This is a genomic window from Prevotellamassilia timonensis, from assembly GCF_900106785.1.
Lineage (GTDB): Bacteria > Bacteroidota > Bacteroidia > Bacteroidales > Bacteroidaceae > Alloprevotella > Alloprevotella timonensis.
This window is the reverse complement of record NZ_LT629845.1, coordinates 956,237-1,071,579: the sequence shown is the minus strand read 5'-3', so window position 1 is coordinate 1,071,579 and position 115,343 is coordinate 956,237. Positions and strand designations below refer to the sequence as shown.

At 45.1% G+C, this 115,343-nt stretch carries 91 protein-coding genes, 7 tRNA genes and 2 pseudogenes (1 of these 100 cut by a window edge); 48 read left to right on the top strand and 52 right to left on the bottom strand.

Annotated elements, in window-relative coordinates:
- Positions 1-68: 68 nt before the first annotated feature.
- The 8 genes from BQ5453_RS12960 to dnaN all read right to left on the bottom strand — a co-directional run bounded on the left by BQ5453_RS12960 (position 69) and on the right by dnaN (position 11,778).
- Complete coding sequence (locus tag BQ5453_RS12960) at positions 69-1,064, bottom strand: AAA family ATPase (RefSeq protein WP_071123503.1); 996 nt, start codon at positions 1,062-1,064, stop codon at positions 69-71.
- 129 nt (positions 1,065-1,193) lie between these two features.
- A complete protein-coding gene (locus BQ5453_RS12955; RefSeq protein WP_071123502.1) occupies positions 1,194-3,404 on the bottom strand; it encodes a putative porin in 2,211 nt (736 codons plus the stop codon).
- A gap of 537 nt (positions 3,405-3,941) precedes the next feature.
- Positions 3,942-5,657 carry a tetratricopeptide repeat protein gene (locus BQ5453_RS12950; protein ID WP_143033416.1) on the bottom strand — a complete coding sequence of 572 codons (1,716 nt, stop codon included), beginning with the start codon at positions 5,655-5,657 and terminating at the stop codon, positions 3,942-3,944.
- A 24-nt stretch (positions 5,658-5,681) separates the two neighbouring features.
- Positions 5,682-7,343, bottom strand: coding sequence for a DNA repair protein RecN (recN, locus tag BQ5453_RS12945; protein ID WP_071123500.1), 1,662 nt, complete (start codon positions 7,341-7,343; stop codon positions 5,682-5,684).
- Between the two features lie 167 nt (positions 7,344-7,510).
- Positions 7,511-8,416: a type IX secretion system protein PorD gene (gene porD / locus BQ5453_RS12940; RefSeq protein WP_071123499.1), complete on the bottom strand. Its 906-nt coding sequence runs from the start codon at positions 8,414-8,416 to the stop codon at positions 7,511-7,513.
- 5 nt (positions 8,417-8,421) lie between these two features.
- The gene (gene coaBC, locus BQ5453_RS12935; protein ID WP_071123498.1) at positions 8,422-9,624 is read right to left on the bottom strand and encodes a bifunctional phosphopantothenoylcysteine decarboxylase/phosphopantothenate--cysteine ligase CoaBC; all 1,203 of its coding nucleotides are present in this window, start codon (positions 9,622-9,624) and stop codon (positions 8,422-8,424) included.
- 132 nt (positions 9,625-9,756) lie between these two features.
- Complete coding sequence (locus BQ5453_RS12930) at positions 9,757-10,521, bottom strand: 3'-5' exonuclease (protein ID WP_071123497.1); 765 nt, start codon at positions 10,519-10,521, stop codon at positions 9,757-9,759.
- Between the two features lie 132 nt (positions 10,522-10,653).
- Positions 10,654-11,778 (bottom strand): DNA polymerase III subunit beta, encoded by a 1,125-nt coding sequence (dnaN, locus tag BQ5453_RS12925; protein WP_022102084.1) that lies wholly within the window; start codon positions 11,776-11,778, stop codon positions 10,654-10,656.
- Between the two features lie 153 nt (positions 11,779-11,931).
- Between dnaN and BQ5453_RS12920 the strand changes: the two genes are divergently transcribed.
- Positions 11,932-12,345 (top strand): DUF3127 domain-containing protein, encoded by a 414-nt coding sequence (locus BQ5453_RS12920; RefSeq protein WP_071123496.1) that lies wholly within the window; start codon positions 11,932-11,934, stop codon positions 12,343-12,345.
- 156 nt (positions 12,346-12,501) lie between these two features.
- A complete protein-coding gene (mtgA, locus tag BQ5453_RS12915; RefSeq protein WP_071123495.1) occupies positions 12,502-13,188 on the top strand; it encodes a monofunctional biosynthetic peptidoglycan transglycosylase in 687 nt (228 codons plus the stop codon).
- A gap of 147 nt (positions 13,189-13,335) precedes the next feature.
- Here mtgA and BQ5453_RS12910 read toward each other — a convergent pair whose 3' ends face one another.
- Positions 13,336-14,358, bottom strand: coding sequence for a phenylalanine--tRNA ligase subunit alpha (locus BQ5453_RS12910; RefSeq protein WP_071123494.1), 1,023 nt, complete (start codon positions 14,356-14,358; stop codon positions 13,336-13,338).
- Positions 14,359-14,463: 105 nt separating this feature from the next.
- Here BQ5453_RS12910 and BQ5453_RS12905 point away from each other — a divergent pair, with 105 nt between their 5' ends.
- The 7 genes from BQ5453_RS12905 (at position 14,464) to BQ5453_RS12875 (ending at position 23,986) form a co-directional block, all read left to right on the top strand.
- A complete protein-coding gene (locus BQ5453_RS12905) occupies positions 14,464-15,279 on the top strand; it encodes a DUF4348 domain-containing protein (RefSeq protein WP_071123493.1) in 816 nt (271 codons plus the stop codon).
- Positions 15,280-15,362: 83 nt separating this feature from the next.
- On the top strand, positions 15,363-16,364 hold the full coding sequence (gene murB, locus BQ5453_RS12900) for a UDP-N-acetylmuramate dehydrogenase (protein ID WP_071123492.1): 1,002 nt from the start codon (positions 15,363-15,365) through the stop codon (positions 16,362-16,364).
- 7 nt (positions 16,365-16,371) lie between these two features.
- Positions 16,372-17,136, top strand: coding sequence for an MBL fold metallo-hydrolase (locus BQ5453_RS12895; RefSeq protein ID WP_071123491.1), 765 nt, complete (start codon positions 16,372-16,374; stop codon positions 17,134-17,136).
- Between the two features lie 107 nt (positions 17,137-17,243).
- Positions 17,244-19,637 (top strand): transglycosylase domain-containing protein, encoded by a 2,394-nt coding sequence (locus tag BQ5453_RS12890; protein ID WP_071123490.1) that lies wholly within the window; start codon positions 17,244-17,246, stop codon positions 19,635-19,637.
- Between the two features lie 162 nt (positions 19,638-19,799).
- A complete protein-coding gene (kdsB, locus tag BQ5453_RS12885; protein WP_071123489.1) occupies positions 19,800-20,552 on the top strand; it encodes a 3-deoxy-manno-octulosonate cytidylyltransferase in 753 nt (250 codons plus the stop codon).
- A 9-nt stretch (positions 20,553-20,561) separates the two neighbouring features.
- Positions 20,562-21,677 (top strand): MORN repeat-containing protein, encoded by a 1,116-nt coding sequence (locus tag BQ5453_RS12880; protein WP_022102094.1) that lies wholly within the window; start codon positions 20,562-20,564, stop codon positions 21,675-21,677.
- Positions 21,678-21,883: 206 nt separating this feature from the next.
- Complete coding sequence (locus tag BQ5453_RS12875) at positions 21,884-23,986, top strand: alpha amylase C-terminal domain-containing protein (RefSeq protein WP_071123488.1); 2,103 nt, start codon at positions 21,884-21,886, stop codon at positions 23,984-23,986.
- Positions 23,987-24,317: 331 nt separating this feature from the next.
- On the opposite strand, the gene BQ5453_RS12870 is transcribed toward BQ5453_RS12875, so the two are convergent.
- Together BQ5453_RS12870 and BQ5453_RS12865 are read right to left on the bottom strand one after the other, a co-directional pair.
- On the bottom strand, positions 24,318-25,448 hold the full coding sequence (locus BQ5453_RS12870) for an acyltransferase (RefSeq protein WP_071123487.1): 1,131 nt from the start codon (positions 25,446-25,448) through the stop codon (positions 24,318-24,320).
- 851 nt (positions 25,449-26,299) lie between these two features.
- Positions 26,300-26,719 carry a translation initiation factor gene (locus BQ5453_RS12865; RefSeq protein ID WP_083361240.1) on the bottom strand — a complete coding sequence of 140 codons (420 nt, stop codon included), beginning with the start codon at positions 26,717-26,719 and terminating at the stop codon, positions 26,300-26,302.
- Positions 26,720-26,998: 279 nt separating this feature from the next.
- Between BQ5453_RS12865 and gltS the strand changes: the two genes are divergently transcribed.
- On the top strand, positions 26,999-28,249 hold the full coding sequence (gltS, locus tag BQ5453_RS12860; RefSeq protein WP_071123486.1) for a sodium/glutamate symporter: 1,251 nt from the start codon (positions 26,999-27,001) through the stop codon (positions 28,247-28,249).
- 84 nt (positions 28,250-28,333) lie between these two features.
- On the opposite strand, the gene BQ5453_RS12855 is transcribed toward gltS, so the two are convergent.
- The 3 genes from BQ5453_RS12855 to BQ5453_RS12845 are packed head-to-tail and all read right to left on the bottom strand — an operon-like array spanning position 28,334 to position 35,407.
- Positions 28,334-32,809 carry a translocation/assembly module TamB domain-containing protein gene (locus tag BQ5453_RS12855; RefSeq protein WP_143033415.1) on the bottom strand — a complete coding sequence of 1,492 codons (4,476 nt, stop codon included), beginning with the start codon at positions 32,807-32,809 and terminating at the stop codon, positions 28,334-28,336.
- Between the two features lie 17 nt (positions 32,810-32,826).
- Positions 32,827-34,464: an ABC transporter ATP-binding protein gene (locus tag BQ5453_RS12850; RefSeq protein ID WP_071123484.1), complete on the bottom strand. Its 1,638-nt coding sequence runs from the start codon at positions 34,462-34,464 to the stop codon at positions 32,827-32,829.
- 52 nt (positions 34,465-34,516) lie between these two features.
- A complete protein-coding gene (locus BQ5453_RS12845; RefSeq protein WP_071123483.1) occupies positions 34,517-35,407 on the bottom strand; it encodes an NAD kinase in 891 nt (296 codons plus the stop codon).
- Between the two features lie 154 nt (positions 35,408-35,561).
- Between BQ5453_RS12845 and BQ5453_RS12840 the strand changes: the two genes are divergently transcribed.
- The 4 genes from BQ5453_RS12840 to BQ5453_RS14715 all read left to right on the top strand — a co-directional run bounded on the left by BQ5453_RS12840 (position 35,562) and on the right by BQ5453_RS14715 (position 40,171).
- Positions 35,562-36,275, top strand: coding sequence for a pyridoxine 5'-phosphate synthase (locus BQ5453_RS12840; protein WP_071123482.1), 714 nt, complete (start codon positions 35,562-35,564; stop codon positions 36,273-36,275).
- Between the two features lie 143 nt (positions 36,276-36,418).
- Entirely contained in the window at positions 36,419-37,003 is a 585-nt protein-coding gene (locus tag BQ5453_RS12835) for a DJ-1 family glyoxalase III (protein WP_022102105.1), read from the top strand.
- 16 nt (positions 37,004-37,019) lie between these two features.
- Entirely contained in the window at positions 37,020-39,119 is a 2,100-nt protein-coding gene (gene recG, locus BQ5453_RS12830) for an ATP-dependent DNA helicase RecG (protein ID WP_071123481.1), read from the top strand.
- A gap of 479 nt (positions 39,120-39,598) precedes the next feature.
- The gene (locus BQ5453_RS14715; RefSeq protein ID WP_317039479.1) at positions 39,599-40,171 is read left to right on the top strand and encodes a hypothetical protein; all 573 of its coding nucleotides are present in this window, start codon (positions 39,599-39,601) and stop codon (positions 40,169-40,171) included.
- Positions 40,172-40,289: 118 nt separating this feature from the next.
- On the opposite strand, the gene BQ5453_RS12820 is transcribed toward BQ5453_RS14715, so the two are convergent.
- Positions 40,290-40,871, bottom strand: a complete 582-nt coding sequence (locus BQ5453_RS12820) for a 7-carboxy-7-deazaguanine synthase QueE (protein WP_071123671.1) — start codon at positions 40,869-40,871, stop codon at positions 40,290-40,292.
- A gap of 46 nt (positions 40,872-40,917) precedes the next feature.
- The gene (locus tag BQ5453_RS12815) at positions 40,918-41,271 is read right to left on the bottom strand and encodes a 6-pyruvoyl trahydropterin synthase family protein (protein ID WP_022102109.1); all 354 of its coding nucleotides are present in this window, start codon (positions 41,269-41,271) and stop codon (positions 40,918-40,920) included.
- 264 nt (positions 41,272-41,535) lie between these two features.
- Between BQ5453_RS12815 and BQ5453_RS12810 the strand changes: the two genes are divergently transcribed.
- The 5 genes from BQ5453_RS12810 to BQ5453_RS12790 all read left to right on the top strand — a co-directional run bounded on the left by BQ5453_RS12810 (position 41,536) and on the right by BQ5453_RS12790 (position 51,172).
- Entirely contained in the window at positions 41,536-43,776 is a 2,241-nt protein-coding gene (locus BQ5453_RS12810; RefSeq protein ID WP_071123480.1) for an aconitate hydratase, read from the top strand.
- Between the two features lie 141 nt (positions 43,777-43,917).
- Complete coding sequence (locus BQ5453_RS12805; RefSeq protein ID WP_071123670.1) at positions 43,918-45,099, top strand: NADP-dependent isocitrate dehydrogenase; 1,182 nt, start codon at positions 43,918-43,920, stop codon at positions 45,097-45,099.
- A 10-nt stretch (positions 45,100-45,109) separates the two neighbouring features.
- Positions 45,110-46,465 (top strand): citrate/2-methylcitrate synthase, encoded by a 1,356-nt coding sequence (locus BQ5453_RS12800; RefSeq protein WP_071123669.1) that lies wholly within the window; start codon positions 45,110-45,112, stop codon positions 46,463-46,465.
- Between the two features lie 922 nt (positions 46,466-47,387).
- Positions 47,388-48,884, top strand: a complete 1,497-nt coding sequence (locus tag BQ5453_RS12795; protein WP_071123479.1) for a leucine-rich repeat domain-containing protein — start codon at positions 47,388-47,390, stop codon at positions 48,882-48,884.
- 29 nt (positions 48,885-48,913) lie between these two features.
- Positions 48,914-51,172 carry a M60 family metallopeptidase gene (locus tag BQ5453_RS12790; protein ID WP_071123478.1) on the top strand — a complete coding sequence of 753 codons (2,259 nt, stop codon included), beginning with the start codon at positions 48,914-48,916 and terminating at the stop codon, positions 51,170-51,172.
- 494 nt (positions 51,173-51,666) lie between these two features.
- On the opposite strand, the gene BQ5453_RS12785 is transcribed toward BQ5453_RS12790, so the two are convergent.
- From BQ5453_RS12785 to proS, 7 genes are all read right to left on the bottom strand, one after another.
- Positions 51,667-52,869, bottom strand: a complete 1,203-nt coding sequence (locus tag BQ5453_RS12785) for an L-serine ammonia-lyase, iron-sulfur-dependent, subunit alpha (RefSeq protein WP_071123477.1) — start codon at positions 52,867-52,869, stop codon at positions 51,667-51,669.
- Positions 52,870-53,065: 196 nt separating this feature from the next.
- Positions 53,066-55,054 (bottom strand): fructose-1,6-bisphosphatase, encoded by a 1,989-nt coding sequence (locus BQ5453_RS12780; protein WP_071123476.1) that lies wholly within the window; start codon positions 55,052-55,054, stop codon positions 53,066-53,068.
- Between the two features lie 302 nt (positions 55,055-55,356).
- Complete coding sequence (gene dapA, locus BQ5453_RS12775) at positions 55,357-56,247, bottom strand: 4-hydroxy-tetrahydrodipicolinate synthase (protein ID WP_071123475.1); 891 nt, start codon at positions 56,245-56,247, stop codon at positions 55,357-55,359.
- A 491-nt stretch (positions 56,248-56,738) separates the two neighbouring features.
- On the bottom strand, positions 56,739-58,700 hold the full coding sequence (locus tag BQ5453_RS12770; RefSeq protein ID WP_071123474.1) for an OPT family oligopeptide transporter: 1,962 nt from the start codon (positions 58,698-58,700) through the stop codon (positions 56,739-56,741).
- 221 nt (positions 58,701-58,921) lie between these two features.
- Positions 58,922-60,952 (bottom strand): M13 family metallopeptidase, encoded by a 2,031-nt coding sequence (locus BQ5453_RS12765; RefSeq protein WP_071123473.1) that lies wholly within the window; start codon positions 60,950-60,952, stop codon positions 58,922-58,924.
- A gap of 179 nt (positions 60,953-61,131) precedes the next feature.
- Positions 61,132-63,075, bottom strand: a complete 1,944-nt coding sequence (locus tag BQ5453_RS12760; protein ID WP_071123472.1) for an ABC-F family ATP-binding cassette domain-containing protein — start codon at positions 63,073-63,075, stop codon at positions 61,132-61,134.
- Between the two features lie 213 nt (positions 63,076-63,288).
- Complete coding sequence (proS, locus tag BQ5453_RS12755) at positions 63,289-64,773, bottom strand: proline--tRNA ligase (protein WP_022102124.1); 1,485 nt, start codon at positions 64,771-64,773, stop codon at positions 63,289-63,291.
- Between the two features lie 284 nt (positions 64,774-65,057).
- Here proS and BQ5453_RS12750 point away from each other — a divergent pair, with 284 nt between their 5' ends.
- The 11 genes from BQ5453_RS12750 to BQ5453_RS12705 all read left to right on the top strand — a co-directional run bounded on the left by BQ5453_RS12750 (position 65,058) and on the right by BQ5453_RS12705 (position 74,281).
- Entirely contained in the window at positions 65,058-65,771 is a 714-nt protein-coding gene (locus tag BQ5453_RS12750; protein ID WP_071123471.1) for an OmpA family protein, read from the top strand.
- A 128-nt stretch (positions 65,772-65,899) separates the two neighbouring features.
- Positions 65,900-66,100 (top strand): hypothetical protein, encoded by a 201-nt coding sequence (locus tag BQ5453_RS12745; protein WP_071123470.1) that lies wholly within the window; start codon positions 65,900-65,902, stop codon positions 66,098-66,100.
- A 47-nt stretch (positions 66,101-66,147) separates the two neighbouring features.
- Entirely contained in the window at positions 66,148-66,711 is a 564-nt protein-coding gene (locus tag BQ5453_RS12740) for a DUF4199 domain-containing protein (protein WP_071123469.1), read from the top strand.
- Positions 66,712-66,741: 30 nt separating this feature from the next.
- A complete protein-coding gene (locus tag BQ5453_RS12735) occupies positions 66,742-67,707 on the top strand; it encodes a glycosyltransferase family 2 protein (protein ID WP_071123468.1) in 966 nt (321 codons plus the stop codon).
- A gap of 134 nt (positions 67,708-67,841) precedes the next feature.
- Positions 67,842-68,258, top strand: coding sequence for a DUF6452 family protein (locus tag BQ5453_RS14630; RefSeq protein WP_317039483.1), 417 nt, complete (start codon positions 67,842-67,844; stop codon positions 68,256-68,258).
- A gap of 106 nt (positions 68,259-68,364) precedes the next feature.
- The gene (locus BQ5453_RS12730; protein ID WP_143033414.1) at positions 68,365-68,988 is read left to right on the top strand and encodes a DUF6048 family protein; all 624 of its coding nucleotides are present in this window, start codon (positions 68,365-68,367) and stop codon (positions 68,986-68,988) included.
- Between the two features lie 234 nt (positions 68,989-69,222).
- The gene (locus BQ5453_RS12725) at positions 69,223-70,212 is read left to right on the top strand and encodes an FAD:protein FMN transferase (RefSeq protein WP_071123467.1); all 990 of its coding nucleotides are present in this window, start codon (positions 69,223-69,225) and stop codon (positions 70,210-70,212) included.
- Positions 70,213-70,231: 19 nt separating this feature from the next.
- A complete protein-coding gene (locus BQ5453_RS12720; RefSeq protein ID WP_083361239.1) occupies positions 70,232-70,897 on the top strand; it encodes a Crp/Fnr family transcriptional regulator in 666 nt (221 codons plus the stop codon).
- Positions 70,898-71,042: 145 nt separating this feature from the next.
- Complete coding sequence (gene galE / locus BQ5453_RS12715) at positions 71,043-72,083, top strand: UDP-glucose 4-epimerase GalE (protein WP_071123466.1); 1,041 nt, start codon at positions 71,043-71,045, stop codon at positions 72,081-72,083.
- Between the two features lie 170 nt (positions 72,084-72,253).
- A complete protein-coding gene (gene nspC, locus BQ5453_RS12710) occupies positions 72,254-73,399 on the top strand; it encodes a carboxynorspermidine decarboxylase (protein ID WP_071123465.1) in 1,146 nt (381 codons plus the stop codon).
- 12 nt (positions 73,400-73,411) lie between these two features.
- Positions 73,412-74,281: a homoserine O-acetyltransferase/O-succinyltransferase family protein gene (locus tag BQ5453_RS12705; RefSeq protein WP_071123464.1), complete on the top strand. Its 870-nt coding sequence runs from the start codon at positions 73,412-73,414 to the stop codon at positions 74,279-74,281.
- A 99-nt stretch (positions 74,282-74,380) separates the two neighbouring features.
- Here the strand turns inward: BQ5453_RS12705 and BQ5453_RS12700 are convergent, their stop codons facing one another.
- The 8 genes from BQ5453_RS12700 to BQ5453_RS12665 form a co-directional block, all read right to left on the bottom strand.
- Positions 74,381-74,983: a hypothetical protein gene (locus BQ5453_RS12700; RefSeq protein WP_071123463.1), complete on the bottom strand. Its 603-nt coding sequence runs from the start codon at positions 74,981-74,983 to the stop codon at positions 74,381-74,383.
- Between the two features lie 156 nt (positions 74,984-75,139).
- A tRNA-Gly gene (locus tag BQ5453_RS12695) sits at positions 75,140-75,212 on the bottom strand.
- Between the two features lie 21 nt (positions 75,213-75,233).
- Positions 75,234-75,317, bottom strand: a tRNA-Leu gene (locus BQ5453_RS12690).
- A 37-nt stretch (positions 75,318-75,354) separates the two neighbouring features.
- A tRNA-Leu gene (locus tag BQ5453_RS12685) sits at positions 75,355-75,437 on the bottom strand.
- Positions 75,438-75,467: 30 nt separating this feature from the next.
- Positions 75,468-75,540 (bottom strand) — tRNA-Gly (locus tag BQ5453_RS12680).
- A 6-nt stretch (positions 75,541-75,546) separates the two neighbouring features.
- Positions 75,547-75,620: transfer RNA gene (locus BQ5453_RS12675), tRNA-Arg, on the bottom strand.
- Between the two features lie 16 nt (positions 75,621-75,636).
- A tRNA-Arg gene (locus tag BQ5453_RS12670) sits at positions 75,637-75,710 on the bottom strand.
- A gap of 26 nt (positions 75,711-75,736) precedes the next feature.
- A tRNA-Arg gene (locus BQ5453_RS12665) sits at positions 75,737-75,810 on the bottom strand.
- Between the two features lie 320 nt (positions 75,811-76,130).
- Here BQ5453_RS12665 and BQ5453_RS12660 point away from each other — a divergent pair.
- Positions 76,131-77,417, top strand: a complete 1,287-nt coding sequence (locus tag BQ5453_RS12660; RefSeq protein ID WP_071123462.1) for a hypothetical protein — start codon at positions 76,131-76,133, stop codon at positions 77,415-77,417.
- Here BQ5453_RS12660 and BQ5453_RS12655 read toward each other — a convergent pair.
- The 6 genes from BQ5453_RS12655 to BQ5453_RS12630 form a co-directional block, all read right to left on the bottom strand.
- Positions 77,407-77,772 (bottom strand): hypothetical protein, encoded by a 366-nt coding sequence (locus BQ5453_RS12655; RefSeq protein WP_071123461.1) that lies wholly within the window; start codon positions 77,770-77,772, stop codon positions 77,407-77,409. The genes BQ5453_RS12660 and BQ5453_RS12655 overlap by 11 nt on opposite strands.
- 857 nt (positions 77,773-78,629) lie before the next feature.
- Complete coding sequence (locus BQ5453_RS12650; RefSeq protein ID WP_022101747.1) at positions 78,630-80,198, bottom strand: peptide chain release factor 3; 1,569 nt, start codon at positions 80,196-80,198, stop codon at positions 78,630-78,632.
- A gap of 3 nt (positions 80,199-80,201) precedes the next feature.
- Positions 80,202-81,197, bottom strand: coding sequence for an acyltransferase family protein (locus tag BQ5453_RS12645; protein ID WP_074027669.1), 996 nt, complete (start codon positions 81,195-81,197; stop codon positions 80,202-80,204).
- Positions 81,198-81,261: 64 nt separating this feature from the next.
- Positions 81,262-82,116, bottom strand: a complete 855-nt coding sequence (rfbD, locus tag BQ5453_RS12640) for a dTDP-4-dehydrorhamnose reductase (RefSeq protein WP_071123459.1) — start codon at positions 82,114-82,116, stop codon at positions 81,262-81,264.
- A 17-nt stretch (positions 82,117-82,133) separates the two neighbouring features.
- Positions 82,134-82,715 (bottom strand): DUF4924 family protein, encoded by a 582-nt coding sequence (locus BQ5453_RS12635; protein ID WP_071123458.1) that lies wholly within the window; start codon positions 82,713-82,715, stop codon positions 82,134-82,136.
- 31 nt (positions 82,716-82,746) lie between these two features.
- Entirely contained in the window at positions 82,747-83,415 is a 669-nt protein-coding gene (locus BQ5453_RS12630) for a LysE family translocator (RefSeq protein ID WP_143033411.1), read from the bottom strand.
- Positions 83,416-83,883: 468 nt separating this feature from the next.
- On the opposite strand from BQ5453_RS12630, the gene BQ5453_RS12620 reads away from it, so the two are divergent.
- Entirely contained in the window at positions 83,884-84,933 is a 1,050-nt protein-coding gene (locus BQ5453_RS12620) for a diacylglycerol/lipid kinase family protein (protein ID WP_071123456.1), read from the top strand.
- Positions 84,934-85,029: 96 nt separating this feature from the next.
- Here the strand turns inward: BQ5453_RS12620 and BQ5453_RS12615 are convergent.
- The 9 genes and pseudogenes from BQ5453_RS12615 to BQ5453_RS12575 form a co-directional block, all read right to left on the bottom strand.
- A pseudogene (locus BQ5453_RS12615) lies at positions 85,030-85,479 on the bottom strand (MFS transporter); the annotation flags it as partial.
- A gap of 39 nt (positions 85,480-85,518) precedes the next feature.
- On the bottom strand, positions 85,519-86,562 hold the full coding sequence (locus tag BQ5453_RS12610; protein ID WP_074027632.1) for a transposase: 1,044 nt from the start codon (positions 86,560-86,562) through the stop codon (positions 85,519-85,521).
- A gap of 34 nt (positions 86,563-86,596) precedes the next feature.
- Positions 86,597-86,974, bottom strand: a complete 378-nt coding sequence (locus tag BQ5453_RS12605; protein WP_143033257.1) for an ISAon1 family transposase N-terminal region protein — start codon at positions 86,972-86,974, stop codon at positions 86,597-86,599.
- 167 nt (positions 86,975-87,141) lie between these two features.
- Entirely contained in the window at positions 87,142-88,185 is a 1,044-nt protein-coding gene (locus tag BQ5453_RS12600; protein WP_074027632.1) for a transposase, read from the bottom strand.
- Positions 88,186-88,219: 34 nt separating this feature from the next.
- The gene (locus BQ5453_RS12595; RefSeq protein ID WP_143033257.1) at positions 88,220-88,597 is read right to left on the bottom strand and encodes an ISAon1 family transposase N-terminal region protein; all 378 of its coding nucleotides are present in this window, start codon (positions 88,595-88,597) and stop codon (positions 88,220-88,222) included.
- A 120-nt stretch (positions 88,598-88,717) separates the two neighbouring features.
- Positions 88,718-89,653: pseudogene (locus BQ5453_RS12590) on the bottom strand (MFS transporter); the annotation flags it as partial.
- A gap of 6 nt (positions 89,654-89,659) precedes the next feature.
- Positions 89,660-91,846: a dipeptidyl-peptidase Dpp5 gene (locus BQ5453_RS12585; protein WP_071123454.1), complete on the bottom strand. Its 2,187-nt coding sequence runs from the start codon at positions 91,844-91,846 to the stop codon at positions 89,660-89,662.
- A gap of 278 nt (positions 91,847-92,124) precedes the next feature.
- Positions 92,125-94,008: a membrane protein insertase YidC gene (gene yidC / locus BQ5453_RS12580; protein WP_071123453.1), complete on the bottom strand. Its 1,884-nt coding sequence runs from the start codon at positions 94,006-94,008 to the stop codon at positions 92,125-92,127.
- A gap of 67 nt (positions 94,009-94,075) precedes the next feature.
- Positions 94,076-95,680 (bottom strand): CTP synthase, encoded by a 1,605-nt coding sequence (locus BQ5453_RS12575; protein ID WP_022101738.1) that lies wholly within the window; start codon positions 95,678-95,680, stop codon positions 94,076-94,078.
- 92 nt (positions 95,681-95,772) lie between these two features.
- Between BQ5453_RS12575 and rsmG the strand changes: the two genes are divergently transcribed.
- The 13 genes from rsmG (at position 95,773) to BQ5453_RS12510 (ending at position 107,018) form a co-directional block, all read left to right on the top strand.
- Positions 95,773-96,399, top strand: a complete 627-nt coding sequence (gene rsmG / locus BQ5453_RS12570) for a 16S rRNA (guanine(527)-N(7))-methyltransferase RsmG (protein WP_071123452.1) — start codon at positions 95,773-95,775, stop codon at positions 96,397-96,399.
- Between the two features lie 5 nt (positions 96,400-96,404).
- The gene (locus BQ5453_RS12565; RefSeq protein WP_071123451.1) at positions 96,405-97,046 is read left to right on the top strand and encodes an MBL fold metallo-hydrolase; all 642 of its coding nucleotides are present in this window, start codon (positions 96,405-96,407) and stop codon (positions 97,044-97,046) included.
- A 34-nt stretch (positions 97,047-97,080) separates the two neighbouring features.
- Entirely contained in the window at positions 97,081-97,452 is a 372-nt protein-coding gene (locus BQ5453_RS12560; protein ID WP_071123450.1) for a DMT family protein, read from the top strand.
- Between the two features lie 8 nt (positions 97,453-97,460).
- Complete coding sequence (locus BQ5453_RS12555; RefSeq protein WP_071123449.1) at positions 97,461-98,189, top strand: tRNA 2-thiocytidine biosynthesis TtcA family protein; 729 nt, start codon at positions 97,461-97,463, stop codon at positions 98,187-98,189.
- A 1,443-nt stretch (positions 98,190-99,632) separates the two neighbouring features.
- Positions 99,633-101,165: a F0F1 ATP synthase subunit beta gene (gene atpD, locus BQ5453_RS12550; protein WP_071123666.1), complete on the top strand. Its 1,533-nt coding sequence runs from the start codon at positions 99,633-99,635 to the stop codon at positions 101,163-101,165.
- Between the two features lie 27 nt (positions 101,166-101,192).
- A complete protein-coding gene (locus BQ5453_RS12545; protein ID WP_317039474.1) occupies positions 101,193-101,426 on the top strand; it encodes a F0F1 ATP synthase subunit delta/epsilon in 234 nt (77 codons plus the stop codon).
- Positions 101,427-101,490: 64 nt separating this feature from the next.
- Entirely contained in the window at positions 101,491-101,907 is a 417-nt protein-coding gene (locus tag BQ5453_RS12540) for a hypothetical protein (RefSeq protein WP_071123447.1), read from the top strand.
- Positions 101,904-102,986, top strand: a complete 1,083-nt coding sequence (atpB, locus tag BQ5453_RS12535; RefSeq protein WP_071123446.1) for a F0F1 ATP synthase subunit A — start codon at positions 101,904-101,906, stop codon at positions 102,984-102,986. The genes BQ5453_RS12540 and atpB overlap by 4 nt, the downstream gene beginning before the upstream one ends.
- 35 nt (positions 102,987-103,021) lie before the next feature.
- Entirely contained in the window at positions 103,022-103,270 is a 249-nt protein-coding gene (gene atpE, locus BQ5453_RS12530; RefSeq protein ID WP_022101727.1) for an ATP synthase F0 subunit C, read from the top strand.
- A 119-nt stretch (positions 103,271-103,389) separates the two neighbouring features.
- A complete protein-coding gene (atpF, locus tag BQ5453_RS12525) occupies positions 103,390-103,902 on the top strand; it encodes a F0F1 ATP synthase subunit B (protein WP_022101726.1) in 513 nt (170 codons plus the stop codon).
- Between the two features lie 89 nt (positions 103,903-103,991).
- Positions 103,992-104,531, top strand: coding sequence for a F0F1 ATP synthase subunit delta (locus tag BQ5453_RS12520; protein WP_022101725.1), 540 nt, complete (start codon positions 103,992-103,994; stop codon positions 104,529-104,531).
- Positions 104,532-104,547: 16 nt separating this feature from the next.
- Positions 104,548-106,134, top strand: a complete 1,587-nt coding sequence (gene atpA, locus BQ5453_RS12515) for a F0F1 ATP synthase subunit alpha (protein WP_071123445.1) — start codon at positions 104,548-104,550, stop codon at positions 106,132-106,134.
- Between the two features lie 5 nt (positions 106,135-106,139).
- A complete protein-coding gene (locus BQ5453_RS12510; RefSeq protein ID WP_071123444.1) occupies positions 106,140-107,018 on the top strand; it encodes a F0F1 ATP synthase subunit gamma in 879 nt (292 codons plus the stop codon).
- A gap of 194 nt (positions 107,019-107,212) precedes the next feature.
- Here BQ5453_RS12510 and BQ5453_RS12505 read toward each other — a convergent pair whose 3' ends face one another.
- The 5 genes from BQ5453_RS12505 to BQ5453_RS12490 all read right to left on the bottom strand — a co-directional run bounded on the left by BQ5453_RS12505 (position 107,213) and on the right by BQ5453_RS12490 (position 111,202).
- Positions 107,213-108,139 carry a LysR substrate-binding domain-containing protein gene (locus tag BQ5453_RS12505; RefSeq protein ID WP_071123443.1) on the bottom strand — a complete coding sequence of 309 codons (927 nt, stop codon included), beginning with the start codon at positions 108,137-108,139 and terminating at the stop codon, positions 107,213-107,215.
- Positions 108,136-108,714 (bottom strand): 4Fe-4S binding protein, encoded by a 579-nt coding sequence (locus BQ5453_RS12500; RefSeq protein WP_071123442.1) that lies wholly within the window; start codon positions 108,712-108,714, stop codon positions 108,136-108,138. Before BQ5453_RS12500 ends, BQ5453_RS12505 begins: the two co-directional genes overlap by 4 nt.
- Positions 108,715-108,733: 19 nt before the next feature.
- The gene (locus BQ5453_RS13885; RefSeq protein WP_074027668.1) at positions 108,734-108,934 is read right to left on the bottom strand and encodes a 4Fe-4S binding protein; all 201 of its coding nucleotides are present in this window, start codon (positions 108,932-108,934) and stop codon (positions 108,734-108,736) included.
- A 30-nt stretch (positions 108,935-108,964) separates the two neighbouring features.
- Positions 108,965-109,366 carry a C-GCAxxG-C-C family protein gene (locus BQ5453_RS12495; protein WP_071123665.1) on the bottom strand — a complete coding sequence of 134 codons (402 nt, stop codon included), beginning with the start codon at positions 109,364-109,366 and terminating at the stop codon, positions 108,965-108,967.
- Between the two features lie 645 nt (positions 109,367-110,011).
- A complete protein-coding gene (locus BQ5453_RS12490) occupies positions 110,012-111,202 on the bottom strand; it encodes an FprA family A-type flavoprotein (RefSeq protein ID WP_071123441.1) in 1,191 nt (396 codons plus the stop codon).
- Positions 111,203-111,532: 330 nt separating this feature from the next.
- Here BQ5453_RS12490 and BQ5453_RS12485 point away from each other — a divergent pair, with 330 nt between their 5' ends.
- The 3 genes from BQ5453_RS12485 to BQ5453_RS12470 all read left to right on the top strand — a co-directional run bounded on the left by BQ5453_RS12485 (position 111,533) and on the right by BQ5453_RS12470 (position 114,816).
- The gene (locus BQ5453_RS12485) at positions 111,533-111,946 is read left to right on the top strand and encodes a (deoxy)nucleoside triphosphate pyrophosphohydrolase (protein WP_071123664.1); all 414 of its coding nucleotides are present in this window, start codon (positions 111,533-111,535) and stop codon (positions 111,944-111,946) included.
- 353 nt (positions 111,947-112,299) lie between these two features.
- Complete coding sequence (locus BQ5453_RS12475; protein WP_071123663.1) at positions 112,300-113,517, top strand: uracil-xanthine permease family protein; 1,218 nt, start codon at positions 112,300-112,302, stop codon at positions 113,515-113,517.
- A 57-nt stretch (positions 113,518-113,574) separates the two neighbouring features.
- Positions 113,575-114,816, top strand: a complete 1,242-nt coding sequence (locus tag BQ5453_RS12470) for a transglutaminase domain-containing protein (RefSeq protein WP_071123439.1) — start codon at positions 113,575-113,577, stop codon at positions 114,814-114,816.
- A 156-nt stretch (positions 114,817-114,972) separates the two neighbouring features.
- On the opposite strand, the gene BQ5453_RS12465 is transcribed toward BQ5453_RS12470, so the two are convergent.
- Positions 114,973-115,343, bottom strand: the 3' portion of a protein-coding gene (locus BQ5453_RS12465) for a hypothetical protein (protein WP_235860097.1). The gene runs 283 nt beyond the window's last position; 371 of the gene's 654 nt are visible here — the last part of the coding sequence; its start codon lies off the right edge, out of view — the gene reads right to left on this strand; it ends in the stop codon at positions 114,973-114,975.

Sequence of the window (115,343 nt, the reverse complement as noted above, 5' to 3'; positions counted from 1 at the left end):
TGCCTGTTGATTAACACGTTGGTGCATGGTCCCTGTCATAGGGTCTCACGCGGTAGCCCATTCCCTGTTTAGGGCACTTCAACTTTGTTGAGAATTTCCTTGACAATGTCATCAGCCTTGATGTCCGATGCTTCTGCTTCGTACGACAAGCCAATGCGGTGGCGAAGCACGTCGGCTGCCACCTCGCGCACATCTTCAGGCACAACGTATCCACGGCGCTTGATAAACGCACAGGCACGGGCGGCCAGAGCCAAGTTGATGCTGGCACGTGGTGAACCGCCAAACGAAATATAGTTTTTGAAATCCTTGAGCTTGTATTGCTCTGGATATCGTGTGGCAAAGACTATGTCGGCAATGTATTGCTCAATACGCTCGTCTATGTATACTTGTTTTACCAGTTGACGCGCTTTGAGTATGCGGTCGGTGTCAATGACAGGTGACACGTGGCTAAAGCTGTCGTTGATGTGTGCACGCATGATTTTCTTTTCCTCCTCAATGGTCGGATAGTCAATGATGACTTTCATCATGAAACGGTCAACTTGCGCTTCGGGCAGTTCGTAAGTGCCTTCTTGCTCAATAGGGTTCTGGGTGGCTAACACCAAGAAGGGATTTGGCAGTGCAAATGTGTTGTCACCGATGGTAACTTGATGCTCTTGCATGGCTTCGAGCAGTGCACTCTGCACTTTAGCCGGTGCACGGTTGATTTCGTCGGCCAGTACAAAGTTTGCAAAGATGGGGCCTTTCTTGACCTTGAAACTCTCATCTTTCTGGCTATAAATCATGGTACCTATAACGTCTGCCGGCAGCAAGTCGGGGGTAAATTGCAAACGTCCGAATTTGGCATCAATCAGCGAGGCCAATGTCTTGATGGCCAACGTCTTGGCCAAACCTGGCACACCTTCGAGTAGTATGTGGCCATCAGAGAGGAGGCCAATAAGAAGCGAGTTGACGAGATGTTTCTGTCCGACAATGGTGCGGTTCATGCCCTCCACCAAGTCTGTAATAAAGCCTGTCTCAGCCTCAATTTGTGCATTGAGCAGGCGTATGTCTATTGTTTCAGCCATGTGGTTGTTACTTGTTTTTGTTCGTTGTGTGTTGCGTCACGCTCAAGATAATGTAGTGGTACAAGAGTGTGTAAATGCAAAATTACGTCTTTTGCATTGACGCACAATCCTATATCTATTTAATTTTCGCTAATTCACAAAATTCCACGACACGCCAAAGTGTATAGTCAAGCGGTTGAGCGGGTAGTGTGGCACAAGGAATGGGCGTCCTGCACCTGACGAATAGTTGACGTGTGATGCCATCAAATAAAAGCGTGTGCGCTTAAGATGGAAATTAGCGTATGCATTGATTATAGGGTAGTTGCCAATGCGGGTGGCGTATTGCGCGTCTTGCACAGCAAATTGCCCGATGATGGGCGAGTAGGCAGGTGCAGCGTAGCGCGTAAAGTAACGCACGTCGGCACCGATCTCGGTGCGCAGCACTTTGGCAATGTGAAACAAAAGGTAGACATTGCTATATGCAGAGAATGCCGGTACAGGGTAAACGGCTTTGTTGCTGCTCACCTGGTAGGCAAGTTCGTTCTCCCAATTAAATATGCCCCAATGAAAATTTTGGTTGAGCGTGATGCCCAGTAATTGTACATTCTTGCTGGCTTGTGCCACACCTATGGCGTGACGATATGAGGTGTAGCTGTCGCTGTTTTCGAATGGCGTCAGGGTCTCCTCAAAGTAGGTATAGTTTTGAATGTTCTCAAGCGACACACCTATTTGAGTGTCCTTATAGCGTAGGCTGGCGTTGACGCGGGCATGGAACATTTTGTTCAAATTGTCATTATCCCACCATGCATTACGGGCCATGTAGTGGCGGTAGTAAAACGATGGGCGCTCGTTGCGTACAAAGCCGTTAACCACAAATTGCAGTGAGTCTTTCTTGATGGGGATATTCAGCTTGGCATTGCCTTCCACATTAAATTCGCCCCAGTCGCTGCCAGTTGTACGCAACTCACCCAACACGTTGTAAGTTATGATTTTACTCTGTGTTGACAGTATTTGGGCACCAACAGTAAAGTAGTTTTCTACAAATTTGCGCTTGTCGGCAACGGTAAAAGATGGAGATTTGAAATCGAATTTGGCCAATTCGTGTTTGCCAAACAGGCGGAGTCCCATCTTCATCCAGCGATTCATGCCCTCGTGCAATTCCACTGCAAAGGTGTTTTCAATGCCCAAATGGTGCGTGCGGTCAAGTGCAGAGTCGCCCGGCAGATAAAAATCGTTGAAATAGCCTGGTGAATTGCTGTTGTTTGCCTCGTTCGAAATGAAGCGGCGTGTGTTATCGTTAACGCAGAGTGTGTGAATAAAACTGCTTACTGGCACAAATTCGCTTGTGATTTTGAGCGTGTCGTTGTCGGTGTGTACTGGCACGTTCTCTGCTCTGTCTTTCGGAACACGCGGCTGGGCTATTGTGCTGACCATGGTTGTGTCCTTGGTCTGTGTGGCAGCTGCTGCGGCGGCCATTTGCTTTACGACAGCCTCGGGCACAATCTGGCCTTTTGCATCGCGAAAACGATGAAATCCCAAGCTGTACCGGTGTGTCAAAAACACCTTGTTGCCTCCAATCTTGTTCCATGCCTTAGCAAGATTGATGGGCATGTCGCCTGTGCCGTAGCGTGTAGGAAATATTTCGGGGCGGTTGACGTAGTCATCGTTCTCGATGCCGCCATTTTCGCGTGTTTTCAGATAAGTGTGTTGCACGTAAGCATGCATCTGGTAGTTGTCGCTGCGGTATGAGGCATAAACCATACCGTCGAAGTCGGCTGTAGATTGCCCTTCGTAGTAGCCTCGACCATAGAGGTAGTCGGCATTAAAGCCCAAGCCCAACTTTTTGCCAGCATTAACGGCGAACATGGCCTTTAGGCGGTCTTCGCCATTTTGCTTGTTGCCACATGAATGGTAAGTAAGTGTGGTGAATGGCGACTTGGTGTTGGTGAACAAAAGCGCGTCCGTGCTTTTGAGAAAATAGTCGTAGGGCGTTTTGAAGATGAATGGTGCGCTTTGCATGTTTACCCCCTGCTCGTTGAAGAAATGGCTGATACGCGGTGCGCCCAGGTTGCCAGTGAAATTGTAATGCCCTGTTACACCCATCGTCTGGTTCTCGTTTTGAAAACGGTGCGGAATGGTATCATAGGTGGCAGGAATGATGTCGCCAAAGCGTGGACTGATGTGCCATGCGTAGAGGCCTTCGGGCACACCGGTAGTCTCCACACTGTCGCTTGAAAAACCGCCATTGCGCTCCTCCGCATTGAGGTAGGGGTTGATGGTGTGAATATTCTGTGCTTTGCTGCCAAGGCAAAACAGGGTAGAGACAACAAGGATTATTATGTGTATGTGATGTTGTGTCATACAGTGTAAGGGGTAAGAATATGAATTTCTTATAAGCAAATTGCTTTGTAAGTCGTATTACCAGGTTTGTCTTGTACAGAACAGTCCTGATGCACTTTACTCTCTCGCGCGCGCACGCGTCCGTCGTTTTTGCCAGTTTTGTCTACACTCTGCACTAATTATGTGTAAGCCGCTGATTATTAGGCGGTTAAGATGTGTAGGTAACGTGCAAAACACTCTACACTTAAGTTGCACTCGTGGCACAGGTGTAAGTGCTTGTACTTGGGCCTTTTCAAGTCTGCATTTCTGTGCAGGGAACTTGTGAATGCGGTTACGGGAGGTAGAATTTTCAGTTACGGCAGGGCGTCACGCCAGTCGGAGAAACTGTTTTCACTGCCTGTGCATGCTGTGCAAACTACTTGCTTGTGCAAGTGTAGACAGGAGTGCAGACAGTTTTGTTAAGTGTCTACACTCATAAAACTGTTGGTTATCAAGTTGTTATGTACAGATAGTGTAGGATGTAGACAATTTGACGAAATTAAAATTGTAGGGGCAAAATCATTTGTATTTCTCAATAAAGTTGTCTACACTTTTATCACCCAAATCTTTAGCGCGTTGCAGGTATTTCAATGCTTCGGCTTTGTGTTTGAGCTCGCCGTGTGCCACACCTATAATTTTATAACAGTCGGCATTGTCGCCCCATTGTGTCAACACCTTTTGTGCTGCGTCAATGGCACGTTGGTATTCACCCACGTTGAGCAGCAATGCGGCTTCGTCAATCTGGTAGGGGAGTGGCTGCTCCGCAATGGCTATGGCCGTGTGTAAGTCGTCGAGCGCTTGCTGATACATGTGTGCCTTTTCTTCGGCCTGCGAGCGCAGGTCGTAAAATCGGTCTGTCAAATTGCGCGGGCCGATCATTTGCTCGTATTGGTTATAGTCGGCTACAGCATCGCGATATCTTTCGGCCTTCAATAATCGTTGTGAACGTTCCAAGTAGAACTGCGCGTATTGTGTATTGTTGTTTTGCGGAATGCGGTTGATGCAACTGTCGAGCAGGGCTATTACCTGTTGGTTGTCGCCCTTGGCCATCTCGAGCGAACGCGCTGCCGAAAAGTAGGTTTCGCTGGTGGCAAACGCGGCATCATGGCATGCTGTGATGAAACTGGTATATGCGCCTTGGTAGTTGCGGGCGGCATATTGGCAGTTGCCCTTTTGCACCATGTATAGCGCCATAGGCTTGGCTTTGTATGCCAAATCGGCCTCATGCTCTGCACGTGCTAAATTCCAGTCATGGCCAAGTGTGGAGTCTTTTCCTGCAGCCATGACATTGCGGTAGATGCTGCTGCTTATGGCATAGTGTACAGCATCTTCGGTTTGTGCTGTGGTGTCTGTGCAGGTTGTACTCTTTGACAAGGCTGTGGCATAGTCGTTGTTGGCCTTTTCGAGTTGTTTCTTGCCGGCCCAATATTGTGCACGTTGTACGTAGCCATCGGGCATGTCGGGGTATTGTGCTATAAAATCGGCATAGGCTGTTGTGCAGTTCAGAGAGTCGGTCGTAGGCAGCATGAACAGATAGTTGAGTGCTGCCTGCTTGTCGTCAGGTATGGCACGGGGAATTTTTAATGCTGCCAAATCGCTGTTGAATGCCGATGCGGCAGTAATGTTGAGTGCATTGATAAAACGTGCGTCTATGGCGCAGGCTTTGGTCGCGTTTTTCTCTACATTTTGTTGCACCACGCCAACCAGTGAGCCATCTTGGTCAATTAGTGGACACCCATAGTTGTGACTGTCGTTGCCAGCGCTAATATGGTAATATGCCAGGGCGTTAAATGCCTCGGTACTGTCAACTGTGGCAAATGGCATGATGGCCTTTTTGTTGGTAGTATAGCTCTGCAGCGTTAACTGTTGTCCCGTTGTGGCCGGCATGGTGACAATGTGATAGTAGGCATTGTCCTTTACACCGTCGACGCGGAATTTGACAAGGTCGGTGGTGGCATTGGCTCCCAAAATGCGGCTGACGTTGTATTTTTTGCCTTTAGCATCAACCACTTCGGCGCGGGTTGCATCTTTCAGTGTGCTGTAAGCACATACCGCGCTGCCATTGTTGTCAACGTAAAATGCTACGTCCGACTTGATGAGCTTGCCTTCGGCGTTGTAAGTAAACAGGTTGAGCATGGCCTTGTATGCCTCCTTTGTGGGAAGGTCGTTTGCGGCTTGTGCCATGTGGCCGTATGTAGTTGTAAAGAGTAGTGTTGCGATGAAAACCTTTTTCATTGTATGTCGTGGAATGTTGTGTAGTTAAGCTTGTGCCATTAGTGCTTTTGCATTGTCAATGGCAGCATCAGTCAGCTCGGAACCAGAGAGCATGTGCGCAATTTCTTCAACGCGCTGCGCTTGGGTAAGCGGAATGATGTGGCTGCGTGTAAACCCTTCGCTGTCTTCCTTGTACACCAGCATGTGGTGGGCTCCTCGTGCAGCAATTTGTGGCAGGTGGGTGATGCAAATCACTTGGCAGTTGGCAGAAATGCCTTGCATGACTTGTGCCATACATTCGGCCATGGTGCCTGACACACCGGTGTCAATCTCGTCAAATACAATAGTTGGCAAGTTGGTGCGTTTGGCAATAAGTGATTTGAGTGCTAACATCATGCGTGCAATTTCACCACCTGATGCAATGGCGCTGACGTCCTGCAATGGCACATTCTTATTGGCTGAAAATAGGAATATGACATTGTCATTGCCACTTACGTCGGGGGCGGTACGAGGTGTTATTTGCATTTCCATGCGGGCGTTTGGCATGCCCAGCGTGGTAAGCACCTTGATGAGTTCCTGCTCCATTATTTTGGCTGCAGCTTTGCGCTCTTTGCTTAGTTGGGCCGCCAACTTGTTGCGCAGTGCGCGCAGACGTTCGACTTCGGCTTGTTGCTTTTTGATATCCTCCTCAATGTTCTCGATAGAGTCAAGTTCAAGGCGTAGCTTTTCTGCGATGTCAAGGACGTCGGCTATGGTCGTAGCATTGTGCTTTTGCTCGAGTTCGTATATGATGTTGAGTCTTTCTTCTACATAATTGAGCCTCTGTGGGTCGTATTCAATGTCTTCGGCTTTACTTTCAACTTCAGCCTCGATGTCTTCCACCTCAATGCGCACGCTACGCAGTCGTTCGGCCAGGTCGGTGGCCTCGGGGTAGTTGTCGCTTATGGCCTCGAGTGTCTCTGCAGCTTGCCTCAGATTTTGTGAGAGACTCATTTCGTCGGTGTTGAGCAGCCCCTTGGCTTGGTAAAAGGCTTGCTTTATGTCTTCGGCATGTGCGAGCAGGTGCTGTTCATTTTCAAGCGCATCTTGCTCTTCGGGTTGCAGTTGTGCTTCGTCTATTTGGTTAAGCTGAAATGTGAGATATTCTTGGTCGGTACGTCCTTTAATGCTGCGCTCTTGTAATTGTGACAACACCTGTTCGGCTTGCTTGCATTGCCCGTACAAGCATTTGTAGTCGCTGACCGCTTGAGGGTGGGCTGCAATAATGTCGAGCGTGTCGATGAGAAAATGCTCATTGCGTATGAGCAGGTTTTGGTGTTGCGAATGAATGTCGATGAGTGAGGCTCCAATCTCTTTAAGTTTGGCCGCAGGGACAGGTGTGTCGTTTATGAAAGCACGGCTTTTGCCCGACTGTAAAACCTCTCGCCGTATGATGCAGTCAGTGGCATCGAAGTCAATATCGTTGCGTGCAAAGAAGGACTCAAGTCCGAGGTTCTCGATGTTAAATGAGGCTTCAACGGTGCACTTTTTTTCGCCAGACTGAATGGATTTGGCATCTGCACGTCCGCCCAGTAGTAAATTGAGGGCTCCTAACATGATGCTTTTGCCCGCACCCGTTTGTCCGGTTATGACGGTGAACCCTGAATTAAAGTCGATGTCCAGGTGTTCAATGAGTGCGTAATGTGATATTGTGAGATGATGAAGCATATTCAGTTGTATGTGACTATTATTGTGCGTTTAATAAAAATAGGAGCAGGAATCTGTTATATGATTAACTCCTGACTTTGATAGTGCTTGGGTTGAACGCACGCACACGTTAGTTCTTGATTGTTCTCAGCTTTACTTATAAAACAGAATTTGTAGAACCACCCTTATTAGATGTCGCGCCAATATGAACTCTGTGAAGCATTAATTTTAGTAAGTATGTTGACAATGCTCTCTTTTTCGCTTGATGTGGTATGTCCTTTGTAGATGTTCATAATCTCATCGCGCTTGAACTCTGTAAAGATTTGCGGAAGGGCACTCATTGTCTTGTTTTCGTGCGCCTGTTTCAGTAGTTCAATAGCTTGGGTTATGCCTGCTCGTCCACGTTCGGTGTTTTCGCTCATCACATCAAGTCCTTGCCGGTAATAGGTATAGAGCATTTTGTGATATGGCTCCATACCGCCGTCAAGCAGGTCAGTGATTATGGCGTGGCGATTTTTGTTATCCTCAAAGGCTTTCCACCCCTTTTCGTTGAGGCTTTGCGCACTATTGACAATGTCTTGGCACATCTTGAAGTATTCGGTACCGCCAGATGGCGACATGGAATCCATGTCGTAGCCTATAATCATGTATACGTAGTAGGCAAGCATGGCGGTAAGATTATTGTCAATCACGTCTGCTCTGAAGTCCAACTGATCGTATTCTTGATAGGTGAAATTGAAATTAGGGTCGTTAAAGGCAAAGCAAGTGGTGGTGTAATTGGCACCATATACGGGACGCGTGCTTTGTACGTTTAGTGTGCCCTGAAACGTATTGTCTGAGGGGGAGTATTTCTTTATAGTAATGGCAAAGGTACAGTTGATACGCTCATTCTTCTTGAATTGCATATTGGTCCATTGCCTGTCATTCAAAAATTGCTCCAAGGTGGTTTTGAGCGTTTCAAACACAGAGGTGCTTGTTCCTTGCACTTGTTGGTGATTGATGCTCACACGGGCATCAAGCTCTTGTGCCTGCATGGGGGCAGAAAGGCTTAGCAGGCTGATTGCACATATTATGTGAAATAGGTGTTTAAGCATGATGTTCAGATATAGTCAACAATGTCATCGGCCACTTCGGCTTTGCTCTTGAGTGGAAAGTCTTTTTGGGTGCCATCGGCAAACAGTAGTGTGACCTTGTTGGTGTCGCAGGCAAAACCGGCTCCAGGGGTACGAAGTGAGTTGAGCACGATGAAATCAAGGTTTTTCCGCTTTAGCTTGTCGGTTGCGTGTTCCAATTCGTGGTCCGTTTCGAGAGCAAACCCTACCAATTTTTGGTCGTCGCGCTTGATTGCTCCCAAAGCACGTGCAATGTCGTGGGTGGGTATGAGGTCAAGATGCAAACCACCCGATCCCTCGCGTTTAATTTTATGTTTGGCTGTTTCAGCTACAGTGAAATCGGCTACTGCCGCACACAGTATACCTGTGTCGCAATGCGGAAAGATGCTCGTGGCAGCTTCGTACATTTGCTGCGCGCTTGTTACATCGGTACGCTTGATGTGAGGGTGGTGGGTTTGCATGGCCACAGGACCAGCTATTAGTTCAACCTCAGCGCCTCGTGCGGCGCATGCTTCGGCCAGGGCAAAGCCCATTTTACCTGTTGAAAAATTGCCAATGAACCTGACTGCATCTATTTTCTCGTATGTAGGGCCGGCTGTTATAAGCACGCGTTTGCCCGTCAAGTCATGTCCGCTCTGTTGTGCATCTTGCAACTTGAAGAAATGGTTGAGCACATTGAATATGTTCTCAGGCTCTTCCATGCGTCCTTTGCCCACCAGGTGGCTTGCAAGTTCGCCATCAGCCGCCTCAATGATGTGGTTGCCGTATTGGCGGAGGGTTTGCAGGTTGGCCTGTGTGGCGGGGTGACGGTACATATCAAGATCCATGGCAGGGGCGATGAATACGGGGGCTTTCATTGAAAGGTAAGTAGTGATGAGCATGTTGTCGGCTATGCCATGTGCCATTTTGCCCAGTGTTGACGCGGTGCAAGGAGCAATAACCATGGCATCAGCCCACAGCCCCAGGTCGACATGACTATGCCACGACCCGTCGCGTCGTGAAAAGAAGTCGCTGACAACGGGTTTTGATGTAAGTGTGGACAGTGTTACTGGGGTGATAAATTCTTTGCCGGCAGGTGTGATGACTACCTGCACCTCGGCACCAGCTTTGATGAGCAGTCGTATGAGTGAACATGCTTTGTAGGCGGCTATGCTGCCGGTGATGCCTAAAACTATCTTTTTTCCTTTCATGTAATTACTTGTTCTTGTCAGATATGGTGGGTGAGCAAACAATAATGGGGGACGAATGTCATGGTGTCATCTTATGCAAACTGCCGTTTGGGCTGCTTGTTATGACCATTCGTCCCCTTTCATCCTTTGTTATTACACCCCGCGCAATTTGAGGCGCATAAATGTCTGTTTGGTATTTTGCGTGAAGTCGCCTTGCATAATCCATGCAAAGTAGCCAGGATCGCGTTGTAGGACATCAGCCACTGCGCGTCCGCGGTATTTGCCAAAGTTGATGGTCTCGACACCCTGGTCGTTGTAAACGATGCGTCCGGCTAAATCTACATTGCGAGTACGGCGCGAAAACTCTGCCAAAAAAGGCACGCTGTTTTTAAGATCGGTGTCATAACGGTCAAGTTGTGCCTCGAGCACTTCGAGTGTAGCGCGTGTGTCGGCTTCGGCTGTGTGGGCGTCGTTCAGATCTTTGTGGCAATAGAATTTGTAAGCCGCGGTAAGGTCACGTTTCTCCATTTTGTGAAAAATGCCTTGCACGTCAATAAACTTTGCATCTGTGACATCGTAATCTACGCCAGCGCGGATAAATTCCTCGACGAGCAGTGGTATGTCAAAATGGTTAGAGTTGAAGCCTGCAAGGTCGCTCCCTTGGAACGTTTGTGCCAATTCTGCAGCATGTTCTTTGAAGTGCGGGCAGTTGGCAACATCTTCATCATGTATGCCATTTACTGCAGAGGCTTCTTCTGAAATATGTCGTTCGGGATTGAAACGTTGTGTCTTGACCGTTTCTGTTCCATCAGGATAGAGTTTGATGTAACAGAGCTCGACAATACGGTCTGTTGCGACATTAAGGCCGGTTGCCTCGATGTCGAAAAATATGATTGGACGAGAAAGTGATAGTTTCATTTCTCTTGTGTTGTAAAATATGCTCATTGTTAGTTGGTGCAGCTGTTATGGATAATACGAAGAATATTTGGCGTATTAAGAACAGCTGCATCAACTAACATAAAATAAGATGTTTGTATATTAGATAGCAGTTTAGTCGTTAAAGACAGAAGGCATGATCAGCATAAGTACTTCTTCGCCCTCTTTCTGCTTGGCCGGTACAATAAGACCAGCACGGCTGGGATCAGACAGTTTGAGCGTAATGTCGTCGCCCTCGATGTTGTTTATCAAGTCAAGCAGCACCGAACCCTTGAATGCGATGCGCATGGGGGTGCCCATATAATCGCAGAGCATATTTTCCTCTGCTGACTTTCCGAAGTCTATGTCCTGGCTTGATATGTTCATAGTGTTCGGCCCCAGGCGGAACTTGACAAGTACGGCTTGTGCGTTGGCAAAGACTAAGACACGACGCAGTGCGCTGACGAGTGCCAGACGGTTGACTGTGACAATGTTGGGATTGTCTTGAGGTATGACGCTACGATAGTTGGGGAAACGGCCCTCAACCAATCGGCTTGTGAGCGAATATTCTTCGGTGTGAACAATGGCCGTACGTTGACCAAGGCTGAAATGTACGTTGCCTTCGGCTTTGGCCAGCATGCCCTTGAGTAGTGAGGCAGGGCGTGTGCCAAGCAAGTAGCTGCCTTCAGCATTAAGTTCGGGCATGGCGAGCTTGGTGAGAGCCAATTGGTTGCCGTTGCTTGATACAAGCGACACCTCTTGACTGTGAATGTCAAAGCAAATAGTGTTGAGCTGCGGACGTAAGGTGTCATTGGCAGCTGCTATCATGCAACGTGTAATGCTTGGTACGAGTTTTTGACACTCTAAATCAAATTCAAGTCGAGTTTCGTCAGAGATGGCGGGAGTAGGGTATTCCTCGGCACTCTGTCCCATGAGTTTGTATTGGCCGTTTTGGTATTCAACAGTCAACTCGTAGCTTTCGGTGTTAAGGTAGCACTCGAGTGGCTGGTCCGGGATTTCTTTGATGGCATCTTGCAAAGTCTTGGCATTAACCGCAAAGCGTACGTCGGAGTCGCATTCGTTAAGTTCGGCCTTGGCTGTGAGCGTAGTATCGTTGTCAGACGCTGTGATGGTCAGGGTGGTGCCTTGTATGTCGAAGCAGAAACAGTCTAAAATAGGAATTGTGTTTTTCTGCACAATGACACGGCCGATGGTCATCAGTCGTGAAGAAAGAACGGAACTGGATATAACAAATTTCATGTGGAGGAATTTGGTTTGTTTTAGTTGTTTTGTTTGTATGGCAAAATTACGAAAAACAACTGAGCGAGCGAATTTTTCAACTCAAAAAAGCAGTGGGTGAAAGTTTTTTCGTAACTTCGCGACACTATTAAAAATCAAATCAATTATTGCAAAATGGAAATCTCAGGAAAGATTATCGTGGCCACAGAACCGCGCACAGGAACATCAGCTAGAACAGGCTCTAAGTGGGTGGCTCAGGATTTTGTTATTGAAACTCACGAGCAGTATCCCAAGCGCTGTGTGTTCGGCGTATTTGGCGAAGATCGTCTGAGGGAATTTAATATCAATGTAGGTGACGAATTGACTGTATCTTTTGATATTGATGCGCATGAGTATAATGGCCGTTGGTTTAATAGCTTGCGTGCATGGCGTGTTCAGCGTGCTTCAGATGCAGTAGCTGCTGATGCTCAGGCTAATGGTGCTGCAGCGAATGCCATTCCTGCTCCTGATGCTACTCCTGCTCCAACTGCACCAGCTGCTCCAGAGGTGTCTCCCACACCTTCGACTTCAGATGACCTGCCTTTCTAAAGTAAAATGGCGTTGCAACGGGTTTTGAAGAGACGAGTCGTGATCAGTTGCTTAAACTTTTGTATATAGAAAATATAAAGCCACCTTGTTATAGCCGTACAAATTGGTATGGTTGTGAAAGGTGGCTTGTCTTTTTATAATTGTTATATTTAGTCTATGGGCTTTTTTTTCAAGGTATTGAAGTATACGGTATTGGGCTTTCTCGTGTCAAGTATATTGGCCGTTATTGCTTATCGTTGGGTGCCAGTGTCGTTGACGCCTTTGATGGTGATACGTTGTGTGCAACATGGCTTAAAGGGCGAGCCTATGGCTGTTCATCACAAATGGGTGCCGCTTAAGCAAATATCACCTTATTTGCCTGTGGCGGTAATGGCTTCGGAAGATCAAAACTTTATGCATCATCATGGGTTCGATTTTAATGCCATTCAGAGCGCGGCCATTGAACATATAGAGGGAGGGCGCTCACGTGGCGGCAGCACCATATCGCAGCAAACTGCCAAGAACGTCTTTCTGTGGCCAACTTCGTCGTGGGTGCGAAAGGGGTTTGAGGCATACTTTACTGTGCTGATAGAATTTTTTTGGTCAAAGGATCGCATTATGGAGGTGTATCTTAACAGTATAGAGATGGGGCCAAACATCTATGGTGCAGAAGCTGTAGCTCAGCGTCACTTTGGCTGCTCGGCCAGCGAATTGCGTCGGTCAGATTGCGCTTTGGTGGCAGCCACATTGCCCAATCCTATTAAGTTTAGTTCGTTGTCTCCATCAAGTTATATGCGCAAGCGACAGAAGGATATAGAAAAACAGATGCGCCATATACCATTTATGGAGGGGGCTACGAAGTGAGGGCTGAGGTGCATATCGTGTGAGAATGTAAGACTAAAAGACGAGATGCGGAAAAGTCGTTGTATGCAACTTTTCCGCATCTCGTCTTAATATATGTATGTTGGGCTTTTACCCTTATAATTAGAAAGGGAAAAACTCTTTTCAGTGTTAGTTGGCGGCTGTAAATTCGTCAAGAAATCTCACATCGTTTTCAGAGAATAATCGGAGATCCTTAACCTGGTATTTCAAGTTGGTAATGCGCTCAACGCCCATACCAAATGCATAGCCTTTGTATACCTTACTATCTATACCGTTAGCTTCGAGTACGTTGGGGTCAACCATACCGCAACCCAAGATTTCAACCCAACCGGTCTGCTTGCAGAAGGCGCAACCTTTGCCGCCGCAGATGTTGCATGAGATATCCATTTCGGCACTTGGCTCGGTGAATGGGAAGTATGAGGGGCGCAGACGTATTTTTGTGTCAGGTCCAAACATCTCGCGTGCAAAGGTGAGCAGCACTTGCTTCAAGTCGGTAAAGCTTACGTCTTTGTCAATGTAAAGACCTTCGACTTGGTGGAAGAAGCAATGTGCTCTGGCTGAAATGGCCTCATTGCGATAAACACGTCCAGGGCAGAGAACGCGGATAGGTGGTTTTGAATTTTCCATCACACGGCTTTGTACAGAGCTGGTGTGTGTACGTAGCACGATGTCGGGGTGCTGTTCTACAAAGAATGTGTCCTGCATGTCGCGTGCAGGGTGGTCTTCAGGGAAATTCAGTGATGAGAATACGTGCCAGTCATCTTCAACCTCGGGGCCGTCAGCAATAGAAAAGCCCAAACGCGAAAATATGTCGATGATTTCGTTCTTGACAATAGAAAGAGGGTGGCGGGTGCCCATGGCTATGGGGTAGGGCGTACGTGTAAGGTCGAGGTCTGAGTGATCGTCCTCTTTGGTGGCAAGACCCTCGCGCAACTCGTTGAGCTTGTCCTGTAATGCAGTCTTCAACTCATTGAGCTTCATGCCGATTTCTCGCTTGCTCTCAGGGGCGACATCGCGAAATTCACCCATCAAACCATTTATCACGCCTTTTTTGCTAAGATACTTGATGCGCAGTTCTTCAAGCGCCTTTGCGTCGGCGGCTTGTAAGTCTGCCACTTCGCCAAGTAATGATTGAATTTTATCTGTTAACATTGCGTTATTGCTTATTTTTCGTGCAAAGATAAATATTTCTTTGCAAATATGTTCTTCTTACCAAGAAAAGCCTTACTTTTGTTGTTCAAATAAGTAGTATTTACAATGAACGGATTTGTTTATGTTCTTCTGTTTGTAGTGGTGTTGGCCTCTTGTAAAGGAGGAAAGGTTTCTGATCCGGTAGAAAAACAGAAGCCCTGTGTGGAGTCTGATACAGACAGTACTGCTGCAGACAGTCTGCCATTGCCGCCAAAGGCTGCAGATGGGTTGTTTGACGATTTTATTTATTCGTATATGCGTGTGCGCCGTTTCCAATTAGAGCGTACCGTTTTCCCGTTGCCCAATTATGTTGATGGCCAAAACAGACCGATAGCCAAGAGTGCGTGGAAATTTGATCCCATGTACAAGAATTTGGATGTTTACACGCTCATATTCGATAGTTCGCGTTCAATAAAAGCGGAGAAGGATACCTCGTTGCGGCATGTGGTGTTTGAGTGGGTTTATCTCGAGAAACATCGTGTAAAACAGTATGTTTTTGATAAAGTCGACGGACAGTGGCGTTTGACACGTTTGGAATCACATGATATGAGCCGTAATGTGAACAGCGACTTTTATGACTTTTATCGTCGTTTCTCTGTTGACAAAAAGTTTCAGAAGAGTCATATCAAGGAGCCTTTCGCTTTCAAAACGTATGATTATGAGAATTTTCAGAGTATCGAGGGTTTGCTCGATGTAGAACAATGGCCTGATTACCGGCCGAAGTTACCATCGGGCACAATTACAAATATCAATTATGGCCAGAGTTATGCTAATTCGCGACGCAGAGTGCTCATGATCTGCAGTCAGTCGGGCGGAATGGGTTGCTCTTTGACCTTTGAACGCTATGGCAAGGATTGGAAACTGGTACGGCTTGAAAACTAAATTATGCAATGAAGGTGGTTGTGATGCGGGTGTAAAAACGTTCCGCGTCAAATTGCCAACCTCTATAATCAAGAATAGGAAATATGTATTCATTACTACATCATAACACATTTGGCATAGATGCCCAATGTGCGGAATTTGTTGAATATGACTCTGTCGAAAAACTTCAGACGCTTTTGCCGTCGTTACAAGGAAAACGGTGGCTGCAAATTGGTGGTGGAAGTAATCTGTTGTTTGTAAAAGACTTTGACGGCGTGGTATTACACTCACGCATCGTGGGGTGTGATGAAGTGCATCGTGATACACACAACGTGTGGCTCCGCGTGGGGGCAGGTGTTGTGTGGGACGAATTTGTAGCCTATTGCGTGGAACATGGCTTTTATGGATTAGAGAATTTATCTCTCATTCCCGGCGAGGTTGGTGCAAGTGCCGTTCAAAATATTGGCGCCTATGGCGTAGAGGCTTGTCAATATATTGAAAAGGTTGAAGCTATAGACGTTGCGACAGGGGTGTTGAGAACATTCGACAATCAGTCGTGTCAGTATGCCTACCGTAGCAGTATATTTAAGCATGCTTTGCGTGGCCAATATATCATAACATATGTAACCTATCGACTGTCACTCAAGTTTTCTCCCGATTTAGATTACGCAGCCATACGCCGAGAGTTAGAGCAGCGAGGCATGAATCCTGCAACACTCACAGCACAGAATTTGCGGAATATGATAATTCAAATAAGGCAGTCAAAATTGCCCGACCCCAAGGAATTGGGTAGTGCAGGCTCCTTCTTTATGAATCCGGTTGTGGATAACGAATGCTTGCAGCGTTTGTTGAAGAGTTATCCTAATATGCCACACTACAATGTAGAGGGTGGAGTGAAAATTCCTGCGGGCTGGCTGATAGACCAATGCGGTTGGAAAGGTCAGAAAATGGGGCAGGCTGGTGTTTATAGCAAACAAGCGTTAGTGTTGGTCAATTTAGGCGGTGCAACAGGGCAGGATATAGTTAATTTGAGTAACGCAGTACGCAAGGATGTGTATGATAAATTCGCCATACGCATATATCCCGAAGCCAATTTTATTGAATAAATAGTTTATGCCCCGATTAAGGTTTTTAGGCACAGGTACAAGTACAGGTGTTCCGCAAATAGGTTGCCATTGTGAGGTTTGCTGTTCTACAGATTTGTGCGACAAGCGCTTGCGTACTTCGGCCATGCTCTCTTTAGATAATGGAGCACATATTCTGATTGATTGTGGCCCCGACTTTCGGCAGCAGATGTTGAGGTGGCCGTACGATAAAATAGATGCGGCGTTGATTACACATGAGCATTATGATCATGTAGGCGGCATAGACGACCTTCGCCCGTTCTCATTCCGGAAGTCTATAGATGTTTATGCCAACGAACGCTGTGCGCATAATTTGAAACAGCGGATACCCTATTGTTTTGCCGAAAAAAAATATCCAGGTGTTCCCAACATATCGTTACATGGTTTGTCAGAACCAAAACCGTTCTGTGTGGCAGGCGTAGAGGTTGTTCCTGTAGAGGTGTTACATGATCAGTTACCTATATGGGGCTATCGCATAGGCGGCATGGCCTACATTACAGATATGAGCAGTATATCTTCTGATGAAATGCTCAAATTGGACGGTGTAAAGCTGCTGGTTATAAACGCATTACGACATACGATGCACCATTCCCATCAATCCTTGTCGCAAGCGTTGCAAGTGATAGATAAGGCAAATGCACAAACTGCATACTTGGTGCACATGAGCCACGAGATGGGGCTGCATGCCATTGTCGATAAGAGTCTGCCTCCTCATGTCCATTTGGCTTATGATGGGTTGGAAGTGGAGTGGTAGGTTTGTGTATTTGCGCGATTGCATTCGGACAATTCAGCGTTTTTACGTAACTTTGCGAAAGATACTCAATCAGCGTGGTATGTTGCTGCGCTCTTTTGATAATATTCATGAGAAAGAAATTTACAAAAATACTGTGGACCGTATACGCCGCAGTACTCTTGCTGATAGTGATAGCCGTGTTTTGTGTAGAGCGTGGCTGGATAGGTTATATGCCACCAATTGATGAGTTGCAGAGCCCTATCAGCAAATACGCCTCACAAGTAATCAGTGCCGATGGCCGGTTGATGGGCACATGGTCAAGAAATGAAAACCGAGTGTTTGTGGGATATGACAGCATATCGCCGCACATGTTTGACGCGCTTGTGGCTACCGAGGACGAGCGGTTTTACGATCATTCAGGCATTGATGCCAGAGCCGTGTTCCGTGCGGTGGTAAAACGCGGTATTTTGGGGCATAAAGGTGCGGGTGGTGGTAGTACCATTACACAGCAGCTGGCCAAACAGTTGTATTCGTCGTCGGCTGAGAGTACCATGCAGCGACTCGTGCAAAAACCTGTGGAGTGGGTGATTGCAGTAGAACTTGAACGTCATTATACCAAGGAAGAGATACTGACACTCTACCTTAATTATTTCGATTTTCTGCATAATGCAGTAGGCATAAAGACGGCGGCGAACGTTTATTTCGGAAAATCGCCCAAAGACCTTTCCATTACCGAGAGCGCCACGCTGGTTGGCATGTGTAAAAACCCCTCTTACTTCAATCCGGTTCGTGAACCGGATCGTTGTCGCGAACGCCGTAATGTAGTGCTGCAGCAAATGGTAAAGGCTGGCAAACTCTCTGAAACAGAGTATGCAACCTTGAGCGAGGAACCTCTGAAATTGAACTTCCATCGTATTGACCATAAAGAGGGGCTTGGTGCATACGTCCGCGAATATCTGAGACGTATCATGATGGCCGAGAAACCCGACCCATCGAATTATAAAGATTGGCAGCGTCAACAGTACTATGAGGATTCTCTCATGTGGGAAACAGACCCCTTGTATGGTTGGTGCAAAAAGAATTATAAACGTGATGGTAGTACGTATGACATTTACACTGATGGCTTGAAGGTATATACAACCATCGACTCTCGTATGCAACAATATGCAGAGCAGGCTGTTTACACGCAAATGGGCAAAAACTTGCAGCCAAAGTTTGAGGCAGAACGTCGTACATCGCCTAATTTCCCTTATAGTGCCGACCTTAAACGTAGCGATGTGAAACGACGCATACAACGTGCCATCAAGCAGTCTGATCGTTACAGAACGATGAAGGCTGATGGTGCAAGTGATGAAGAAATAGACAAGGCTTTTCACACCAAGGTGCCCATGACGGTGTTCACCTATCATGGTGATGTCGATATGGTCATGACGCCAATAGACTCTATATTATATTATAAAAAATTCTTGCGAGCGGCTTTGGTGTCAATGGATCCCATGACAGGTCAGGTGAAAGCCTATGTGGGTGGTCCTGATTTTTCGCATTTCCAATACGATATGGCCATGGTGGGCCGCAGACAAATCGGTTCAACTATGAAGCCTTTCGTTTATGCCATGGGTCTGCAGGGGGGTATGACTCCATCCACAACCATACTTAATGTGCAACGCAGCTACGGCGGTTGGTGCCCTCGCAACGCAAGTCGGGCGTCCTATGGTGCGCACGTTACACTCAAGTGGGGCCTCAGCAGGTCTAACAACTGGGTGACGGCAGGTTTGATGTACCAAATAGACCCTACTGGACAAGGACTCGTGCGTGACCTCCATGCACTAGGTGTGGCCAATGACAACATGCAGCCCTCGTTGCCTTTGTGCTTGGGTACGTGCGACATAACTCCAGCTGAGTTGGCTTCGGCCTATACAGCCTTTGTTGAAAAAGGTATCCGTCGTGCACCGTTGCTCGTTACGCGTATTGAAGACGGCGAAGGCAATGTGGTAGCGGACTTCGTGCCTCGTACCAACGAAGTGTATAATGAGCAAACAGCCAGCGACATGATAGATATGATGAAAGCGGTAATAGATGAGGGTACAGGCCGCCGCTTGCGGTCCGTCTATAGCATGAAAGGCCCCATAGCTGGCAAAACAGGTACGACAAACAACAATTCTGATGGCTGGTTTGTAGGTTGTGTACCTCAGCTCGTCACAGCAGTGTGGGTGGGCGGTGATGAACGCGACATACATTTCAACTCTACTGCTATAGGACAAGGTTCTGCATTGGCATTGCCAGTTTGGGCCTTGTATATGCGTCGCGTATATGCCAATAAGGCTCTTGGCTATGATCCTGAGCGAGATTTTGACAAACCATCTCCGCCTGAGGGCGTGTCATCGCGTGGGACACATCATCAAACGGGACACGACAGCGATGGCACATCAGGCGGTTCTGAATCGCCGGAACAAGAAATTAACGAAAATAAGGACAAGGTGGCTACAAAACCAAAGCCATCAGGCGAAAAATACTTCGAGTAGTTAGAGGAATATCCCTTATAAATATGTAAGGACTGCCCTATGTGTCTTTTACAAATATAGAATAACCCGTTGACGGAATGAGACGATAAAAGGGTTGATGACTATACGCATATCCACCGACCAACTCCATTCACTAACGCAACAAATAATATATTCTGCATCATGAAATTCATGGCAATAATACCCGCCCGGTACGCTTCAACGCGTTTCCCCGCCAAACCACTGGCTATGTTGGGTGGAAAACCAATCATACAGCGCGTGTATGAGCGCGTGGCACAAGTATTTCCCAATTTATGCGTTGCAATAGATGATGCTCGCATTGAGGCTGTCGTCAAACATTTTGGTGGTGTGGCCGTCATGACCTCCACCACTCATCGCAGTGGTACTGACCGTTGTTATGAGGCTTTCTGCAAAATGGGGGGAGACGCCGATATCGTGGTTAATGTACAAGGCGACGAGCCCTTTATAGCTCCCTCACAACTCAAGGCTGTAGCGGCTTGTTTTGATGACCCCTCGACACAGATAGCCACTTTGGTCAAGCCCTTTGGCCCCGACGCAACAATCGAACAGATTGAAAATCCCAATAGCCCAAAGGTGGTAGTAAGCAATGATGGCTATGCCCTTTATTTCTCGCGTAGCGTCATACCTTATCTTCGAGGTATAGACCGAGCTTCATGGCCTTCAGCGCACACTTATCTCAAGCATATTGGCCTTTATGCCTACCGAGCTGACGTGCTCGAGCACATCACGCACATGCCGCAGGGAATTTTAGAGCAGTGCGAGTCGTTAGAGCAGTTGCGTTGGTTGCAAGCAGGTTTGCGAATTAAAGTCGGCACAACAGATGTCGAAACAATTGGTATTGATACGCCACAAGACCTTGAACGGGCCGAAGCCTTTTTGAAAACTCAAAAATAACAGAAAACCATGCAACGACATATATATGTATGTGCCATGATGGCACTTTTGATGTGTGGGCCAATACAAGCCCAAAAAATAGTAGTAGGGTCGTGTACGCTCAAGGACGGCGGCATATACACAGGCGAACTTATAGGAGGCAAGCCTGGTGGAAAGGGTCGCGTCCAGTACGAAAATGGCGATACTTACGAGGGCACCTTTGTCAAAGGACTGCGCCAGGGTGAGGGTACATTTACAGCTGCAGATGGCTCACGCTACGAGGGCAATTGGACAAAAAACGAGAAAAACGGTAAGGGTACATTCTATGCTGTCAACAACAACCGTTATGTTGGCACATGGTATCGTAACCAGAAAGAGGGCGTTGGCACCATGTACTATTACAATGGTGATCGTTACGAAGGCCAGTGGAAAGGTGATAAACGCAACGGCCGCGGCACTTATACATACCAGAGTGGAGCCTACTATAAAGGCGATTGGGTGGACGACCAAAAGGACGGTAAGGGCATCTTCGATTGGAATGATGGCTCAAAGTACGAAGGTAGTTGGGCTGCCAATCAACGCAATGGTCGTGGCACTTACATCTATGCTGACGGTGATTACTACAATGGCGATTGGAAAAATGACATGCAAGATGGGCGTGGCATTTACAAATTCCGCAATGGTGATACCTACGAAGGACAGTATGTAATGGGTGAGCGCACAGGTGAGGGAACTTTTCGTTTCGCAAATGGTGATTCCTATGTGGGCACTTTCCTCAATGGTGAACAAAGTGGGCAAGGAACATTCCAGTGGAAAGGTGTAGCTTCATACACCGGACAGTGGAAAAACAACATGATGAGTGGTCATGGTGTATATAAATGGAAAAATGGTGATGAGTACAATGGAGAGTGGAAAAATAACCGCATGGACGGCGAGGGCACATTGCGCTTTGCGGCAGGAGGTCGTTTCAAAGGCACTTTCCGCGACGGCAAGCGTGATGGTCGCTCTGTCGAGATTCGCGCAGACGGCACACGCATAGACTGTACTTATCGTGAAGGACAAAAGCATGGTAAATACAAGGAGTATGATGCTAATGGCAATATGACCAAACAAGGTGAATATTCAAACGGCAGAGTTGTGCAATAAATATAGCAAGTAGGTGTTCGGAATGATTTTATACACTCGGCAAGTGTCAACTTCACGTAGTTAGTACGTCCTCGGGCACATCTGTTTACCGACAACGCACTTCCACATTTTGAACACCTACTTACGAAGTGGCGGCGATAGGTCAATCTAACTCCCCAGTTCATTAACCAGTCAACCAGTTAACCCGTTATAAAAATTCAATTATCATGAGAACAACTAAATCGACAGCGAAGGCAAAAGCGCCAGCTAAGCGTACCGCGCGTCCGCGCCAGCTGAAAATAGTCAAGAGCGATGAATGGTTGCGCCCCTTTGAAGGCGCCATACAAGGTCGTCACGACCATGCTTTGCACAAAATTGAAGAACTCACCGGCGGCAAAGGCTCTTTGAGCGATTTTGCCGATGGACATCTCTATTTCGGCCTACATCGTACTCCTCGTCAATGGATATTGCGAGAGTGGGCACCTAATGCCACAGCCATTTACCTTGTAGGTACCTTCAATAATTGGCAGGAATCCCCCGAATACGCCTTTACGCGCATACCCAATACAGATAATTGGCAATTAAAACTCCCTGCAAAGGCATTGCACCATCTTGATCTTTACAAGCTCTCAGTACATTGGTCTGGCGGACAAGGTGAGCGTGTGCCAGCTTGGGCACGACGCGTGGTGCAAGATGAACAGACTAAGATATTCAGCGCACAAGTTTGGTATCCCAAGCAGGGTTATGAGTGGAAAAATCCCGAATTCCGTCCTAAGCGTGGTCCGCTCTTCATCTATGAGTGCCACATAGGCATGGCTCAAGATGCAGAAAAAGTTGGCACCTACAACGAGTTTCGTCTCAATGTGTTGCCGCGCATAATAGCCGATGGCTATAACTGCATACAGATAATGGCCATAGCTGAGCATCCGTACTATGGCAGTTTTGGCTATCACGTTAGCTCTTTCTTTGCGCCCAGCAGTCGATTTGGTACCCCCGATGAACTCAAACAACTCATTGATGCCGCACATCAAGCTGGTATATCAGTTATCATGGACCTCGTGCACAGCCACGCTGTGAAAAACGAAGTCGAGGGCTTGGGCAATTACGCAGGTGACCCTAACCAATTCTTCTACCCTGGTTCACGTCGTGAGCATTCGGCATGGGATAGTCTCTGCTTCGATTATGGCAAAAACGAGGTTATACATTTCTTGCTCTCTAATTGTAAGTATTGGCTCACCGAATTCCATTTCGATGGGTTCCGCTTCGATGGCGTCACGTCTATGCTCTATTACAGTCACGGACTTGGCGAGAGCTTTTGCCAATATGGCGATTATTTCAACGGCCATCAAGACGACAATGCCATTTGCTATCTAACTTTGGCCAACCAACTCATACATCAGGTCAATCCTCATGCCATTACTATAGCTGAGGAAGTGAGTGGCATGCCAGGTCTTGCAGCCCCCTTTGCTGATGGAGGCTATGGTTTTGACTTCCGCATGGCAATGAATATACCGGATTATTGGATAAAGACCATAAAGGAACGTCGCGATGAAGATTGGCACCCATCTTCTATATTATGGGAACTAACCAACCGCCGTGCCGACGAGAAAACCATCTCTTATTGCGAAAGCCACGACCAGGCACTTGTAGGCGATAAGACACTGATATTCCGTTTGATTGATGCCGATATGTATTGGCATTTCCAAAAAGGTGATGAGAACGAAACTGTACACCGTGGCATTGCATTGCACAAAATGATACGCCTCGTAACGGCCTCTACAATCAATGGCGGCTATCTCAACTTTATGGGCAACGAGTTCGGCCATCCCGAATGGATAGATTTCCCACGCGAGGGCAATGGCTGGAGTTACAAGTATGCGCGTCGCCAGTGGAACCTTGTAGACAATCACAATTTGTGCTACCACTATCTTGGCGATTTCGACAATCAAATGGTGCATCTGTTGCGCAACTCAGTAAGAGACTTACGCAAGTTCCCCGTGCAGGAGGTATGGCATGATGATGGCGACCAAGTGTTGGCATATATGCGAGGTCCGCTCGTGTTCGTGTTCAACTTCTCGCCCAACCGTTCTTATGAAGGCTACGGTTTCAGAGTGCCAGAGGGAGCATATAACGTAGTGCTCAACACTGATGCTCATGCTTTTGGCGGCAACGGTCTTGCCGACGACAGTGTTTGCCACTTTACCAATTTTGATCCGTTGCTTGCACGCGAGCACAAAGGTTGGCTCAAACTTTATCTACCTGCGCGTTCAGCAGTTGTGCTCCGTTTGCAGCCAAAAGAAGAGAAAGAAAGTAAGAAAAGTAACGAGTAGTACATATATTACTATAAAATACAGAAAAGGGACAAGTACCATTGAATTGGTATTTGTCCCTTTTGGGTATTACGTAAGCATCCCAATCTTTGGGATTTATTCCCAACAGTTCACAGGTTTGGATAAGTGCTGATATTACAGCTAAGTCTTTGCCACTTTCATTATTCGAGATGGTAGATGTTATTTTCGTTCAGACAAAACATAAGTATTTTTTTGTCTGCAAAATTTGGACTTTATTGGAGCCTATTCAATACGGCCTGCATGGGATGCTTACTATCTAGTATCTCTTGAAAAACCTCTGCCTCCTCCACTGAGTGGAGTCGTATTCCCATTACCCCATAATTATCTTTCCCCATTTACCAGTGCTACGTACAATCAATACGAACACGAATGACAAGAGCAATACCAATATATTCTCGATAAAAACCTTGAGCAATACAGGAGCGTCCAACGACCGCACAAGCAGATAAATAGGTCCTACAAAAAAGTAGTGACACATCCAAATTCCGAATGTACAGATGGAGAATTTGATCAGAAAACCGTTTAACTTTGCATTGCTGAAAGTTGCGTTCTGACAGACTATGAAGATAGCAAAAGTCATCAAAGCCACATTTGGACTGCAGAACGTGAAGAACAGTTCGACCATCTCCTCGCTTTGTCCCGGAACTGCCGTTGTTTCCTTAAATCCAATCATCGTTACACCATATCCAATAGCAAAAGCCACGAGTGCTAACAAGTATTTCTTCATTTTAGAGAACTGTAATGGGTAATTCACCAAATGATATCCCAAGAGCAGATAGCCACTAAACCCTGCAAAGTAGTAGAAAAGTCCGAATTCATTCCATGAACATTCACCCCATAAGTTTTGTGTAAGAAAATTTCTGAGATAAGGAACGAAGAGCGAAACCATCCATATGCTAAGAAAAATACGTTGCGATTTCTTGTCAGACTTCTCCACCCAGGCTGAAAAGATAGGCAGATAAAGATAGATGCCAATAAGCATATAGACATACCACATCTGCACAGCGAATGCTGAGAAATTAAAGGGAATCATGCAGATGTTTTTTAATGCATCGCTAAAAGTTTGTGAAGGTTCTGCCCATTTGAAAAACAGATTAATCGAACTTGGTTCACATCCCATTACTCCCGTAAACCAAGGAAAGAGATTGTATAATACAGACCACACAAGGAATGGTGTCACCAATCGGGATATCTTCTTTTTATAGAACTCGCCCATTGCCATACGGGTGGGTAGCAGAAGAATGCCTGTCACCATCACGAAAAGCGGTATTGCAGGACGCGTGAATGAGTTGTACACACTGCCCCACAGATTATACCAAGGTTCGGCTCTTTCCATAGGTGTTACGTTGTCTACACAATGGTTGGCCACCATTAGAAAAATGGCAATCACCTTAATCAGATCGAGAAACACGATACGTTGAGTAGAAACTTTTTCTTTCATTTTCTTTTAGTTTTTACCTTAATTCCGCAATACTATTGTAACTTAAACCTTTTAAGTACCTGAGCAACAAAAAGTTTTTGGACAAGCCTGGCGGCAGAGCCGAGCGGCCCAGAATTTTGCCCTGTCGAAGAATTCACTTGTCTTAGTGTTGCAAAAATAAACAAGAGAATCCGACGACAAACATGGCTAAGTTACAAATTAAATCTGAGAAACTCACTCCTTTGGGAGGAATGTTTTCGGGTAATGGAGCAATTTGACTCTACTAAAGAGTCAACTAACAAGTGCAATGTTACACGCAAAGTTTGAAAAACTCCTATAGATTAAAAATAGAAGTGCATACAAGCCTGGGGCCGTGTATGTAATTTTGTCTGCACTCTGCACTTTTGTCTGTATCTTGTTGATATTCATATTGTTACGTAGTGTATATAAACCAGGTTTGTGTATACACTACCATCTGCACGTTGCACTTTTGTTTGCACTATCTACACTGTCATACATGTGCAGGTGAAGTATGCGGTGTACTGGCAGTGTTAAGCGCCATAGCGAGAGCGAAAAAATAGTTGGAGCAACAGAAAATCGGCCCTCCCTATACCCGATAAACGCTCTCCCTATGGCGTAAAAAGCACTGCCGCCCCTATACCCGATAAACGCTCTCCCTATGGCGTAAAAAGCACTGCCGCCAGCAACGAGTGCTGACGGCAGTGTATGTAAAATGTAGAGGCGTCTGCACGCTTTTCTCTGTTGATTATCAATTCATTCGATGCAAAAGTGCAGAGTGCAGACAAAACTAAAAAAGTTATTAGCAGATGCCAGTCATGACAAATTAGACTTGTTGTGGGGTGGGGCGTGCCTTATTTTGTTTGCGAGTAACCAAGGCTTTTCAATTTTTCGCACACTTGCGTGCGGTGGTCCCCTTGTAATATGATGTCGCCTTGTTTTGCACTGCCTCCTATGCCACATTGCTGTTTCAATAGTTTGCAGAGTGCAAGCATATCGGCTTCATTACCAACAAAGCCCCGCACAATGGTTACAGTTTTTCCGCCGCGGCCAGCACGTTCCATGCTGATACGCAACTTTTGTTGTTGCGGGGGCAGTGTTGAGGGCTCTGAGTCGTGTGCATCGTTGTAGCTATATTGCGGATTGGTAGAATATACAACTCCTGTACGTTGCTTGCGTTTTGGGGGTGTGGGAGATGCCTGTGTTGGTGTGGCATCAATTTGTGTGGTGTGATTGCCTGTGAGTGCAGCTAATTTTTGTTTCCAATCTTCCATAAATAATATTGTGTTGGGTGTGGTGCTTGGTATGGTGATATGTGCAAAGGTAAAACTTATAGTTCTGATGTGGCAACTTTAGGTGAGCTTTTTGTAAGCAAATATAGACGAAATGCTTAATTTTGCACACCTGTAAAATGGAAGCTCAAATAGCTTTGCAATTCGTCGGGGTTTGGCCATTGTTTGTGCCAATGAACAAATGAACTTGATAAGGCTGTTGTCGCGTTTGTTGAAAATTATCATCAAAATTAAATCCTAATTAAGACAAAAAGTAAATAGATGAAAAGTGTGTTGGAGCTTGATATGCTGCAAACGGCTGGTTTGGGCGCGTTGGCATTGGTGTTGGGCATGTGTTTGACGCGTAGGGTGAAATGGTTGCAGCGGTTTTGCATACCGTCTCCTGTGTCGGGAGGCATTGTGTTTTCGGTAGTGTCGCTTATGCTTTACAAATTGTGGAACGTAGAGCTGTTTTTTGATGGCACGCTGAAGGATGTGTTTATGCTTGTATTCTTTACTTCGGTAGGTTTTCAGTCAAACTTGAAGGTGCTGCGTCGTGGTGGCAGTACGTTGTTGCTGATGTTGGGTGTTTTAGCCTTTATAATAGTGGTGCAGAACGTATTGCCGTTGGGCATAGCGTGGATTATGGGCGTCAACCCCCTGGTGGGAATGGCTGCGGGGTCAATTTCCATGGCCGGCGGTCATGGCACGGCTGGTGGCTTTAGTGCTGTGCTTGAGGGTATGGGGCTGTCTGGTGCGGGCACCATCGCTATGGCGGCAGCCACGTTCGGCTTGATAATGGGTTCGGTAACGGGTGGCCCGTTGGCAGAACGCTTGATACGCACAAAATTGACGGCAGAGCATCTTGAACCGAAAGACTACAAGGTGGATCCTGCTATGGCGGGACTTGAAAGCGACGAGGCATCACCCGCTGGGCGTGCAAAGCATATAAGCAGCAACGAACAAGAATTTCAACAGTATGCCAAGGCCACGTATGCGTTGCTTGTAGTAGTGGCTGCGGGTTCGCTGATGAGTTGGCTGTTACAACAGACGGGGGTGACTTTCCCGACCTACTTTGGGGCATTGATTGTGGCAGCTATAGTACGCAATGTGGCAGAAGCTTGTAAATTGACGCCAAAAATGGAACTTGATAAAATCGTTAGTGTTGGCAATATATGTTTGTCTGTATTTTTGGGTATGGCCATGGTGTCGTTAAAGCTGTGGGAACTCGAATCGCTTGCTTTGCCGCTGGTAGTGATGCTTGTGGCGCAGGTTGTGGCGATGGCTTTAATTGCGTATTTTGTGGCGTTCAACATATTGGGCCGCGACTATGATGCGGCGGTGCTGGTAGCAGGCATTTGTGGTTTCGGGCTTGGAGCTACTCCTAATGCCATGGCCAATATGAGTGCTGTGTGTTACAAGTATCATTATTCGGTAAAGCCTTTCTTGATTGTGCCGATTATTGGAGCCATGTTTGTGGATTTAATCAACACTGGCTTTATTACAATGTTCTTGAATTGGATAGGGGCTTGATTTTGTAATTGCGAATGAGGCGGTGGCAACAGCGTTTTTTTAATGCTGTTGCCACCGCCTCATTTTGTGCGTATAGAGTATGGGTTATTTCTGCCTTTTCTTAGAGTCTCGCTTGAAGAGTTCCTTCAGCTTGTTAAACTCGCGTTGTAAGGTGATGCCAATGCCTTGGGTTGTAAGTGATGATTTTGTAAAATATCGGTCGTTTGTTTCGCTGTATGCACGCAGGCTGACGCTGCCGCGTGGAGTTAGCAGGTAGCGTATGTCAAAGTCGCCTACAAAGTTTGTGCTATAGGTGGAGCTCTCGCGGTAGCCGAAGTTTCCGTTGAATAGCAGACGGTCGTTGAATAGGCGTCCTTGTACCAGGCCGTCAACTTCGCTGTTGTTCCACCCCTCAGTGCCAGGCATGAAGTTTGTGCCAAAGCTCCATTTGGAGTTATTACCTAACATGGAGGATATGGCAGAGTTAAGTTGCCCTGTGAGGGTGGTGGACAGGAACGAACGCATGGCTGCGCTTGACTGCTGCTGTGCTTGATTGTTGATGTTAGCTCCTGTTGCGGTGTTTGTGGTAGTCATGAAACGTCCCATGCCAAGCAAGCACATCACTTGTTTGCTCATGTCCTCGTCTGTTGATATGAGCTGGTGTACCATTTGTTTCTCGTCGTCAGAGATGTTGTGCAGATCCAAATCAAAGTCTACCTTAGGCGCACGCGCCACGCCTCCAATGTTGAGTATGCAGTCGGCTTTTACCATCTTGTTAGAGAACCCCGCACCATAATTGAGGTCGTTGAGAGAGACGCCATTCACGGTATATAGTGCTTTGAGGTTGAGCCGGGCGTTAAGTGGGTCGCCAGCAAATGTGATGCTGCTGCCGTCCTGCAACTTTAGGCTCTTCTTTATAATGTCTTGCAGACTGATGTTGTAATCGCCACGCACGAGGGTGTAGCTGCCGTATATGTCGAAGCCACCTTTGTTGTGCCATCGTGCACGAAGCGGGCCTTGGCCCCAGGCTGTAATGGCATCGCCAGATTTGCCATCGGTAATTATTTTTATTTGTGTGGCTGGCGTGAGGTCGATCATGAAGTTTAATTGCATGTCGGTAGGCTCGTTGCCGGCGGTGGTTGGGGGGGCTTGGTGTATGCGAAGGGTGTCAGCATTTGGCATGATGAGGCCGGCGGGTGCTTGTTGTTGCATGGCGTGGAAGCGTATCATGCGGTCGTCCTTTGATAATGCTGTCTGATTGTCGAGGTTGTATGTAAATTGGCTTGGCGCATCAGGACGTAGTGCGATGTCGGCCGTGAAGTGTGATGGCCACCCCGCCAGGTGAATGTTGCCTGTGGCAGATGTTGTGCAGAAGAATGGTAGTTCTGCCTGTTGGGGCTGATCGTAGCACAACATGTGATTGGCGGTGATGTCGAATGTGTAGTTGAGTTTTTTGAGGTGGGTGTGTCTGAGTACACCATTGGCTTTGCCTTTTCCAGAATGCTTGTCGTAGAGGTTGAAATCGTTGAAGACGAAAGCACCAGGCTCGAAACGCACATTGCCGTCTTGCACCTTGTAATTGACACCAGTGGCCAATACTTTGGCTTGACAGTTGGCGGAAACTTCGCCTTCGAAATCGAGCTTTTTGAATGGGCCATAAAGGTGTATATGGCCTGTGGCGTCGCCTTTGAAATCGCCAAAGATGCCGTCTATGTAGCGGTTGAGAAATGCCAAATCGGTGTGATGGGGGGTTATGTTCAGGCTGAGCCCTTTTTCGGCCAGCGATACGTAGCCATGCACTTGTGTGCCATAGTTGGGGGTGTGGGGCAGTTTCATGTCTGCATCGATGTTGATGCGGTTTTCCCCCTTGTTCCAATTGGCATGTATGTTGGCATACCCCATAAGCCCGTTGTTGAACGTGAAATGGGGAATGGTCAGATTGGCATGGAATTGGGGTTGGTGTTCCTTTTGTGTGAAGATGGCCTGCCCGGTAGCTCTGCCGCCAAACGATACAGCGTCAAAATTTATGAGATTGAGTATGTAGTCAATGTCAATGCCGTTGAGGCTGGCTACAATTGAGTCGCTCTGGCCGGGGGCTATCATGCCATCAATCGTGAGTGATTGGCTGGCGTGGCTGAGTTGTATGCCTGACATGGCAAGGCGCTTGTTGATGTATGACAGATGTCCGGAAGCAATATGCCAAATTGTGTCGGACAGGGCGAATTGCGTGGGACTGATATCCATGTTCAGGTTCACGCCATTACGTGAAGGCACAAATTCGGTAGTGCTTTCAACTGATCCGTAGTATTGGTCCTTGTCCTCTTGGTTGCTCCAACTTAGCTGTGTGTGTAGCGCGCCATGACGGGTCGTGAGATTGGCTGCAATACGGTAGTTGCTATTGGCAATGGCTTTTTGTGTCTGAATTAGGCAATGATAGTCTTGGCCTTGGCCCGACAGATAGATGCTTGGACGTATGAACGCTTGCGAGGATACGTTTAACTGGTTGGTGAAGGCTACAATAGATGTACGGCCCATGGGGGCAAAGGTGCCATGAATGTGTAGTGGGCCGTCTGTAGTAAATTTTATATTTGCCAATTTGTAGAGTGCTTCGGCATCTTTAAGCTTGGCGTTGATTAGCCATTGATCGTGTGGGGTGAGGGGCGGGTATGGTTGTGCTTTGTCGACAAGGCCGGGCAAACTGCGGTTGAGCACATCGGTCACACTTTGTTTGATGCGCTCTAATGACATGTTACCTTCAATGTAAGCGTCGGCAAAATCGCTTTGTATTTTCAGAGTTTGCCGATTAGTGTTGTCGGAAGTGATGGAAGCATTAAATTGGTTGAGGCTGTAGTTGCCTCGTGGCCCATTTTGTATGTCGAGGTTGTTAATCTGCAGCGTGCCATGTGGCAGTGCCCCTTTTTGCCATTTATCCAGGTCGGCTTTGATGTGTGCGCTGACTTGGGCTTGGTGCAAAGGGGTACTTTTGAGGCCAAGATTGGCAAGGTGAAGGTTTTGTATGTTTATATCAGCGTTGCCACCAACAATTTGCTTGCCAACCAACGAAAGCTTGGCTAAGGCATTGAATTTTGCGTTGGGGTCGTTACTGTTTATGTCGAATTGGGTGGTTCGTGGTGTGTGGTCTGCTTCGATTTCTATGTTGCGGAATTTATAATTGTTCCACGTAAATGCCGGTGCTTGTAGCTTTATGCTAACGCTCTCAAGACGCTTGTTTGCAACAATGGTGGCTCGTATGTCGGCCATTGCATCTATTTGCGTCGGCAGCGACTTGTTGGCGAGCAACTTGTCGAGAGCGAATGATTTGACGTTGATGTGGGAACTGGCATGTTGTCCTTTGATGCTTGCGCTGGCTGTAAGATGCCCAATGGCAGTTTGCACGTCAAGGGTTGTTTGAGTTGTTCCACCTGCCTGGTATGCTGCATTCCCTTTAATGTCAATGTCTCCGACCGCCTTTATGATGTTTTGACTTTTGTTGTCAAGCTTAACCCACGACAGCAGATTGGATGTAAGTGCTTTGCTCACGTGGCATTGGCTGAGCGTGAGGTAAAGTTCTTGTACACGTTTGGGAGCATATTTCAACGTGATATCAGCTTTCAAACGGCTGTCATGTTGCTTGTCTGTGATGGTAAGTTGGTTGAGCTGCAACTTGCCAGGAGTTAGCAGTAATGTTGTAGAAATGCGCAGAGTAAGGTCTTTGCCTTTTGGCGTGTTGCCTAACAGCGGTCGAATGTCAGCGGTCGAAACTTGTATTTTGTTGAGTGTCGCGCCTATGCGCAATGTGTGGGGGAGTTGGTCTATGCCACGTTGAATGTTGTAGGTTGCCAGGAGTGAACCCTGGCGTATGTGTGTATGGGGCATATCGAGGCTGAAATCTTCGATGTCGGCGGCAGTAGGGGTTGCTGAGAATTTGAAGTGCATATCGTTCAGACATAAACCTGATTGCTCCTTAAACGATAGCGCACGTACACGCAGGTCAAGTTGCTTGGTAGTAATATTCTTGAGGCTGATGTTGGCGTTGATGTCAGCCAGACCTATATGCGAGGGGTTGAACTTGTGGGGAGTATGTGGTAAGAAACGCTTGTCGTAACGAATGTTGACACGGCGTAGAATAATGGAGTTGATACGCAGGTTGATGCCCGATTTTGGTTTGTGGTCTTTGCTTGCAAAGGCATCTATCAGAAATTGGTAGTTTGCTGCGCTGTCAGCTTTTTGTTGGTAAAGGTTGACATCGGCATCAAGCAACGACACCGTGCGCAGTGACAGTTGTTGCTTGAAGAGGGAACGCAATTCTATTTTTGTGGTAGCGAGGTGGGCTTTCAATAATATTTCGTGTTGTCTGTCGCTTATGCAAATATTGTTGATTATTAAGCGATTGAATAGCCCTATTTGTATATTATCAATGCTTACCTTGCTGCCTATCTTATGACTTAGCTCTTGTGCAACATAGTTGGACAACATTTTGTTGGTTGGAGCATAGTTAAGTATGCCCAACAACAAAATGTATGCGCCAAGAATGGTGCATACGAGCGTGCGTAATATGTTGCGAATTTTTAAGGACTTCAAAGTGGTGGGTGGTGTTATTACAACTCTAATTTTTGAGTGGCATACTTGAGCACTTGTGGCCGGTGTGTGATGAAAATCAATGTGCGGTGTGGGTAGTGCGTGATGATGCGTTGCAGCACAATCTCCTCGGTGGTGGGGTCGAGTGATGAAGTGGCTTCGTCAAAGATGAATATATTGCCATCGGACAGCAATGCTCGGGCAATTGCAATGCGTTGGGCCTGGCCTTCGGAGAGGCCGTCGCCAGTTTCACCACAGATGGTGTCGAGTCCGTCAGCTTTTTTGAACACGAAGTCGGCTGCAGCAATGTGCAGTGCTTGCTTCAGTCCCTCGTCGGTGGCTGAGGGGTTGCCTTGTAGCAAGTTACTGCGAATGGTTCCGGAAAAGAGTGTGTTGCCTTGCGGCACGTACGCAAAATTTGTACGCATGTGGGGCATCATAGGGTAGTTGTTCCCTTGTGAGTCGGTGATGACAATGTTGCCCTCGATGGGTGTAACGAGTGAGAGTAACAAGCGAATTAGTGTTGTCTTGCCTGCTCCAGTTTCTCCCACGATGGCAGTGACGCTGCCCGCGGGAAATTTGTAATTAAAATGATTGAATATCAGTCGCGATTTGTGCGTGTATTGAAATTTTACATCAGTTAGGTTCAGTTGCAGTGGTGGTGTCAGCTTGAGTGGCGGACACTGCTCTTCTTGGGGCAGTTCTTCTAATTCCATCAATCTCTCTGCCGCGGTGAACGAGGCGATGAATACAGGAATGAATTTTGAAAGATTGCGTACGGGGCCTTGTATCTGTCCAACTAATTGTATGAAGGCAAGCATGGCGCCATAGGTTATGAGCCCTTTTGACAAGTTTGTTGCGCCCCATGCGAATGTGACAAAGTAACCGGTGGCAAAACCCAGGTTGAGCAGACTTGATGAAATGGTTGAAAGTTTGGTACGTTTGAGTATTGTTGCGTGCAGGCGTGATTGTTGTGACGAAAGTTTTGTTGTGAAAAAGTCGACACGTTGTAATGTCTTGACAATCAATACATGTTGTAGCGTTTCTTGAAGTATAGATTGAATGCAGCTTTCCTCGTTGCGAGCCTCGTGAGTAAGGTTGCGCATTCTTTTGAAATAGAGTTTGCTACTGATGATGAAGAATGGCACTACGCATACGATAATGATAGCGAGTGTGCTATCCATAAAGAATAGAAAGAAAAATGCGCCGACAAATTGAGTGAATGTGGTGATAAACGAAGGTATGCTCTCAGTGGCAAAACTTACCACGTCGTTGACGTCGCGCTCCAATCTGTTTGTAAGGTTGCCTGTGTGAAATGTTTTGAGCGTGGCCCATTGCCCTTGCAACAATTTGGTAAATATGTGTTGGCGCATGCGGTTTTGGGCTTTTACTCCCAGTATAGCGCTGATCCAGCGTGACGAAAGGCTTGTCAGTATGCGTAGTAGCATGATAGTACCAATAAGCACTAATGCCTGGTTAAGTGTGCATGCTTGTGTTTGATGTGTAGCTGCGTCAACTGCCAATTTTGTGGCCCACACGAATGCAAGGTCAAGGAAAACGAGCAGCACGCCAACTATAGTGTTGAGTGTCGCTTGCAATTTATATCCTTTAAGCTGTGTGAGCAAGTAGCGTATGATGTGTGGTATGGGGCGTGTCATGCTGGCTATATGTGTGTGCTTGTGGGGGTTGCTTTGCGTTTCGCCTGTCTATTTAATTGCGTTGGTCCGCTCCCCACATGAGTTTGTCTCGTAGCGTTTCGAAAAAGTGCTTGTGCTTGATTTTGACAACGTTAATGGTATGTGGCGCACGGTGTATACTAATGATGGTGCTGTGTGGCAGACTCTCGCTTTGACCGTCGCATGCCAAGAGAAAATTCTTGGTACGGCTGCACACTTCAAGTCTGATTTCAACATCATCGCGCACCACAACGGGGCGTACCGACAGACTGTGTGGGGCAATTGGGGCTATGCAGAATGTGCCCGACTGTGGTACCAATATAGGACCGCCCACACTCAGTGAATAGCCTGTTGACCCTGTGGGGGTAGCAACAATCAGGCCGTCAGCCAAATAGTTGGTCAGAAAATGGCCGTTGACGTATGTGCTGATTTCGATTAACGATGAATTGTCGTGTTTAAGTACGGCTACCTCGTTTAGGGCGTAGGGGTAAAAGTTTGAGAGCTCTCCGTTTTTAAGTACGGCCAGAGCTTTGCGATTTTCCACCACGTAATCACCTTGGCACAATGCTTCGAGCGATTCGTCAATAGCATTTGGCGAGACATCGGCAAGGAAACCGAGCCGTCCGGTGTTTACACCTAAAATGGGTATGCCGCGTGTGCCAATCATAGAGGCGGTACCGAGAAATGTCCCATCTCCGCCAATAGATATGGCTGCGTCTGCATCGCATAGCTCGCAGTTGCTGAAAATTTCGGTCTGTGCAAGGTCTATTCCAAGTTTGTCGCGTAGAAATAGGGCAAATTGTTCTTCAACAGAAATGTGTACATCAAGACTCTGCAATTTCTTTAAGATAGCTGTCACATATTGGTTCTTTTTGGTTTGGAATATGTTGCCGAAAATAGCTATTTTAAGATGAGAGTACTTCATATATGGATAAAATATCTTAATTGTTCGTCTAATTCTATTAAATGTTAGTATTGCGATGCCGCTTGAAAGGCAAAAAAACAGTACTTTTGTAATTCAAAGCAAAAACTAACAAGCGCAAATTTACGTTTTTCGTTGGATATAACGAATAGTAACCATGACAAAGTTAAGTGTAAATATCAATAAAGTGGCCACGCTCCGCAATGCGCGTGGCGGAAATAATCCTGATGTTGTGCGTGTGGCGCTGGACTGTGAAAAATTTGGTGCTCAAGGCATAACCGTGCATCCCCGTCCTGATGAGCGGCATATACGTCATCAAGACGTGTTTGACTTACGCCCAAGATTGTCCACTGAGTTTAATATAGAGGGTAATCCGAGTGATGATTTTTGCTCTTTGGTGTTAAAGGCAAAACCCGACCAGGTGACACTTGTGCCGGACGCGCCAGACCAACTTACCTCAAATCATGGTTGGAATACGATAAAGCATGAGGTTTTTTTGCGCGATGTGGTAGGACGGTTTAAGGCTGCGGGCATCAGGGTGAGCATCTTCATAGATGCACAACCAGTGCTGGCAGATTATGCAAAAAAAGTCGGTGCTGACCGTGTGGAGTTGTATACAGAACCTTATGCGGCCAATTATGCAGCCAATAGGGAGGAAGCAATAGCCCCTTTTGTACAGACAGCTATTCATTGCCGTGAAATAGGGCTGGGCTTGAATGCCGGACACGACTTGAGTTTGCAAAACCTTGCCTACTTTCACCAGCAGATACCATGGGTTGATGAGGTGAGTATAGGGCATGCCTTGATTTGTGATGCCTTGTATTTGGGCTTGCGTGAAACGATAAGTGAATATTTGGCTTGCTTGAAATGACCTGCAAGTTGAATGGTTGATAAAAATATAAGCTAAGCGGTTGCTTTCGGCAAGTCATAAAAGCTTGCTATAAATATTAAATATCAGAAGTTGTGAATGCTGCTAAGGCTGCGTTCCAACGGTGTTGAACATAAAATTACAAAATGATTTACCTTATTCTTGCTGATGGCTTTGAGGAAATGGAGGCCATAGGCACTATTGACATTTTGCGTCGCTGCGGTTTGCAGGTGCAGACCTTGAGTATAACTGGCAAACGTGTGGTTGTGAGCGCACGTGGCGTGATAGTTAAGGCTGATAGTTTGTTCCGAAAAAATCACTTGATACATTGTGATGCGCTAATATTGCCAGGTGGCTTGAAGGGCGCTGAAACGATGAATAAAAATGCGGTGTTGCGCTTGGCTATTAGTCAGCAGTGTCATGAGGGTACTATTATTGCGGCCATTTGTGCAGCACCGATGGTACTGGGCACAGCGGGCGTGTTGAAAGGAAAGCACGCTACCATATATCCAGGCATGGAGGAGCATATCGAAGGCGCAATTTGTCATAGAGAGGCTTATGTGATAGAGCACGACAATGTAATCACTGCAGCCGGCCCTGCAGCCACGCGTTTGTTTGCTTGTGCCATAGCACGTCGGCTTGTGTCAAATCCAACGATAGTAGAGCAGATTGAAAGCGATATGCTGTTTGAGGGATATGACAAGTCGCAAGAGCAGGTGCTTCGGTTCTGATTGATGATAAACACACATGTTTGATCCGCTGCAGACAGATATTAAATACTTGAAGGGTGTTGGACCCTTAAGGGCAAAGACGTTGGGTGAGGATTTGAATATCTTCACCCTTCGTGACTTGTTGTACAACTTTCCCTACAAGTATATAGACCGTAGTGTCATTCATCAAATAAAGAATTTGACAGATGGCATGCCTTATGTACTGCTACGTGGCCAAATTGTGTCAAAAAATATCGAAGGAACAGGGCGGCGTGAGAGGCTCGTTGCTCTGTTTTCGGACGGTACGGGCTATGTGGAGCTTGTGTGGTTCAATTGCATCAAAACGCTTGAAAAGAAACTTGCCTTCAACCATACCTATGTGTTATTAGGCAAGCCCACGAGCTTTAATGGCAGAATTAGTATCGCTCACCCCGAATTGGAGGACGCACAGACAACAGAGTCGCAGCCTCTGACCATGCAGCCTCACTATCACACATCAGAGCGTATGAAGCGTCAAGGCTTTAGTTCACGTACGATGGGTGAACTCGTAGGCCGCGCTTTTGACATGCTTCATGGCAAGCCTCTTGCAGAGACGCTCCCTCAATACATGATATCCGAATATCATTTGATGGGGGTGGACGAGGCCATACACAAGGTGCATCGTCCGCGGTGTGCAAATGAATTGCCAGAGGCAAGCCGACGCCTGAAGTTTGAGGAACTCTTTTACTTGCAACTCGACATTTTGCAGTATACGCAAAATCGCAAGTTGCATTATGACGGGTTCGTCTTTAGCAAGGTTGGCGACTACTTTATGCGCTTTTATAATGAGCGTTTGCCTTTCGAACTTACGAATGCGCAAAAGCGTGTGGTAAAGGAAGTACGTAAGGACGTGGCTACAGGTAGCCAAATGAACAGACTGTTGCAAGGCGATGTTGGCAGTGGTAAAACCATGGTGGCATTGTTGTGCTGCCTTTTAGCACTCGACAATGGCTTTCAGGCTTGCATAATGGCACCTACAGAAATCCTTGCAGAACAGCATTATCAGTCAATAGTAGAACAAATTGGTGAATTGCCAATCAAAGTTGATTTGTTGACAGGTGATGTAAAGGGCAAGCGCCGTAAGGCAGTACTCGATGGTGTGGCTGATGGTAGTGTCAAAATACTTGTAGGTACGCATGCACTAATTGAACCATCGGTGTCGTTTCTTAATTTGGGCTTTGTTGTAATTGATGAGCAGCACCGTTTTGGTGTGAAACAACGTGCCAAATTGTGGGGGAAAAATGTACGGCCGCCCCATATATTGGTAATGACCGCCACTCCCATTCCGCGTACATTGGCCATGACCGTATATGGAGATTTGGACGTGAGCGTGATAGACGAATTGCCTCCCGGTCGTAAACCCGTGCAAACGGTGCATTACAGGCAAACCGACCGTGGTAAATTGTATCAGGGCATTCGTTATCAGTTGCAGTTAGGACGGCAAGTCTATGTGGTGTATCCCTTAATAAAAGAAAACGAAAAGCTCGATTTACGCGATGCCGAAACAGGTTATAACCAACTGGTAGATGTGTTCAGAGACTACAAGGTTGGCATAGTTCATGGCAAGATGAAACCTGTTGACAAGGAGAATGTGATGAGGGCGTTCAAAAAAGGCGATATCCACATATTGGTGTCGACAACGGTTATCGAGGTTGGGGTGAATGTGCCCAATGCTTCTGTCATGGTTATTGAAAATGCTGAACGGTTCGGTCTGGCTCAGCTGCACCAATTACGTGGCCGTGTTGGTCGTGGCGCAGAACAATCGTACTGTATACTGATGACCAAGGACAACCTTAGTGATACATCAAGTCGCCGTATGCGTGTGATGGTTGACAGTACAGATGGCTTTGTGATAGCAGAGGAAGACATGAAATTGCGTGGTCCTGGTGATATCGAAGGAACGGCGCAGAGTGGAATGCCTTTTGACCTTAAAATAGCCAACATTGTCAAAGATCAAGAGTTGCTTGAGGTAGCACGTGAGGCTGCCTCGCAAGTGCTGGTAGGTGACCCTCATCATAATTTGCCACAAAATGAGGTGGTATGGGCACAGTTGGCACGGTTAAAAAAGACGCAAATCAACTTCTCAGCCATATCATAAATAGTTTCTGTGGCTTTTTGTTGAGAGTGCACCCGTTGTTGAGAGTGCACCCGTAAATATATAAAATGTACGAAGGTATGAATGCAGTGGTACGTTTTTTGAAAAATTGGACTTTGCCCGTGGCTATCACGGTAGGAGCTTTGGCTTATTTCGCCTATTCAAATTGTCCTTATCTTCAGTTTACAAAACCTTATGCTATGCCGGTTGTATCAATAGTGCAACCGCTGCTGATATTTTCAATGTTATTCTTATCGTTTTGTAAAATTGATGTGTGCGATTTGCGTCCCAAAATGTCGCATCTGTGGTTGTTGCTCATACAAATAGCCAGTTTCGCTGCAATATGTTTGTCGCTTTATTTATTCCCGCACATCAAATGTGGTGTCGTGCTCGAAGCAGCAGCATTGTGTTTGATATGCCCGACGGCTACTTCGGCATCGGTTGTTACTTTGAAACTGAAGGGTGATGGGGCAGACATAACCATGTATACATTGCTAATCAATCTCATGGTAGCCTTAGTTGTGCCAATTTTCGTGCCTTTAATCAACCATCATTCATCAGATTTGGGCTTTTTGCAGTATTTTTGGCAGATAATGGCCAAGGTGTTCCCGCTACTTATATGTCCGCTCATAGCCGCGCAACTTGTAAGACACTTTTTGCCGCGTTTGCACAAGTTGCTGACATCGTTCCATGACCTTGCTTTTTATTTGTGGGCTGTGGCCTTAGGCATAGCCATAGCAGTTACGGTGCGCAGCATAGTACATACCAATCATTCGATTGGCGAGCTCTCTGCCATAGCTGTGGTGTCATTAGTTTGTTGTGCTTTACAATTTGGTTTAGGGCGTTTGATAGGCCGACATTATCAAACCCCTGTAAGTAGTTGCCAGGCTTTAGGACAAAAAAATACAGTCTTTGCCATTTGGTTGGGGTATACGTTTCTCAATCCCGTAACTTCCATTGCAGGCGGATTTTATAGCATTTGGCATAATTTGTACAATACGTACCAACTGCGCAAGCAAGCCACCGGCAAGAATTGTAAATCAGTTAAACAATAAAGTTCGCTTCTTGTGGGAGGCAAATTCATGGCATATGACGTTTTATGGGTGGTTCTAAAAATCTGTTTTCAGAATTATTAGAACCACCCTTATATGATATTCATTGCCCGTAATACATTTATCTGATATCCAGAATTTTGTGCATCTGAAGGGATAAACGCCATTTGGGGTTTGCTTTACAAAATTCGATAGTGTCTTTAATTAGTTGCTTGTTACGCAAGTCGTCTCCTGTGTCACAAGGTTGTAAAAAATAGTGATCGGAATGTACAGTTGGGTAGGGGGCAGGTTGCATTCCGTTGTACACTAATTTTAATTCGTTACAATGTTTGATTATCACTTTTGCTGTGTTCGTGTTCACAAAAGTGTCCTTTGGCGATAACGTAATCCAGTCAATGTTTTCGGGAATGTTGTGCGTACCATTTGTTTCGATTGCCACGAACTTGCCACATTCGTGCAATTTGTCTATCAGGCTTGCTGTGAGTTGCAGTGAGGGTTCGCCGCCTGTTATCACGACATGCTTGGCTGGGTATTTTGCAGCTTCGCCGGCTATCTCGTCTTCACTCATTTCTTGTCCATGCTGATGGTTCGTGTCACAGAAAGGACACTTCAAGTTGCACCCCGAAAAGCGTATGAACACAGCGGGCGTTCCGGTAAAGAAGCCCTCGCCTTGTAATGAATAAAATATCTCGTTAATCCTCATGTGTGTCTTATGAAGCATATTTTACAACAGGAACTTTGAACATGGCTTAAAAAGGAGCCGATTCAAATCCTGGTTTAATGTAACATGCAACGTTTCCCTCTGATTCTTGAAACGTGACCTTATAGCATTTAGGCACCTCGTTGCAAATCCAGTGAGCCAAATTCTCAGCAGTAGGGTTAAAGTCAAAAAGGTTGTTGAGAAGTTGGTGGTCCATCTTTTCTTTAATTTGCCGTTTAACATGACTGAAGTCAATCACCATGCCATTCTCGTCAAGCGTCTCAGCACAACAATATATGGTGACAATGCCGTTATGTCCGTGCAGGTTTTGGCATTTACTCTCATATGTCAAGTGTAATTGGTGGGCAAAGGCTATTTCAATGCGCTTTGATATATAGTACATGATATTGGGAAGTATTTAATTCGGTATGCAAATTTACAAGAAAGCGTGTTATAATCAAAAACTGTGTGGGGCAATTAACGTATTCGCAAGGCTGTTTGGGCGTGCTTCAAACTTGTTAATTTGGAAGTTCAATGCGCTTTGATGATTATTTATGTAATAATTATAGCCGTTATACAAACAAAATGTTGTATCTTTGCCCATGTGACGCGCCGAATGTAAGCGTGTTTGTGAATAATGATACAAAGTGACTAAACAAATCAATCTATGACATACGACATCAACATGATCAAAGACTTCTATGCTTCATACGCACAGAAGGTAAATATGATACGTTCAAAAGTTGGCCGTCCGCTAACTTATGCCGAAAAGGTGCTTTTCTCGCATGCAAGTTCCGACGTGGACGATTATGATTATAGTCGCGGCACAGATTATGCGACCTTTCAGCCTAACAGAGTGTGCATGCAAGATGCTACGGCACAGATGGCCATACTTCAATTCATGAATGCGGGCCGGGCGCAAACTGTAGTGCCAAGCACCGTTCATTGCGATCATTTGATACAAGCCTATAAGGGGAGTGAAGTCGATTTGCCGGCAGCTCGCAAGGTAAACAGTGAGGTGTACAACTTTTTGCAGTCGGCGGCCAAGCGCTATGGTATGGGCTTTTGGGGGCCTGGTGCTGGCATCATACATCAGGTGGTACTTGAAAACTATGCATTCCCTGGCGGTATGATGGTTGGAACCGACTCACACACGCCCAATGCCGGTGGACTTGGCATGGCTGCCATTGGAGTGGGCGGTGCTGATGCTGTAGATGTGATGGTAGGCACGCCATGGGAGTTGAAAGTCCCTCGACTGATAGGTGTAAAGTTGACAGGCAAACTCTCTGGTTGGACATCGCCAAAGGATGTTATCTTATATCTGGCTGGTAAACTCACCACAAAGGGCGCGACCAATGCCATTATAGAATACTTTGGTCCTGGAGCGGCCACAATTCCCGCCACGGGCAAGGCCACCATTTGCAATATGGGGGCCGAGGTTGGTGCAACTACTTCAATGTTTGCTTATGATGCGCAAATGGCTGCTTACCTCAAGTGTACAGGACGTGCAGACGTGGCCGAATTGGCTGATGAAGTGGCAATGGACTTGCGTGCAGATGCAGAGGTGGAGGCAAATCCCGAACAGTACTACGACCAGTGCATTACTATAAATCTTGACGAATTGACACCTTACGTTAATGGGCCGTTTACCCCCGATGCGGCTTGCCAAGTGTCGGAAATGGCTGCCAAGGTAAAGAATGAAAATTTGCCTCGACAGGTAGATGTGTGCTTGATTGGTTCATGCACCAATTCTTCGTATCAGGATATGGCACGTGCGGCATCGGTTGTCAAGTCCATGCTCGCAGCTGGGCACGCCTTGAAGTCGCAGCTTATAGTGTGTCCAGGTTCAGAACTCGTGCGCACTACAGCAGAGCGTGATGGCATTCTTGATGTGTTCGTCAAGGCTGGTGCCACCATTATGACAAACGCCTGCGGTCCTTGTATTGGCCAATGGAAACGTGAAAATCCACATCCTGAGCGCCCAAACAGCATTGTTACCAGTTTTAATCGCAATTTCGCTAAGCGTGCCGATGGTAATCCCAATACATACGCGTTTGTGGCCTCGCCCGAAACGGCCGTAGGATATGCCTTTACGGGTGATTTGACGAAACATCCCTCTTTCATGCCCGAGCTAAATTGCTGCATGCCGCAAGGTGAGGCCTTGCCTGCTAATGGCTATGCCTCAGATGCAGCGTGCGTGCAGGCTATTAAACCCGCATACAACATACAGCCCGATGCGTCAGTTGAGGTTGAAATTAAACCTGACAGCGAACGTTTGCAGCGCTTGCAGCCATTTGCTGCTTGGAATGGCGAAGACTTCCAACAGTTACCATTGCTGATAAAGGTAAAGGGCAAATGCACTACCGACCACATATCAATGGCAGGCCCTTGGTTGCGCTACCGTGGTCATTTGCAGAATATTTCGCGCAACATGTTGCTTGGTGCTGTCAATGCTTTTACCGGCGAGACCGGCTGTGTGAAAGATTTGACAACGGGGCAGGACAGTGAAGTGTGGCAGGCTGCAGCACATTACCGCGACGCAAAAGGTGGCAGCGTAATCGTGGCTGAGGATAATTATGGCGAAGGTTCAAGCCGTGAGCATGCCGCCATGGAGCCACGCTATCTTGGCGTTAAGGTCGTGTTGGTAAAGAGTTTTGCCCGTATACACGAAACAAATCTCAAGAAACAAGGCGTATTGGCACTGACTTTTGCCAATCCTGCCGATTATGAAAAGGTTAAAGAGGGTGATGCGTTCACAGTGAAATGCAGCTCGTTGGCAGTGGGCAAACAAGTGCAAATAGACATACATCATGCCAATGGAGGAACCGACACCATTTGGGCAAATCACACCTATAACAATTTGCAAATAGCATGGTTCAAGGCCGGTTCGGCTCTGGCGGCCTCGTAATAACCCATGATGTTTTTCAGCACGAACAATCGTAATCGGACGGTTCTGTAAGACACAGTCCATGCTGCTTGCTCTACTCACGTTGTTGGTGTCTGAATTTGAAAAGGATAAGAATTACGTCTCATATAATAATTGAACAAAATGACTGACAACAAAATACAGGTTACATCTGATGGTATGCTTACAGTGCCAGCCCATGTGACCATACCATTTATAACAGGTGATGGTATTGGTGCCGAAATAACTCCGGCCATGCAACAGGTTATAGATAAAGCTGTACAAGTGGCTTATGGTGCAGAAAGAAGCATTGTTTGGAAAGAGGTGCAGGCAGGGCAGCACGCCTTTGATACGTTAGGCACTTATCTGCCCGACGACACACTGAAGGACTTCGCCGATTATCATATCGGCATAAAGGGCCCTCTTACCACCCCCGTAGGTGGCGGCATACGTTCGCTTAATGTGGCCATGCGCCAGGGGCTTGACCTCTATGTATGTCTGCGTCCGGTGCGGTGGTTTAAGGGCATTGAATCGCCGGTGAAACACCCCGAAAAGGTCAACATGGTTGTATTCCGTGAAAATACTGAGGACATCTATGCTGGCATAGAGTGGAAGGCTTGTTCGCGTGAGGCGCGTCTTTTTTACGAATTCCTTCACGATGAAATGGGCGTTACCAAGGTGCGTTTTCCCGAGACTTCGGCGTTTGGCGTAAAGCCTGTTTCTATTGAGGGTTCCAAACGTCTTGTCAAGGCTGCTTGCCAGTATGCACAGAGCCAAGGCTCCAATCATGTCACATTGGTACATAAGGGCAATATCATGAAGTTTACCGAGGGTGGTTTCAAAAATTGGGGCTACGAAGTGAACGACGAATGCTTTGGCGGCAATGTGCGCATGGACGACTGCATCTGCGATGCTTTCTTGCAAAACGCGTTGCTCAAGCCCGAAGCCTACGATGTGATAGCCACCATGAATTTGAATGGTGACTACGTTTCAGACATGTTGGCCGCACAGGTTGGCGGCATAGGCATTTCGCCGGGTGCCAATATTAATTATGAGCAGGGTAGGGCAGTGTTCGAGGCCACTCATGGCACAGCTCCCGACCTTGCGGGCACCAATCAGGCCAATCCTTGCTCGTTGATACTTTCGGGCGTGATGATGCTTGAGCATCTGGGTTGGACCGAGGCTGCAAAATTGGTGACTGTCGCGCTCGAAACGCTCTTTGGTGATGGTTATGCTACTGCCGATTTGGCACGTTTTATGGATAATGGCAAACCTCTCGGCACAAAGGCATTTGCAGATGCACTGTGTGATGTAATAACCAAATAATCAATTGGCTATGACAATAAATAAGAAAGAAGAATACCTCATATATAAATTGGCTGACAACATGAAGGGGTGCGTCAAAATTGATGCAGACCTTTTCCGTAAACTCGACGTAAAGCGTGGCTTGCGTAATGAAGATGGCACAGGCGTACTTGTCGGATTAACCAATATTGGTAATGTGGTGGGTTACGAGCGTACTGCAGATGGCTTGCGCCCAATCGAGGGTAAACTCTACTTCAGAGGCTATGAGGTGTCAGACCTTGTGCACGCTGTGTTGCGCGAGCAGCGTTTTGGATATGAAGAGATAGCCTATCTGCTCTTGTCGGGGCGTTTGCCTGACAGCGAAGAGCTGGAGCAGTTCCGCCACCTCTTGGTAGATAACATGTCATTGATGTCAAAAACTACTTTGAACATTGTAGAGCTTGAAGGCAATGACATAATGAACATATTGGCCCGTAGTGTGCTCGAATTGTACACCTACGATGCCAATCCTGATGACATTTCGCGCGAAAATCTCATGCGTCAGAGTGTCGAGCTTATTTCAAAGTTCCCTACTATAATAGCCTATGCATATAATATGTTGCGACATAAGGCTCTCGGGCGTTCGCTGCATATTCGCCATCCCAAGGAAGGCTTCTCGTTGGCAGAGAACTTCCTGTACATGTTGTTGGGCAATCATTATACACCGCTTGATGCACGTACGCTCGACCTGCTCTTGATATTGCAGGCAGAACATGGTGGTGGTAACAACTCTACATTTACGGTGCGCGTCACCTCCTCAACGTGTACTGACACCTACTCATCAATAGCCGCAGGCATAGGTTCGCTCAAAGGCCCTAAACATGGTGGAGCCAATATTCGGGTTCACCACATGATAGAGCATCTCAAGCAAAACATCAGGCATTGGGACGACGAAGCCGAAATAAGCCGCTATCTGCACAAAATAGTCAAGAAAGAAGCCTACGACTGTACCGGTTTGATTTATGGCATAGGTCATGCCGTGTACACCCTTTCCGACCCGCGCGCAGTACTGCTCAAAGAGATGGCGCGCAAACTGGCTGAGGAAAAGGGCCGCATGGAAGAGTTTGAGTTCATGGAGCGCATTGAGAAATTGGCTGTTGAGGCTGTTTACGACATAAAAGGTACAGCCAAGAAACTTTGTGCTAATGTCGATTTTTATTCAGGCTTTGTGTACGACCTGATAGGATTGCCCATCGAAATTTATACCCCGCTTTTTGCCATGGCTCGTATAGTGGGTTGGTGTGCACACCGTAATGAGGAACTCGGCTTTGTTGGTCGCCGCATTATTCGTCCTGCATATCGTTGCGTGGCCGATATCCGCGACTACGTGCCAGTGGGCGAAAGGTAGGTGTGTTCAACTATTAAGATGTTTTTTACTGTTTTGTCTGCACTCTGCACGTTGTGTGTAAAAGTGATTGATAATCAATGACTAAATGCGTGTAGACAAGTCTGGTTTTTATATGCACTGCCGTCTGCACTCGTTGTAGGCGGCAGTGCTTTTTTACGTCATAGGGGGAGCGTATGGCGAATGTAGGGAGAGCGGTTTTTCTGTCCCTCCGACAACTTTTACGCCCTCCCTATGTCGTTATGCCGTAGCGGTATGGGTGTGTGCTGCATCTGTGCGGACGAAGCTGTGCAGATAGTGTAGAGAGTGCAGACAAAAGTGTAGAGTGCAAACGGTAGTGCATATAAAAAACGGGCTTATATGCACTGCGTAAGTTATTGAAAATCAATGAGAGTGTAGATAAAAGTGCAGAGTGTAGACAGTTTGTGCAAAAAGTGCTGTGTGGGAGGTGTGTGGCCTCATTGTTATGGTTAGGGGGTACTGCAACTTGCTCGTTTGGCTAATTGTCTGCTTGCCGATTAACTTCTGTCGTTTGTGCTACCTTTTCATGGTTTGTATTCGTTAATGTAAAAATTATGGCTTCAAATATGAATATGAGGTAGGCAACTTTGAATGGGGCTATATTGCGTGTAGCTTATTTTTGTAAGGTGAAAAAGTTTGCTTTGTTTTGCAAGGTGCTTGTTACATAAGTTATGCTAATATTAGGTAGCGATGTGCGTTTTTTGAGCACAATTCGATATATTTAACTCGCAATATTTCAAAAGAAAGGGCAAATATTTGTGTACTTAAATACTTTTCTGCAACTTTGCTGATGAATCTGACATTACACGAATTGTGCGCTGTCGTTTGTGGCTTCTTTATTCGTTAAACGGGGAGCAAATACGGCGGTGCATGGAACAGACATCTACAAACATTTATACTTTCTATGAAAAAAAACAAACTCTTTGTTTCTTTGCTGGCAGCAGGTATGCTGGCCATTTCGCCTGCCATGGCAGACGATGTGGTAAAACTTACTACCAGCAAGACAGCAGGCGAGACTGTTTCACTGCAGATAAACAATGCAGATGGTGTGACAGTTGATTGGGGTACAGGTACACCCGTTGCTGTTGAAAATACAGGGACGACTGGTTTGACCCTCACTGGCACTTTGGGAGGTTCAACCATTACCATTAAGAGCCCTGCAAAGTTACAAACTCTTATTTGCGACAATTTGGGCTTGACGGCAATCGACCTGTCTGCAGCTCCCAATTTGCGCTCTCTTTACTGCCAGAACAATGCATTGACAACACTCGATCTCGGTGGTTGCAAACTGCTTGCCGACTTGAATTGTGCAAACAATAAGTTGTCTTCAATCAGTCTTGCCGCAACACCTGTGCTCGAAACAGTTAACTTGTCGGGCAATGATTTGACTGGCACGTTTACTTACAAGAGCAGTACTTTGCAGCACTTGAACATCAGTGGTAATGCTTACACTGGAGTTAACCTCAACTCCAACACCAACCTCGATGTGTTGAAGTGTGCCGAAACATCTGTAAAGTCTGTGGCTACTACTTCAAATGCCATCTCTGTTATCATGTGTGGCAATAGTGCGGTAAGTTCGATGACAATCAATGGTACAATGCCTTCATTGCGCGACGTGTTTGCCGAGAACAACAAATTGTCAAAGTTGAATGTGGAAAATGCAGACAATCTTGATTATCTGGCCGTTGAGAACAACCAGCTCAAGACTGTAAACTTGCCCAGCACAAACTTTTACGCTTACACTTGCGACAATAACAAACTTTCGTTCAATTCGTTGCCGAAGGACGGACAGGTTAAGTACTTGTCTTATGCTAATCAGCAGAGCGACATCGACATTACGAGCAAGTTGAAGCGCGTGCGTAACGACAAGGGCGAGTGGGTTTATTATTTGCTTACTTGTGAAAAAGCTTCTGATTACAACACACTCAAGCTCCCCTATGTGCTTAATATTCAGGAGTTGGTAGAAGATAACTCAGCAAGCTATACTTACAAGTCGGTTGACGAAAATGGCGAAGTGAGCGACATAGCCAAGTCTGATATGTACATGAAGATTGCAGCTCTCTATAAGGGCCTTGTGGCATTCAAAAAGCCTTTCAGAGAGGTGTACGTTGAGTTTACAAATTCTGATTACCCTGACTTGAAGCAGCAGACAACTCACTTTGTTGTGGCTAACAGTGAAGATGAAGTGCTCACAGGTATAAACAATGTGACTACTGTTGCCAATGGTCTTGATATTAAGGCGGGTAGCGGTGTGCTCACTCTCACTGCTTCGCGTCCTCAGAGCGTAAAGGTTTACAACACGGCTGGTCAGTTGATGTGGCAGGGTACAGTTGAAGGTACTCAGGACATTCAGCTTGTAACAGGTGTATACCTTGTAAATGGTACTAAAGTAATCCTTTAATACAATTCACTAAATAAATTGACAATTAAATGAACTACATACAACAAATTTTTGCTTGTGCTGCATTGGCTTTCGCTGGTACTGCTTATCAGCCAGCTATGGCACAGGTCAAGTTGTCAAGCGATGCTTATCCCGTCATTGTAGCTCCTCATAGCCAGTCTATCAGCTATCTTGAACGTACGCTTTGCTATGACATAACAAGCAATGTGGACTACACAGTGGCAACTGATGCTGACTGGTTGTCGGTGCGTAAGGCTGCCGATGGCTCGGTTTATATTCATGTTGCATATAACGAAAGTAACTTTAAGCGCGTTGGCCGTGTCACGTTTGTTAATGAGGAGAAGGGGTTGAAAGAAACTCTTACTATCACTCAAAGCAAAAATGAGGGTGCCGCCGAAATTCCGTCAGACGATATCTTTGCTCTCTTTACGGATCAGTCGCTTTCTACTTTGAAAGAAGGTGTGACCCAGGACATGATTAACTCAAAAATTAGCAATGAGTATTATCGTGGATTGGCTACAAAGATTCTGAATAACACATACGATGAAACTTGCCGCGTGCAGACTTACACTGCCAAGTTGAATCCAACAGTTCAGTCTGCTCTCTGGAATGCGCCAGGTAAATTGTATGACCAACGCCAGGGTGTTACAGGTATCAATATCACTAAAGGTAAGCAGGTTGTAGCTGTGTCAGGTTTGCCCGACGGACAGACTGTGCCCATAACTATTACCGCTTGGTATGTTGGTAAGGATGGTGGCAACTTTGATGGTGGTAACCCGCAAAGTTTTACTTACAATGTAAAGAATGGTCTTAACACCATTGATTACACTTACGACTATGACGGTTTGGCTTATGTATGCTATTATGCTGATGCCAACCCTGAATTGCAGCCGGCTATCAAGGTACACTTTATCGATGGCCAAATCAATGGCTATTTGAGCCCGGACAAGACTAATGAGGAAATGTATGAACTCACGGGCAAGGCTGTCAATGTTTGTATGGACGTGCTCGGCAAGAAGGTTCACTCGGTATGGACATCAAAGGGCTTGCACGACTACTGCCGTGCTACAAAGAAAGACCCGAAGGACAACAAGGAGGAACGCGTGCTTGGTTACCGCCAGTATATGAATGTGCTCGACTCGCTCATTCAGTGGGAGCACGATTTGCTCGGCTTTACCAAGTATAACAGCCTGCCCGACAACCGTACGATGGCTTATACCAACTACACCTACTATATGTTCCAGGGTGGTTTCGGTGTGTCGTTCCATCATAATCAGGAACCACGTGTGCTCGATTGCAATACGCTTGTTTACAATGACGATGACGCCATTTGGGGCCTTTCTCACGAGTGGGGACATCAGCACCAAATGCACCCTTACTTCTGTTGGGGTGGTATGGGCGAAGTTACTAACAACATGAACTCGTACTACAATATAATGAAGATGGGTTATCACTCATCAGAAAAAATCAACAATTGGGTACCTGCTCGCAGACATTTCGTAGATGCTGATTACACTGATATTGAAACAGCTACAAGTGGGCAAAGGGGGTCGCGTTACAGCGGAAAGCGTCATCTTGCATATGAGAAGAGAAGCGCTCAGCCTAACGCAGCTTTGCGCGCTTTCTGCGAGACGATGAAGGACTCTGTCGTTGCTGATTATTCAAAGACTCCTGGTAGGGCTCTTCATAATGTAGAGGTTGGAGTAGGCGAAGTCCTTTGTCCTTTCATCATGCTTTACAATTACTTCACTACGCACGGCAAACCTGACTTTGCACCAGATTGGTATGAAGCACTTCGCCAGACTGACAATGAGAATGGTTCGGTAGTTGAAAAGCAGGATGGTCTTGACAAGTACGAAGCACTTGCTTCTGTCCAGAACAGTAATAAGAATGGTAAATATGCGGTGTTTGCAGCCAAGTATCCTAATAGTTGTTGGATAACGAAGGGTTACATTACAGCGAGCAGTAATCCTAAACAAAACACCATGCCTTTCGTTCTCAACTACATTCGCAAGGTGTCTCGTATTTCAGGCTATAACCTCTTACCGTATTTTGAACGTTGGGGCTTTGTCCGTACAATTGCTCTCTATATTGGTGACTATGGTGACTACTTCAGCGTATTTACTCCTGAAATGTACGAAGAATTCAAGAATGATATGGACGCACTTGTTGCTGACGGAACGCTTAAGGCTATGCCCGAAGGCATGGTAGAGGACATTTCAAACTCTCCCGACCTTTACAATTCGGGTTACAAGAATTTCGGTACAACTCCAGAATTCCCCAACTAAGTTAGCGCTTAACTTTGTAGAATAAATTAAGGCTGTATGCATTACAAATTGCATACAGCCTTTTTTTAGATTATTGCTTCTATATAACAAAGTTCAAATATCATCTTTGTTATTATCTCAACTTGTTTGCCATTCTGGCAAAGGGAACTATCCGGTAAAAGTCTAAAGCACATTGTAATGCTTTTGCCCTTTCAGGTAGGGTGTTCAAAATCGGCATCAAAGGCGCGACCGTTTTTGTTGCATTTTAAGTTGCCTGAAACGCGCTGCAAAAAAACGCAAGCACTAATGGGGGCGACGCGTCTCGCGTCGGGATAATTAAAAGGAAAGATGCAAGCTATATACTAAATAATAGCTGAATCTTTTCCCGACGCGAGACGCGTCGCCCCCATTAGTGCTTGCGTTTGGTGTTTGAGTCCGTTCGCATGTTTACGTTTTACTGGACTGCAATATTTTAGATGTGTATCAATTTGTGATGTGCGAATAGGGTAGAGTGACTATTCCTTGTGAAATTCCTTTGCTAAGCCGCCTTCAGATGTTTCGCGGTAGAGCGATGGCAAGTCGTGTCCAGTCTGTTTCATTACTTCGACAGTCTTGTCGTATTGTATACGATGCGTGCCGTCTGACAGGTTGGCGTAGACATTAGCGTCCAGCGCGCGTGCTGCTGCATGGGCGTTGCGTTCTATACAGGGTATTTGCACAAGGCCGCAAACGGGGTCGCACGTCATACCAAGGTGGTGCTCAAGTCCCATCTCTGCCGCATATTCAATGGTAGCCAGCGAACCGCCAAACAGGTAGTTTGCTGCGGCAGCAGCCATGGCACATGCTACGCCCACTTCGGCTTGGCAGCCAGCTTCGGCTCCCGAAATGGAACCACGGCTTTTGGCAATGTTGCCAATGATACCAGCTGTGCCTAATGCGTGAAGTATGCGCTTTTCGCTGAAGTTGCGCGTCTTGTACAGATGATACAATACGGCTGGTACAACACCACTTGCACCACAGGTGGGGGCGGTCACAATGGTGCCGCCTGAGGCATTTTCTTCACTCACTGCCAGCGCATAGGCAAACACTAAAGCGCGTGATTGTAAATTGCTGGGGTAGCCCAAGGCTCGAATATAGTAGTCGGGTGCTTTGCGGTGTAACTTGAGTGCACCGGGCAATACACCCTCGTGTTCAAGACCGCGCTCTACGGCTTCGCACATGGTGTGCCATACCCTTTCAAGGTAGTCCCATATTTCAGAACCTTCGCATTGTGTGACATATCCCCAGTATGATACGCCGCGTTCATGACACCATTGTTGTATGTCAGACAGGTGGTCGAGTTCATATACGTCGGGGGTGTCGGTTTGTTGTTGGCCTTCTTCGACAAGTGCTCCGCCACCGACACTGTACACAGTCCATGGGTCGACAAAGTCACCTGAGTGTGCTTTGGCTTCAAACTTCATGCCATTGGGGTGGAATGGTAGTACAATATCGGCATGCCATAGTAGTTCGGTGCGGTTCTCTCCGAGTACTTGCAGTATGGCATAATCGGTAAGGTGCCCTTTGCCCGTTGCAGCCAGGCTTCCGTATAGCGTGACGCGAAATCCCAGGGCTTCGGGGTGGCGTTTTAAGTATGCTTCGGCTGCGGAGCGTGGTCCGATGGTATGTGATGATGATGGACCGATACCTATGCGATATAATTCTTTAAGCGATTTCATATAGTAGCGGATATAGTGTGCGTTTATACTATGTTGGTTGAATGATTTATCAGACGTTTATTGGCAAAACCTCAGGTCGGTTCGTCAGTTTAATAGGCTGTCTGATATGAGATGTGCGTGTTTGTTGTCTTTTTAAGCAAGTGTTCAAAATTAATTTTGAACACCTGCTTATCATGCCAACCATAAGCCAATGGGTTTACATTTCCTTGATAAATCCACGGCGATAGGCTACGAGCAGCTTTTCAAGATCAGCAATTTGCTCACGCAATTCGGCGCCCTTGTCAGTGTCGTTTACCATGGCGCGGTGTCCCATCATTTCAACAATTTGTGTGGTAGAGCGAATGTCTGTACCATTGAGAATGGCCTCTTCGGTAGATGTGAAAGGGGCGTGTTGTACGAGTTGGAACCCGCGTGAGTGATAAACCAATGTGTATCCGGCAATGCCTGTGGTGTTGTGGTATGCTTTGGCAAATCCTCCGTCAATCACCATGAGCTTGCCATCTGCTTTAATGGGGTTTTCGCCATTTGATGCGCGTACTGGCACGTGTCCGTTGATGATGTGGCGGTGTTTGCCGGTTACACCAAAGGCGTCCATCAAGTGATCGCATATTTCAGGTTTTTCGCGCAGTGTGTAATACCAGCCTTTTGGCTCTTTGTGCGTTTCCTTATCAGCAATGAAATAGCGCTCGAAGGTTGTCATTTTAGCTTTGTCGAAGAGGGGTGAATCTGGGCCGCACCATAGATACCAGAAATAGTCGCACGCCTGGTTGCGCTCCTGACTGTCGGCTTCTTCGTCGTATGCTGTGCGCACCAGTTGTTCCACGCGTTCCATCAGGTCGCGTCCGGCAACATTTTGCCCTTCCACGCTTACCTCTTTGAGTGTGCCGTCCTCATTCATTGGTACAGAGGCATGAAACAGCAGGTTCGAGTTGTATATGCCATACATGCCGCCATGCAGTAGCAGCTGTTGTACATGTGTTTGCAGACGGTCTGAAATTAAGAACGAGTGTTGCAGTTTGTCAATCAATTCTTGCTCCTCGGGCGTGAGGTCATAGGGGTGCTCGGGATTGATGGTTGGGAAGTTGCAGTCGGTAATGGGGTAGGTTACGCCTTCAATTGTGCAAGTTCCTTTTTGCGTATCAATAGTCTCAAGCAATCGTCGGTCATTCATGTTCCATTCGGGGTGCTTTTGATACAGTTGCCCTTCGAGCTTGAATTGAATGATGGCGATAGCCTTGTGCATTTGGGCTATGAGTTTGCAGGTTTTTTCGTTAGGGCGTCGTGAGGGGTCCTCTATTTTGGGGTGGAATATGCTGCAAGGGTCGTTGGCATAAGTTTCCATGGCAAATGTGGCCATAGGCACCATATTGATGCCATAGCCTTCCTCAAGCGTCTGTGTGTTGGCATAACGGAATGACAAACGCAGTACGCTGGCTATGCACGTTTTGTTGCCAGCTGCTGCTCCCATCCACAGAATGTCGTGGTTGCCCCATTGAATGTCCCAATGATGGTATTTGCTCAAAGTGTCCATTACCAGGTGGGCTCCAGGTCCTCTGTCGAAGATGTCGCCAAGAATGTGTAATTGGTCAATGGCCAGACGCTGTATGAGTTCGCAGATTGCTTTAACAAAGCCGGCGGCTCGTCCGGTGCCGATGATTGTTTGTATGATGACGCCTACGTAAGCCTGCTTGTTGCGGTCGTCGCTGCTTTCGTGTAGCAATTCCTCAATAATATAGGCAAACTCAGGGGGCAGACTTTTACGTACCTTTGAACGGGTGTACTTTGATGATACATTCCGGCATACTGCTATCAATTGGTTAAGAGTTGTTTGGTAGTAGTCAGAAAGGTCTGTATCATTTTGTTTTACTAATTCGAGCTTTTGCTTGGGATAGTAAATGAGTGTGCAAAGGTCACGTATTTCTTTTTCGCGCAGTGTGTTGCCAAATATTTCCTTTACTTTGCGTTTGATGTTGCCCGAGGCATTGCGTAGTACGTGCTGAAACGCCTCGTACTCTCCGTGCAAATCGGCCAGAAAATGCTCGGTAGGTTTGGGCAGATGTAGTATGGCCTCCAGATTTATTATTTCTGTAGTAACTTGCGAGATCGTGGGAAAATCTCTTGCAAGGAGCTTGAGGTATCTCAGGTCTCCATTTATGCTACGGTTTGATATTGTAGGTTTCGGCATAATGAATTGTTTTTAATGCCTCAAAGTTAGCATAATGAAGTTAGAGAGCAAAACGAATGGGCGTTTTGTTTTGGTAGACGAGCGTTGATGTGTGCGTTTTCTTTGTTGCACGCGGTTATTAAGCTTATGGGTGGCTCTAAAAATTTTGTTTTTAGCGTTCTGCAAATCTGAAATGTGATTTGCACTTCCGAGAGAGCGCAAATCCTTATTTCAGCCCATTTTTGCGCAATACAAAAAAGGAGGATTGCGCATGTTGAATGGCATTCCTCCTGTATGAATATCGGGTTGTTAGCTATATGTCCTTATCCTTGAAATTTGCATACGAAGTCTTCGAGAGCTTCGTAGGTTTGCTTGCGTGCGGGTACAATGGGCAAGCGTAGAATGTTGGCAGCCTTTTTTTGAACAGCTAACAATGATTTGATGCCGGCAGGGTTGCCGTCGGCAGAAAGTAATTTGTATGCTGCGCTAAAGCTTCGGTGTAGTTTCAAAGCCGTGGTGTAGTCTGCTTGAATGGCGCTGTGTACCATGCAGCCAAACTCTTTGGGGTAGGCGTTGCCAATAACAGATATGACTCCTTTGGCTCCGATGGTGAGCAGTTCGAAAGTGATGGCATCGTCGCCGCTCAGAACTTCAAAGCCCTTGGGGGCGTTCTCCACGATGTCTTCGATTTGTCCGATTTTGCCAGAAGCTTCTTTGATAGCAACCACGTTGGGGCATTCGTTGGCAATGCGCAAAGTTGTGGCTGCTTCGATGTTCACACCAGTGCGTCCAGGTACATTGTAGAGTACAACGGGCACGGGGCTGTTCTTTGCCACGGTAACGAAGTGTTGGTAGAGTCCCTCTTGTGATGGCTTGTTGTAGAAGGGCGCTACAATCAGAACGCCTTCAAATCCGCTCAAATCTTCGTTTTTCAAGTATTCTACAACATTGGCGGTGCAGTTGCCGCCAGCGCCCAAGAGCAGTGGAACTCTGTTGTTGTTTACTTTGAGCACACAATCCATGACGGCACGTTTCTCTTTGGCTGTAAGACATGGTGTTTCGGCAGTTGTGCCTAACACGCATAGAAAGTCTATGCCATTTTCGATTTGATCGTTTGTGAGTTTTTCCAAACTTGTAAAATCGATACTTCCGTCTTCATTAAAAGGCGTGACAAGTGCAATGCCAAGTCCTCTAAAAGGATTTACTCTTTCCATGTTATATGTGAGATGTGTTTTGTCAATTGTAATGTGCCGGCTACTTATGTGCCGGATTATCTTAAATGTAAGTAATGCAAAGATAGTGTAAAGCGTGCATAATGCAAAGTGATGTGGTGAACTTTTTGTCATGTTATTAAGAAAACTGCATGACTGGTGGCATTATATCAGTATTTGTTGGGTGGATAAACACAATGCTGGCAGCATTACTGTTGTGATGTAATACTGCCAGCAGGTGTTGGTATGTTGGCTACTTGTCTGTAAAACTTTAAGTAGGTGTTCAAAATTATTTTTACATTGAAAGTGCATTATCGGGGCGCAGATGTTCCCTTCAGGTGAGGGTTTCTGTCCCCCGATAACGGGGGAACCGAAGGGGGTCATAGCGGGCTATGTGACCGAGGCTAAAGGGGACAGATGCGTCTCGAGAATGTGCTTTCAATGTGAAAATGGCACCTACTGATTGTATAAAATAATTTTGAACACCTACTTATTTATGCCTTCATCGAAGCTTTTGTCAAGTAGATGATTAGGGCTATGTAGGCAATGAGCGATACAATTTGTGATATGGGTGCGTTGATGTATGCTGTGTTGGCAAAGTTAAGTCCGCCAAATTGCATGCCGGCGCTGACGACTCCCATTAGTGCGCCACCAGCAATGAAGCCTGAGGCAAGGAGTGTGCCCTTTTCGTTGCGGCGTTGATTGAGTGAAACGTCGGTAGAGCGTGTATTGACGTACCAGTTGATCAGACCTCCGACAATGAGTGGCAAGTTAAGTTGAAGCGGAATGAACATGCCTAAAGCAAAAGCCAATGCTGATATGCCGCAAAGTGTGAGCACGATGGAGATGATTGCACCGATGCCATAGAGCAGCCATGGTGCTCCTTGGCCGCTCATGAGTGGCTCGATGACGGCCGCCATGGCACGTGCTTGTGGGGCTGCCATCACGTCAGAATTATCTGGTGTAAAGCCATAGGCTTTGTTCAATATCATGATGACACCTCCCACAGTGGCTGCTGATACCAAAATACCAAGGAACTTGAAGGTTTCTTGTTTTTTGGGGGTGGCACCAAGCCAATAGCCAATTTTGAGGTCGGTGATGAAAGCACCTGCAGATGAAAGTGCAGTGCATACCACACCGCCCATGATGAGTGCTGCGACCATGCCACCTGTACCTTTCAAGCCTACAACAACCATGATGATGGAAGAGAGTATGAGTGTCATCAGTGTCATGCCGCTGACGGGGTTTGACCCAACAATGGCAATGGCGTTTGCTGCGACTGTGGTGAAGAGGAATGCGATAATTGCTACAATCAAAATGCCTACTATGGTGAACAAGAGATTGCCTCCCATTACGTCAAAGTAGAAGAAAAGTGCTGTGACAATGATGGTGAGCAATGAACCGATAGCAATGATCTTCATTGAAATGTCGCGTTGTGTACGCTCGACATGCTTCTCAACGTTTCCACTTTTGAATATCTGTCCAACTAAGCCAAATGCACTTTTGATTACGCCCCAGCTTTTTATAACACCAATGATGCCAGCCATGGCAATGCCGCCAATGCCAATGCTTTTGGCATAACTAAAAAGTTGCTCGGGTGATGCGCTGGCTGCTACTACACCATCGGCAATGGTCATGTCGGGGAAAATGAGGGCTATGCCTGGCACAATAACCCACCATACGGCAATGGAGCCAAAACAGATGATTGCGGCATATTTGAGTCCTACGATATATCCCATGCCCAACAGTGCTGCGCTGGTATTGATGCTGAATACGAATTTGGCCTTATCGGCAATGGTCGTTCCCAATTCGCAGCAGCGAGAAGTGAAATTCTCGTTCCATGCACCAAAGGCTGCTACTGCAAAGTCGAACAAACCGCCTACGATACCGGCTACGAGCAAGGGCTTGGCTTGTGAACCGCTGCGTTCGCCCGATATAAGGACTTGGGTTGAAGCTGTGGCTTCGGGAAAGGGGTATTTGCCGTGCATATCCTTTACAAAATACTTGCGGAAGGGTATCAAGAACAAAATGCCTAAAATACCACCGAGTACTGACGACAGAAATACCTGTAGGAAGTTGACGGTGAGTTCGGGATACTTGTGCTGCAAGATGTATAGTGCAGGCAGGGTGAATATGGCACCGGCCACAATCATGCCCGAACAAGCACCGATACTTTGGATAATGATGTTCTCGCCAAGTGGGTCCTTGCGGTGTGTGGCACCGCTAACGCCCACGGCGATGATGGTGATAGGAATGGCAGCCTCGAAAACCTGTCCAACTTTAAGGCCTAAGTATGCTGTGGCAGCAGAGAATATTACGGCCATGAGCAGTCCCCACACAATAGACCATGGAGTTACCTCGCGGTATTGCTTGTTGGGCTTCATGAGAGGTTCGTATTCTTCGCCCTCTTTTAGTGGGCGGAATGCGTTGTCGGGAAGTGATACTTCTTCTTTCATGTGTTATGGTTGTGATATGGTGTTACTATTGGGTGGTTCTAAAAATTCTGTTTTTAGAGTTCTAATTATTTTGAAATGTGATTTGCACGTTGTCAGAAGTGTATATTTGAAAGTTTGTTCGGTCACATAGCCTGTTATGCTCCTTCGTAAACTTTCAAAAATACATTTCCGATAGCGCACAAATCCCTATTTCAGAATTATTAGAATCACCCTATTGTGTTTTACCACACGTCCACGCGCTTCTTCTTGGGAATGAACATGGGGTCCTTTGATGTGATGTTGAACGCTTTGTACCATGCGTCAATGTGGGGCAGTGCGCCATTTACGCGCCAACGTGCAGGTGCGTGAGGATCGGTTTTGACCAGTTGACGCAGCATGGCTTCGCGTGTATTGTTAGCCCAAATCAAGCCATAGCTCAAGAAGAAGCGTTGGTTAGGGGTAAAGCCATCTTTTGTGTCAAGAGGGTGCTGCTGCATGGCATTTTGCAGTGCTTGATAGGCTATATTCAAACCGCCGTGGTCGGCAGTGTTCTCGCCCAAGGTGAGCTTGCCATTGGCATTGAGGTCGGGCAGAACTTTTATATTGTCAAAGAAGTCGCTCATGACTTTAGTACGCTTCTCAAATTCTGCTTTATCCTTAGGTGTCCACCAGTTCTTGAGATTGCCATCTTTGTCAAATTGTGCGCCTTGGTCGTCAAATCCGTGTGTCATTTCGTGTCCTATAACCACACCGATTGCGCCATAGTTGCAGGCGTCGTCGGCCTCAGCGTTGAAAAAGGGTGGTTGCAGTATGCCTGCGGGGAAACAAATTTCGTTTGTCGTCGGATTATAATAAGCATTGATGGTCTGCGGTGTCATCAGCCACTCGGTACGGTCGGTAGGCTTGTTTACATGTTTGTCAATATAGTAGTTGCTCATAAATTGTGTGGCGCGTACCATATTGTCGTAGTAGCTCAGCGACTCGTCAATGTTGAGTTTGGAATAGTCCATCCACTCATCAGGATAGCCTATCTTTACGTAGAAACTGTTAAGTTTTTCGTGGGCTTCCTTCTTAGTTTCTGTGCTCATCCACTTTTGTTGGTCAATACGTTGTCCGAGAGCTGTTTGCAGGTTCTTTACCAGTTCAACCATGCGCTGTTTAGATGATTCAGGGAAATACTTTTCAACGTACAAGCGGCCAACAGCCATGCCAAGTGCGCCTTCGACAGCACCTACGGCACGCTTCCATCGCGGTTTGTCTTGTTCTGCACCGGCCATCGTACGATTGTAGAAGTTGAAACTCTCTTGGCGGAAACGGTCGCTCAGTGAACTGCTTGCATCGTCAACGATTTTGTAGTAAAGGTAGGCTTTTAGTTCGTCTATACTGCATTCTTGCAGGATCTTTTCAACCTCATGTATGGGCTCAGGTTGGTTGACGGAAATGTCGTTGAAGGCTGGTACACCGTTAAGCAAGAATAGTGTGCTCCAATCAATGCCAGAAAAGTCTGAGAGAAGTTTCTGGTACGACATTTTGTGATAGTTCCCCTCCACATCGCGTTGCTTTGTGGCACTATATGATGCGGAAGCTATGCGTGTTTCGATTTTTAATACAGCCTCCATCGCTTTATCTGCCTTATCGGGCGTCATGCCCGTCATGACAAACAGATTCTTGACATAGGTGCGGTAGGCTTCGCGAATTTTTTTTGTAGGTTCGTCATTTTCGAGATAGTAGTCGCGTTCACCCATAGAAATGCCGCCTTGATTGATTTGCATCAAATTCCATTTGGCGTCTTTCAGATCAGCGTCGCAACCAAAACTAAAGAAGTTTGATATGCCATGTGACTGTAACTTGGCCATTTCGTATTGCACATCTTTGCGGGAATTGATACTTTGCACTTCGTCAAGCAGGGCTTTTATTGGGGCGTAGTCCTCTTTGTTGCGGCGTACGCTGTCCATAGCCAAACGGTAAAGCGATCCTATTTTTTGCTCTAAAGAGCCTTGCTTGTGTTGCTTGGCTGCCATTTCTTCAATAAGCCCGCGCAGTTGCTTGCGGTTGTTTTCGGCCAAAGCATCAAATTGTGCGTAGCGCGAATATTCAGGTGTGAGCGGGTGGGCGGCAGTCCAACCACCAGTTGCGTATTGGTAGAAGTCTGTGCCGGGCTTGGCATTCAGGTCCATGTTGGCCTTGTCTATGCCAGATGAAAGTTTGTCTTGCTGAGCCCATGCTGATGTGGCTGCAAAAGCAAATACTGGTAAAATGTATTTTATATTCATTGGTAAGGATTGTTTTTATCAGTGTAATGTGTCTTTGGGTGAGAAAGGTGGCGTTGCTATGGATAGGTCTTTATGTGGTTGATGTCTTTTACTCGTAGTCAAATAACAATAATCTCTCGTCCAAGTATATAACATAGGGACTTTGTTTTGTTATTATGCTTACTTGAACTTCTGCGTTTTTACTCTCCCAAAGCTTCCATAGCCTTTTCCCATGCATCTTCTGCCTGAGACAGGTCTTGTTGTATTTGGCCATATTGGCTAAAAAGTGCAGTGTCGGCGGCACCTTCAGGAGTGGCAAGCTTGGCTTCGAGTGCAGCTTTTTCGCTCTCTAAACGAGAGACTTCGGTTTCGCAGCGTTCAACCTCTTTTTCAAGTTTGCGGCGGGTCTTGGCTTGTTCCTTTCGCTCTTCATATGAAAGTTTACCCTCTGACATCTGTGGTTGGGTGCTATTGGAATATGCGGAATTTGTTGTGTTTGCAGAAGGTGACCCTGTTGCATGCAGTTCGTCAAGCGACTCCATCTCTTTCTTCTGTAGAAAGTCATAGATGCCGCCAATGTGCTCTCGTACTTGTCCACCTCCAAATTCGTAGACTTTGCTGACAAGTCCGTCAAGGAAATCTCGGTCGTGGCTTACTACTATTACGGTGCCATCGAAGGATAATATGGCCTCCTTGAGAACGTCCTTTGTGCGCATGTCAAGGTGGTTGGTCGGTTCGTCAAGAATAAGAAAGTTGACGGGCTCAAGCAATAGTTTAATCATGGCAAGACGTGAACGCTCGCCGCCAGAGAGCACTTTGACCTTCTTATCCGAGGCTTCGCCGCCAAACATAAATGCGCCAAGTATGTCGCGAATTTTAAGACGAATGTCTCCTTTGGCTACACGGTCTATTGTGTCAAATACCGTGCATTCGCCATCGAGTAACTGTGCCTGGTTCTGTGCGTAATAGCCAATCTCAACATTATGTCCGAGTTTGAGCGTGCCAGTATAGGGTATTTCGCCCATGATACATTTGACAAGGGTTGATTTACCCTCGCCATTTTTGCCGACGAAAGCGACTTTCTCTCCTCGTTTGATGGTGAGATTAACGTTGTGAAATACGCAATGTTCTCCGTAGCTTTTCTCGACTTCGTCACATATTACAGGATAGTCGCCAGAGCGTGAACAAGGCGGAAACTTGAGATGCAGACATGAGTTGTCGACTTCGTCTACTTCTATGGGGGCAATCTTTTCGAGTTGCTTGATACGGCTTTGTACCTGTACTGCCTTGGTAGGTTTGTAGCGGAAACGCTCAATAAAGTCCTTTATGTCTGCTATTTCCTTTTGTTGATTTTCGTATGCTCTGAGTTGCTGTTCGCGACGCTCAGCTCTGAGTTTCATAAACTCATCGTATTTAACCTTGTAGTCGGTTATTTTGCCGCATGATATTTCAAGTGTACGATTGGTCACATTATTGATAAAGGCACGGTCGTGGCTGACAAGGACAACGGCACTTGCTGAGTGGGCAAGGAATTTCTCAAGCCAGCGGATACTCTCAATATCAAGGTGGTTGGTGGGCTCATCAAGGAGTAAAATATCGGGACGTCGTAGCAATAATTTAGCCAATTCAATACGCATTCGCCAACCGCCTGAGAACTCTTTAGTGGGACGGTCGAAGTCCGAAGTAGAAAATCCAAGTCCTTGAAGTGTGCGTTCAAGTTCGGCGTGGTAATTCATGCCTCCCATCATTTGGAAACGCTCGCTTTCATGCGTAAAGCGATCTACTAAGGCCATATAGTCAGCACTCTCGTAGTCGGTACGCTCAGCCAGTTGGTTGTTGAGCCGATCAATGTTTTCTTGCATCTCGCTGATGTGCTCAAAGGCTTTCTCTGCTTCTTGCATGACGGTGTGCTCATCACTCAGCACCATAACTTGTGGCAGGTAACCAATGGAGATATCGTTTTGCACAGAGACCGTTCCAGAGGTGGGCTCTTGGTGTCCTGAAAGTATTTTTAGTAGTGTGGATTTTCCTGCACCATTTTTACCGACTAAAGCAATGCGGTCTTTCTTGTTAATGACAAAGGATACGTCAGAAAATAGGGGGCGTGCGCTGAATTCAACTGAAAGGTGTTCTACTGAAAGCATGATAATGTGCTAATGTGACGTTTGTTGCGTTTGCGGATATTGCAAGAATTTGCAACAATCTCAAATATATAACAACGGATATGCAGAGGCGCTAATAATCAAATGCGTAATTGAATTTGTACTTTATGCTATGATGGAGGTATTCCTCATAAAGTATTCCAATCTGCACATCTGCATAGCTGCACATCTGCATATCCGTGAGTATGGTGTTTATTAGTAGCTGCGTGCCACAATAACTTTACAAGTGGCAGGTTTTCCGCTTACCATGTCGGTGCCAGGGTTGCTTTGGTCGATGCCGAAAGGTACGCAACGTATTGTTGCTTGGGTATCAGCTTTGATCTTGGCTTCGGTTTCGGCCGTGCCGTCCCAAGGACAGAGGAAGAAACCTCCATTCTTAATGCGTTGTTTGAATTCGTCGTAATTGTTACACTCAAAGGTGTTTTCTTCGAGACGTTTTTTTGCTTTGTCAAAGATGTTTTGCTGAATATCCTCAAGCAATTGCTTAACATAGTCTTCAATGCCATCGAAAGAGCGTGTCTCCTTTTCGAGCGTGTCGCGTCTCATCACTTCAATTGTGCCATTTTCAAGGTCGCGTCCGCCCATGACAAGGCGTACGGGGACTCCCTTGAGTTCATAATCAGCAAATTTGAAGCCCGGACGTTTATTGTCGGCATTATCGTATTTGACACGAATACCCATTTTACGCAGACGCTTGGCAAGTTCTCCCAACTTTTCGTTGAACTTAGCCAATTCGTCATCTCCCTTATATATAGGAACTATAACAACCTGGATAGGAGCGAGGTGGGGGGGGAGCACGAGTCCATTGTCGTCAGAGTGTGTCATGATAAGTGCACCCATCAAGCGTGTGCTTACACCCCATGATGTAGCCCATGCATATTCCATTTTGTTCTCTTTGTTGACAAACTGTACATTGAAAGCTTTGCCGAAGTTCTGACCCAAGAAGTGACTCGTGCCGCTTTGCAAGGCTTTGCCGTCTTGCATCATTGCTTCAATAGTGTATGTGTCGAGCGCACCAGCAAAGCGTTCTGTAGCACTTTTTACACCTCGCACAACAGGTACAGCCATAATTTCCTCGGCGAAGTCGGCATAAACGTGAAGCATTTGTTGAGCACGTGCTTCAGCCTCCTCCTTAGTGGCATGAGCGGTGTGGCCTTCTTGCCAGAGGAACTCAGATGTTCTGAGGAAAAGACGGGTGCGCATTTCCCATCGCATAACATTGCACCACTGGTTGCAGCAGAGGGGCAGGTCACGCCAAGAGTGTATCCACTTGCGATAGGTGTTCCAGATAGTTGTTTCAGATGTTGGGCGAATGATTAATTCTTCTTCAAGCTTTGCTGCGGGGTCTACTACCACGCCATCGCCTTCGGGATCAGCTTTCAGACGGTAGTGTGTTACTACTGCACATTCTTTAGCAAAACCCTCAACGTGTTCAGCTTCCTTTGAAAGGAAACTTTTGGGGATAAGCATTGGAAAGTAAACATTCTGCACGCCAGTCTCTTTGAAACGTGCATCAAGTTCTTGTTGTATCTTTTCCCAAATGGCATAGCCGTAGGGTTTGATGATCATGCAACCACGAACATCAGATTGTTCGGCCAGGTCGGCTTTTACCACGAGTTCGTTGTACCAGCGAGAATAGTCGACGCTGCGTTTTGTCAAATCTTTTAATTCTTTTGCCATAGCGTATGTTAAAGCGCGCAGAACTTGTTGCCGTATCTGTCAAATGGCGGCAATAGTTTGCTTTGTTTGTTAGTAAGTATTTGGAGGCAAAGTTACAAATAATGCTTTAATTCGTTTCTGTAAAGCGACTCTTTTATCTCGTTTTATGAGAAATATGGCATATATTTTGCGCGAAATTTTGTTTTTCTGTCATCATGCACTACCTTTGCAAATAGTTGTACACTCCCGATAGCATATTAGAGTGAGGTGTGCGGTTGTAGAAACTTTTAATAATAAGAACTCCTATGAAAGGTAATAAATTGACAGTTTGTGCTTTGAGCGCAGCCTTGTTGCTTAGCGGCTGTGGTGGTATGTCTAACACTGCAAAAGGTGGATTGATTGGTGGAGCCAGCGGCGGTGCGCTTGGTGCCTTGGTCGGCCAACTTATCGGTCATGGCAAAGGTGCTGCGATTGGTGCAGCTGTTGGTACGGCGGTAGGTGCCGGTGCTGGTGTGATCATTGGCAATAAAATGGACAAGGCTAAGAAAGCTGCAGAAGCTGCAAACGCAAAAGCGGAGATAATAAAGGGTGCTGATGGCACAGAGTATGTAAAAGCGACGTTTGATAGTGGCTTGCTTTTCACAACAGGCTCATCATCGCTCAGTGCAAGTGCATCAAGCGCTATTGCTAAATTTGTGAGCGATTTGACAGCTGAAGATAATACATACAACTTGGCAATCTGTGGTTTTACGGATAATCAAGGTTGGAGAAACAGCACAGCAGAGCAAAGCAAGGCTAAAAATGTGACACTTTCGCAGAGTCGTGCTGATGCTGTAAAGAATCGCATCGTAAGTGCTGGCTATCCCGCATCTCGTTTGGTGAGTGTGAAGGGTTATGGCGAGGAACACCCCGTGGCTGATAATTCAACTGCTGCTGGTCAAAAGGAAAATCGCCGTGTCGAAGTGTATATCTTGCCAAGTAAGGAAATGATAGAGGCTGCAAATAATGCTGCCAAATAATAAGGCGTTTTAGGTGAGATATTTAATTAAATTACATTTATAGAATAAGGTGTCAATGTCCGAGGCCATACAGGTGTATGGCCTTGGCATTGGCATTTTTTACTAAGAAGTGAAATATTCGGATTTTGATGGGAAGAAAACTCTATCTTAAACCAGCAACTATAGTTGTGGCTTTGCAACAAGAATGTCCTATTTTGGCTGGGGCGGCATCTGGGGCGGCATCTATTGTAGATATCCAAACACCACACAATTGCGTGAAGGATGCAGGTGAAGATCAATATTCTCAAAAGAAACAGTCACACCCTATATGGGGTAATATGGAGCCATAAGTGCAAATCTCTCGAAGTTTGGAGGCCGATATAGCGACTTGAACAATATGAAGCAGAATAGCGAATTAGTAAGAGAAATAAATAACTACGCCATGCGTAACGGCATGGTGCTAGGACTGTTTGGCATAGTGTCTTTATTGATATTCAAGTGGTCGTTTGCGTTGCCTGCATTTTCCACATTATTTGGAATTATGCTGTTGGGCAGCCCCGTTTTAGGCGCATATTTGACGATAAAATTTAGGAACAATGTAGTAGGTCCTGATGGCACATTTGGCTTTGCCAGAGGGTTCCTTCATGCACTTTTTATGGGGTTTTATGCTTCGATTTGGGTAGCGTTGGCAGTATTCGTCTATTTGCAGTATTTTGACAATGGTAGTATATTTGCCGCTTATGGCCATTCGCTTGAAACGCCCGAAATGCAACAGTATCTACTACAGTCTGGCGTTGGAGCGCAATTTGATTCCATCTCTGGTGGCAAGGGCGCACAAGGTATAGTTGATGCCATGCAGAGTCTTGGGGCGGCCACTTACGCTTCGATGTCTTTGTATCTGTCGATGATTTTCGGACCGGTAATATCAACTGTAATAGGTCTGATAGCGCGTCGTGGATAAAATCTTTGTTACGTATCTAAAATTCAAATAATGGAATATAAATATGACATATCGGTTGTAGTGCCTCTCTTTAACGAAGCAGAGAGCCTTCCCGAGTTGTATGCGTGGATTAAACGCGTTATGAATGCGCATGATTTCACGTTTGAAATAATATTTGTCAATGATGGCAGTACGGATACATCGTGGGACGTGATAGAAAAAGTTGCTGCAGACGATCCTCATGTACATGGAATAAAGTTCCGTCGCAATTATGGCAAAAGTCCCGCATTGTTTTGTGGCTTCAGAGCTGCGAACGGCAGAGTCGTGATTACGATGGACGCAGACTTGCAGGATTCTCCTGACGAAATACCAGAACTCTATCGTATGATAACAGAGGACGGTTATGATCTTGTGTCAGGCTACAAGCAAAAACGCTACGATCCGTTGTCAAAGACCATACCTACAAAATTGTTCAATGCCACAGCACGTAAGGTCAGTGGTATACACAACTTGCATGACTTTAATTGCGGACTAAAGGCGTATCGCAATGAAGTTGTCAAAAATATAGAGGTATATGGCGAAATGCATCGTTATATTCCTTATTTGGCTAAGAATGCAGGCTTTGACAAAATAGGAGAGAAAGTGGTGCACCATCAAGCGCGCAAATTTGGCAAGACGAAGTTCGGTGGCTTAAATCGTTTCGTAAATGGCTACTTAGATTTGTTGTCGCTATGGTTCCTTAATAGTTTCGGACTCAAGCCTATGCATGTGTTCGGCTTTTTAGGGTCAGTTATGTTCTTCCTTGGTTTTGTTGCTTGTGTTGTTGTGGGTGCAATTAAATTGGTGCATCTATATACAGGTGGTACAGCGCCGCTTGTAACAGATTCTCCCTATTTTTATATAGCGCTGACCATGATGATACTTGGTACACAATTATTCGTGGCCGGATTCTTGGGCGAATTAGTAAGTCGTAATGCGGATGGACGTAACGATTATCAAATAGAAAAGGAAATATAGCAGTGGTTTGTAAATTGTGTACAAATGCAATAAAACGGCTGTGTCGTAAGCACTTCATTCTGTGTGTTTCGGGTGTGGTTGTTCTTTTGGCTGCATGCTCAAATATTGATTGCCCGCTTGATAACGTGGTGAGTATGCAGTGCAACTTGTACGCTGCCGAGACAAAGAGCCCAATGACGTTGTATGACGAATTGAGCGTCACGCCAGCTGGACGTGACACGGTTTTGCTGAATAAAGCTACAGATATTTCGTCCTTTCTGTTGCCGCTTAAGGAATCTGGGACACGCGATACTTTGTTGCTTCATTTTTCGAACTTGTCTGGTCAAGACGCAGTCGACACCTTATTTGTAGATCACATTCCACAACCTCATTTTGAGTCACTTGATTGTCCGTCTTCGGTATTTCATACAATAACAGGTGTGAGGGCTACATCGCATTCTTTAGGCAATATGCCATTGACTATTGACAGTGTGGCACTTGTTCGCTCAATTGTAAATTATGATGATGTTGAGAATATACGCATTTATCTTCGGTCTACTGTTCGTCAGTAGCTCAAGAGCACTTTCTGTAGAAATAAAAAATGCCGATTGTGATGCATGGGTTACAGATACGGTGCGTGTAACGGACTCAAAGCGTGCCGATACAGATATAAAGGGAGTGCAATATTCGTCTCCACAGGAAGCTGCTGCAGCACTCGAGGCCAAGAGGCGTATGCCTTTCTTGGCGGGTGTGAGTATTAGTGCTGATTTGTGTGGGGCGATTATGGCCGCTTGTACACCGTATGGCCAGTATGAGGCTGCGGCACGTCTTAATTTGCGTGGTCGATATTTTCCAGTGTTCGAAATGGGTATAGGGGTGAGCAATCATACTAATGATGCCACCGATTTGCACTACAAGGTACATTCTCCTTATTATAGGATAGGTTTGGACTATAACGTAGCAAAGAATGTGCGCGCACTGGGACGCATTTTCGTGGGGGTGCGCTATGCCTTTTCAACATACAAGTTCGATGTCGATGGGCCAGATATGGTTGATCCCGTTTATGGCGGTAATGTGTCTTTTAGTTACCATGGCGTGCGTGGTACCAATCATTGGGGAGAAGCTGTATTTGGCCTCGAAGCCCGTGTATGGGGCATTTTGCATTTGGGGTGGTCGATCCGCTATCGTATGCGCTTCTACAACAAGCGTACTATTGTAGACAACTCATGGTATGTACCTGGTTATGGAAAGAATGATACGCATGCAATTGGCGGTACCTTTAATGTGGTAGTAGACATATAAGTAGGCGTTCAAAATTATTTTATACAATCAGTAGGTGTCATTTTCACATTGAAAGCATGTTCTCGGGGCGCATCTGTTCCTTTCGTTCTCAGTCACATAGCCCGCTATAACCCCCTTCGGTTCCCCCGTTATCGGGGGACAGAAACCTTCGTGCGAAGGAAACATCTGCGTCTCGATAACGCACTTTCAATGTAAAAATAATCTTGAACACCTACTTAATGAATCAATGTCATAATGATGAAAAAGGTAGCAGGAGGAATATTTCTCTTATTTTTGATATTAGCATCGGCATGGATTGTGTTCGGTCGTGGCGGTGCAAAACTACAAACTTCTGAGGGGGCTATATTTGGTACGACGTACCATATAAAATATGAGTTCTCAGAAAATCTTGACACAGCAATACTTGCAGAATTAAGACGTGTGGACGCAAGTCTTTCTGTATTTAACCCACAGAGTACCATATCGCGTATAAATAACAGGCAAATATCACGTGCAGATGCCATGCTTTATGAGGTGTTACAAAAGGCTCAAAAGGTTAGTGTGGCTACAGGTGGTGCTTTTGATGTCACTGTAATGCCGCTTGTCAATGCCTGGGGCTTTGGTTTTAAGAGTAGGCAATTTCCAACGAATGTCCAAGTCGATTCAATAAGGAAATTTGTTGGCTATAATTTAATCAAGTTGTCACCAGATAGTACTATAACTTGTGCAGACGTGCGATTGATGATTGATTGTGGTGCAATAGCCAAAGGATATGGCGTTGACCGAGTGGCCAGGTTGTTACGCGAGCATGGGGTGCGTAATTATATGGTAGAAATAGGAGGTGAGGTCGTGACAAAAGGCCGCAATCCTGAGAGTAAATCGCCATGGCAGATTGGCATAAGTAAACCAGTAGAGGGTGCTGATGCTAATAATGGTGATTTGCAGACCGTGCTAAGTCTTGAAAATGCAGCCTTGGCGACGAGCGGAAATTATCGTAACTATTACGAACACAATGGGCGCAAATATGCTCATACTATAGATCCACGTACAGGACGCCCTGTACAACATTCCTTGCTCTCAGCTACTGTCATTGCACCCGATTGTGCTACTGCTGATGCTTACGCCACAGCATTTATGGTGCTCGGTGTTGATGGGGCCAAAAAGGTGTTGAAGGAAAATAAAAGATTGCACGCATATTTGATTTATGCAGATGAGAAGGGTGTGTTGAAGTCGCTTGAACTCTAATTATAGTATATCTGAGTATATGACAATGCCACTCTTTTCAAACCGATTATTATTGTTGCCCTTGTTTCAGGGGTTCAGCAGACTGGACTTTATTGACATTGTTGAGAAGACGCCATTCGATTTCCGTACAATTTCGCCAAAGGGAATAGTGGTCTCGCAAGGTACAACATGCAAATGCCTTTGTATGGTTCTTAATGGTAAGATGAGTGTCGAAACAGACAGTCCTGAGCATACTTATCGCTTGACGGAAAGTGTGAGTGCTCCTCATATCATTCAAATAGAAAATTTGTTCGGTCTACACAATAAATATACCCGTACATATAGGGCACAGTCTGAAGTGCAATTGGTGATGCTTGACAAGCAAAGTGTAAGGCAGTTACTGGTGGCCTATCCTGCGTTTCAAATCAACTTTTATAATGCAGTAAGCACTTGTGCACAAAGTCGAGAGGTGATGTTGTGGTCAAAACGTTCGGATACGGTAGAAGGTCGTTTCCGTACATTCCTGTTGAGGCGTTGTTTGCGTCCGATTGGTCAGAAACAATTAAAAATACGTATGGAAGACCTTGCCTCCGAGCTGGGGGCGACACGTTTGCGTGTGTCGCAAATGCTTGCAGATTTAGCAGCAAAAAATAAAATTATCTATTCGCGTGGTATAATACACGTTCAAAGTTTAGAAAATTTGTAGTCTGTGCTTTTATAATCCATAAAAAAAGCATACTTTTGCACATAGAAATAAACATCTAACAGATAGCTTTAAGCAGCATGTACTTTGTCCTTAGATGGGGAAATGCTGGTTGGCTAACTCCAAACAAATAAATCATACAAGTGTCATGAAAAAGACCATTCTAGTAACAGGTGGTACGGGCTTCATTGGCTCGCACACCACTGTAGAGCTGCAGAACGCAGGTTACAATGTAGTGATTATTGACAATCTGTCAAACTCAAAGGCTGATGTAGTTGACGGCATTGAGAAAATTACAGGCATTCGCCCTGCTTTTGAACAAGTAGATTGCTGCGATCTGGAAGCGTTGGAAGGTGTCTTCAATAAATATCCTGAAATAACAGGTATTATTCATTTTGCAGCTTCAAAGGCTGTAGGCGAGAGCGTACAGAAGCCTCTGAAGTATTATGAAAACAACTTGCTTTCTCTTATCAACTTGCTTAAGTTGATGCCTAAGCACGATGTTAAGGGTATCATATTCTCTTCTTCTTGCACCGTTTATGGTCAGCCTGATCCCGAGAACTTGCCCGTAACAGAGCAAGCTCCGATCAAGAAGGCTGAGAGCCCTTATGGCAATACCAAGCAAATTAACGAGGAAATCATTCAAGACTTCGTGCATAGTGGCGCCAATATCAGCGCAATCATCTTGCGCTATTTCAATCCAATTGGTTCACACCCATCAGGCATCATAGGCGAAATGCCTAATGGCGTTCCTGCCAACTTGATTCCTTATTTGACTCAGACCGCAATCGGTATACGTCCTTGCTTGAAGGTGTTCGGCGATGATTACGACACTCCTGATGGCTCTTGCATTCGCGATTATATCTATGTGCTTGATTTGGCAAAGGCACACGTGGCAGCTATGGCCCGTATCGTAGAAGGTAAGAACACTGATCCTGTAGAAATCTACAATGTCGGTACAGGTAATGGTGTGAGTGTGCTTGAACTCATTCACACATTTGAAAAGTGTACAGGCGTGAAACTTAATTACGAGATTGCTCCTCGTCGCGAAGGCGATATCGAAAAGGTTTGGGGCAATGTTGATAAGGCTAACAAGGTACTCGGTTGGAAGGCAGTACACACACTTGAGGAGGCTCTCTCGTCTGCATGGAACTGGCAGCAGAAGCTTCGTGAGCGTGGCGTGATGTAATCAGCCGACGGAAATACATTGTGATTTTTTATAGAGGAGTCAATAATGCTTTTCTCTTTAGACGAGTGGAAAAGCAGATTAACTCCTCTTTTTTTATATAACAAGGCATTGCAATTTTGCAGCATTGTGTAACTGCGTTGTGTGCAAATGCCTAACAAAACTCCAATAAGTTGCAACCATACTATTTACTTCAAGAGTCGCTTTTGCGACGAAACCTATCATTGATAAGACGCATAGCTGATGAGGCTGGGGTAGAATTCATATTAGCCTTCAAGGCTTTTGCACAGTGGCGTACTTTTCCGATATTCAGAGAATATATAAGCCACACAACTGCATCTTCACCCTATGAGGCTCGTCTGGCATTTGAGGAGTTTGGTACTAAAGCGCATACCTATTCTCCGGCTTACGAAGATGACACTTTCGATACAATACTGAAATGTTCAAGCCACATTTCGTTCAACTCACTTACTCAGTATAGCCATTTTGTGTCTAAGGTTAAGGAACAGGGGCCTGAGGCACCAAGTATAGGTTTGCGTATCAATCCAGAGCATAGTGAGATAGAGACGGAGCTATACAACCCTTGTGCGCCGGGCTCTCGATTTGGAGTTTTAGCTTCCCAATTACCAGAACAGTTGCCAGATGGTATTGAAGGCTTCCATTGCCATTGTCATTGTGAAAGTTCTGCAGAAGCTTTACAAACAACCTTAGGCTGGATTGAACGGAAGTTTGGGAAGTGGCTTGGGCAACTCAAATGGCTTAATTTAGGTGGCGGACACCTGGTAACCAGAAAGGGCTATAATACGACCCTTTTAGTTGGTATCCTTAAGGATTTCAAGAATAAATACCCCAATCTTCGTATCATACTCGAGCCAGGATCGGCCTTCGCTTGGCAAACAGGGCCGCTTGTGTCGCAAGTGGTAGATATAGTGGAAAATCATGGCATAAAAACAGCCATACTCAATGTAAGTTTTACGTGTCACATGCCCGACTGTCTAGAGATGCCATATCACCCAGCAGTGAGAGGTGCAGAAACTTTGGAAGATGCGGTGGAACCGGGTGTTGCCGCAGAAGCCTCTGTGTATCGCTTAGGGGGCAATAGTTGTTTGAGTGGAGATTACATGGGGTATTGGCGCTTTCCAAATCCACTCAAGGTTGGCGATATAGTAATATTTGAGGATATGATACATTATACGACGGTCAAGACAAATATGTTTAATGGTATCCATCACCCTGCTTTGAAAATCGAAAAATTAGACGGAAGCATACAAACACTGCGCGAGTATCACTATGAGGATTATCGTGACAGAATGGATTAAGATTTTGAGTAGATGATAGCAAACAAACAAATTTGGTTGCCGGCGGGGTTGCCCTGTGTTACAACGATAGACACGTCAACGTATGAACTTGCCAAATGGAAGACGCTTTCCTGTAAGAAACGTCTTCTTATTCTGAACTTAATGCCAGTGAAGAAAGATACAGAGGAAGATATCGTACGTACACTTGCAGCTTGCGATGTTGAGGTACAAGTAGTTTTTATAAAAATAAAAGGACAAAAATACAAAACTACGCCACAAGCCCATATGGACGCGTTCTATTTGGATTTTGAAGCGGTTGAGCCACACCAGTTTGACCGTATGATAATAACAGGTGCCCCATTAGAGCAGATGCCTTTTGAGCAAGTGCGTTATTGGTCACAACTGCAGCATATAATGCATTGGGCTGACACCCATGTAGAACGCACGCTTTATATATGTTGGGGTGCACAGGCGGGGTTGTATGAGCATTATGGTATACAAAAGTTCGCACTTGCTGAAAAGATGTTTGGCATTTACGTGCAAAATGTGCTTGAGCCAGACGATGTGCTGATGCGTAACCTTGCACCCAGTTTCAAAATGCCAAATTCTCGACACACCGAAGTTCGCGTGGCAGACATAGTGGCGCACAAGTCTGATGGCTTGCGTCTTTTAGCAATGAGCGATGAGAGTGGGGTGGGGGTAGCTGCCACACATGACGGGCGTCGAACTTTTATTGTGGGGCATTTGGAGTATAATCCGAATACACTCCACAATGAATATCATCGTGATTTGGACAAACATTTGCCCATACATGAGCCACAACATTATTATGACGAAAATGGCGGCGTAATTTATTCGTGGCAACATGATGCGATACAATTCTACAAAAATTGGGTGGAATAGACCAGATGGCCGCGTTCTCAAGAATGCGAGTCTTTTCTATATTACTGCAAAAGCGGAGCGCATTGCAATAGTTATATGTTGCAATGCGCTCCGCTGCTTTTATTCGTCCTCTTCGCCTTCGGTAGGCAATTCATTGCCTACGAATTCGTATGTAAAATTATTCCCCCTAGCTGAAGGAAATTGACTGCGTAAGTCAATCTCTGGCCTGTTTTTAAGGTGTTCTATTATCCTGTTGTAGCACTCCATTCCCGAGTTGGCACGTACATAGGCTTGAAAAGTCGTGTCTTGGTAACGGAATTTGGTGGTTCCTGCTATTTGAATTACACGTTTGAATACCACAGTACCAAGATACCAACCGCTATGAATTTCTGCAAGCTGTGCAGCGCGAATTTCCTTTTTGTTTACAATAGCTTCAACGCTTGACGGTGTATTGCTTGCAGTAACAGGTGCATTGTTGTTGTCCTTATGGTGGGATTTGAATTCCTCCTTAGATTCTGCAGCGGTCTTTATCAGTATGAAATAAACGCGTGGGCGTATTTTGTATCGTTTGGGATATGGCATGTCGCTTTCGACATAACTGCGTACATCTTCTTCCAATCGTGCATTGATAGGAATTTCGGGTATAGATGCAAGAAATCCCATCAGTTCATCATAGTTGTGTACTAATACTTCTTGGTCAAAGTAACGGGCATAGATATTCATATTACAAGAATCTTATAAAATGTGTGTGAGGCTCTGTGGGTGTTCTCTTAATATAGTAATAAAATGGGAATATACGTTTTCAAAAGGAAGAGCCTTATTAAAAAAAATGGCAGCTTCGCGAAATAAAATCGCAGAGCTACCTTCGATCTGTCAAAGAGCGGAAAACGAGACTCGAACTCGCGACCCCAACCTTGGCAAGGTTGTGCTCTACCAACTGAGCTATTTCCGCATTTATAGTTACAATTACATGTGAAGAGGAGGAGACTCGAACTCCCACGACACAATTGTCACTACCCCCTCAAAGTAGCGCGTCTACCAATTCCGCCACCTCTCCGTTATGTATGTAACTTGCTTATTACATCAAATTACAGTGCCCAGAACAGGACTCGAACCTGCACGTCATTGCTGACACTAGTACCTGAAACTAGCGCGTCTACCATTCCGCCACCTGGGCTTGTAGAACTGCGATGTTATAAGCAAAAAGAGCGGAAAACGAGACTCGAACTCGCGACCCCAACCTTGGCAAGGTTGTGCTCTACCAACTGAGCTATTTCCGCAAAAAGTGACTCCTATAGGATTCAAACCTATAACCTTTTGATCCGTAGTCAAATGCTCTATTCAGTTGAGCTAAGGAGCCAATTATCTTTTCTTTGTGACTCCTATAGGATTCAAACCTATAACCTTCTGATCCGTAGTCAGATGCTCTATTCAGTTGAGCTAAGGAGCCTTCCTTGCAATAACTTTTATAATAAGTGACTCCTATAGGATTCAAACCTATAACCTTTTGATCCGTAGTCAAATGCTCTATTCAGTTGAGCTAAGGAGCCTTTATTTCTGTTTTGCGAGTGCAAAGGTACGACTTTTTCCCATATCTCCAAAGTAAATGCCATTATTTTTTTGAAAAAATGATAGGAGGCAGCTGAACAAAGATTGTCGGAACTGCTTTTATAGGCGTCAGGCGACTTGCAAAAGCTATACGACAAACTTATTAAAGGATAGGCAAAGGCTACATCAAATTCTGTTCATACTGTTAGCCCCGATGAATTGTATATAATAGCAAAGACTTGCATTCCGACATTAAATGAATGGGTGCAGACTTTGTGCTTGATGCTTACAACAACACACCAAGGCGGAGTTTGAACTCGTCATGTCGCAAGCACTTGAAAAGGGTATCAATCAAGGCATATCAGCAGAGAGCCTTGGCCGTCAGATACGGCAGTATCTCAATAACCCCGATATGATGTACAGACGCTATCACCTCAAAAAAGCCATGTCGGACGGAACGAAACGCGATGTCGTGGAATGGCGCAGACGTGTGATAGACGAGCAAGGCAAGGTGCGCTTTGTAAAAGAGGACTTGGCCCATGTCGGCACTGGTGTATATCGTTCAGCACGTCAGAATGCCTTGCGCCTGACTATTACCGAAACGAACATGGCATACAACTATGCAAATTGTGAAAGGTGGAGTAGTGAGCCATACGTGTTGGGCATTCGTATCAGAACGTCAGCAAATCACCCCGAGAAGGATATTTGCGATGAACTTGCAGGCGACTACCCCAAAGATTTCATGTGGCGAGGCTGGCACCCACGTTGTCGCTGCTCCATGTCATCAATCTTGATTGACCGCAATAGCGAGGAGTGGAAATATTTGCGCTCTCTGCCAGAGAAAGACTATAGGGCTTACAAATCCCCCAACCTTGTGCCGAACGTGCCTGAGAAGTTCTCTAAATGGTGCGAGCGCAATGCTGACAAATTAAACTTGGCGCGAGAGAACGGAAAGCTGCCTTACTTCGTGATGGATAATATGAAGACCGTTGGAAAGTTCGTAGGCTGGAATGAGGAAACCATTCTGGCAAAAGAGATAACTGAAGTATGCAAGATGGCGCGCGCATCTAGCAAAGAAGTTCAAAGTACAGCGGAATCTATTGCACAAAAGTACGGAGCTAAATGTACACCGATAAACTTTAAGAGCGAGGAATCTATAAGGAGAAAAGTCCTCTTGGAAAGACAAGAAGTTCCTATGTTTTCGCCAAAGAATTTGAAAGATACAGTACGAACAACAATAGTTGCTGACAATAAGGATATTGATTTTATAATCAGCGACTTGGTTAAACATAAATCTTTTGTGCGACTAAAGAAACAGAAAACATCATTAGGCTATGTTGGTAATATAGTCAATCTAATAACAAATAATGGTCTTATAGCAGAGGTTCAAGTAATCACGCCTTATATGATTTATGCTAAAGAATCTCCCAAAATTGCAAAGCAACTTTTGGGAGAAAGTATGTGGAATAAGATAATGCAAAAAACAAAATTAGAAGGTGGACTCGGACATAAATTCTATGAACAATGGAGATTGTTAAATCCGAAAAGTAAAGAAGCTATCGAAATAGCAAAGAAAAGTGTTGAATACTATAGACACTTTAAGAATTAGCTAATTTCCGATATTTGCCAGTACGCGGATTCCAATCCCATGTTATACCGAAATTGTCATACTCTTCTTTTGTGATTGGTTCAAGAAAATTCTCCATACTGAAACTTGGAATACCCCATGCTTCTCTTTCATCTTTACCTGCTTTACGTTCTCTAAGATACTCAATATGTTTTATATAACGTTGGCCATTGTCATCTTCACGTACAACGGCATCAGCTTCATAATTTGAGAAATATTTCATACAGAAAAAAATAAATAAAAGATACCCATGGTCAGCCACTCGCATCCCACTGTCTTGTTTCATACACCATTCCGTCAAAGGAAAAGCCTTGTCCGCTGTTAGGTGTCTTGTCATGTTAATGCAAAGTTATAAATTAAAATTATATGTAGAAGTTTTACGCATCAATTTCCCAAAGATATTGAATATTCCCACCTCCTAAAGTAAGCGTCACGTCAGACTCGGCCATCAAGACACATTTTTTGAAAGAGAAATAATACAACGACTTTGGCTTTAGTTCGCCATATATATAAAGTCAGAGGGGTCGCAATATGCTACCCCTCCTTCTGTCGAGGAATCGGTAGTCATTAGCTACGGAATCCTCATTGCAAAGGTATGGAATTATGCCATACCTTGCAAGTTTCATACCTCAATTTTTCAGTAGTGCAACTTTATATTGATATTTTGTCTGCACTCTGCACAAATGGACGTAAAGATCTGATAGTCGGGGATATAGAAAGTGTAGATGCACTCTGCTTTTTGATTGCACTGCCGTCTGCACAAATCGGTTGTGCCGGATAGAAAAATCGGTTATGGGAATAAGAAAAAAGCATCGGAGTGATTGAAAGTTCTGTATCCCGTAACAGAAATTACCTGTGCTCGTTTCAGTTCTTTAGTTTTGTTATGTGTGTAGGCAGAATGTGGTAGTGTAGATGAATGTAGAGGTTGTGTGCACTTCGTATTCTATTGATTGTCAACGAAATAATGCGAATAGTGTAGAGTGTAGAAGAAATGATGAAATGTTGCTATTGTACAAGGTTTGATTAGAACGGTTCAATAATGTTTTATAGGGCAAATGGTTTTATAAGGGGGGGCGCTTGTGCGTTGAAACGCAAAACTGCCGTTCATGTTTCAGCCACCTTTGCATATAGTATTGCTTGGGGTGGGTAACATGAACGGCAGTTTATGTCCGGTGAAATATGGGTTGTTATGTGTTAGAACTCGCTTGTAAAGTGGAATTTGATGTGTTCAAAATCCTGTTGTGCCATTTGTAGGACATAGCCTGAGTCGGCGAGGAATACATCGCGACCCTCACGATCCTTGGCCATATATTGGTATTTGCGTTTTTTGAAATTCTCGAGTTCGGCTTCATCGTCGCTTTCAATCCAGCATGCTTTATACAGATGTATGGGCTCCCAACGGCATTTTGCATTGTACTCATTTTCGAGTCGGTATTGTATGACTTCAAATTGCAGTTGTCCGACAGTACCAATGATTTTGCGTCCGTTAAACTGGTTGACAAACAGCTGTGCCACGCCTTCGTCCATAAGTTGCTCAATGCCTTTGTTGAGTTGCTTGGTCTTCATGGGGTCGGCGTTCTCAATGTATTTGAACATTTCGGGTGAGAATGAGGGTAGACCTCTGAAATGCAATTGTTCGCCTTCGGTGAGCGTATCGCCAATTTTGAACACGCCGTTGTCTGGAAGGCCAACAATGTCTCCCGCCCAGGCCTCGTCGATGGTGCTTTTGCGCTGGGCCATGAATTGAGTTGGTGAAGAGAAGCGCAGCGTTTTGCCATTACGAACGTGCAAGTATGGTTTGTTGCGTTCGAAACGGCCAGAGCATACTTTGCAGAAAGCTATGCACGAGCGGTGGTTGGGGTCGATGTTTGCGGTAATTTTGAATATGAAGCCTGTAAACTTTTCTTCATCGGGGTTAACCATGCGTTCCTCTGCTTTGGTGGGGCGGGGGTAGGGGGCTATTTTGACAAAGCAGTCAAGCAGTTCCTTAACGCCAAAATTGTTAAGTGCAGATCCGAAAAATACGGGTGCCACGTCGGCGTTAAGATAGTCGTCTTGATTGAATGCAGGATATACGCCGTCAACAAGCTCAAGGTCGTCGCGGAGACGTTGTGCATCTTGTTCGCCTACGTGGGTTTCAAGTTCCTTGCTGTTGATGTCTACGGCAATTTTTTCGGTAACTTTCTGCTTGTCTGCAGCGAACAAGTTGAGTTGTTGTTCGTATATGTTATATACACCTTTGAAACGTGCACCTTGATTGATAGGCCATGAAAGGGGGCGTACTTTTATTTGAAGTTCTTGCTCTAATTCGTCGAGGAGGTCGAAGGGGTCTTTGCCTTCGCGGTCCATTTTGTTGATGAAGATGATGACAGGGGTTTTGCGCATGCGGCACACGGTCATCAGTTTGCGGGTTTGTGCCTCGACACCCTTGGCACTGTCAACTACGATGATGGCAGAATCAACTGCGGTTAGTGTTCGAAAAGTGTCTTCGGCAAAGTCCTGGTGACCCGGTGTGTCGAGAATGTTAACTTTATAACCTTCGTAGTCGAATTCCATCACGGAGGTGGTGACGGATATACCACGCTGCTTTTCAATTTCCATCCAGTCAGACGTGGCGGTTTTCTTTATTTTATTATTCTTGACGGCACCAGCTACTTGTATCTGGCCGCCAAAGAGCAGTAATTTTTCGGTAAGCGTTGTTTTACCAGCATCAGGGTGTGAGATGATGGCGAATGTTCGCCGACGTGAGATTTCTGAATTCATTGTTCAGTTATGGTTTAATTGTATTTTGTTCGTGATGTATTTTATACAGGTGTGAACGCCCCATGCTGACAGCAGCGTAAGCATAGCTATTAAAATCTTTGCTGTACGATTGGTGGTGTCGAGGCTTTGGGCTACTATTGTGCTGAAGCGATAGGTTATGCCTATTAGCAGATATGCCTCGAGTGTGCATTGCCCTGCATGTCGCAACATTTTGAGAAGGAAACGGGTAATGGGGTGCTTTCCCATTTTGTGGAACAACAGTCCTAATAATACGCAGACGCCTGGCACAATCAATATGAATGGCAGATAAAGCAGTCCGGTGTTGCGCATGGTCATGAAACCGAATTGGTTGATTGCCATGTTGTATAGTACCAAGGTAATGCATGATGCGGCGACTAAACCAACTCTGATTTTGTTGCGTCGAAGTTTGGTGCATGGCTGCTGCAATAGCCATGCGGCATAAATGCCTATGAAGAATATAGGCATGCGTGCGGCAGCTAATATGTATTGGTTGTATCCTCCAGGGTGCAGTACCATGAAATATACGGCGTAGATGCTGGTTAAGGCCAGACCTGTGACGACAGCCGTAGCTGTGGCTAATTTTCGTTGTGCGGCAAACCATCGCGAATATGCCGGAAATGCGGCATAGAGCAGCACTATGACGGATACAAACCAACCGAACATGTATTGGCGTGTGGCTGGAAACCAATAGGCGAGTGTGGTACCGCCCCAAAAGGCCCTTTGCCATGTAAAGTTGTGCTGTATGAGCATCATTGTTGCAAATAGGCAGAGGAAAGGGGGGAATATGCGCAAGGCTCTTCTCTTGTAAAATGTCAGGGTGCTGTGGCCTTTTTGTGCTGAGTAGTATAATCCAAATCCGGACATGAAGAAGAATGCGTCTACACCTCCTTGACAACACAATGCTAAACGGTTTAAGGCAAATGATCCTAAGTCGCAGTTCAGATGTGTTAGTAGTATTGACAGAATGGCTATTCCCATCAATTCTGTCCGGTATGTTGAAATCAGATTTGTCAAGTTCCTTTAATCGTTGTTCCGGGGTGGTTTATAGTTCTTTGATACACTCTTTTAGTGCATCTTTCCACCATCTTATTTCAATGCCGAATGTGCTTTTGATTTTTGACTTGTCGAGCACCGAGAAGTGCGGTCGTGTGGCGGGTACCGGGTAGTCCTCTGTGTGGATGGGGGTGACGTGACAACTGTCGATGCCCTCTAATTGGTGTATGGCTTGTGTGAAGTCGTACCAGGAGCATACGCCTTCGTTGGTAAAATGATAGACTCCGGGCACAATGCCGCGGTCGATGATTTGCATGATGGTGCGTGCGAGGTCGCGTGCGTAGGTGGGTGAGCCTACTTGGTCGAAAACGACTCCAAGTTGTTCACGCTCCTTGCCCAAGCGTATCATGGTTTTGACAAAATTGTTTCCGAATGTAGAGTATAGCCATGCGGTACGTATGACCATTGAACCGGCGCATGAACGTATGACGTTTTCCTCACCAGCCAATTTTGTGCGGCCGTATACGGTTTGTGGATTTGTGGCGTCTTCTTCTTTATAAGGCTTGCAGCTGTTGCCGTCAAACACATAGTCGGTAGAAACCTGTATCATGGTGCCGCCAACTGAGGCAACCGCTTCGGCCAAATATCCTGGTGCAATGTTGTTGAGCAGGTTACACAATTCTTCGTTGCTTTCAGCTTTGTCTACAGCTGTAAAGGCAGCACAGTTTACAACGATGCTGATGTGGTTTTGTTCGATAAAAGCATATACAGCCTTGCGGTCGGTTATATCAAGTTCATCCTTGTCTGTAAAGTAAAATTTGCAAGTGTCATCATATTTAGATGCAAGCAGTTGTATTTCATTGCCAAGTTGCCCTTTGCAGCCTGTTACTAAAATGTGTTTCATTGCTATGAATTGTATATTTAGTCGTTGAAATCGAGAGGTTCTTTTTTGTCTTTGAAATAGTAGTCAGACAGTTGCCCTAACAGGGTGGAAATGTCTTTGACGGCGTGCGCTGTGTCATCGCTGATGTTTTTTTTCTGTAAGCGAAGCATCATCACGCCGTAAAGGAGGTCGAAGCAGGTCTGAAGTTCTGGTTCGTTGTTGGTTTCAGCTTGTATGCTCTTGTCAAGACTATTTTGATTTTTTCCGCGTAGTTCTACGATGTAGGGCAAGACCTTGTAATACATCTCGCGGTAATAGGGGAATTTCGCAGCGCTTTTGATCAGGTGTGCATGCAGTTCGCATAACTCTTGTAGTATGTTTGTGCATATTTGCAAATGTCCATGCTCTTTTTTGCCTTCGCTGCGCATCATTTCGCAGAGGTTTGCATACCACTCTTCAGTAGCCTTGCGTGTTTCGGAGGGCAGGTTGAACTGGCTGATATATTCTTGCGCAATGCGGTCGCTATCGCAGTGGTAGGCTCTTATGATGTCTTCAACTTGCCACATATATAGCAGGTATTCTGCGCGATTGGTCTTTTTAAGTTTGTCTGCTACTATCATAGTATGTACTTGCAAATGGTGGGGAAGAATGTTAGTACAATGAGATTTTGAAAACAGTCATAATGGCATATATGATGGAGGCTGCAAAAACGATGCAACCTATTGTGCGGTTGAGCCGCTGAATGCCTTTTACGCCAAAACTGTTGCGCATTTTGTTAATGACATAGGTTAAACCAAGCCACCAAAGCATGGCACCGGCAACAATTGAAAGGTAGCCTATGCATTGACCAAACCAATTGCCCGGAATAACAAAGGTGAGCATGTTGAAAAGGGCAATGAACAGAAATATGATCAGTGGGTTGGATAGCGTGATTAAAAATGCGGTGGTAAAATTATGAAAGAGAGTGCCTTTGCCTCCAGACGATTGGTGCATGCTCTTGCGGGGGTCGGTTTTGTACATGTAGACTCCAAAAATAAAGAGCATTACACTACCTATCAACTTGAGCCAAAATATGTTTTGCTCCTTGTCTATGAAATCCATAACGAATGACATGCCTAAGCCTGTCATTAAGGCATAGATGATGTCGCTTAATGCTGCTCCAGCTCCAGTTACGATGCCATAGGCACGTCCTTTTTGCATGGTACGTTGTATGCACAAGATGCCAACAGGACCCATAGGGGCTGATGCTATAATTCCGACAAGGAGACCTTTGAGTATAAGCAATATAGGACTTGCAAAGTCAATAAATATGTGGTTCATATATAGAAATCGTGTCAGTATTTATGCAAAATTACGCATTATAAAGTGAAGTCCCAAGAAAGTAAAGCGTTTCTTTTGGATAGAGGGCTTATGGGGACGATGAGTCGTAATTGTTCTTTCTTCTGTTTTTAACTTTTGTCTTGTTGGGAGTATGGGCGCGTGTAGTTTTTGTTGTCGGTGATAATTATACTCTGAGATTTTGTAGTATCTTTGCATAAGATAGGCTGCACCTCAGCATAACGTTCAAGCAAGCTTGACGTTCTGCATTCGGTTTGCACTATCTTTGCATAAGATAGGCTGCGGTTCGGCAAAGATTGCAAGTAAACTTGCATCTCTGCGCTCACCTTGCACTATCTTTGCATAAGATAGGCTGCGGTTCGGCAGAACGCTTAAACAAGTTTTGTGTTCTGCGCTCACTTTGCACTATCTTTGCATAAGACGGTGATCTCTCATCTTTTGTGGAACTCCATGAAAAAGAAAGTTTTATATATAGTCAATCCAATATCTGGTACTCAACGTAAGAAGAATATTCCGAACTTAGTGGCGGAATATACAGATCATGCGCGTTTTGATGTAGAGGTCGTTGCCACGCAATATGCAGGCCATGCTACTGAAATTGCAAAATCGGCTGCGGCTGCAGGGACTGATATCGTGGTGGCTGTTGGCGGAGATGGTACGGTGAATGAGGTGGGACGTGCGCTTATACACACACAGACTGCTTTGGCGATAATTCCGTGTGGGTCGGGCAATGGTTTAGCCCGCCATTTGCATATTCCGTTGCAGTCACGTAAGGCTATCGAAGTGATTAACCGTTGTGTGATACATCGATTGGACTATGGTACGATAAATGAACGTCCTTTCTTTTGTACTTGTGGGGTTGGTTTTGATGCTTTTATAAGTGAGCGCTTTGCATCTGCTGGCAAGCGTGGACTGCTTACTTATGTGGAGAATACATTGAAGTCGGGATTGCTGTATAAACCTCAAGTATATACCATCGAAGATGCAGATGGTGCAGAAACTTGCAAGGCTTTCTTAATTGCATGTGCCAATGCTTCACAATATGGAAATGATGCCTATATTGCACCTTATGCAAGTATGCGTGACGGTTTGCTTGATGTGGTGGTGATGGAACCTTTCAATACGATAGAGTCGGCACAAGTGGCCTTTCAGTTGTTTACGGGGACCCTGCCCGATAATAGTCATGTAAAGACATTTAGATCTTCGCATTTGCGCATTACGCGTGAGGGAAGTGGGGTAGCACATTATGATGGCGATCCGTTTGTAACAGGAAGCAGTATTGATGTGTGTTTGCATAGAGAGGGTTTACCTGTTGTTGTTAATCCTGACAAACCTGACGGGCAGAACTTACGGCAGCCTGTTGTAAAGAACTTGATGCAACATATACCGGATTTCTTTAGCGAGTGGAAACGTATGCCTGAGACGATTATTGAAAAAACGAGTCGCGACTTGCTAAAGTCGGGGAAAAATATAATGGATTTGTTTAAGGGTAAAAACTAAAAATATCGGCCATACATGAGGCGTGTCCCATGTATGGCCGATAAAGTTATGACAACCGTTGTGTAAGAAACGGCTGATGTCAGACTATTCAGCGTATCATTTTTTTATGTTTGGCTTTTGCAAGCCATATCCCTTGCGTTTGTCTTCCAGTATGAGAAGCAGGGATATGATAATGGCAGTGGCTCCAAAAGCAGCAAAGATAGTCATAGTATGTGTGTAGTCTATTACGCCGTTAGCTTGTGTGTTGGATTGGTTTACCTTGCCAATCCAAACGGGTACGAGTGCCAACCCAATGTTTTGAATGTAAAAAATGAGTGCGTAGGCAGTACCGAGCAGTTTCATTGGTATGATACGGGGTACAGAAGGCCACATGGCTGACGGTACAAGACCAAAGGCAACGCCTAAGACTATCATGGCGATTATAGCCACGATCCACGAGTTCAATGGTAATGCAAATGTGATGTGTACCAAGGTGAGCAAACAACTGCCAATGAGCATAAGGGTGGCACCTTTGCCATATTTGTCGTAAATGCTGCCGAATAAAGGGCGCACCCGACAAACCCTGTGGAGTAGGCCGTGCAGATGCTAACCCAAAACTGTTGCTAAACGATACATGAAGAATGGTATGTCTATGACTCCTTTTACTTGTGCACGAAAGCATTTGATCTTTGAGTTCAACGATTCAGCTGAAGCGTTAGTCTTACGTCCGTCAAAGTAGTTCAGGATTTCATCCTCATAGAATCTGATGGTATCGCGTACGGACTTGATTTCACGCAGAGTGCAGGAAGCCACTTTCTCATACCACCCCTTGAAATTCTGTTTGGCAGTCTCCTTTGTGAGTTTCTTGTTTCTGAATATGGCTCTAAGGGAGTTGATCAGATTGTATGCTTCTTCAAGTTTTGGGTAGAGTGCGAAAAGTATCTTCGCACGCTTTTTCTGCGTTGCGCTCCACTTCTCTCGGCTCATGGACAATTGCTTGCGACATCGTGTCTGTGCCTCTACAAGAGTCTCGCCATTTTCAAGCCTTTTGGGTTCAAAGCGAGTGTTCAGCCTCATAGGCTTTCTTCCGCGCTTGCTCTTCTTCCAGTTCTTCCCATGCCTTTTCCTCATTCGCTCGCGGTAAGCCTTTCTCTGCGCTGCCAGATTTTCGAGGTATTTGCGAAACTCTGCCTTCTGTCTGTTCGCCTCCTTTACGGCTTTTCGTTTCAGGCGCAGGCGTATCTCTTCGCAGCCCTCTCCACCGCGTTTTACGACATGGAAGCAGTCACGTATGACTGTGGCTTTAGGGAATGCCTCTCGGGCTATGACACGCATGCAATCTGAGAGATCCATCGTGATATTCTCAACCATTTCACGCTTATCTGCAGGTAGTTGCATGAGAACCTTCAGTACGTCAGCAGGATTCGTTCCCTTGACTACTGCTATGATTGCACCCTTGCGACCATGGGCATCCTTGTTGTGAACGATAGTGTACAGTTCGCCCTGGAGGGAGGTCTCGTCTATGCCTTGCTCCTTACCTACGTTTTGCGGAATAAGAATCCACTTGGATGCGTGATCCTTCTGCTCCCACGTCTCGAAGTTACTCAGGGCGTCCTTGTATCTTTTGGCAAACGTGGAGCTGTTAATCATGTACGTATAACCAATCTGACGAGCGGTTATCGTCTCAGAGTCCATTCGCCCTCTTTAAAAAAAGCGCGAAGTCCTTCGCGTATCGAGTGCCCTTATGCTTCAGTTCAAACTCCTTGTCAAGGTCAACACTTCTTGTTGTGCCATCCGGCATTGTCCAACGCCTTCTTCGTATGTGAAGTACCGCCTTCTTGTCTCGGGCTGGATAGTCAAGTAAACATGATTCTTCCCCAAAACCATTGCTCACGGAATCCTTCATGTCTGGTGTGCGATTGTCGCGCTCATCCAGATAGATGTGAAGCTCTGTTGTGTAAAGAACATCCTTGTCCAGAGTACGCTGTGTTGCAAAGTCTGTCACCTCGAAATATTTAAGAACTCCTTCGGGGAGGAAATATGAGGCGAGGCCCTCATACATATTTTTATTGCCATTCTGATTCATAGTGCAAAGGTACTACTTTTGGGCAATCATGTATCGTTTGGCAACTCAGTTTTTGGGTTAGCATCTGCACAGCCCTCCACAGGGTTTGTCGGGTGCGCCNNAGGGCGCACCCGACAAACCCTGTGGAGTAGGCCGTGCAGATGCTAACCCAAAACTGTTGCTAAACGATACATGAAGAATGGTATGTCTATGACTCCTTTTACTTGTGCACGAAAGCATTTGATCTTTGAGTTCAACGATTCAGCTGAAGCGTTAGTCTTACGTCCGTCAAAGTAGTTCAGGATTTCATCCTCATAGAATCTGATGGTATCGCGTACGGACTTGATTTCACGCAGAGTGCAGGAAGCCACTTTCTCATACCACCCCTTGAAATTCTGTTTGGCAGTCTCCTTTGTGAGTTTCTTGTTTCTGAATATGGCTCTAAGGGAGTTGATCAGATTGTATGCTTCTTCAAGTTTTGGGTAGAGTGCGAAAAGTATCTTCGCACGCTTTTTCTGCGTTGCGCTCCACTTCTCTCGGCTCATGGACAATTGCTTGCGACATCGTGTCTGTGCCTCTACAAGAGTCTCGCCATTTTCAAGCCTTTTGGGTTCAAAGCGAGTGTTCAGCCTCATAGGCTTTCTTCCGCGCTTGCTCTTCTTCCAGTTCTTCCCATGCCTTTTCCTCATTCGCTCGCGGTAAGCCTTTCTCTGCGCTGCCAGATTTTCGAGGTATTTGCGAAACTCTGCCTTCTGTCTGTTCGCCTCCTTTACGGCTTTTCGTTTCAGGCGCAGGCGTATCTCTTCGCAGCCCTCTCCACCGCGTTTTACGACATGGAAGCAGTCACGTATGACTGTGGCTTTAGGGAATGCCTCTCGGGCTATGACACGCATGCAATCTGAGAGATCCATCGTGATATTCTCAACCATTTCACGCTTATCTGCAGGTAGTTGCATGAGAACCTTCAGTACGTCAGCAGGATTCGTTCCCTTGACTACTGCTATGATTGCACCCTTGCGACCATGGGCATCCTTGTTGTGAACGATAGTGTACAGTTCGCCCTGGAGGGAGGTCTCGTCTATGCCTTGCTCCTTACCTACGTTTTGCGGAATAAGAATCCACTTGGATGCGTGATCCTTCTGCTCCCACGTCTCGAAGTTACTCAGGGCGTCCTTGTATCTTTTGGCAAACGTGGAGCTGTTAATCATGTACGTATAACCAATCTGACGAGCGGTTATCGTCTCAGAGTCCATTCGCCCTCTTTAAAAAAAGCGCGAAGTCCTTCGCGTATCGAGTGCCCTTATGCTTCAGTTCAAACTCCTTGTCAAGGTCAACACTTCTTGTTGTGCCATCCGGCATTGTCCAACGCCTTCTTCGTATGTGAAGTACCGCCTTCTTGTCTCGGGCTGGATAGTCAAGTAAACATGATTCTTCCCCAAAACCATTGCTCACGGAATCCTTCATGTCTGGTGTGCGATTGTCGCGCTCATCCAGATAGATGTGAAGCTCTGTTGTGTAAAGAACATCCTTGTCCAGAGTACGCTGTGTTGCAAAGTCTGTCACCTCGAAATATTTAAGAACTCCTTCGGGGAGGAAATATGAGGCGAGGCCCTCATACATATTTTTATTGCCATTCTGATTCATAGTGCAAAGGTACTACTTTTGGGCAATCATGTATCGTTTGGCAACTCAGTTTTTGGGTTAGCATCTGCACAGCCCTCCACAGGGTTTGTCGGGTGCGCCGAATAAAGGCGTGAGGAATATTGTGCCGAAGGGCAGCATAGCAGGAATCAAACCAGCAATGTTGGCGTCAACCCCATATTTCATGACCATAAGTTTTGTCGCAAATTTTAGGAATGGGAATACACCTGCATAAAACATAAGGCAGAGTACGGCAACATACCAGAAGCCGATGTTGCCAAAGAGAGTGGATAAGTCTGAAAATTTGAATCCTTCTTCGGGTTCTGTCTCGACCGCGGCTGCCGATGCATCTTCTTTTCTATCCATTACGCAATAAACGATGAATGCTATCATGCCGGCACATAACAGAGCTGCGCCAAGGCCAACAGAGGCAGAAACACCGCCCATGGTTTTAGCAAAAGGCAGAGCGTAGGCTAAAGCTCCAGCAGTACCAATACGTGCAAGAGCTACTTGCAGGCCCATGGCCAAAGCCAGTTCGTGGCCAGTAAACCATTTGACAATAACTTTGCTGACTGTAATACCTGCTATTTCGCATCCTACGCCATAAATGGCAAATCCTGTGGCTGCTAAAACAACTTGTGTGTGGTATGTACCAAAAAATGGCACTGCTATACTGCCTTCGAAATTGTGGCTTACAGCATACCATTTGATTAAGGCACCCGTAAACATTAGAACTGTGGACATTATGCCCGTAAATCTGATACCAAATTTATCGAGAATGATACCACCCAAAAATAAGAGGAACAAAAATACATTGAAATAGCCATAGGCTCCAGAGAAGAAGCCATATTCGTCGCTACTCCAGCCGAGGCCGAGTCCTCCATTCTCTTTCGCAGCAGTGAGGAGTGGTTCGAGGGGTGACATGACGTCGGTGAAAAAATAGCCAAACATCATTGTAACGCTGACAATGACGAGTGCGCTCCAGCGTGCAGATTTAGAGTCGCTGAGCTTTTGTTGAATAGCTTTTGTAACCATATTGTGTTATTTGTTATTTGTTTTCAGATATTTATCTAACCAGCGGAAGAATGTACGTTGCCATAGAATGCCATTTTGTGGCTTTAACACCCAATGGTTTTCGTCGGGGAATAATAATAATTGGGCGTCTATGCCACGCATGCGTGCAGCGGTGAAGGCAGACTCTGCTTGTGTATATTCAATGCGGAAATCTTTTTGTCCGTGAATACAAAGTATTGGCGTGTCCCATTTGTCAACATACAAATGTGGTGAGGTGGCAAAAACCTTTTGTGTCTGTCCATCTTCGTTTTTCTTCCAAGGCGCGCTGCCCATATCCCAATTAGGGAACCACAATTCTTCCGTTTCAACATATTGCTGTTGCGTGTTGAAAATGCCATCATGCGCAATGAAAGCTTTGAAACGTTTGTTGTGATTACCGGCTAACCAATATATGCTGTATCCGCCAAAACTTGCACCAACAGCGCCAATGTGTTCTTTGTCGACATAGGGCTCCTTGCAAATGTCGTCAACTGCACTGAGATAATCCTGCATGCATAGGCCTGAGTAGTCTCCTGAAATTTCTTCAAGCCACTCCATGCCGAAACCGGGAAGTCCGCGTCGGTTAGGAGCTATTACAATATAATCGTTGGCAGCCATTATTTGCATGTTCCATCGAAAACTCCAGAACTGGCTCACAGGTGATTGAGGACCACCCTCGCAGAACAGAAGGGCTGGATATTTTTTGTTGGCATCAAAATGAGGCGGGTAAATAACCCAGCATAGTTCCTGTTTGTTGTCAACGGTCTTAACCCAACGCTCTTCAACCTTTCCAAAAGTGAGGTTGTCATAGAAATGTTGATTTTCGTGAGTCAGCTGTTTGGCTTCGACTTCCTTCTGGCTTGTAATGGGCAGACGATATATTTCATCTGCTTGGCTCATGCTCTGGCGTTTGCAATAAAGATTTTTGCCGTCAGCAGATAATGAAAGTATAGAATAGTCTGCAACATCGTTTGTAAGAGCTTTATGCTCACCCTTCAAATTTGTTTGATATACTTGTGTCTTACCATGCCATACGCCAGTAAAATAGAGCGTTTTGTTATCGCGTGCCCAGCAAAATTCGTTTATGCCACTTTCAAATTTCTCGGTGACGTAAGTTTTTTTGCCGCTTTTCAAGTCCAACACACACAAACGAGCACGATCGCTCTCGTAGCCGTCTCGTTCCATGCTGCTCCAAGCTATGTATTTGCCATTTGGTGAAAATTGTGGATTTTGGTCATAGCCCATATTATAATCGGCCGGCTGTTTGTTTACCGACTGATGTTGTAAAGAACGATCCTCTTCGATCGTTGGGGCATGATAATCTGATGGCTTGCACAGATTCTTTGATTTGCGTGTAGCCAAGTCATATAGGAAAATGTCGCTGTCAGTGCTTATGGCATATTCCTTACCGACCTTTTTGCGGCAAGTGTAGGCAATACATTTTGAATCGGGACTCCATGCAAGTTGTTCGATGCCACCAAATGGGAGCATTGGGCATTCGAATGGTTCACCCTCGAGAATGTCAAAGGCGTTGTCAATCTTGTTTCCGTCGAAATCGGCAACGAAAGGGTGGGGGGCGGTGGTGACATAGGTGTCCCAATGCTTATACATGAGGTCATTTATGACCATGCCTGAAGCCTGTGGCAGATCTGCATCATTAGTCTGAATGCTATGATTTTGCGCAACGTCCATTATTACAATGACCTTCTTCTCATCTGGTGATATGGAAAAGTCTGCTATATCCGCATTCGTGTGACTAATCTGTTTGCGATTTGTACCGTCAGAATTCATCACCCAAAGTTGATTTGAGCCACTTTCGGCAGACAGATACATAATCTGTCTGCCTTTATTGATGTATGTTCCTCCTACTTCGCTTTTACAACTTGTTGTAAGTTGTTTGCTTTCAAGAGTGCGCAAATTGATTGTGTATAGAACGCTGTGGCTTTTATTTTGCTTTACGCTATAATATGTTACGCCGTAAACTGCGTTGCTGTTGTCATGCGAGAGTTTGAAACCACCAATTCGTCCCATAGCCCAGAGGTTTTCAGGCGTCATTCGGTCACTTTTGAAAACGGGCTGTTGGCGTCCAATAAAGTCCTGAGCCAAAACAGGAGATATTGTCGTTGTTGTGGCGGCAATAACTGTAGCGGTGAGCATAGTTCTTAATAAATTCATATATTGCAATTATATATTAAGTTGGTATTCAAAATGTAGTAAACATAATCAAGTGTTGCATTAGTTGTCGATATGTTTCGTCATACAGCTTGTTACATAGGTTCTTTTTTTATTACCCACGTAGCCGCAGCGCTCATTCATCAATCAAATATTTAGGAACAAGCACTACACCAATTCATTTCAACTAACTTTGAATACTTACTTAAAGAAAAGAAGCTAAAAGCAAAAACCATAAATATAGGTATAGCTTTTAGCTTCTTTGTTGTTTCACTTTATAATCAGTGTTGTCTGCGTTGTTGTATTTCTTGTTGGCGCTTTAGCATTTCTTCTTGCTGCTTTTGCAGAGCTTCAAGTCTGGCAGCCAATCCACTGGGCTTTTTGTTTGGATTGTTCTTGTTGGCTTGGTAGTTCGCTTCAAGTTTTGCAAGTAACTTCTTGTCATCGGTTGTTTTGCGTAAATACCACATGGTCAAAGCTCCGAGGAGTAATGATATGAAGTAGAAATAGTTCAATCCTGATGAGTACTTGTTGAACATGAAGAAGAAGAACAATGGCATAAGCATCATCATCCACTGCATCATTTTCATTTGTTGGGCTTGTTCGCCCGACATTGTTTCACGTTGCTGTTTCATGGTCATTATGCTGTAAAGCAAGTTCGTGGCACAGAACAGCAAGCAGAATAGGCTCAAATGATTACCTAATCCCCAAATATTCGTATTCCATGAAATTATGCTGTCGTATGTGGACAGGTCGTCAGCCCAAAGGAAACTTTTCTGTCGCAGTTCAATTGCGTTAGGAACGAAGTTGAACATGGCTACTAATACAGGCATCTGTATAAGCATTGGCAGACAGCCTCCCATAGGGCTTACTCCATATTGCGAATACAAGGACATTGTTTCTTGTTGGCGTTTCATTGCGTCCTCTTGTTTAGGATATTTGGCTGCAATGGCGTCAACTTTAGGTTTAAGCACACGCATTTTTGCACTGCTGAGGAAACTCTTGCGTGTTGGTACATATACAATGACGCGGATCAAAAGGGTTATGAGCAGAAGCACAACTCCCATAGGCAATCCTAACTTTGTAAGGAAGTCGAATACGTAAAGTGTAAAGAAACGGTTAATCCATTTGACAATAGGCCAACCCAAGTAGACAAGATCTTGAAGATCGTTGTCGAACTCGGAAACCTTAAAGTTGTCCATCGACTGCAAGAGACGATAGTTGTTGGGGCCAAAATAAAATTGAAATTTCGTAGTCTTTGCGCCAGAAGCATCAAAGGAAGCGGCCATGTCTGCTGAATAATTCTTCAGGTAGCCTGAGTTTTCTTCGAGTTGTTGGCTCTTTACATTGACCTTTTGCATTGGATCAGCAGCCATTAAGACCGAGCTGAAATATTGATTTTTGAATGCTATCCAGTCAACGCTCTCCGTTACACTTTCTTCTTCAGTCTCGTTTTCAGACAATTTTTTAGTGTCATCGTCATGTTTCTTATAGGTCAGCGTCGAATACATGTTCTCAAAATAGAAACCTTTTTCGTGTTGAGAAACACGGTCGTGCCATGCCAGTTGAATGCTGTTGAGAGATGAAGGCAGATGCTTTTGCATACCTTGTGACTTCACATCAAAATTCAGGAGGTAATTGTCCTTTAGTAGTTTGTAGTCTATATCAATGGTGGCTCCATCTTGTGCCGTTAAACGCATAGTTACAGTACTGTCGGTAACATTAACTGGCTCAAAGTAGTAATTGGAGAAATCCATCGTATTTTCCTTCGTATCCAAAAGGAAATTGAGATTTGCGTCCTTTGATGAATAGAGCAGCAGAGGCTTGTCTTTTTGTGCCTCAAAATCCTGGTAGCTCTTGTATTCTTTCAATTCTACGCTTTCAACGCTACCGCCTTTTGTGCTGACCTTTACGCGAATTTTGGCATTCTGTAATGTGATATCTTTGGCTTCACCTTTTGTAGCAGCAAAAAAGATATCAGTGCTGTCAGTGGCGATTTTCTTTACAGAGTTGTGGCTCTGTTGCGAATATTGTTTAGCTGCAGGCAGGCTTGTCTGTTCTGCCTGTGGATGCTGCAAATTTCGCTTTTGGTTGGTATTATACCAACTGAAGCCGATAAGTACAGCGGCAATTAGGAACAATCCAACGATCGTATTCTTATCCATAGAGAGTATTATGCCTCTTCCTCACCTCAAAGAGAGGTGGGAAAGAGGTAGTTATGTAATTAAGATGTTATTTCTTGTTTTCTATTGCAGCCTTCACAAAGTCTAAGAATAAGGGGTGAGGCTTCAGTACCGTACTTGAATATTCGGGGTGGAACTGCGTTCCGACATACCATGTGAGTGTTGGTATTTCAACAATTTCGACCAGATCTGTGTCGGGGTTTGTTCCTACACATTCCATGCCAGCTTGTTCATAGGCCGCACGGTAGTCATTGTTGAACTCGTAACGATGGCGATGACGTTCGCGAATAATCTCTTTCCCGTAGATTTCACGAACTCGGCTGCCTTCGCGCAGAGTACATTCATAACCGCCCAAACGCATTGTTCCGCCCATGTTCGTTATGTTTTTCTGGTCTTCCATCAAGTCTATTACGTTGTGAGCAGTTTTGTTGTCCATTTCAACAGAATTGGCATCACTGTATCCTAAGACATTGCGACCAAATTCGATAACCATCATTTGCATACCAAGGCAGATGCCGAATGTGGGCTTGTTATGTTCACGACAATATTGAGCTGCAATAATTTTGCCTTCAATACCGCGTTGCCCAAATCCTGGACATATGACATAACCATCCATTCCGGCCAACTTGTCAGCCACAGTTGTATTGTCTATTTTTTCGCTATTGATGAAATGGCATTTAACCTTGCGGTCGTTGTAGGTTCCTGCTTGAGACAAGGCTTCAAGTATACTCTTGTAAGCATCTTGAAGGTCGTACTTTCCGACTAAACCTATGTTGATGATTTCAGTAGCCTTGTGACGTCTGTCCAAGAATGAGCGCCAAGGTCCCAATCCCGGAGTTTCGCCTACGGGCATATCGAGTTTCCGAAGGATAGTAGCGTCAAGGCCTTGTTCTTGCATTCGTAGTGGAACCTCATAAATGGTAGGTTGGTCCAAACTTTGCACCACAGCCTCAGGCGAGACATTGCAAAAAGCGGCAATCTTACGTCGTAATCCAGTGCCTAATTCATGTTCTGCGCGTAAAACCAAAATGTCTGGTTGTATGCCTAAACTTTGCAATTCCTTTACAGAGTGTTGTGTCGGTTTAGTCTTTAATTCACCTGCAGCAGCCAAATATGGTACATAAGTAAGATGAATGCATACGGCATTTTTTCCTAAATCCCATTTGAGCTGCCTTATTGCTTCAAGAAAGGGCTGGCCTTCAATATCACCAACGGTTCCGCCTATTTCTGTTATAACGAAATCATACTTTTTGGTTTTACCAAGGTAAAGCATGTCACGTTTGATTTCATCAGTGATATGTGGTATGACTTGAATGGTCTTGCCAAGGTAGTCGCCTCGACGTTCCTTGTCAATAACGCTTTGGTAAATCTTGCCTGTGGTGAAATTGTTGTAACGAGTAGTTTTGATGCCAGTAAACCTTTCATAGTGGCCAAGGTCTAAGTCTGTCTCTTGACCATCATCTGTTACATAGCATTCGCCGTGCTCATAAGGATTGAGTGTACCTGGGTCGATGTTGATGTAGGGGTCGAATTTCTGAATTGTGATGTTGAACCCACGGGCTTGTAACAATTTGCCAATTGAAGCGGCAATAATGCCTTTGCCTAACGAGGAGGCCACACCTCCCGTTACGAAAATGTACTTAGTCTCTGACACGGTCTTAATTTTTTGTGTTTGTAAGTTTCAGCGGTTTCAGATTGCAAAGTTAATGATTTTCCACTACCTTTGCACCAAATTGTATCAAAAAGATGAACGAAGAAATTATCTTTCAGTATTTTAAGGACATTAACGACGAACAGCGTGCGCAGTTTCGTGCGCTCGGTCCTCTGTATCAGGAGTGGAATGCTAAGATAAATGTCATATCTCGTAAGGATATTGACAATCTTTACATGCACCATGTACTTCACTCGTTGGGTATTGCAAAAGTTGTCAATTTCAGACAAGGGTCAAATATATTGGATATTGGTACGGGGGGCGGTTTCCCAGGAATTCCGCTTGCAATCCTTTTCCCCAGCTGCAAGTTCAAGCTGATAGACAGTATTGGCAAAAAAACGAGGGTGGCTGCGGCTGTGGCAAATGCGATAGGACTGAAAAATGTTGTGGTGGAACATCGAAATGTAATAGAAGAGAAGAATAAGTATGATTTTGTTGTGAGTAGAGCGGTAATGAACGCCACAGACTTGGTAAAGTTGATTCGGAAAAACGTTTCGAAAGAACAACGTAATGCGCTTCCTAATGGTCTTATTTGCTTAAAGGGTGGCGATATGACAGAAGAAGTGGCACCATTCAAAAATCATTCGGAAATATGGGAATTGAAGTCGTATTTCGATGACGAATTCTTTGATACTAAAAAGGTTATGTATATTCAATTATAGTAGATATGCAGATAGAACGTTTTGTCTTTAATATGGTCGGGGAAAATTGTTATCTAATTTGGGATGACAATAAAAATGCAGCGTTGATTGATTGCGGCGCCTTTTACGAAGAAGAAAAGAGTGCTGTCACTTCATTTATAGACAAACACCAATTAAACTTGGTGAGGTTGCTGAATACTCATGGACATTTTGACCATGTGTTTGGCGCTGCATATATCAGCGAAAAATATAATGTTCCAATAGAACTTTGTGAAGATGAGAGAGAGACTTTTGAAAACGCTGTAAATCAAATGCAACAGTTTCTTCATTTGAATGTAGACTTTAAGTTACCTTCTGCCCGTAAATACTTTAAGGATGGAGATTGCTTGCATGTCGGAAATATTACTTTGAAGGTCATAGAAACGCCTGGTCATACACCAGGAGGCGTCAATTTTTATAGTAAGGCTGATGGCGTTCTCTTTAGTGGGGACAATCTTTTCCGCCGTGAAATTGGACGTTGCGATTTGCCAGGTGGAAATGAACGCTCTCTCATTTCAACTTTAAGAAGCAAGGTCCTAACGCTTCCGGGTGAGGTGGTCGTTTACCCGGGGCATGGTCCTGCTACTACTATATCAGAGGAGCAAATGTCCAATATCTATTTACGCTAAAGTTAAATTCCAAACATCGTTTTTTGGCTGAATAATGAAACAAGGTTTATTTACAATATTGTTGCTAATATGTTCCAACGTTTTTATGACTTTTGCCTGGTATGGTCATCTTAAATTGCAGGAAACAGGTGTCAGTCGCAATTGGCCGTTAATAGCTGTAATCCTGTTCTCATGGGCGGTAGCCCTGTTTGAATACATGTGCCAAGTGCCAGCCAATAGAATTGGTTTTATTGAAAATGGCGGTCCTTTTACATTGATGCAATTAAAGGTGGTACAGGAGGTCATTTCGCTTATTGTGTTTACAGTAATCGTTACTTTAATGTTTAAGGGCGAAGGGTTCCATTGGAACCATTTAGTGGCATTCGCTTGTTTGATAGCAGCCGTTTATTTTGTTTTTGTAAAATAGACAACTTTATGAAAACAGATTTGGAGTGTGTCCTTCATCGTCGGCTGCAGAAACGGCTCGGACAGGCAATAAAGACATTCGAACTCATAGAAAAGGGGGATCGTATTTTGTTGGGGCTTTCTGGTGGAAAGGATTCTTTGTCACTTTTAGACTTATTGGGCGAACGTATGTTACATAGCAATGGCTACTTTTGTTTAGAAGCTGTTCATGTACGTATGAAAAACATACACTACGAAACAGATGTGCAATATTTGAAAGATCGGTGCAACAAGTGGCGTATCCCCTTGCATGTTATTGAAACAGGGTACGAGGAAGACCGTAATAAAAAGCGAACGCCTTGTTTCTTATGTTCTTGGAATAGGCGTAAGGTCTTATTCTCTCAGGCGCAGGCTCTGCATTTTAATAAAATAGCATTAGGGCATCATCAAGATGATATATTACGAACGGCTTTGATGAACTTGACATTCAACGGCACATTCTCTACAATGCCTGTTCGAATTAGAATGCGCAAATTTGATATGACCATAATACGCCCACTCGCAATGATTTCGGAGGCGGATTTGAAAAGATGGGCTGCGTTAAATTGTTATCAGCCTGTTGTGAAAATATGTCCTTTTGATGATGTTTCAAATCGTACTCACATTGAGCGTGTGGTAGGTGAGATGGAACGCTTAAATGATGACTACAGGTATAGTTTGTGGCACGCTTTGCATAAATCCGGGGCTTTGGTGGAATAATTCGTATAATATGATACCTCATAATTGCTATGAATGTATAATTGTTTGTTCCGTAAATCCTTGTATTATGGTTTGTAACTGGATTTTGATATAAATTAGACATGCAAAGCGTTTGCTCATTTCCTGACTTTGTCACTTTCTTTGCGCCATCACATAGCGCATATTGAAAATCAGTGAGTTGTGTTAATTGATTGGGCGACGCATTGACGAAATTTGCAAAAAACGCTACCACTAAACGCAAGCACCAAACGCAAGCACTAATGGGGGCGACGCGTCTCGCGTCGGGATTTTTATGACAAAGGCTCACAGACATGAGTGTAATTCGTGCTGTCTGTGAGCCTTTGCTTATAGTGTATGAGCATTGCATTTTCCCCGACGCGGGACGCGTCGCTCCCATTAGTGCTAGCGTTTTGTGCTAGCGTTTAGTGCTTGCATTTGATGGTAGCGGGACCTTTACCATACTACAAAAACTTTACTTTCCGTGCATCTTACATCTTACACAAACACGTTGCAATTTATTGATTATCAACACCTTACTCAGTGTAAGATGCTACCAAATCCACCTACACGCAACCTACACACTCCACATGCTGCCACACGGCTCAAGCACGGGAGGGGGATATCACGACATTGGGGAGCAGAAAAGTCTGTTGCTCCGACTGATTGTTCTACGTCCCTGTGGCGTATAATCCCACCGCATACGTCCAAACCTACTGCGCGACAGCGGGGTGGGGTGTGTAAGATGTATGCAGGGGCTTGTAAGATATTTTGAAATCATCTTACACTCTTGAAAACCCTGTGTATCAGTTTGTTGCGAACAAAAAGTGTAAGATGGCAGTAAAAGCACACACACACTTTTACAAGTAGGCAGACGGGAGGGAACAAATATTTGTGTGCAAATTGTACATTTTTTTGATGGGTGCAATGTCTTGGTGTTACCTTTGCGGTACTTTTGTTCTTATTCTCTTTTGTTCTTGTGTTCTCCGCGTTAGCGGCAGATCTCATCACTCACAAACAATGAAACACCACAAAATCCCAACTTCATCACTTTTCTGCGCCATCATATAGCGCATATTGAAAAACGATGAGTTACGTCATTTGATTGGGTGACGCATTGACGAAGTCGGGTGGGGCTTTGGTGGAATAATTCATGTTATATAATGCCTTTAATTGGTATGAATGTATATAGTTGTTTGTTCCATAAATCCTTGTGTTATGGCTTGTGGCAGGATTTTGATACAAATTATACATGTAAAGCGTTTGCTCATTTGAAAGTAAATGCTAATTTTGCCCTCTGTAAAAGAAACAGCGCAAGATTCTACGCAGGTTCTTTTAGATATGCACCATTGGTTACGACCTACATATGAAAACATGCTCGTCCGCAACAAGGCATACCTTTTACATGAAAGAATCGATAGTAATATGCTTAATAATATAAGTAAAATGAATAAAAACAACGTGACGATTGGCCACATTTCACAGATAATTGGCGCCGTTGTCGATGTCAAATTTGATGTGCAAGGCCAGGATCCAGAAAAAGTTTTGCCACGTATCCATGAGGCACTGGAGGTAACTCATCCCGATGGGCGAACCCTCGTAATTGAAGTGCAGCAGCATATAGGCGAGGATACCGTAAGAACGGTCGCAATGGACAATACAGATGGTTTAAGTCGCGGTTTGGAAGTTCGACGTACTGGAGCTCCAATATCAATGCCTACGGGTGACCAAATCAAAGGTCGAATGATGAACGTAACAGGTGATTCTATTGATGGACTCGCATCGTTGGACCGTTCGACTGGTACATATCCAATACATCGTGAACCGCCAAAGTTCGAGGATCTGAAGACCAGTAGTGAAGTTCTCTATACAGGTATAAAGGTTATCGATTTGCTCGAGCCGTATGCGAAAGGTGGTAAGATTGGTCTTTTCGGTGGTGCAGGTGTTGGTAAGACTGTGCTTATCATGGAATTGATCAATAATATTGCCAAAGGACATGATGGTTTCTCTGTTTTTGCTGGTGTAGGTGAACGTACAAGAGAAGGTAATGACTTGCTTCGCGAAATGATTGAAAGTGGCGTAGTTCGTTATGGTAAAGAATTTACTGAAGCCATGGAACGTGGAGAGTGGGACCTGTCAAAAGTTGATTACAGTGAAGTGGCAAAAAGCCAGGCTACACTTGTCTATGGACAGATGAATGAACCACCTGGGGCACGTTCTTCAGTAGCATTGTCAGGACTCTCTATTGCCGAGAGTTTTAGAGATGCTGGCGCAAAAGAGGGCAAAACATCAGACATTCTGTTCTTTATCGACAATATTTTCCGTTTTACTCAGGCAGGTTCCGAAGTGTCTGCGTTGCTCGGACGTATGCCTTCGGCAGTGGGCTACCAACCTACGCTGGCAAGTGAAATGGGTGCCATGCAAGAGCGTATTACTTCGACAAAGAATGGTTCTATCACATCAATACAAGCTGTATACGTACCTGCCGATGACTTGACAGACCCCGCGCCTGCAACGACTTTTACGCACTTGGATGCGACAACTGTTTTGAGTAGAAAAATTACGGAGCTTGGCATATATCCTGCTGTGGACCCATTGGATTCTACTTCGCGTATATTGGATCCTGCCGTAGTCGGTGACGCACATTACAACTGTGCACAGCGTGTAAAGCAAATTCTCCAGAAGTATAAGGAACTGCAGGATATTATTGCTATTCTTGGTATGGACGAATTGTCTGACGAGGACCGCTTGACCGTAAATAGAGCAAGACGCGTTCAGCGTTTCTTGAGCCAGCCGTTTACCGTAGCTGAGAAATTTACCGGTGTTCCTGGTGTGATGGTACCCATTGACGAAGTCATCAGAGGATTTAATATGATACTTGATGGTGAAGTTGATGATTTGCCAGAACAGGCATTCTTGAATGTTGGTACAATTGACGAGGCGATAGAAAAGGGTAAGAAACTCATGGCGCAAGCTTAATTCTTACACGTTAAATAGACTACAATAATGAAAGTAACCATAGTATCTCCGGAGAAAACACTCTATGAGGCTGAGGCTGATGGCGTGAAATTCCCTGGTGCGTTAGGGCAATTTGAGGTGTTGAATGGGCATGCTCCAATAATATCTGTATTGGAAGCAGGCGATATAGAATGCAAAGGTCCATCTCCCTTCAAGATCTCTATAAGCGGTGGATTTGTAGAAGTTGAGAACAATGTTGTATTGGCGTGCGTTGAGAAATAATCATCGTGCAGTAACAAGGACGATATCGTAATTTCTATCATTTCCTTCGGCTGAATCTAAGACAATGAAAACACTACATGAATTAAAACGCGAGGCAATAATAAGTAAGGTCATCTGTATGGTGGCAGCTTTCGCTTTGGTCAATTTGGCAGAATTGATGCTTGCTACCAAAGATGCCATGATGCATTTATTGCCCCCAACATTTTTAGTTGCCTTGCTCTTTATCCTACTGGATTGTGGAGCGTGTAATATATACACGTATATAATGAAGCAGGGCGGCAAGAGAGCCATAGGCTTTTATCTTATCGATAAAGTTGTTCGACTCGTTTTTGTAGTGTTTCTGATTATTGTCTATGCTTTAGCGGACTGTAGTAGTCTGTTGGCATTTTCAATGAGTCTATTGGCATTCTATCTTGTGAGTATGGTTACTTCGATCATATTCTATGTCAAGGTAGAGCAAAACTTAAGTAAGAAGCAATGAAATACTTCAAAATCAGAAATTTATTCCGTGCAGTACTCCTGTTGTGCTTATTCTTCACAATGTCATTTTCGCTGTGTGCTTCAAATGAAGGCTCGGCAAGTGGCGTAGATGTGAAGGAAATAGTACTTGGGCACATGAGTGATGCATACGAATGGCACATAACCACATGGAATGGCCACCATATATCTATCCCTTTGCCTGTGATAGTAAAGGGAGAATCCGGTGGCTGGCACGTATTCAGTTCGGAGCGTTTCCATGATAGTACAAATGGTACATTTGAAGGGTTTTACCTTGACGAGACACACAATGGTAAGATATATGAACATCTTGCAAATGGGCAGAATGTGCGTCCTATAGATTTGAGCATCACTAAAAATGTTGTGCAAATATGGATTGTCGTTTTGCTAATGGCCGTTATATTCATTAGTTCAGCACGATGGTATAAAGGACGTCAGGCAGGAGACAAGGCTCCGGGTGGTTTTGTCGGTTTGGTGGAGATGTTTGTAATGTCCATCAACGATGACTTAATTCGTCCCTCTGTCGGCGAAAAACACTACAAGCAATATGCCCCTTTCTTGCTTACAGCGTTTTTCTTCATTTTCATCACGAACCTGTTAGGACTTCTTCCAATTTTTCCGGGTGGTGCAAACATAACCGGAAATATAAACATAACATTTGTGTTGGCAATGTTCACCTTGTTGTTGGTCAATGTATTCGGCAATAAGGAATATTGGATGGAAATTCTATGGCCTCCAGTGCCAACCTGGTTGAAGTGTCCAGTGCCTATGATGCCTGTAATCGAACTCTTCGGCATATTTACCAAGCCGTTTGCTCTTATGGTACGTCTGTTCGCAAATATGATGGGTGGACACGCAATCATATTGTCGCTCACTTGTGTCATATTCATTACATGCCAACTTGGAGCGGTAATAGGCACACCGCTAACAATTGTTAGTTTTGTGATGATGGTGTTCATGAATTGTCTTGAACTTTTGGTTGCTTTTATACAGGCTTACGTATTTACTATGTTAAGTGCTGTATTTATAGGGCTTGCACACACTGAACACTCTCATGAATAATCAAATACAATAATAACCCATAAATTTATAACATTATGACTATTTTACTTGCTTTGTTAGAAGCTGCAGGACTTGCAAAGTTGGGTGCCGGTATTGGTGCCAGTATTGCTGCTATTGGTGCAGGACTCGGCATTGGCCGAATTGGTAGTGCCGCAATGGAGGCTATTGCCCGCCAGCCTGAGTCTACAAGCGACATTCGTGCAAACATGATCATCATTGCTGCACTTGTTGAAGGTGTTGCTTTGTTTGCAGTTATTGTTTGCTTGCTTTGTCTTTTCCTCTAAGATTGGTTTATTGTGGTTTATGAATTGGGCGTGGAAGCATGCATCTCTGAATATGCATCGCTTTCAAAACCAATTCATAAGCTACATACCTATTACATGAAACAATTAAAAGCATTGTTATGCAGTCAATCAATTTGCCATCCATACTAACTCCTGATTTCGGCTTGTTATTTTGGATGCTCTTGGCTTTTCTCGTTGTATTCTTTTTAATGGCCAAATTTGGATTTCCTGTCATTACAAAGATGGTGGAAGAGCGCAAGAACTATATTGATGAGTCCTTGCAAAAAGCACATGAGGCTAACGAACGGCTTGCTGGCATAAAACAAGAAAGCGAGCGGTTGTTGGACGAGGCGCGTGCTCGTCAAGCAGAAATACTGAGCCAGGCTAAAGCCACAGGTGATAGCATCGTGCGCGAAGCACGTGAAAAAGCGCAAGACGAAGGATCAAAACTCTTGCAAGAGGCCAAAGCCCAAATCGCGGTGGAAAAAGAAAATGCACTTCGCGACATCAGACAAACTGTTGCAGATCTTTCTATTGTTATAGCAGAGAAAGTCGTTCGACAGAAGTTGTCAAATGATGTTGAGCAGCAAAAACTTGTTGAGCAGATGCTTGACGAAGTCTGCAAAGGCTAAAAATAGAAAGGAATACGGCAAACGCAATGCCTCCTTTGAGTGAGGCAACAAAAATGTCGGCAATTTCTTTATTGAAACAATAGTAAAATATGGATTTAGGCATCATATCTACGCGATACGCTAATGCGTTGTTGCTTTTTGCCGAGGAAAAAGGTGAAACCAAGCAAGTCTATCAAGAGACCACAACATTGGCCCACTCTTTCTTGGCTGTACCTGCATTACAACAGGCCATGACAAATCCAGTTCTGTCTGTCGAGTGTAAGTCAAGATTACTGTTGACTGCTGCATGCGGTGAACAGCAACCATCGGCTTCTCTTAAGCGCTTTGTGCAACTTGTTGTAAACAAAGCGCGTGCAGATATTATGTTGTTTGTGGCTCACTCCTATGGCACCCTTTATCGTAAGAAAGAACACATGATAACCGCCAGATTAGTTGTGCCAACTGCCATACAGCCAAATCTGAAGGAAAAGTTGCAGCAGATGGTCGAAAACAGAGCACATTGTAAGGTAGATTTCAAAGTCGATGAGGATGCCTCTATTGAAGGTGGCTTTATTTTGGAGTACGACACTTACAAACTTGATGCGAGTGTGCGTACGCAACTTTCCAAAATTAAACGAGAACTAATTTAATAAATATAAGAATTAAATGTCCAACAATATAAAACCCAGTGAAGTAAGTGGTGTACTCTTGCGCGAGCTTCAAGATGTCAATACAGATGTCAAGTTTGAGGAAGTGGGCGTTGTTCTTTCTATTGGTGATGGCGTTGCCCATATATATGGCCTTACCAATGTGACTGAAAACGAACTTATCGAATTTGAAAATGGTGTAATGGGTGTTGCCATGAACCTCGAGGAGGATAACGTGGGCGCAGTGTTGCTCGGATCTTCAGAGGGCATCAAAGAAGGTCAAAGTGTTAAACGAACCAATAAAGTTGCATCTATAGAGGTTTGTGATGGCATGTTGGGCCGTGTAATAGACCCTCTTGGAAATGCAATCGATGGTGGCAAGGCCATAGAAGGGAAGAAATATTTGATGCCATTGGACCGTAAAGCGCCAGGTGTCATATTCCGTCAGCCCGTAACGCAGGCTTTGCAAACAGGATTGAAGAGTGTCGACTCAATGATACCTATAGGCCGTGGACAGCGTGAATTGATTATTGGCGATCGCCAAACGGGTAAAACTGCTATTGCCATTGATACTATTATCAATCAAAAAGACAATTACGCTGCAGGCGACCCTGTATATTGTATCTATGTAGCCATAGGTCAGAAAGCCTCAACAGTTGCTAATATCGTCAACACTTTGAAGCAGGCTGGCGCATTAGATTATACTATCATTGTCAGTGCCACTGCCGGTGAGCCAGCTGCTATGCAGTATTATGCGCCTTTTGCCGGTGCAGCCATTGGTGAGTACTTCCGAGATAGAGGCATGCACGCTTTGGTAGTTTATGATGATTTGTCAAAACAAGCTGTTGCCTACCGTGAGATTTCGTTGATACTTCGCCGTCCTTCTGGTCGTGAGGCTTATCCTGGTGATGTATTTTATTTGCATTCTCGTTTGTTGGAGCGTGCGGCCAAGATAAACAACCAGCAAGAGGTGGCTGAAAAAATGAATGACCTTCCCGAGTGTCTGAAAGGAGAGGTAAAGGGCGGAGGTTCTCTGACGGCTTTGCCTATTATCGAGACTCAGGCTGGTGATGTATCTGCCTATATTCCTACCAATGTGATTTCTATTACAGATGGTCAGATATACCTTGACTCCAACCTCTTCAACCAAGGATTCCGTCCAGCCATTGACGTGGGTATATCAGTAAGTCGTGTAGGTGGTTCGGCTCAGATTAAGAGTATGAAAAAGGTTGCTGGTACGCTAAAAATAGACCAAGCTCAATATCGCGAGTTAGAGGCTTTCGCCAAATTCTCTTCTGATATGGACCCCGTAACAGCAATGACAATCGATCGCGGCCGCAAAAACAATCAGCTGCTTATTCAGGCTCAATACAGCCCGATGCCGGTTGAAGAACAGGTTGCGGTATTGTATTGTGGTACTCATGGTTTGCTGAAGGACGTCAATATTGACAAGGTATGCAACTTCCAGGAAGCATTCCTTCAAGTTATGCGTTCACAGTATGCCGACTCTGTACTGGCAAAGCTACGTGAAGGCAATCTTAGCGATGAGGTTTGCCAGACAATAGAGAAGGTGGCTGCCGACATTGCAGGACAATATAAAGCGTAAGTTATATGGCCTCACTTAAAGAAGTAAAAACACGAATAGCTTCTGTAAACAGCACACGTAAAATTACAAGTGCTATGAAGATGGTTGCTTCGTCCAAGCTCCATCGTGCGCAGCAAGCTATTGAAAGTATGCGGCCTTACGAGCGGCAACTTACTCGTATTATGTCCACGTTTGTAGGCAGTATGGAGGGTGAGGTTGACACAGCATATGCAGCCCAACGCGATGTAAAGCGTGTTGTTATTGTTTTGTTTACCTCAAACTCTTCGTTATGCGGCGGCTACAATGCCAATGCAGTAAAGGCTTTTGTAAAAAAAGTTGAAGAATATCGAAGCCTCGATATCGAAATTTGCAGAGTCTATGCAATGGGCAAAAAGGCTGCTGAGGCCGTTGGTAAACTCAAGAATTTTGATTTGGTAGACAAGAGCGCGTTGTTAGACCATCCCTCATATCAAGAGGCTGCAAAGGTAGCCTCCGAACTAATGGATCTCTATGTTAAGGGTGATATTGATGAGGTTGATTTAATATATCATCATTTCAAAAGTGCTGGTACACAGATCCTGACAACGGAAACATTCTTGCCTATAGATCTGCACGCAGATTCAACAGAGGAAGGTGCTACCAACAATCTGAATTTTATAGTAGAGCCATCTATGGGTGATATTGTAAATCAGTTAATACCAAAGTCGCTCCATCTGAGGTTGTACACTGCTTTATTAGACAGTCTTGCAAGCGAACATGCAGCGCGCGTGATAGCCATGCAGGTGGCAACAGATAATGCTGACGACCTGTTACGCGAACTGACACTTACCTATAATAAGACGCGTCAGCAGGCCATTACCAATGAGCTGCTTGACATCGCAGGTGGAAGTGCAGCGCAGCAGTAAAATCGTGGAATATTGTTGCTGGCAAAACATTTTATAAGATCATAAATTGGGATTGATACCTCTTAATGGGGTATCAGTCCCAACTTTTGATTACTCGTTGGTGTAATGAAAGTAAGCATCCCGTGCAGGCCATATTGTATAAAACAAATGTCGTTGGATTCGGCAAAAGTCAATATTGAGCGAAGTCATGCATTTTACAGTCTTATATCATATTTTCTGATGCCTTCACTCAGCATCTGTGCAGGCATAAACTCCTTCATGCTGTCGATAATGGTATTGAGCATTCGTTCTTTGACAAAGTCTTTTCTGATGTATAGGGATATGCGTCTTTGGGAAAGATAAGTTCCTTCTATTTTTCTAACATTCTTACGTTGTGCCTCGCTTAAGAAATCGAGGTGCATTTCGGGAATGATGGTGAAACCTCCATTTTCGTCCACAATACGAATCAAAGTCTCTATACTGCCAGCCTCATAGATGTGTTGGCCTTTGCTTCTTGCTTTACAGAAGGAGAATGCGCTATTGCGAAGGCATTGTGCTTCTTTCATAATCCACATATTCTCGTGTTCCAGATTTTCTGGTTTGAACACGGGCAATTTACGCCAACAGTCTTCCGATAAATACACATAGAAGCGTTCTGTGTAAAGTGGAATTTCTAATACTCCTTTATTCAGAATATCAGAGGCAGAAATGCCAGCATCTATTTCTCCATTTTGTAAGGCATTAAGCATATCTTCAGATTTTCTCTCTTGTATGGAGAGACTTACTTCTGGGTATTTTTTTCTGTAATGCTTGATAAATTGGGGAAGAATGTAAGGAGCAATGGAGGGACCTACGGATAGAGACAAAGAATTGCCTATCTGATTCTTTTCTTCAGCAACGAGTTCTGTAATCTTCTCTGCCTCTATTAGCGTTTTTTGGGCCTGAAGAATGATTTTCTTTCCTGCACTCGTCGGTGTAACCTGCTTGTTGGAGCGATCGAAGATGCGCACGTCGAGTTCATCTTCTAATTTCTGCAGCATGGTGCTGAGTGTTGGTTGGGAGATGTTACACGAATCAGCCGCCTTCGCAAAGTTACGAAAGCGGTTGATTGCTATGATGTATTTGAGTTGTTGCAGATTCATCTTGTTTTGAGTCTACAGATTAATTGTGTCATGTTTCCCATTGGGCAGAACACGCACCAGGTTCTTGGCCGATAGATAATGGTGAGCAGGACGCCCACAATCAGTGAGGTGAGCATGATGCCATAGAGTCCGAAGGCAAACTGTGCCTTCCATGGCTCAATCTCCACGGGATAAGCCCAATGCCATGGCACGTTAAAAGTCCATAGCAGATGAATGGTCTGATGTAGATCTTCAGCACCTTTTGCAACCATTGTGGTGAGGATAATCATCTGAATGAAGAAGAACATGAAAAACAGTAGAAAACCATGGCGGAATAATTTAGATGAGAGCCATCTTGGTGCCACTTTCTTACGCGACCAACCCATGTTGTTCCCTATTTGCAAGAAGAGTTGTCCTCTGCCGCAATAGTTGTTGCAATATCCTTTACCGCCTCCAAATATAGCCATTATCAGCGGTATAAGAAAGCAGATGACTCCGAGCCATGCGAATACGATGTTGAAAAATCCGAGAGTAAAATATGTGGCTGATACGAGCCACATGTAGTCACTCCATTTCTTATTTCTCTGTTTTGCCATACGAGTCAAAATTAAGATGTTAAACAGGCCGTCTTAATACTTTGTGCATCACTCCCGCCGGACAGTTCTTCTCGCAGATTCCGCAGCCGATGCATTTGGCCTCATCTATTTGGGCATAGCATCCCTTGTAGATACTGATAGCATCCTTAGGACATACCTTAACGCAAACCCCGCATGCTACGCAGCGGTCTTGCTCATTAGTCGCTTTATATTTAGCCATGTCGTTGGGCGTAAGTATCTGAGATATAAGTCATTTATGGATACCGTATTCTTCCAGAACATCTTCTAAAAATTCAGATGCATCAGCCACGCAAAGAGGACATTCGCGAAGTATTTTTCCTGTGCCCACGCCTTTGAGCAATTTGCATTGTGTAGCTCCATTGCGCTGCCTAAATTTATCCATAATTTGTCTCATTCCTTTGATTGATTTTGTCTTGTCCTGGGTGGCGAGTCCGAGTATGATGCCGGCTCCGACGAGGGCTCCGCAAGTTCCTTCCATATTGCCCATACCCGCCGCAAAGGCATTGCCTGCATTCTTAATGTTCCCTTCGTCTATGCCAGTGAAGTCGTGGTATGTGCAGAGTACAGCTTGTGTGCAATTATGTGAACCACAACGTTTCTTTTCTGCTGCGATTTCTTTTCTTGTTTCCATAATGTTTTGTCCTTTCATTTATTGCTTTACGGGTACAAAAGTAACGATTTTATAATAGATAAACCAAAAGATGTTGGCTATCTGTCAATAGATAAAACCTATTATTGCTATGCTCGGAAGTCTTACCATATACTTGAAAAAGAAATTGGACGGTAGGCTATACTCCTCCAAAATGATCTATTGCTTCATAGCAAGAGGGAATAAACAGACTTGTTGGTGCCTCTAAGAGTTTATAATCTCGCATCATGAACTGTTGGACTTGATAGTGTGAACTAAGATTCATATGGAAAGCTTGTTCAATGGAAAAAACTGCAAGAGGTTATTAGCAATGCTTGTAATGAAAGTTTGCCCGAGTGCGGAGAAAATGTATTTCAGCCTTCAAAAATAGAACACTGCCGTCTAACGTTAGTGTAGGCGGCAGTGCATAAAGAAAGTGTGTAAATAAAAAGTATTCTGCTGTAAGAATATCAGCGGTTTGTATGTAAAAGCGCAGATAAAATTGCTCAGATTTATCCTTCTCGGGGTAAAGGATTTGTACCTGCACTCAATTATTACACATCAAATAGCCTTATATGTTGGTAGGGCAATTTCATGTTCGATGTACAGGATTTTGTTATAAAATGAAGTAGAGATGCCAATGCGCTATTATGCCATGTTGTTGCATTGTTCTGCTAACATGCGGCCAAGTTGGCGGGCACTCTGCAAATCGTTTCCTGTAACGCCCTGTTTCCATTCAACGGGTGAGGCTACCAAGTGCATCTTTATCTTTTCGTTGTATGCCTCCATTGCCTTGACGGCCTGGCTGCTCCATGTAAAGCCGCCAAATAATGCCAATTCGTGCTGACCGACGTTGCGACCAGCAAGGCGGCGCATGAGGTCGTCGACAACGGGGAATAGTCCGCCGTTGTAAGTAGGACTGCCAATGGCTAAAGCCTTGTAGCGGAAAATGTCGGCAAGCACCTGCGAAATGTCAGATACACTTAGGTTATGTACAACAATCTTCTTCATTCCAGCCTCGGCCGCACCCTCACAGACTGCTTCCGCCATGCGTGCTGTGTTGCCATACATCGAGCCGTAGCACACCACCAGTCCTTTCTCTGTCTGTCCGGTAGCAAGTCGTTGATAGGTGGCAATGGCCTGCGGTATTAGTTCTGTCCACACGGGGCCGTGTGTTGAACATATCATTTTAACAGGCACGTTGGCCAATTTTTTGAGCCCAGCTTGCACAGGTGCACCGAATTTGCCTAAGATACACGCATAATAGCGTTCCATTTCGGCCCAATATGGCGCTACCTCCATTTGTGTGTCAATCACGTGTCCATTCAACGCGCCAAAGCAACCAAAGGCGTCGCCTGAGAAAAGTGTGCCGTTTGTTGTGTCGAAAGTCATCATTGTTTCAGGCCAATGCAGCATGGGAGTCAGATAGAATTTGAGTTCATGATGCCCCAAGGTGAGCGTGTCGCCATCGGCCACACAAACATCGTCATCAGCGGTAGCATCATAAAATCCCTGCACCATTTGCATGGTTTTCTTGTTCCCCACCAGCTTTATGCCAGGGTAGTACTTGCGTATCAGTGCTATTGACCCCGAGTGGTCGGGCTCCATGTGGTTGATAATCAAATAGTCGATAGGCCGGTCTGCGATAACAGTCTTGATCTTATCGATGTATTCGCCAAAAAATGCGACGTCAACTGTATCAACCAAAGCTACTGCATCATGGTCAACTATAAGATAGGAGTTGTATGAAACTCCATAGGGTAATGGCCATAGGCCCTCAAACCGATGTTTGGTGCGATCGTTTACACCAACGTAGTATACATTGTCGTTTATGCGCATAGTAAATATATAAGTAGGTGTTCAATTTTATTTTATGGTATGTAGACGCTATTTTCACATAGCAGACACATTTTCGGGTGCATCTGTTATTGTGCAAACCGAGAGCAGAGAGTCAAGCTTGCTTGAACTTTATGCCGAGGTGTAGCCTGTCTTATGCAAAGATACAAAACGACTTTTACATTTTGTGCATCAAGCGTTGGCTATGTCGTGGCAAATGCCGAAATTAGCAAACGAAAAGAGTTATTATTTACATTTTAGTAACGTTAATCCCTGGCTGAACTTTGTTGGCAGAAGACGCGGACGGCTCGAAGTGCAAGGTGATATATGAATATGGAAACAGATAAAAAGCATATTGAGGTTGTGGCGGCTGTAATAGTAAGCGGTCGCAAGGTCTTTGCCACTCAGCGAGGTTATGGCGAATGGAAGGATTGGTGGGAATTTCCTGGTGGCAAGGTCAAAGTAGGCGAGGCCTTGTCCGATGCTTTGCAACGCGAGATAAACGAGGAACTTGCTACCGAGGTCAATGTAGGTGCCGAGTTAGCCTGTGTGCAATATGACTATCCGCGTTTCAGGTTGACCATGCACTGCTTTGTTTGTACATTTGCGGGGAAATCCCCCATATTGTTAGAGCACGAGTCAGCCTGTTGGCTCAGTGCAGATAATCTGCACGATTTGAAATGGTTGCCTGCTGATGCTGCGATACTGAACAAGGTGGCGCACTTGTTGCAACAAATTGAAGAATAAAAGCGTGTCCTACGAAACAATAACAATACAAGTAAGTATATATGTGGTATAGAGACGTTTAATACAAGTTGTTGAATATCACTTGTTCGTTTCAATACTACAAACTTAAATCTACAAAATGAAACTTCACGAGGGTGTATACGAAAATCTAATAACCGGTCAATTACAAGCATCTATGAACCAAGCCACCCATGAGGGACTTGGGGCAATACAAATCCGTTTTATTGATTATATTTGCTCGCGTGACGACAGACCTATGAGCATCGATTGGCGTATGCACCAATCCATACTTCCACAATTTGTAAGTGCGGTATAGAATTAAATGGCTTGAAATCATAAAAATCAATATTATTATGTATACAGATAACCTTTCAGTTGCTAAACGAACAATAGTTGGTGTGCAATTTTTGTTCGTGGCATTTGGTGCAATAGTGCTTGTACCGCTGCTTATTGGCATCAATCCTGCTACGGCTTTGTTCACAGCAGGCTTGGGCACGTTTTTATTCCACATAATAACAAAGGGCAAAGTACCGATATTTCTCGGTAGCTCGTTTGCATTTATAGCGCCTATTATGGCTGCAACAAAGCAATGGGGATTGCCTGGCACTTTGGCCGGTTTGACATCAGTGTCGTTAGTTTACTTTGCGATGAGTGCGTTGGTAAAATGGCAAGGAAGGAAATTGCTTGACCGTATATTTCCGCCAGTGGTGGTTGGTCCTGTCATAATATTGATAGGTCTGTCTTTGTCTGGCAGCGCTGTGAATATGGCAAAGGATTGTTGGGTATTGGCTTTTGTGTCTCTGTTAACAGCAGTAGGTGTATTGACATTTTGTAAAGGCATGATGAGGTTGGTGCCGATTATAAGCGGTGTGATTGTAGGCTATATCGTTGCGGTTTGCATGGGCAAAGTGGATTTTAGCGGCGTGGCCTCGGCTTCATGGATAGCCTGTCCTGTGGCTTTTGACACACTGAAGCATTTTGAATGGAGTCCTTTCCTGTACATGATTCCTGTAGCAATAGCACCTGTAATTGAACATATAGGCGATGTTTATGCTGTTGGTGCTGTTGCGCAGAAGGATTTTGTAAAGGAACCAGGTTTACATCGCACAATGTTGGGAGATGGCGTGGCTTGTCTGACCTCTGCTGTATTGGGCGGCCCGCCCGAAACAACATATTCAGAGGTAACGGGAGCAATGTCTATTACTAAAATTACGAGTCCTGCTGTGATAAGAGTTTCAGCTGCAACAGCAATATGCTTTTCGATTGTCGGAAAGTTGAGCGCCTTGTTACAAAGCATACCGCAGGCCGTTTTGGGCGGAATTATGTTGTTACTTTTTGGAACGATAGCCAGTGTCGGTGTGCAAAATCTTATTCAGCGTAAGGTAAATATGAGTGATACGCGTAACGTTATCATTGTATCAATTATGCTGACAATGGGATTAGGTGGTGCCGTGCTATCCTCTGGCAATTTTGCAGTGTCTGGCATTGGTCTTTCTGCGATAATTGGTGTCATACTTAATTTGATCCTGCCCAAAGAAAAAAGCGAAGAACATGATGAAGCTGCGAAATGATTAGTCCCCTTAAGAAATAAGACGAACGTGTAATATTATAAAGTAACTCAAACGCAAATGAAACTATTAAATGCTTTACTTGCAACAGCAGTGCTATTGAGCGCTTGCCAAGCAGAACAAGACGGCGAACTGCAAATAAGCGGCAGCAAGTCAGACTTCAGTCAAACGACAGTTAGCAACAGTACGAATGGCGTGGCCTTTCCCGAGCCTGATGCTTCGGTGGCATTTGGCTCAAACACTGCGCAAGCCGTGTGGCAAATACTGCAAAAGGTAGATCCGAAACAAGCCACGGTAATGGGCGAAACACAGATCAGCGATGCGCAATATGCTGAGATCAAGGCCTTTGTAGATGCTAATTTGAAGGACGAAACAGATTATAAGACGTATCTCAACATCTTTCAGTGGATTGTAAAGAATGTAACATACGCTAACAATGGTGATGCGTATTTAGACCCGTATGATGTGTTCAAGTACAAGCGTTGTATTTGCCAGGGATATGCTAATTTGCTCAAAACGATGTGTCTCACTCAGGGCATACCCTGTTTTGTAGCAAATGGTTGGCTCAGCACAATAGGTGGCCATGCGTGGAATTATGTCTACGCGGGTGGTGATTGGTATGTTAGTGACCCTACAAATGACCGTGATTACAAGGCTGCTAACGTTGATGGTTATAAGAACCAACTAATACCGCTACGTATGGATTTTTCGCTTTTTGAAGATGGCGCATGTGTTTATAATTTCCTGAATGGTGCGCTAAATGTTTCAGAAGTCAAGAATACCGATGCTTCCGTTGTAACGATCCCCTATAGTATAAACGGGTTGCGAGTGACTTCATTCCAACCAAATGTAAAACTACCGGAGAACGTTTCAACGCTTATAATAGGTGCAAACATCTCCACATTTGGTGATAGTCCGTCAAGTTTGAATTGGGCTTGTGGCAATTTGGAAGAAGTTGTAGTCGATCCGCGCAATAATGATTTTGACTCATACAAGGGTGTGGTATACCTGCGAGCTAATGACGCGTACCCTTATTTTATTCCGGCTGGTATCCGACGGATAGAATTGCGTCCGATGAAGGTAATGGATAAAAACGTGATAACCATGCTTGACAAACTTGAAGAGATTGTAATAGCCGATGGTACAGAACGCATAGAAGACTATGCTGTGGAGAATTGTCCGAATTTGAAACGTGTGTATGTGCCAAGTTCGGTAACTTATATCTCGTCTGATGCGTTCTCAAAGTGTGGAAACTATGAAATCATTCGTACGACAACTGGCATACATAATGTGAGATTATAAGTAGGTATTCAAATTTAGTTGACATGAATTGGCTAATACTGAGCATGATTATGTAAACTAATATTGAAGACTTGCTTAATAATATGTGTGCAGCGTATTAAAAAAGCAGTTGGTAGAAGGCTGTCATTTGACAGACAGCCTTTTACCAACTGCTTTTTATAGTTCCCATTTAACTCCTATGGCGAGCGAAAGCGTTTCACGCCATGGAAAATCCTTGTTAGTGGCTTTTGACACAATGTACAGGTCGCATGATGAGATTTCGTAATATACTAACACTGCTTGATGAAACAGACGCTTTCGTTTGGGAATGTTGTAACGCAATCTCTGTCCTAAGAATACATTGGAACGTATCTTTGTCGAAAATCCGTAATAGTGCTTCGGGTAGCGTGAGGGCAGATGTTTCCAAAAATCTTCACCTGAAATGGTGTTAAAGAATATGCCGGTTGTTAGTGGCTCAATCTCCCATCTGGAGCTGATTTTGCAATGCCACGGAATATAACGCTCCTTTATGGTGAATGTCATGTGTG

Excerpts from the sequence above, each read along its gene's own strand:
- BQ5453_RS12960 (WP_071123503.1), bottom strand. The coding sequence starts at position 1,064 with ATGGCTGAAACAATAGACATACGCCTGCTCAATGCACAAATTGAGGCT.
- BQ5453_RS12955 (WP_071123502.1), bottom strand. The coding sequence starts at position 3,404 with ATGACACAACATCACATACACATAATAATCCTTGTTGTCTCTACCCTG.
- BQ5453_RS12950 (WP_143033416.1), bottom strand. The coding sequence starts at position 5,657 with ATGAAAAAGGTTTTCATCGCAACACTACTCTTTACAACTACATACGGC.
- recN (WP_071123500.1), bottom strand. The coding sequence starts at position 7,343 with ATGCTTCATCATCTCACAATATCACATTACGCACTCATTGAACACCTG.
- porD (WP_071123499.1), bottom strand. The coding sequence starts at position 8,416 with ATGCTTAAACACCTATTTCACATAATATGTGCAATCAGCCTGCTAAGC.
- coaBC (WP_071123498.1), bottom strand. The coding sequence starts at position 9,624 with ATGAAAGGAAAAAAGATAGTTTTAGGCATCACCGGCAGCATAGCCGCC.
- BQ5453_RS12930 (WP_071123497.1), bottom strand. The coding sequence starts at position 10,521 with ATGAAACTATCACTTTCTCGTCCAATCATATTTTTCGACATCGAGGCA.
- dnaN (WP_022102084.1), bottom strand. The coding sequence starts at position 11,778 with ATGAAATTTGTTATATCCAGTTCCGTTCTTTCTTCACGACTGATGACC.
- BQ5453_RS12920 (WP_071123496.1), top strand. The coding sequence starts at position 11,932 with ATGGAAATCTCAGGAAAGATTATCGTGGCCACAGAACCGCGCACAGGA.
- mtgA (WP_071123495.1), top strand. The coding sequence starts at position 12,502 with ATGGGCTTTTTTTTCAAGGTATTGAAGTATACGGTATTGGGCTTTCTC.
- BQ5453_RS12910 (WP_071123494.1), bottom strand. The coding sequence starts at position 14,358 with ATGTTAACAGATAAAATTCAATCATTACTTGGCGAAGTGGCAGACTTA.
- BQ5453_RS12905 (WP_071123493.1), top strand. The coding sequence starts at position 14,464 with ATGAACGGATTTGTTTATGTTCTTCTGTTTGTAGTGGTGTTGGCCTCT.
- murB (WP_071123492.1), top strand. The coding sequence starts at position 15,363 with ATGTATTCATTACTACATCATAACACATTTGGCATAGATGCCCAATGT.
- BQ5453_RS12895 (WP_071123491.1), top strand. The coding sequence starts at position 16,372 with ATGCCCCGATTAAGGTTTTTAGGCACAGGTACAAGTACAGGTGTTCCG.
- BQ5453_RS12890 (WP_071123490.1), top strand. The coding sequence starts at position 17,244 with ATGAGAAAGAAATTTACAAAAATACTGTGGACCGTATACGCCGCAGTA.
- kdsB (WP_071123489.1), top strand. The coding sequence starts at position 19,800 with ATGAAATTCATGGCAATAATACCCGCCCGGTACGCTTCAACGCGTTTC.
- BQ5453_RS12880 (WP_022102094.1), top strand. The coding sequence starts at position 20,562 with ATGCAACGACATATATATGTATGTGCCATGATGGCACTTTTGATGTGT.
- BQ5453_RS12875 (WP_071123488.1), top strand. The coding sequence starts at position 21,884 with ATGAGAACAACTAAATCGACAGCGAAGGCAAAAGCGCCAGCTAAGCGT.
- BQ5453_RS12870 (WP_071123487.1), bottom strand. The coding sequence starts at position 25,448 with ATGAAAGAAAAAGTTTCTACTCAACGTATCGTGTTTCTCGATCTGATT.
- BQ5453_RS12865 (WP_083361240.1), bottom strand. The coding sequence starts at position 26,719 with ATGGAAGATTGGAAACAAAAATTAGCTGCACTCACAGGCAATCACACC.
- gltS (WP_071123486.1), top strand. The coding sequence starts at position 26,999 with ATGAAAAGTGTGTTGGAGCTTGATATGCTGCAAACGGCTGGTTTGGGC.
- BQ5453_RS12850 (WP_071123484.1), bottom strand. The coding sequence starts at position 34,464 with ATGACACGCCCCATACCACACATCATACGCTACTTGCTCACACAGCTT.
- BQ5453_RS12845 (WP_071123483.1), bottom strand. The coding sequence starts at position 35,407 with ATGAAGTACTCTCATCTTAAAATAGCTATTTTCGGCAACATATTCCAA.
- BQ5453_RS12840 (WP_071123482.1), top strand. The coding sequence starts at position 35,562 with ATGACAAAGTTAAGTGTAAATATCAATAAAGTGGCCACGCTCCGCAAT.
- BQ5453_RS12835 (WP_022102105.1), top strand. The coding sequence starts at position 36,419 with ATGATTTACCTTATTCTTGCTGATGGCTTTGAGGAAATGGAGGCCATA.
- recG (WP_071123481.1), top strand. The coding sequence starts at position 37,020 with ATGTTTGATCCGCTGCAGACAGATATTAAATACTTGAAGGGTGTTGGA.
- BQ5453_RS14715 (WP_317039479.1), top strand. The coding sequence starts at position 39,599 with ATGTATACATTGCTAATCAATCTCATGGTAGCCTTAGTTGTGCCAATT.
- BQ5453_RS12820 (WP_071123671.1), bottom strand. The coding sequence starts at position 40,871 with ATGAGGATTAACGAGATATTTTATTCATTACAAGGCGAGGGCTTCTTT.
- BQ5453_RS12815 (WP_022102109.1), bottom strand. The coding sequence starts at position 41,271 with ATGTACTATATATCAAAGCGCATTGAAATAGCCTTTGCCCACCAATTA.
- BQ5453_RS12810 (WP_071123480.1), top strand. The coding sequence starts at position 41,536 with ATGACATACGACATCAACATGATCAAAGACTTCTATGCTTCATACGCA.
- BQ5453_RS12805 (WP_071123670.1), top strand. The coding sequence starts at position 43,918 with ATGACTGACAACAAAATACAGGTTACATCTGATGGTATGCTTACAGTG.
- BQ5453_RS12800 (WP_071123669.1), top strand. The coding sequence starts at position 45,110 with ATGACAATAAATAAGAAAGAAGAATACCTCATATATAAATTGGCTGAC.
- BQ5453_RS12795 (WP_071123479.1), top strand. The coding sequence starts at position 47,388 with ATGAAAAAAAACAAACTCTTTGTTTCTTTGCTGGCAGCAGGTATGCTG.
- BQ5453_RS12790 (WP_071123478.1), top strand. The coding sequence starts at position 48,914 with ATGAACTACATACAACAAATTTTTGCTTGTGCTGCATTGGCTTTCGCT.
- BQ5453_RS12785 (WP_071123477.1), bottom strand. The coding sequence starts at position 52,869 with ATGAAATCGCTTAAAGAATTATATCGCATAGGTATCGGTCCATCATCA.
- BQ5453_RS12780 (WP_071123476.1), bottom strand. The coding sequence starts at position 55,054 with ATGCCGAAACCTACAATATCAAACCGTAGCATAAATGGAGACCTGAGA.
- dapA (WP_071123475.1), bottom strand. The coding sequence starts at position 56,247 with ATGGAAAGAGTAAATCCTTTTAGAGGACTTGGCATTGCACTTGTCACG.
- BQ5453_RS12770 (WP_071123474.1), bottom strand. The coding sequence starts at position 58,700 with ATGAAAGAAGAAGTATCACTTCCCGACAACGCATTCCGCCCACTAAAA.
- BQ5453_RS12765 (WP_071123473.1), bottom strand. The coding sequence starts at position 60,952 with ATGAATATAAAATACATTTTACCAGTATTTGCTTTTGCAGCCACATCA.
- BQ5453_RS12760 (WP_071123472.1), bottom strand. The coding sequence starts at position 63,075 with ATGCTTTCAGTAGAACACCTTTCAGTTGAATTCAGCGCACGCCCCCTA.
- proS (WP_022102124.1), bottom strand. The coding sequence starts at position 64,773 with ATGGCAAAAGAATTAAAAGATTTGACAAAACGCAGCGTCGACTATTCT.
- BQ5453_RS12750 (WP_071123471.1), top strand. The coding sequence starts at position 65,058 with ATGAAAGGTAATAAATTGACAGTTTGTGCTTTGAGCGCAGCCTTGTTG.
- BQ5453_RS12745 (WP_071123470.1), top strand. The coding sequence starts at position 65,900 with ATGGGAAGAAAACTCTATCTTAAACCAGCAACTATAGTTGTGGCTTTG.
- BQ5453_RS12740 (WP_071123469.1), top strand. The coding sequence starts at position 66,148 with ATGAAGCAGAATAGCGAATTAGTAAGAGAAATAAATAACTACGCCATG.
- BQ5453_RS12735 (WP_071123468.1), top strand. The coding sequence starts at position 66,742 with ATGGAATATAAATATGACATATCGGTTGTAGTGCCTCTCTTTAACGAA.
- BQ5453_RS14630 (WP_317039483.1), top strand. The coding sequence starts at position 67,842 with ATGCAGTGCAACTTGTACGCTGCCGAGACAAAGAGCCCAATGACGTTG.
- BQ5453_RS12725 (WP_071123467.1), top strand. The coding sequence starts at position 69,223 with ATGATGAAAAAGGTAGCAGGAGGAATATTTCTCTTATTTTTGATATTA.
- BQ5453_RS12720 (WP_083361239.1), top strand. The coding sequence starts at position 70,232 with ATGACAATGCCACTCTTTTCAAACCGATTATTATTGTTGCCCTTGTTT.
- galE (WP_071123466.1), top strand. The coding sequence starts at position 71,043 with ATGAAAAAGACCATTCTAGTAACAGGTGGTACGGGCTTCATTGGCTCG.
- BQ5453_RS12705 (WP_071123464.1), top strand. The coding sequence starts at position 73,412 with ATGATAGCAAACAAACAAATTTGGTTGCCGGCGGGGTTGCCCTGTGTT.
- BQ5453_RS12700 (WP_071123463.1), bottom strand. The coding sequence starts at position 74,983 with ATGAATATCTATGCCCGTTACTTTGACCAAGAAGTATTAGTACACAAC.
- BQ5453_RS12660 (WP_071123462.1), top strand. The coding sequence starts at position 76,131 with ATGTCGCAAGCACTTGAAAAGGGTATCAATCAAGGCATATCAGCAGAG.
- BQ5453_RS12655 (WP_071123461.1), bottom strand. The coding sequence starts at position 77,772 with ATGACAAGACACCTAACAGCGGACAAGGCTTTTCCTTTGACGGAATGG.
- BQ5453_RS12650 (WP_022101747.1), bottom strand. The coding sequence starts at position 80,198 with ATGAATTCAGAAATCTCACGTCGGCGAACATTCGCCATCATCTCACAC.
- BQ5453_RS12645 (WP_074027669.1), bottom strand. The coding sequence starts at position 81,197 with ATGGGAATAGCCATTCTGTCAATACTACTAACACATCTGAACTGCGAC.
- rfbD (WP_071123459.1), bottom strand. The coding sequence starts at position 82,116 with ATGAAACACATTTTAGTAACAGGCTGCAAAGGGCAACTTGGCAATGAA.
- BQ5453_RS12635 (WP_071123458.1), bottom strand. The coding sequence starts at position 82,715 with ATGATAGTAGCAGACAAACTTAAAAAGACCAATCGCGCAGAATACCTG.
- BQ5453_RS12630 (WP_143033411.1), bottom strand. The coding sequence starts at position 83,415 with ATGAACCACATATTTATTGACTTTGCAAGTCCTATATTGCTTATACTC.
- BQ5453_RS12620 (WP_071123456.1), top strand. The coding sequence starts at position 83,884 with ATGAAAAAGAAAGTTTTATATATAGTCAATCCAATATCTGGTACTCAA.
- BQ5453_RS12610 (WP_074027632.1), bottom strand. The coding sequence starts at position 86,562 with ATGATTAACAGCTCCACGTTTGCCAAAAGATACAAGGACGCCCTGAGT.
- BQ5453_RS12605 (WP_143033257.1), bottom strand. The coding sequence starts at position 86,974 with ATGTATGAGGGCCTCGCCTCATATTTCCTCCCCGAAGGAGTTCTTAAA.
- BQ5453_RS12600 (WP_074027632.1), bottom strand. The coding sequence starts at position 88,185 with ATGATTAACAGCTCCACGTTTGCCAAAAGATACAAGGACGCCCTGAGT.
- BQ5453_RS12595 (WP_143033257.1), bottom strand. The coding sequence starts at position 88,597 with ATGTATGAGGGCCTCGCCTCATATTTCCTCCCCGAAGGAGTTCTTAAA.
- BQ5453_RS12585 (WP_071123454.1), bottom strand. The coding sequence starts at position 91,846 with ATGAATTTATTAAGAACTATGCTCACCGCTACAGTTATTGCCGCCACA.
- yidC (WP_071123453.1), bottom strand. The coding sequence starts at position 94,008 with ATGGATAAGAATACGATCGTTGGATTGTTCCTAATTGCCGCTGTACTT.
- rsmG (WP_071123452.1), top strand. The coding sequence starts at position 95,773 with ATGAACGAAGAAATTATCTTTCAGTATTTTAAGGACATTAACGACGAA.
- BQ5453_RS12565 (WP_071123451.1), top strand. The coding sequence starts at position 96,405 with ATGCAGATAGAACGTTTTGTCTTTAATATGGTCGGGGAAAATTGTTAT.
- BQ5453_RS12560 (WP_071123450.1), top strand. The coding sequence starts at position 97,081 with ATGAAACAAGGTTTATTTACAATATTGTTGCTAATATGTTCCAACGTT.
- BQ5453_RS12555 (WP_071123449.1), top strand. The coding sequence starts at position 97,461 with ATGAAAACAGATTTGGAGTGTGTCCTTCATCGTCGGCTGCAGAAACGG.
- atpD (WP_071123666.1), top strand. The coding sequence starts at position 99,633 with ATGAATAAAAACAACGTGACGATTGGCCACATTTCACAGATAATTGGC.
- BQ5453_RS12545 (WP_317039474.1), top strand. The coding sequence starts at position 101,193 with ATGAAAGTAACCATAGTATCTCCGGAGAAAACACTCTATGAGGCTGAG.
- BQ5453_RS12540 (WP_071123447.1), top strand. The coding sequence starts at position 101,491 with ATGAAAACACTACATGAATTAAAACGCGAGGCAATAATAAGTAAGGTC.
- atpB (WP_071123446.1), top strand. The coding sequence starts at position 101,904 with ATGAAATACTTCAAAATCAGAAATTTATTCCGTGCAGTACTCCTGTTG.
- atpE (WP_022101727.1), top strand. The coding sequence starts at position 103,022 with ATGACTATTTTACTTGCTTTGTTAGAAGCTGCAGGACTTGCAAAGTTG.
- atpF (WP_022101726.1), top strand. The coding sequence starts at position 103,390 with ATGCAGTCAATCAATTTGCCATCCATACTAACTCCTGATTTCGGCTTG.
- BQ5453_RS12520 (WP_022101725.1), top strand. The coding sequence starts at position 103,992 with ATGGATTTAGGCATCATATCTACGCGATACGCTAATGCGTTGTTGCTT.
- atpA (WP_071123445.1), top strand. The coding sequence starts at position 104,548 with ATGTCCAACAATATAAAACCCAGTGAAGTAAGTGGTGTACTCTTGCGC.
- BQ5453_RS12510 (WP_071123444.1), top strand. The coding sequence starts at position 106,140 with ATGGCCTCACTTAAAGAAGTAAAAACACGAATAGCTTCTGTAAACAGC.
- BQ5453_RS12505 (WP_071123443.1), bottom strand. The coding sequence starts at position 108,139 with ATGAATCTGCAACAACTCAAATACATCATAGCAATCAACCGCTTTCGT.
- BQ5453_RS12500 (WP_071123442.1), bottom strand. The coding sequence starts at position 108,714 with ATGGCAAAACAGAGAAATAAGAAATGGAGTGACTACATGTGGCTCGTA.
- BQ5453_RS13885 (WP_074027668.1), bottom strand. The coding sequence starts at position 108,934 with ATGGCTAAATATAAAGCGACTAATGAGCAAGACCGCTGCGTAGCATGC.
- BQ5453_RS12495 (WP_071123665.1), bottom strand. The coding sequence starts at position 109,366 with ATGGAAACAAGAAAAGAAATCGCAGCAGAAAAGAAACGTTGTGGTTCA.
- BQ5453_RS12490 (WP_071123441.1), bottom strand. The coding sequence starts at position 111,202 with ATGCGCATAAACGACAATGTATACTACGTTGGTGTAAACGATCGCACC.
- BQ5453_RS12485 (WP_071123664.1), top strand. The coding sequence starts at position 111,533 with ATGGAAACAGATAAAAAGCATATTGAGGTTGTGGCGGCTGTAATAGTA.
- BQ5453_RS12475 (WP_071123663.1), top strand. The coding sequence starts at position 112,300 with ATGTATACAGATAACCTTTCAGTTGCTAAACGAACAATAGTTGGTGTG.
- BQ5453_RS12470 (WP_071123439.1), top strand. The coding sequence starts at position 113,575 with ATGAAACTATTAAATGCTTTACTTGCAACAGCAGTGCTATTGAGCGCT.